The 115,343-nt window shown below is 36.8% G+C and carries 97 protein-coding genes, 2 tRNA genes, 1 other RNA gene and 2 pseudogenes (1 of these 102 cut by a window edge); 32 read left to right on the top strand and 70 right to left on the bottom strand.

Annotation, left to right across the window (positions count from 1 at the left end):
- Window positions 1–1,165: the 3' portion of a hypothetical protein gene (locus tag HGJ18_RS03405; protein ID WP_253697673.1), read on the top strand. The gene continues 203 nt to the left of window position 1, outside the view; the window shows 1,165 of its 1,368 coding nt (coding positions 204–1,368); its start codon lies beyond the left edge, outside the window; it ends in the stop codon at window positions 1,163–1,165.
- On the opposite strand, the gene HGJ18_RS03400 is transcribed toward HGJ18_RS03405, so the two are convergent.
- Window positions 1,162–2,217 carry an aldose epimerase family protein gene (locus HGJ18_RS03400; protein WP_253697672.1) on the bottom strand — a complete coding sequence of 352 codons (1,056 nt, stop codon included), beginning with the start codon at window positions 2,215–2,217 and terminating at the stop codon, window positions 1,162–1,164. The genes HGJ18_RS03405 and HGJ18_RS03400 overlap by 4 nt on opposite strands.
- A 75-nt stretch (window positions 2,218–2,292) precedes the next feature.
- Between HGJ18_RS03400 and HGJ18_RS03395 the strand changes: the two genes are divergently transcribed.
- Together HGJ18_RS03395 and HGJ18_RS03390 are read left to right on the top strand one after the other, a co-directional pair.
- Window positions 2,293–3,288 carry a phosphate/phosphite/phosphonate ABC transporter substrate-binding protein gene (locus tag HGJ18_RS03395; protein ID WP_253697671.1) on the top strand — a complete coding sequence of 332 codons (996 nt, stop codon included), beginning with the start codon at window positions 2,293–2,295 and terminating at the stop codon, window positions 3,286–3,288.
- A 64-nt stretch (window positions 3,289–3,352) separates the two neighbouring features.
- Window positions 3,353–3,425: transfer RNA gene (locus tag HGJ18_RS03390), tRNA-Met, on the top strand.
- Window positions 3,426–3,479: 54 nt separating this feature from the next.
- Here HGJ18_RS03390 and rodA read toward each other — a convergent pair.
- From rodA to ispE, 17 genes are all read right to left on the bottom strand, one after another.
- Window positions 3,480–4,781, bottom strand: coding sequence for a rod shape-determining protein RodA (gene rodA, locus HGJ18_RS03385; protein ID WP_253697670.1), 1,302 nt, complete (start codon window positions 4,779–4,781; stop codon window positions 3,480–3,482).
- Window positions 4,778–6,631 (bottom strand): penicillin-binding protein 2, encoded by a 1,854-nt coding sequence (gene mrdA / locus HGJ18_RS03380; RefSeq protein WP_253697669.1) that lies wholly within the window; start codon window positions 6,629–6,631, stop codon window positions 4,778–4,780. The genes rodA and mrdA overlap by 4 nt, the downstream gene beginning before the upstream one ends.
- Window positions 6,618–7,136: a rod shape-determining protein MreD gene (gene mreD, locus HGJ18_RS03375; RefSeq protein WP_253697668.1), complete on the bottom strand. Its 519-nt coding sequence runs from the start codon at window positions 7,134–7,136 to the stop codon at window positions 6,618–6,620. Before mreD ends, mrdA begins: the two co-directional genes overlap by 14 nt.
- 4 nt (window positions 7,137–7,140) lie before the next feature.
- Window positions 7,141–8,004, bottom strand: coding sequence for a rod shape-determining protein MreC (gene mreC, locus HGJ18_RS03370; protein WP_002668697.1), 864 nt, complete (start codon window positions 8,002–8,004; stop codon window positions 7,141–7,143).
- Between the two features lie 6 nt (window positions 8,005–8,010).
- The gene (locus HGJ18_RS03365) at window positions 8,011–9,045 is read right to left on the bottom strand and encodes a rod shape-determining protein (RefSeq protein ID WP_002668696.1); all 1,035 of its coding nucleotides are present in this window, start codon (window positions 9,043–9,045) and stop codon (window positions 8,011–8,013) included.
- Window positions 9,046–9,062: 17 nt separating this feature from the next.
- A complete protein-coding gene (locus HGJ18_RS03360; protein WP_253697667.1) occupies window positions 9,063–9,998 on the bottom strand; it encodes a tetratricopeptide repeat protein in 936 nt (311 codons plus the stop codon).
- A 17-nt stretch (window positions 9,999–10,015) separates the two neighbouring features.
- Window positions 10,016–10,361: RNase P RNA component class A (gene rnpB, locus HGJ18_RS03355), an RNA gene on the bottom strand.
- Window positions 10,362–10,378: 17 nt separating this feature from the next.
- Window positions 10,379–11,206, bottom strand: a complete 828-nt coding sequence (locus tag HGJ18_RS03350; RefSeq protein WP_002671470.1) for a zinc ribbon domain-containing protein — start codon at window positions 11,204–11,206, stop codon at window positions 10,379–10,381.
- Window positions 11,207–11,251: 45 nt separating this feature from the next.
- Window positions 11,252–13,111, bottom strand: coding sequence for an RNA polymerase sigma factor RpoD (rpoD, locus tag HGJ18_RS03345; RefSeq protein ID WP_253697666.1), 1,860 nt, complete (start codon window positions 13,109–13,111; stop codon window positions 11,252–11,254).
- Window positions 13,104–14,891: a DNA primase gene (gene dnaG / locus HGJ18_RS03340; protein WP_253697665.1), complete on the bottom strand. Its 1,788-nt coding sequence runs from the start codon at window positions 14,889–14,891 to the stop codon at window positions 13,104–13,106. The genes rpoD and dnaG overlap by 8 nt, the downstream gene beginning before the upstream one ends.
- Before the next feature lie 206 nt (window positions 14,892–15,097).
- The gene (locus HGJ18_RS03335) at window positions 15,098–16,708 is read right to left on the bottom strand and encodes a S1C family serine protease (protein ID WP_253697664.1); all 1,611 of its coding nucleotides are present in this window, start codon (window positions 16,706–16,708) and stop codon (window positions 15,098–15,100) included.
- 64 nt (window positions 16,709–16,772) lie between these two features.
- Entirely contained in the window at window positions 16,773–18,812 is a 2,040-nt protein-coding gene (locus HGJ18_RS03330; RefSeq protein ID WP_253697663.1) for a tetratricopeptide repeat protein, read from the bottom strand.
- Entirely contained in the window at window positions 18,809–20,176 is a 1,368-nt protein-coding gene (gene tilS, locus HGJ18_RS03325) for a tRNA lysidine(34) synthetase TilS (RefSeq protein WP_253697662.1), read from the bottom strand. Before tilS ends, HGJ18_RS03330 begins: the two co-directional genes overlap by 4 nt.
- Before the next feature lie 128 nt (window positions 20,177–20,304).
- Window positions 20,305–20,940 carry a 50S ribosomal protein L25 gene (locus HGJ18_RS03320; protein ID WP_253697661.1) on the bottom strand — a complete coding sequence of 212 codons (636 nt, stop codon included), beginning with the start codon at window positions 20,938–20,940 and terminating at the stop codon, window positions 20,305–20,307.
- 70 nt (window positions 20,941–21,010) lie between these two features.
- Window positions 21,011–21,083, bottom strand: a tRNA-Gln gene (locus HGJ18_RS03315).
- Window positions 21,084–21,168: 85 nt separating this feature from the next.
- A complete protein-coding gene (gene spoVG / locus HGJ18_RS03310; protein WP_002668685.1) occupies window positions 21,169–21,456 on the bottom strand; it encodes a septation regulator SpoVG in 288 nt (95 codons plus the stop codon).
- A gap of 63 nt (window positions 21,457–21,519) precedes the next feature.
- Window positions 21,520–22,374 carry a 4-(cytidine 5'-diphospho)-2-C-methyl-D-erythritol kinase gene (gene ispE, locus HGJ18_RS03305; protein WP_253697660.1) on the bottom strand — a complete coding sequence of 285 codons (855 nt, stop codon included), beginning with the start codon at window positions 22,372–22,374 and terminating at the stop codon, window positions 21,520–21,522.
- Between the two features lie 119 nt (window positions 22,375–22,493).
- On the opposite strand from ispE, the gene HGJ18_RS03300 reads away from it, so the two are divergent.
- Window positions 22,494–23,534, top strand: coding sequence for a DUF2804 domain-containing protein (locus HGJ18_RS03300; protein WP_253697659.1), 1,041 nt, complete (start codon window positions 22,494–22,496; stop codon window positions 23,532–23,534).
- Between the two features lie 15 nt (window positions 23,535–23,549).
- Here the strand turns inward: HGJ18_RS03300 and HGJ18_RS03295 are convergent, their stop codons facing one another.
- The 8 genes from HGJ18_RS03295 to HGJ18_RS03260 all read right to left on the bottom strand — a co-directional run bounded on the left by HGJ18_RS03295 (window position 23,550) and on the right by HGJ18_RS03260 (window position 33,739).
- On the bottom strand, window positions 23,550–24,947 hold the full coding sequence (locus HGJ18_RS03295) for an SGNH/GDSL hydrolase family protein (protein ID WP_253697658.1): 1,398 nt from the start codon (window positions 24,945–24,947) through the stop codon (window positions 23,550–23,552).
- Between the two features lie 14 nt (window positions 24,948–24,961).
- The gene (locus tag HGJ18_RS03290) at window positions 24,962–26,434 is read right to left on the bottom strand and encodes an MBOAT family O-acyltransferase (RefSeq protein ID WP_253697657.1); all 1,473 of its coding nucleotides are present in this window, start codon (window positions 26,432–26,434) and stop codon (window positions 24,962–24,964) included.
- A gap of 21 nt (window positions 26,435–26,455) precedes the next feature.
- Window positions 26,456–27,082, bottom strand: coding sequence for a periplasmic-type flagellar collar protein FlbB (locus HGJ18_RS03285; protein ID WP_253697656.1), 627 nt, complete (start codon window positions 27,080–27,082; stop codon window positions 26,456–26,458).
- Window positions 27,083–27,181: 99 nt separating this feature from the next.
- Window positions 27,182–28,240 carry a protease modulator HflC gene (gene hflC / locus HGJ18_RS03280; RefSeq protein ID WP_010691002.1) on the bottom strand — a complete coding sequence of 353 codons (1,059 nt, stop codon included), beginning with the start codon at window positions 28,238–28,240 and terminating at the stop codon, window positions 27,182–27,184.
- A 5-nt stretch (window positions 28,241–28,245) separates the two neighbouring features.
- Window positions 28,246–29,202 (bottom strand): FtsH protease activity modulator HflK, encoded by a 957-nt coding sequence (hflK, locus tag HGJ18_RS03275; protein ID WP_253697655.1) that lies wholly within the window; start codon window positions 29,200–29,202, stop codon window positions 28,246–28,248.
- Between the two features lie 47 nt (window positions 29,203–29,249).
- A complete protein-coding gene (locus HGJ18_RS03270) occupies window positions 29,250–31,376 on the bottom strand; it encodes a ribonucleoside triphosphate reductase (protein WP_253697654.1) in 2,127 nt (708 codons plus the stop codon).
- A gap of 31 nt (window positions 31,377–31,407) precedes the next feature.
- On the bottom strand, window positions 31,408–31,863 hold the full coding sequence (gene nrdR / locus HGJ18_RS03265; protein WP_253697653.1) for a transcriptional regulator NrdR: 456 nt from the start codon (window positions 31,861–31,863) through the stop codon (window positions 31,408–31,410).
- A 112-nt stretch (window positions 31,864–31,975) separates the two neighbouring features.
- Entirely contained in the window at window positions 31,976–33,739 is a 1,764-nt protein-coding gene (locus HGJ18_RS03260; RefSeq protein WP_253697652.1) for an ATP-binding protein, read from the bottom strand.
- Between the two features lie 150 nt (window positions 33,740–33,889).
- On the opposite strand from HGJ18_RS03260, the gene HGJ18_RS03255 reads away from it, so the two are divergent.
- Genes HGJ18_RS03255 through HGJ18_RS03245 form a run of 3 tightly spaced genes read left to right on the top strand, consistent with a single transcriptional unit; the run spans window position 33,890 to window position 36,222 of the window.
- Window positions 33,890–34,330 carry a hypothetical protein gene (locus HGJ18_RS03255; protein ID WP_253697651.1) on the top strand — a complete coding sequence of 147 codons (441 nt, stop codon included), beginning with the start codon at window positions 33,890–33,892 and terminating at the stop codon, window positions 34,328–34,330.
- A gap of 12 nt (window positions 34,331–34,342) precedes the next feature.
- On the top strand, window positions 34,343–35,506 hold the full coding sequence (locus HGJ18_RS03250) for a hypothetical protein (protein ID WP_253697650.1): 1,164 nt from the start codon (window positions 34,343–34,345) through the stop codon (window positions 35,504–35,506).
- A 20-nt stretch (window positions 35,507–35,526) separates the two neighbouring features.
- A complete protein-coding gene (locus tag HGJ18_RS03245; RefSeq protein ID WP_253697649.1) occupies window positions 35,527–36,222 on the top strand; it encodes a FecR family protein in 696 nt (231 codons plus the stop codon).
- On the opposite strand, the pseudogene HGJ18_RS12920 reads toward HGJ18_RS03245, so the two are convergent.
- Window positions 36,199–36,300 (bottom strand): annotated as a pseudogene (locus tag HGJ18_RS12920) (YigZ family protein); the annotation flags it as partial. The gene HGJ18_RS03245 and the pseudogene HGJ18_RS12920 overlap by 24 nt on opposite strands.
- Before the next feature lie 100 nt (window positions 36,301–36,400).
- Here HGJ18_RS12920 and HGJ18_RS03240 point away from each other — a divergent pair.
- Window positions 36,401–37,117 (top strand): hypothetical protein, encoded by a 717-nt coding sequence (locus HGJ18_RS03240; protein ID WP_253697648.1) that lies wholly within the window; start codon window positions 36,401–36,403, stop codon window positions 37,115–37,117.
- Window positions 37,118–37,143: 26 nt separating this feature from the next.
- Here the strand turns inward: HGJ18_RS03240 and HGJ18_RS03235 are convergent, their stop codons facing one another.
- From HGJ18_RS03235 to HGJ18_RS03220, 4 genes are read right to left on the bottom strand one after another with little or no spacing between them, the layout of a single operon-like run.
- A complete protein-coding gene (locus tag HGJ18_RS03235) occupies window positions 37,144–37,752 on the bottom strand; it encodes a YigZ family protein (protein WP_253697647.1) in 609 nt (202 codons plus the stop codon).
- The gene (locus HGJ18_RS03230) at window positions 37,749–39,311 is read right to left on the bottom strand and encodes a ComEC/Rec2 family competence protein (RefSeq protein ID WP_253697646.1); all 1,563 of its coding nucleotides are present in this window, start codon (window positions 39,309–39,311) and stop codon (window positions 37,749–37,751) included. The genes HGJ18_RS03235 and HGJ18_RS03230 overlap by 4 nt, the downstream gene beginning before the upstream one ends.
- Complete coding sequence (locus HGJ18_RS03225) at window positions 39,305–40,477, bottom strand: hypothetical protein (RefSeq protein ID WP_253697645.1); 1,173 nt, start codon at window positions 40,475–40,477, stop codon at window positions 39,305–39,307. Before HGJ18_RS03225 ends, HGJ18_RS03230 begins: the two co-directional genes overlap by 7 nt.
- The gene (locus HGJ18_RS03220) at window positions 40,474–41,628 is read right to left on the bottom strand and encodes a PilZ domain-containing protein (RefSeq protein WP_253697644.1); all 1,155 of its coding nucleotides are present in this window, start codon (window positions 41,626–41,628) and stop codon (window positions 40,474–40,476) included. The genes HGJ18_RS03225 and HGJ18_RS03220 overlap by 4 nt, the downstream gene beginning before the upstream one ends.
- A 32-nt stretch (window positions 41,629–41,660) precedes the next feature.
- Here HGJ18_RS03220 and HGJ18_RS03215 point away from each other — a divergent pair, with 32 nt between their 5' ends.
- Window positions 41,661–42,155: a CPBP family intramembrane glutamic endopeptidase gene (locus HGJ18_RS03215; RefSeq protein WP_253697643.1), complete on the top strand. Its 495-nt coding sequence runs from the start codon at window positions 41,661–41,663 to the stop codon at window positions 42,153–42,155.
- On the opposite strand, the gene HGJ18_RS03210 is transcribed toward HGJ18_RS03215, so the two are convergent.
- The 9 genes from HGJ18_RS03210 to HGJ18_RS03170 form a co-directional block, all read right to left on the bottom strand.
- Window positions 42,131–44,062 carry a motility associated factor glycosyltransferase family protein gene (locus HGJ18_RS03210; protein WP_253697642.1) on the bottom strand — a complete coding sequence of 644 codons (1,932 nt, stop codon included), beginning with the start codon at window positions 44,060–44,062 and terminating at the stop codon, window positions 42,131–42,133. The two genes, HGJ18_RS03215 and HGJ18_RS03210, sit on opposite strands and share 25 nt — an antisense overlap.
- A complete protein-coding gene (locus tag HGJ18_RS03205; RefSeq protein WP_253697641.1) occupies window positions 44,043–45,905 on the bottom strand; it encodes a penicillin-binding protein in 1,863 nt (620 codons plus the stop codon). The genes HGJ18_RS03210 and HGJ18_RS03205 overlap by 20 nt, the downstream gene beginning before the upstream one ends.
- On the bottom strand, window positions 45,893–46,429 hold the full coding sequence (lepB, locus tag HGJ18_RS03200) for a signal peptidase I (protein WP_253697640.1): 537 nt from the start codon (window positions 46,427–46,429) through the stop codon (window positions 45,893–45,895). The genes HGJ18_RS03205 and lepB overlap by 13 nt, the downstream gene beginning before the upstream one ends.
- A gap of 14 nt (window positions 46,430–46,443) precedes the next feature.
- Window positions 46,444–47,991: a helicase HerA-like domain-containing protein gene (locus HGJ18_RS03195; RefSeq protein ID WP_253697639.1), complete on the bottom strand. Its 1,548-nt coding sequence runs from the start codon at window positions 47,989–47,991 to the stop codon at window positions 46,444–46,446.
- Between the two features lie 111 nt (window positions 47,992–48,102).
- Entirely contained in the window at window positions 48,103–49,707 is a 1,605-nt protein-coding gene (locus HGJ18_RS03190; protein ID WP_253697638.1) for an ATP-binding cassette domain-containing protein, read from the bottom strand.
- A 110-nt stretch (window positions 49,708–49,817) separates the two neighbouring features.
- On the bottom strand, window positions 49,818–51,116 hold the full coding sequence (locus HGJ18_RS03185; RefSeq protein ID WP_253697637.1) for a metallopeptidase TldD-related protein: 1,299 nt from the start codon (window positions 51,114–51,116) through the stop codon (window positions 49,818–49,820).
- Window positions 51,116–52,543: a TldD/PmbA family protein gene (locus tag HGJ18_RS03180; protein WP_253697636.1), complete on the bottom strand. Its 1,428-nt coding sequence runs from the start codon at window positions 52,541–52,543 to the stop codon at window positions 51,116–51,118. The genes HGJ18_RS03185 and HGJ18_RS03180 overlap by 1 nt, the downstream gene beginning before the upstream one ends.
- Window positions 52,544–52,587: 44 nt before the next feature.
- Window positions 52,588–54,615 carry a transketolase gene (tkt, locus tag HGJ18_RS03175; RefSeq protein ID WP_253697635.1) on the bottom strand — a complete coding sequence of 676 codons (2,028 nt, stop codon included), beginning with the start codon at window positions 54,613–54,615 and terminating at the stop codon, window positions 52,588–52,590.
- A gap of 21 nt (window positions 54,616–54,636) precedes the next feature.
- Window positions 54,637–56,124: a hypothetical protein gene (locus tag HGJ18_RS03170; protein WP_366793370.1), complete on the bottom strand. Its 1,488-nt coding sequence runs from the start codon at window positions 56,122–56,124 to the stop codon at window positions 54,637–54,639.
- A 127-nt stretch (window positions 56,125–56,251) separates the two neighbouring features.
- Between HGJ18_RS03170 and HGJ18_RS03165 the strand changes: the two genes are divergently transcribed.
- Both HGJ18_RS03165 and HGJ18_RS12835 read left to right on the top strand, forming a co-directional pair.
- On the top strand, window positions 56,252–56,701 hold the full coding sequence (locus HGJ18_RS03165; RefSeq protein ID WP_253697633.1) for an ASCH domain-containing protein: 450 nt from the start codon (window positions 56,252–56,254) through the stop codon (window positions 56,699–56,701).
- A 33-nt stretch (window positions 56,702–56,734) separates the two neighbouring features.
- Window positions 56,735–56,875, top strand: coding sequence for a transposon-encoded TnpW family protein (locus HGJ18_RS12835; protein WP_366793573.1), 141 nt, complete (start codon window positions 56,735–56,737; stop codon window positions 56,873–56,875).
- On the opposite strand, the gene HGJ18_RS03160 is transcribed toward HGJ18_RS12835, so the two are convergent.
- Window positions 56,870–57,757, bottom strand: a complete 888-nt coding sequence (locus tag HGJ18_RS03160; RefSeq protein WP_253697632.1) for an Rpn family recombination-promoting nuclease/putative transposase — start codon at window positions 57,755–57,757, stop codon at window positions 56,870–56,872. The two genes, HGJ18_RS12835 and HGJ18_RS03160, sit on opposite strands and share 6 nt — an antisense overlap.
- Window positions 57,758–57,950: 193 nt before the next feature.
- Between HGJ18_RS03160 and HGJ18_RS03155 the strand changes: the two genes are divergently transcribed.
- The 12 genes from HGJ18_RS03155 (at window position 57,951) to HGJ18_RS03100 (ending at window position 68,810) form a co-directional block, all read left to right on the top strand.
- On the top strand, window positions 57,951–58,382 hold the full coding sequence (locus tag HGJ18_RS03155) for a bacteriohemerythrin (RefSeq protein ID WP_253697631.1): 432 nt from the start codon (window positions 57,951–57,953) through the stop codon (window positions 58,380–58,382).
- 96 nt (window positions 58,383–58,478) lie between these two features.
- A complete protein-coding gene (recN, locus tag HGJ18_RS03150; RefSeq protein ID WP_253697630.1) occupies window positions 58,479–60,164 on the top strand; it encodes a DNA repair protein RecN in 1,686 nt (561 codons plus the stop codon).
- 11 nt (window positions 60,165–60,175) lie between these two features.
- Entirely contained in the window at window positions 60,176–60,985 is an 810-nt protein-coding gene (locus HGJ18_RS03145) for a TP0443 family flagellar-associated protein (protein WP_253697629.1), read from the top strand.
- The gene (locus tag HGJ18_RS03140) at window positions 60,982–62,178 is read left to right on the top strand and encodes an HD domain-containing protein (protein WP_253697628.1); all 1,197 of its coding nucleotides are present in this window, start codon (window positions 60,982–60,984) and stop codon (window positions 62,176–62,178) included. The genes HGJ18_RS03145 and HGJ18_RS03140 overlap by 4 nt, the downstream gene beginning before the upstream one ends.
- Window positions 62,179–62,190: 12 nt before the next feature.
- Window positions 62,191–62,724 carry a cyclic nucleotide-binding domain-containing protein gene (locus HGJ18_RS03135; protein WP_253697627.1) on the top strand — a complete coding sequence of 178 codons (534 nt, stop codon included), beginning with the start codon at window positions 62,191–62,193 and terminating at the stop codon, window positions 62,722–62,724.
- Window positions 62,724–63,629: a M23 family metallopeptidase gene (locus HGJ18_RS03130; protein WP_253697626.1), complete on the top strand. Its 906-nt coding sequence runs from the start codon at window positions 62,724–62,726 to the stop codon at window positions 63,627–63,629. The genes HGJ18_RS03135 and HGJ18_RS03130 overlap by 1 nt, the downstream gene beginning before the upstream one ends.
- Before the next feature lie 123 nt (window positions 63,630–63,752).
- A complete protein-coding gene (locus tag HGJ18_RS03125) occupies window positions 63,753–64,043 on the top strand; it encodes an HPF/RaiA family ribosome-associated protein (protein WP_002671537.1) in 291 nt (96 codons plus the stop codon).
- Between the two features lie 77 nt (window positions 64,044–64,120).
- Window positions 64,121–65,176, top strand: coding sequence for an HPr(Ser) kinase/phosphatase (gene hprK / locus HGJ18_RS03120; protein WP_002668606.1), 1,056 nt, complete (start codon window positions 64,121–64,123; stop codon window positions 65,174–65,176).
- Window positions 65,177–65,188: 12 nt separating this feature from the next.
- Complete coding sequence (locus HGJ18_RS03115) at window positions 65,189–65,455, top strand: HPr family phosphocarrier protein (RefSeq protein ID WP_002668605.1); 267 nt, start codon at window positions 65,189–65,191, stop codon at window positions 65,453–65,455.
- 27 nt (window positions 65,456–65,482) lie between these two features.
- Window positions 65,483–66,865: a TldD/PmbA family protein gene (locus tag HGJ18_RS03110; protein ID WP_253697625.1), complete on the top strand. Its 1,383-nt coding sequence runs from the start codon at window positions 65,483–65,485 to the stop codon at window positions 66,863–66,865.
- On the top strand, window positions 66,865–68,172 hold the full coding sequence (locus tag HGJ18_RS03105) for a TldD/PmbA family protein (protein WP_253697624.1): 1,308 nt from the start codon (window positions 66,865–66,867) through the stop codon (window positions 68,170–68,172). Before HGJ18_RS03110 ends, HGJ18_RS03105 begins: the two co-directional genes overlap by 1 nt.
- A gap of 62 nt (window positions 68,173–68,234) precedes the next feature.
- Window positions 68,235–68,810 carry an HD domain-containing protein gene (locus HGJ18_RS03100; RefSeq protein WP_253697623.1) on the top strand — a complete coding sequence of 192 codons (576 nt, stop codon included), beginning with the start codon at window positions 68,235–68,237 and terminating at the stop codon, window positions 68,808–68,810.
- Between the two features lie 43 nt (window positions 68,811–68,853).
- Here the strand turns inward: HGJ18_RS03100 and HGJ18_RS03095 are convergent, their stop codons facing one another.
- From HGJ18_RS03095 to HGJ18_RS03020, 17 genes are all read right to left on the bottom strand, one after another.
- A complete protein-coding gene (locus HGJ18_RS03095) occupies window positions 68,854–69,714 on the bottom strand; it encodes a CPBP family intramembrane glutamic endopeptidase (protein ID WP_253697622.1) in 861 nt (286 codons plus the stop codon).
- A 104-nt stretch (window positions 69,715–69,818) separates the two neighbouring features.
- A complete protein-coding gene (locus HGJ18_RS03090) occupies window positions 69,819–70,481 on the bottom strand; it encodes a hypothetical protein (protein ID WP_253697621.1) in 663 nt (220 codons plus the stop codon).
- A 236-nt stretch (window positions 70,482–70,717) separates the two neighbouring features.
- Window positions 70,718–71,584: a hypothetical protein gene (locus tag HGJ18_RS03085; protein ID WP_253697620.1), complete on the bottom strand. Its 867-nt coding sequence runs from the start codon at window positions 71,582–71,584 to the stop codon at window positions 70,718–70,720.
- Window positions 71,571–72,254, bottom strand: a complete 684-nt coding sequence (locus tag HGJ18_RS03080) for a hypothetical protein (protein WP_253697619.1) — start codon at window positions 72,252–72,254, stop codon at window positions 71,571–71,573. The genes HGJ18_RS03085 and HGJ18_RS03080 overlap by 14 nt, the downstream gene beginning before the upstream one ends.
- Window positions 72,255–72,273: 19 nt before the next feature.
- Entirely contained in the window at window positions 72,274–73,203 is a 930-nt protein-coding gene (locus HGJ18_RS03075) for a PQQ-binding-like beta-propeller repeat protein (protein ID WP_253697618.1), read from the bottom strand.
- A 29-nt stretch (window positions 73,204–73,232) separates the two neighbouring features.
- Window positions 73,233–73,628, bottom strand: coding sequence for a hypothetical protein (locus HGJ18_RS03070; RefSeq protein ID WP_253697617.1), 396 nt, complete (start codon window positions 73,626–73,628; stop codon window positions 73,233–73,235).
- A gap of 60 nt (window positions 73,629–73,688) precedes the next feature.
- Entirely contained in the window at window positions 73,689–74,885 is a 1,197-nt protein-coding gene (locus HGJ18_RS03065) for a hypothetical protein (RefSeq protein WP_253697616.1), read from the bottom strand.
- A gap of 22 nt (window positions 74,886–74,907) precedes the next feature.
- Window positions 74,908–75,705 (bottom strand): hypothetical protein, encoded by a 798-nt coding sequence (locus HGJ18_RS03060; protein WP_253697615.1) that lies wholly within the window; start codon window positions 75,703–75,705, stop codon window positions 74,908–74,910.
- Between the two features lie 57 nt (window positions 75,706–75,762).
- Complete coding sequence (locus tag HGJ18_RS12780; RefSeq protein ID WP_301338929.1) at window positions 75,763–75,885, bottom strand: hypothetical protein; 123 nt, start codon at window positions 75,883–75,885, stop codon at window positions 75,763–75,765.
- Between the two features lie 902 nt (window positions 75,886–76,787).
- Complete coding sequence (gene mfd, locus HGJ18_RS03055; RefSeq protein ID WP_253697614.1) at window positions 76,788–80,255, bottom strand: transcription-repair coupling factor; 3,468 nt, start codon at window positions 80,253–80,255, stop codon at window positions 76,788–76,790.
- On the bottom strand, window positions 80,256–80,912 hold the full coding sequence (locus HGJ18_RS03050) for a tetratricopeptide repeat protein (protein ID WP_253697613.1): 657 nt from the start codon (window positions 80,910–80,912) through the stop codon (window positions 80,256–80,258).
- Window positions 80,913–80,996: 84 nt separating this feature from the next.
- Window positions 80,997–81,278, bottom strand: a complete 282-nt coding sequence (locus HGJ18_RS03045; protein WP_253697612.1) for a DUF4160 domain-containing protein — start codon at window positions 81,276–81,278, stop codon at window positions 80,997–80,999.
- A 1-nt stretch (window position 81,279) separates the two neighbouring features.
- Window positions 81,280–81,501: a DUF7723 family protein gene (locus HGJ18_RS03040; RefSeq protein ID WP_253697611.1), complete on the bottom strand. Its 222-nt coding sequence runs from the start codon at window positions 81,499–81,501 to the stop codon at window positions 81,280–81,282.
- Entirely contained in the window at window positions 81,494–81,772 is a 279-nt protein-coding gene (locus HGJ18_RS03035; RefSeq protein ID WP_253697610.1) for a DUF7724 family protein, read from the bottom strand. Before HGJ18_RS03035 ends, HGJ18_RS03040 begins: the two co-directional genes overlap by 8 nt.
- Window positions 81,773–81,826: 54 nt before the next feature.
- Window positions 81,827–82,894, bottom strand: a complete 1,068-nt coding sequence (locus HGJ18_RS03030) for a flagellar motor switch protein FliG (RefSeq protein WP_253697609.1) — start codon at window positions 82,892–82,894, stop codon at window positions 81,827–81,829.
- Window positions 82,895–82,974: 80 nt separating this feature from the next.
- Window positions 82,975–85,098, bottom strand: coding sequence for a methyl-accepting chemotaxis protein (locus HGJ18_RS03025; protein ID WP_253697608.1), 2,124 nt, complete (start codon window positions 85,096–85,098; stop codon window positions 82,975–82,977).
- A gap of 5 nt (window positions 85,099–85,103) precedes the next feature.
- Window positions 85,104–86,414, bottom strand: a complete 1,311-nt coding sequence (locus HGJ18_RS03020) for an ABC transporter substrate-binding protein (RefSeq protein ID WP_253697607.1) — start codon at window positions 86,412–86,414, stop codon at window positions 85,104–85,106.
- A 140-nt stretch (window positions 86,415–86,554) separates the two neighbouring features.
- Here HGJ18_RS03020 and HGJ18_RS03015 point away from each other — a divergent pair, with 140 nt between their 5' ends.
- Window positions 86,555–87,256: a DNA alkylation repair protein gene (locus HGJ18_RS03015; protein ID WP_253698310.1), complete on the top strand. Its 702-nt coding sequence runs from the start codon at window positions 86,555–86,557 to the stop codon at window positions 87,254–87,256.
- Here HGJ18_RS03015 and HGJ18_RS03010 read toward each other — a convergent pair whose 3' ends face one another.
- The 11 genes from HGJ18_RS03010 to HGJ18_RS02960 all read right to left on the bottom strand — a co-directional run bounded on the left by HGJ18_RS03010 (window position 87,257) and on the right by HGJ18_RS02960 (window position 105,067).
- Window positions 87,257–88,699, bottom strand: coding sequence for a hypothetical protein (locus HGJ18_RS03010; RefSeq protein ID WP_253697606.1), 1,443 nt, complete (start codon window positions 88,697–88,699; stop codon window positions 87,257–87,259). It abuts the gene before it with no gap.
- A 12-nt stretch (window positions 88,700–88,711) separates the two neighbouring features.
- Entirely contained in the window at window positions 88,712–91,951 is a 3,240-nt protein-coding gene (locus HGJ18_RS03005; protein ID WP_253697605.1) for a DUF2357 domain-containing protein, read from the bottom strand.
- A gap of 62 nt (window positions 91,952–92,013) precedes the next feature.
- Window positions 92,014–94,431, bottom strand: coding sequence for a DUF8727 domain-containing protein (locus HGJ18_RS03000; RefSeq protein WP_253697604.1), 2,418 nt, complete (start codon window positions 94,429–94,431; stop codon window positions 92,014–92,016).
- Window positions 94,432–94,554: 123 nt separating this feature from the next.
- Window positions 94,555–96,699 (bottom strand): hypothetical protein, encoded by a 2,145-nt coding sequence (locus tag HGJ18_RS02995; protein WP_253697603.1) that lies wholly within the window; start codon window positions 96,697–96,699, stop codon window positions 94,555–94,557.
- On the bottom strand, window positions 96,699–100,043 hold the full coding sequence (locus HGJ18_RS02990) for a DEAD/DEAH box helicase (RefSeq protein ID WP_253697602.1): 3,345 nt from the start codon (window positions 100,041–100,043) through the stop codon (window positions 96,699–96,701). The genes HGJ18_RS02995 and HGJ18_RS02990 overlap by 1 nt, the downstream gene beginning before the upstream one ends.
- Before the next feature lie 2 nt (window positions 100,044–100,045).
- Window positions 100,046–101,554 carry a protein kinase domain-containing protein gene (locus HGJ18_RS02985; protein WP_253697601.1) on the bottom strand — a complete coding sequence of 503 codons (1,509 nt, stop codon included), beginning with the start codon at window positions 101,552–101,554 and terminating at the stop codon, window positions 100,046–100,048.
- A 2-nt stretch (window positions 101,555–101,556) separates the two neighbouring features.
- Window positions 101,557–102,288 carry a PP2C family serine/threonine-protein phosphatase gene (locus tag HGJ18_RS02980; RefSeq protein ID WP_253697600.1) on the bottom strand — a complete coding sequence of 244 codons (732 nt, stop codon included), beginning with the start codon at window positions 102,286–102,288 and terminating at the stop codon, window positions 101,557–101,559.
- Entirely contained in the window at window positions 102,272–102,634 is a 363-nt protein-coding gene (locus HGJ18_RS02975; protein WP_253697599.1) for a hypothetical protein, read from the bottom strand. Before HGJ18_RS02975 ends, HGJ18_RS02980 begins: the two co-directional genes overlap by 17 nt.
- 94 nt (window positions 102,635–102,728) lie before the next feature.
- Window positions 102,729–103,433, bottom strand: a complete 705-nt coding sequence (locus HGJ18_RS02970; RefSeq protein WP_253697598.1) for a vWA domain-containing protein — start codon at window positions 103,431–103,433, stop codon at window positions 102,729–102,731.
- Window positions 103,434–103,484: 51 nt separating this feature from the next.
- Entirely contained in the window at window positions 103,485–104,438 is a 954-nt protein-coding gene (locus HGJ18_RS02965; RefSeq protein ID WP_253697597.1) for a hypothetical protein, read from the bottom strand.
- Window positions 104,439–104,452: 14 nt separating this feature from the next.
- Entirely contained in the window at window positions 104,453–105,067 is a 615-nt protein-coding gene (locus HGJ18_RS02960) for a TM1812 family CRISPR-associated protein (protein ID WP_253697596.1), read from the bottom strand.
- Window positions 105,068–105,395: 328 nt separating this feature from the next.
- Here HGJ18_RS02960 and HGJ18_RS02955 point away from each other — a divergent pair, with 328 nt between their 5' ends.
- From HGJ18_RS02955 to HGJ18_RS02945, 3 genes are all read left to right on the top strand, one after another.
- A complete protein-coding gene (locus HGJ18_RS02955) occupies window positions 105,396–105,968 on the top strand; it encodes a hypothetical protein (RefSeq protein WP_253697595.1) in 573 nt (190 codons plus the stop codon).
- Window positions 105,969–106,123: 155 nt separating this feature from the next.
- A complete protein-coding gene (purL, locus tag HGJ18_RS02950) occupies window positions 106,124–108,970 on the top strand; it encodes a phosphoribosylformylglycinamidine synthase subunit PurL (protein WP_253697594.1) in 2,847 nt (948 codons plus the stop codon).
- Between the two features lie 26 nt (window positions 108,971–108,996).
- Entirely contained in the window at window positions 108,997–109,557 is a 561-nt protein-coding gene (locus tag HGJ18_RS02945; RefSeq protein WP_253697593.1) for a TIGR01440 family protein, read from the top strand.
- Between the two features lie 15 nt (window positions 109,558–109,572).
- On the opposite strand, the gene HGJ18_RS02940 is transcribed toward HGJ18_RS02945, so the two are convergent.
- On the bottom strand, window positions 109,573–111,054 hold the full coding sequence (locus HGJ18_RS02940; RefSeq protein ID WP_253697592.1) for a 4Fe-4S dicluster domain-containing protein: 1,482 nt from the start codon (window positions 111,052–111,054) through the stop codon (window positions 109,573–109,575).
- Window positions 111,055–111,243: 189 nt separating this feature from the next.
- On the opposite strand from HGJ18_RS02940, the gene HGJ18_RS02935 reads away from it, so the two are divergent.
- From HGJ18_RS02935 to purM, 5 genes and pseudogenes are all read left to right on the top strand, one after another.
- A complete protein-coding gene (locus HGJ18_RS02935; protein ID WP_253697591.1) occupies window positions 111,244–111,933 on the top strand; it encodes a hypothetical protein in 690 nt (229 codons plus the stop codon).
- A 42-nt stretch (window positions 111,934–111,975) separates the two neighbouring features.
- Window positions 111,976–112,508 (top strand): annotated as a pseudogene (locus tag HGJ18_RS12830) (DpnI domain-containing protein); the annotation flags it as partial.
- The gene (locus tag HGJ18_RS02925; RefSeq protein ID WP_366793571.1) at window positions 112,482–112,745 is read left to right on the top strand and encodes a hypothetical protein; all 264 of its coding nucleotides are present in this window, start codon (window positions 112,482–112,484) and stop codon (window positions 112,743–112,745) included. The pseudogene HGJ18_RS12830 and the gene HGJ18_RS02925, both read left to right, overlap by 27 nt.
- Before the next feature lie 80 nt (window positions 112,746–112,825).
- The gene (purD, locus tag HGJ18_RS02920) at window positions 112,826–114,139 is read left to right on the top strand and encodes a phosphoribosylamine--glycine ligase (protein WP_253697590.1); all 1,314 of its coding nucleotides are present in this window, start codon (window positions 112,826–112,828) and stop codon (window positions 114,137–114,139) included.
- A 26-nt stretch (window positions 114,140–114,165) separates the two neighbouring features.
- Window positions 114,166–115,266 carry a phosphoribosylformylglycinamidine cyclo-ligase gene (gene purM, locus HGJ18_RS02915; protein WP_253697589.1) on the top strand — a complete coding sequence of 367 codons (1,101 nt, stop codon included), beginning with the start codon at window positions 114,166–114,168 and terminating at the stop codon, window positions 115,264–115,266.
- The last annotated feature ends 77 nt before the right edge of the window (window positions 115,267–115,343 follow it).

Raw genomic sequence — 115,343 nt, 5'->3', positions numbered from 1 at the left:
ATTCAGTCCCCTTCTATACAAGGAAAAGAAACAGCTTTATCCTGCTCTCTCGTTTTTTTATGGGGGAATTACAAAATCAAGCTTTTTAAACCTGATGCTTTTAAAGGAAAATTTCGAAAAAAAGCCCTTTTATAAAGGAATCGGCTTTGCACCTAAGTATTTAATAGGTATCTCAAAATCCAAATTCGATGCAAGTCTAGGTGCCGAATTTGCAATAAAAAATTTTAACTTGGTATTTTTTTTCGAACAAAAGCCGAAAGAACTATGGCCGGATCTTTCTTTTTGTACTGTTTATAAAAAAGAAAATGAAACAGCATTATTCAATATTAGCTTTTTTTCTTCTTTAACGAATTCCGCCTACTCTCAATTTAATCTAAAAGCACCTGCTTATGATCAATTTTATTCGGGAGAATTTATATTGGCCGAAAAGGGAACGGTATCTTCCGTATTTTTACTAGCCGGCGGAATAAAAATTCCTTATGGAAAAATATCCGGAATCGGCGAATCCGATTTGAACTTTTTAGGTAAGGCCGAGTACAATTTTCAAAGCGAGTATTTCGAGGCTAATGCCGGAACTATGTTTGAAAATGATGGAACATTAAAAGCCTTTTTTCAACCTAAAATTTCAGTTGATGCTTTGGATCTGGGTTTTTCGTATAATTTTTTACGGAAATATTTTGAAAAGAAAAAGCTGTTCAAAAATTTTCATTCGGGAGGAATCGGTTTAGGTCTTAGCTTTACAAAATGTAAATTTTCCGGAGAAGTGTATTATAATGACTCTTCATGGGACCTTAAAGGACAAATAAAAATTCCTATAAATCTTTTTTTCAACACCCTCTTTTCAATAAAAGGAAACACAAAACTGGAAGAAAAATCTCAAAATCCCTTTATAGTAAAAAACTATTCTTTTTCATCGGATATTAAAATAAAATTTAATAAGAGTTTCAATCTAAATATTTCAGCTTCTTTTATGCAAAAAAATAAAACGGTAAAAATAAATAAGAGTCCATATATAGTTTGGGAAAAAGGAGTTTTTAACTTTTCTACTCAGGCAGAATTTATAAAAAAGACAAGGCTGACATCAAACTCTTTTAAGGGAGAAATAATATTGGAAACCGCCAAGCCTTTTATAAAAGGAAGCCTTACATATAAAATAAGTTTTTAAAATGCAAAATGCCAAAGAGTCTCGCGTTCATAAACTTCACCCGGTTTAATTACGGTATTGGGGAAATGAGGCTGATGTAACGAATCCGGGAAGGCTTGACTTTCAAGGCAAAGGCCTGCAAATTTATTATAGACGTCTCCGTTTTTGCCTAATTCGTTGTTAAGAAAACCGCCCGTATACATTATAAGAGCAGGTTGTGCCGAGTAAACGGTTAAGGTTCTTTTGGTAACGGGCTCTTTTACTATTGCAGCCAAGGTTTTATGGTCACTGACTTCTTTTTTTATAACCCAGCTGTTATCAAAACCCCCGCCTATTTCTTGTACGCCCTCGCTCAAAAGCTTAGGTTTTCTAAAGTCATAGCCCGTATTTTCTACATTTAAAAATTTACCCGTCGGAATAAGCTCTTGGTTGATTTCAAGGTATTGCTCGGAAAATATTTGAACCTCATGATTTAAAACCGAAACATAGGAGCCGTTAGACTGCATTCCGGCAGGATTTAAGTTAAAATAGCTGTGATTTGTAAAATTAACCGGTGTCGTTTTATCGGACACGGCCTTATATCTTATAATAATCTCATTATCCGGCGTAAGAGAATAGCTCACTTGAATTTTTAAATTTCCGGGAAAGCCCTGCTCCCCATCGGGAGAGGTACGAGAAAAAACGACACCCGCTTCTTGCCTGTTTTTAAAGGTTTTTGCCTCATACAGCATTTTATCGCAATACGGATAACCTCCATGAAGGCAGTGCTTACCGCCGTCATTAGGCGTTAAAAGATATTGCTGGTTTCCTAAAGTAAATTCCGCATTGGAAATTCTGCCTGCATATCTTCCTATAAAAGAGCCGAAATGCGGAAAATTATTTATATAGCCGATAAAGCTCGAATATCCTAAAACCACATCGTCAAAACCTCCGTTTTTTGACGGTAAAAGAATTCCCGTAATACAGCATCCGTAATTAGTACAACAGAGCATCATCTTACCGTTGAAAATCGTAAATAGTAAGGCCTTATCTCCGTTTGAAAAAGTTCCGAATTCGGTCGTTGTGATCTTCATATCTTCCTCCCAAAGCTATACAATAAGTATAGCATATTATTTCATTATATGATAGAATGCGGCCCGGAGAATTTTATGAAACACAAAATTATATTATTTTTGGCAGCTGTCTGCCTCCTTTTCGGCTGCACCAAAAACGAAACACAAAAACCGGTTACCATGGTATTTTTACCGAATGAATCAAGCGATGCTATGAAGGATGCGCGGCAAGCTTTTATGGAAATAATAAGCGAAGCAGTAGGCCGTCCCGTCGAAATCAAAACGACAACTGATTATAACATAGCCCTAGAAGCAATTATATCCGGAAATGCAGACATGGCTTATATCGGAGCCGAGGGTTATATAAATGCCCATAAAAGAAATCCGGCAATTGTACCGGTAGTAACGAATTCGGGACCGAGCGGTACATTGGAAGATGCACTATACTACAGCTTTATAGCGGTAAGAACGGAAGATGCAGCTCAATATAAAGATAGAGCCGGCTATGACTTAAACCGCTTAAAAGGAAAAAGCATTTCATTTGTTTCTACAAGCTCTACATCGGGCTTTGTAATTCCTGCGACCCTGCTCGTAAAAAAATTCGGATTAACAGGTACCGATGAACTTATTCAAGGAAATTCCGTTTTTTCAAAGGTGCTATTTGCAGGTTCCCATCAAGGCTCTCAGGTTAATCTATTTAGAAAGGATGCAGATGCCGCAGCCTTTGCAATTCCTCAAACAATAGGCGTCTATGATTTAATTGAAGGAGAAGCCTATCAGACAGGAGCCGCTTACAAGGTTGTAGAAGGAGCTATAGAACCATTTGACAAATTTCCCGGAAGCGAAATTACCATAATCCAATCGATTCCTGTTTTAAACGCTCCAATAGTCATGAATACAAAGACCCTTTCCTCTGAAGAACAGAAAAAAATACAGGAAGCCCTTACCTCCGAAAAAACGGCAAATAATCCCGGTATTTTTAAGATAAAAGACTCCGAGAAAAAAGGAATGTATCCCAAGTACACGGAAAAAACAAAACTTGTTAAAACTACAGACGCTTGGTACGATAAAATCAGAAATTTAACAAAATAAGTTTGAGAAAGTTTGTAGAAAGGCTTGACATAATGCTGCTTATATGCTATACTCCTCCCCACATCGCAGGGTAGAGCAGTTGGCAGCTCGTCGGGCTCATAACCCGGAGGTCGGAGGTTCGAGTCCTCTCCCTGCTAACTAAAATTTAAAGGCACTCAGATGAGTGCCTTTTTTATTGTTTAGCCGTTTTTTTACAACTGGCGTAAGTTTATTCCTATAACAACACCGACGGAAATCATAGCCGTCCAAAGGGAAGAACCGCCGTAGGACAAAAACAAGAGAGGGATTCCTGTAATAGGCATTATCCCCATGACCATGCCTACATTTACAAAAAAATGGAAAAAGGACATTGCCAAAATACCGGAAACAATGAGCTTGCCAAAAAGATCATCACATCGCTTAATCGAAAGAAAAAATCTAAAAAAAACTATGCTGTAAAGGAAAAAAATAAAAATGCCGCCTAAAAAGCCCCATTCTTCCGATAAAATACTGAAAATAAAATCCGTACTTTGTTCAGGTAGGTATCGGTAATGACTTTGAGTTCCCATAAGATAGCCGCGGCCCATGAATCCGCCTGAACCGATAGCTGTAATTGACTGAATTATATTCCAGCCGTGTTTTAAGGGGTCTACCTCAGGATCCAAGAAAATAATTAAACGCATCATCTGATATTCTTTTAAAGCCCTCACCCCGACTATAGAACCTGCAAATGCTACGGTAATCAGCGAAAGAACATAGGCTATCCAATAATAATATCTTCTTTTTAGTAAAACATTACCTATCATTGCAATGACGGTTGAAATACCCATTGCAAATAGAATAATAATGGAAACTTGAGAATTTTTTAAAATATTTGTCATAACATGACTTGTCTTTAAAATTATTTCCTCCCAAAGAGGCATAAGGGTAAACACTATTGTTAATACACCAAGAAAAAAGACATAGAGGATAAAGCGCAGCGGAATACCGGCAATAAAACACATTATCAAAAAAATCGGAATATATACGCTTGCCGTTCCAAGGTCAGGCTGTTTTAAAATAAGGGCAACAGGAACAATCATTATCGCAATCGCCTTTATAAAGCGTTTGCGAGGTTCTTCATTTTGTGATTTATCCAAATAATAGGCTAAAAAAAGAATAAAAATGAGCTTTATAAATTCCGAAGGCTGAATACCCAGATTCTTTAAACCTATCCAGCTCCTTGCATTATGCCTGACAGTTCCAAAAATACCGGTGTAGAGCAACAAAATCATTCCCACCAAATAAATTAAAAAGGTTCTGTCTTTTATCCGCCTGTAATCGTAAATGCAGGAAATCAAGAGTAAAACGATACCTGTACAAACCCATAAAATCTGCTTAACATACTCTTTAGAAACAAGTTCTCCGGCAGAATTTATTCCTGAAGAATAAATAAAAAGTACTCCTATAAAAGACAAAAGAACAACAGCCAAAAATAATAGATAATCAAAGTTTGTAATTTTGCGTATGTTCATTCGCTTCTCCTTACAACTGCAGGAAGATGCCTAAAGCCGAGATAGTCTATGGTTTCATCATAGGTCTGATTTGCAAGTGTCCCGTGTAATATGATATTTGCAGCATAAGGAGCCCACCATTCCCACTCGTTTACAGCCTCGACAATGATGCAGACAACAACCATATCCTTAGGAGGAGCATCATAGGGACCGTAAGCTACCATCCATGAATGCCACCTATCCTGTAAACCGACTTCAGCTGTTCCCGTTTTACCTGCAAAACGGAACATGGGATTTTTCATAGGATAGCGGGCCTCTCCCTGTATCGTAACAAGATTCATAGCCTGCCTGACTTGTTGAAAAATCTCTTGACCAATATTCTCTTGGTGAAGAATTTCAGGCTGAACGGTTTTTATAACCTCTCCGCTTGAAGGATCCCTTATTTCTTTTAAAAGGTGAGGCTTATAAATTATTCCATTATTTATAACCATACAGGCCATGTTTGCTACCTGAAGCGGAGAAGCAAGAGTAAATCCTTGACCTATAGACATATTCATTGTATCTCCGTTAAGCCATTTCTCATGGTAGCGGCGCTCCTTCCATTTAGGCGATGGAAGCACTCCATTAATTTCATTAGGTAAATCTATCTCAGTAGATTGACCTAAGCCGAAACGTTTTGCATAGTCTACAATTTTTTCGATACCCAAATAATCGCGGCAAACCGTCCAATAATAAACGTCACATGATTTTGCCAGAGCCTCGTTTAAGGCGAGCTTTCCGTGCCCCGGTTTTCTTATATGACATCGGAATACACGGTTTCCGTATTCAATTTCTCCCAAACAAGTTACCGTTGTTTCAGGCGGAAAGGCTTTTTCGTTTAAAATGGCAGTATTCATTATAACTTTAAAAGTAGAAGCAGGCGGATAATTAGCCCCTATCGCCCTGTTCAAAAGAGGATTATTGGGATTTTCAAACAATTCTTTTGCAAGAGAGCTTGAAATTTCCTTGCCGAAAATATTTTGATCAAAAAAAGGATAGGAAACCATTGCCAGTACCTCGCCTGTTGTAGGTTTTAATACGATGGCTGCTCCTATTCTGGGTCCCAAAGCATCTTCTGCCAGTTTTTGAATTCTCTTGTCGATAGTAAGAACAAGGTTATTTCCCATCTTAGGCGGTGTTACAACTGTGGTGTTTTCTATGTATCTGCCCTTGGCATCTACAGTCCGGTATTCCACCCCATCGGTACCGCGTAAAATTTCGTCATATTGTTTTTCGATTCCGGCCTTGCCTATTATGCTGTTTGACGTATACCCCTTATTATAAAAGCGGGTTAATTCGTCCGTAGTTATATCGCCTACATACCCTATTATGTGAGAAAAGGAGCGGGTATCAACATAGTTTCTGACAGGTTTTGAGTGCCATGAAACCCCCGGAAGAGAATCGATGCTTTCTGCCACTTGCACAACCGTGGAATAATCGACATTGGATTTGATTTGTATCGATCTAAAATCTCTTCTAACACTTACCGGCAATTTTTTTTCTATCTGTGAAACAGGAATTTTTAAGATTGAACTTAACCTGTTTATTACGGTATCGAATTCCTGACGAGGAATCTCTCCGGGTACAATATCGACAGCGAAGGAGTCGATGTTTAAAACCATCGGCGTATTTGCTTCTCTATCAAATATCTCGCCTCTTTGAGCCGGTATAACGGTTGTCCGCTTTGAAATATTTTGGGACTTTTGCTTAAACTGATCTCCGTGAATGATCTGCATTGAAAACAGTTTATAAGTATAAGCTATCAAAATAAAAAAAACGAAGATTGAAAATAACCTAAGCCGTGAATTTAAACTATCTTCAGTATTTTTCATATTGTACTATACTCCTCGATATAAAGGCTTGAGGAAAAAGATTAAAAAATAAAAATACAAAGGGGGTAAAAAAAATATTTACCGCAGCCTCTATGGCAAAGTTTATCGAAAAAATATTATAGGTATGAATATTTTGCCCAAAAAGTATTTTTAAAACAAACAAAAGTAATACCTTAAATACAAAACCTAAACCGCCTAAAATACAAGGAAAAATTACCTTGTTTAAATTATAAATACCGTAAAATTTTCCTACAAGGTAACCTGTTAAAGTAAAAATAAAGGAATGTAAGCCTATGGGAGCTGCCGACAAAAAATCGGCTAAAAGACCCGCAATAAAACCGCAAATCAAACCTGTAATAGCTCCATTTGAAATTGCAATATAAATAACGGTAAGCAAAACCAAATCGGGCAGCACCGTAAAAAAAGATATGTGAGAAAAAATAGCCGTTTGAAGCAGGGTTATAAAGAAAACGCTTAAGGAAGTCCACAAAATAACTTTTTTCAATTTATTAAAACTCCTTTTCTATTTTTGAAGTATCAAGTACAAAAACATATTCCAAACAAGAAAAATCTATTATAGGATTTACAGATAGCTCAAGCGAAGTTTCATAATCATGTGTCTTAATTTTAGAAACAAAACCTATGGGAATATTTTTTGGAAAAATCGAGGAATCATCGAAGCCGGAGGTAATTATTTTATCCCCAATCTTAATGTCATCTCCGGCCCTCTTCTTTATGTACTTCATAATTAAGGGAGAATCCTCAGAGCCTTGTCCGCTTACAACACCGCGGTGGTTTACAAGGTCTACCTTCGCAGCAACATGGCACTGATAATCATAGATAGGAATAATCATAGATGAACCCCTTCCTACCTGCAAGATTTTTCCTACAAGGGCCATATTTCCGTTTTGAAAAGCAATAACGGGCATGTCTTTTCTGACACCGTGCTTTACGCCCCTGTTAATAATCATTCCGGAATAAAGAGCATTAGGATCATAGCCTATTATTTCTGCAGGGATATTTGCAATCTGAATGCTATCGGTAAATTTAAGAAGGGTACGAAGTTCATTATTCTCTCTTTTTATATCGGCGTTGGAACGCTCCAAAAGTTCGTACTTTTCAAGCTGTTTTGTAAGTTCATTATACTTTGCTTTTAAATCCCATAACTCCCTTACGGAAGAAACGCTTTCTCCCACAAAGGAAGAAACATTGTAAACAGCCTTCTCCGTTCCGGCGCTTACCGAAAAGGCCATACTCTTAAAATCCAAAATAAAAGAACCTCCGGAAAAGGCCATAAAAACAGATGATATGAGAAGAAATAAAATTAAAAGAAAAACTTCAAGATTTAGTTTAAGCGAAAGTTTTTTCTTCATAGGGTCTTAATTATTTAAACTGTCATAGAGACTGCGGTCAACAGTCATATCCCTAAACACTTCGTAATATCTGCCGGCGCCTATTGCAACGCAGTCCATAGGGTTTTCGGCCAAGATTACGGGAACACGGGCTTCTTTTGCGATAAGTTTAGGAAGGCCCTTTAACAAGGAACCTCCTCCGGTCATTACAATACCCCTTTCAACAATATCGGCAGTAAGCTCAGGCGGTGTCTGGGCTAAGGTTCGTTTAATTTCTTCGACAATCTGTGTAACAGGTTCTTTTAAAGCTTCTCTGACTTCGACAGAGTCTATTTCCAATCGGCGGGGAAGTCCGGTTATAGCATCGGTTCCCTTAATTTCGACCTTTTCTATTGTCTTTTCGGGCGAAGCATTGCCTATGCTGATCTTTACCCTTTCGGCTGTTTGTTCTCCAATGATGAGGTTATCAACGGAACGGACATGCTTAATGATGGCTTGATCAAACTCGTCGCCTCCTACGCGGATTGCATTTGTTACAACCATACCGCAAAGAGATATAACCGAAACTTCGGTTGTACCGCCTCCGATATCGCAAACCATATTTCCGGCAGGCTCATGAATAGGAATATTTGCACCTATAGCTGCAACTAAAGATTCTTCCAAAACTTTAACATCTCCGGCTCCGGCCTTCATGGCACTTTCATAAACCGCATTGCTTTCAACATCCGTAATACAGCTTGGAATACCTATAACCATTCTCGGTTTTACAAAACGGTGCTTAGGCAAAATCTTAGAAACAAAATAACGGATCATCTTTTCGGTAGTGTCCATATCGGCAATAACTCCGTCTTTTAATGGCCTGATCGCCACAATATTTCCCGGAGTTTTCCAAAGCATTCTTTTAGCCTCGGAGCCGACGGCAACCACTCTCTTTGTACCCCTTTCAACGGCAACAACAGAGGGTTCGTTTACTACTATGCCCTTTCCGTTCACATAGATAATGGTATTGCAGGTTCCCAAATCTATTCCTATATCTGTTGAAAATCTTTTAAAAAAGCCCATATAATCCCCCAAAATTTTTATAAATTTAGTTTAGCCCGTGTTTTTACATGGAGCGGATCAAATTTAATAGCCTTCCGCCATTCTGCACGGGCCTTTATCATATCTCCTTGAAGTTCGTATACAACACCCAAGCCGTAATGAGCATCGGCAGAGGTCATATCCTTTTCAAGAATGGTATTAAATTCCTTTACAGCATCATCTATCTTATTTTCTTCAAGAAATAAGCTACCCAATAAATATCGGCATTTTAATTCTAAAAGTGTATCCTTCGTTTTATCTATTGTTTCAAATAAATACAACTTTGCATTTTGTTTATCCGAAATCTTAATATAATTTTCGGCAAGAGCAAAAAACAATAAATCCGAAGGGTTATGGGAGAGGGCATCCGAAAAAGCATCAATGGCTCTTTCCGGCTCGCCCAAAAGAGATGCCGACATACCCCTGAATTCCGATAAATCGGCAAATTTCTCTCCGGAATTATATGCTATATCCAAGTATTTTAATGCAAGGTCTGCATAGTAATATCCCTTCTGATAATAAGCCTTTCCTAAAACGTAGGCAATTTTCGGCTGTTGAGATTTTGACACACAATACATAGCCTGTCTTAAATTCAAAATAGAATCATTTAGATAAGAATAACTTACCGAAAAATCCGTCTGTTCGGCAAAGATATAATATGAGGCAAAGCCTCTCATAGCCAAAGCCTCACCATCATATGCTCTTCTTTTTAAAATACTCGCAGTTTTTTGATATACGCTCTCGTAATTTTTTTCGGCCCAATCGGCATACACCTCTTTCATTGAAGGTATGCCTGCATAGTTTTTATTATAGATATATAAAAAATAGACGGCAGAAGTCACGCACAAAAGAAAAAGTAAAACTATAAGAATCTTTTTAAAACTTCTTTTTTTGTTTGAGAAATTTTTATGTGATCTTCCTTTTGAAAATTCCATTTTTATAATACCTTAAAAAAAGGGATTAATAAGCCGGATTCTGTTTCTGTAAAACAGACGGAACCATCTTTCTTAAACCAGCTTTACAGCAAGTTTTTATCGCGGTTAACCCGTAAATTAAGAATCGGAGATTCTTTACTGCTTAACCTTGCTCCCGATGAGGTTTACATTGCCGTTTCCGTTACCGAAAACGCGGTGGGCTCTTACCCCGCCCTTTCACCCTTACCGCAAAATGCGGCGGTTTACTTTCTGTTGCACTGTCTGTAAACGGAAACTTTAATTTCCGTTCCCCGGCCGTTAGCCGGCATCGTTTCCGAAGGAGTCCGGACTTTCCTCTGCAAATGCAGCGGTTCCCTTAATCCCAAAATTATTTATTCTTTTTAATCTTCGTCTTTATCTTCAAAACTTGCAAGGAAATCCTCATTTGCGGAATCTCCAATATCAAGTAAACCTTCCATATCGGAATCATTAAAATATGCTTCCTGCTCGGCCGTTAATTCGGATTCTTCATAGAATAGAATACGGCTGCAGTAAGGGCAGAATTTTATATCCTGATCCGACCTGACTTCATTTACAAACTGAGCGGGAAGAATCATGTGGCAGCCCATACAAACATTTCCCTGAACGGAAACGATACCGACACCATGTTTATTTTTAATAATTCTGTCGAATTTAAACATTGTTTCATCACTCAAACCCGGAGACAGTTTTTTTTCTTCCAGCTTTAACTCTTCTACCTTATTTTGTTTTTCGGAAATCTCCGAGTCCAAGAGCTGTTTATGCTCTTCAAGTTCTTTCTCGGTTTGTGCAATAAGATCTTCTTCCTGCTTAATATTTGCATCCAAAATCTTAAACTGACTCTCAAGCCTCAGAAGGTCCTTTCTTATAGTTTCGGCTTTTGTAGTAGAATCATCGATTTCTTTTTGCAAGATTTCATACTCGCGCTGAGTTTCGATATTATCCATTGCTTTTTCGGCCTTTTCTCTTTTTTGTTCAGCTTCAAAAAGATCAGCCTTAAAAACGGCAATACCTTTACGCAGCTCTTCATACTCGCTGTTCATTTGGATATAACCGGACTTTAACTTTTCCAAAAGCTCTTCCTGCTGTGTAAGAGCCTTTGGGGCATCCAAAATCTCCGTTTCAAGTTCATTTTTTCGAGCAAGAATATCCTGTAAAGCTCTCAATTTTTCCAATACATCATTATCCATAAATTAAACCCCTTTAATTATCAAGATAAACGATTATAACCATAATCAATTGTCAAGATAATCTTTTAATTTTCTACTACGTTTAGGATGGCGCAGCCGCCTTAATCCCTTTGCTTCTATTTGCCTTATTCTTTCACGCGTTACGTCGAAATATAAGCCTACTTCTTCAAGGGTAAGAGGATAGCCGCCCTCAATACCGAAGCGCATTTTTAAAACTTCCTGCTCACGCTCAGGCAAACTTGAAAGCACCATTTCAAGCTGCTCCTGCAAAAGAGTAAGCTCCGTTCTGTTTGAAGGATTTTCAACACCCTTATCTTCGATTAAATCTCCCAAGAGCGTATCTTCTTCTTCACCTATGGGCGTTTCAAGAGAGATAGGCTCCCTTGCAACATTCTTAACCTGCTTAACCTTTTCGATCGACCAGCCAAGCTGCAAGGCTATCTCATCATCATTGGGTTCACGGCCGAGTTTTTGCATAAGCTGGCGGGATTCCCTGTTTACCTTGTTTATTTGTTCTATCATGTGAACAGGAACCCTTATCGTACGTGCCTGATCCGATATTGAACGCGTAATAGCCTGCCTTATCCACCAAGTAGCATAGGTAGAAAATTTATATCCCTTCCTGTACTCAAACTTTTCAACAGCCTTTATAAGCCCGATATTTCCCTCTTGCACAAGATCAAAGAACTGTAATCCCCTGTTGATGTACTTCTTAGCAATAGAAACAACAAGGCGCAAGTTTGCATTTATCAGCTTATCTTTTGCATTTTTAAGCATTCTCTGGCCGTTCTTTATCTCTGAAGTAAGATCAATAACTTCATCTACAGTAGCTTCAAAATCATATTCGATCTTTCGGATTTTTCGGGTCAAGACCTGAATTTGAGTGTATATATCCTTTACTTCATTAGCCGAAATATTAAGCTCTTTTTCGAGTTTTTCTCTTTCCCGAGGAATTGCAAGCCGTTTACCCAGCTTCCTTAAATCGGCATAGCTTTTAATACCAAGCTGTTTTTCTTTTCTTTCTTTTTTGTGTTGGTAGTCCTGCACTTTTTCGGTAGCTTCAATAAAGCGGTCCGAAATTTTTTCTATTTCTTCCGATTCAATGTGAATACGTTTAAGACTGTTAAACATCTTCTTCCGCAAAGCTTGAAGCTCAGGGCTCTCCAAAAAGCTTTCCAAGGTTTCTCTGTCATAACAGTGCTTTTTTAAGGACATATATTGTTTAATTTCGGAATATATGTTCCGTAGACTGTCCCCGTAAACCTGCTTGAGACGTTTTTTTTCGGCCATTTCTTCACTTAACTCTTTGCGCGGCTTATTGGACTCAGCGGGATCAAGTTTTGAAAAAGCCTTTTGTCCGATTACAAAAAACTCTGGAATCAATATACCGGAATTTTTTATAACCTTTTTTATGATAGCTTCTCCGTCTTCCATACTTTTTGAAAGAGATACTTCTTCATCGGCAGTTAAAAGGTCCTCCTTGCCTATCTCTTGAAGATAAAGCTTAATCGGATCGTCAACTCCGGCTTCGTGAGATGTTCTAACCAATCTTTTTGCCGTTTCATGCCTAGGTTTTTCTTTTTCGATATATGGAGTTTCGATGTCATCGGAATAAGGACTTTTTACATCATCATCCTCTTCTTCGTATGCATCATCCAATAATCGATAGTCTTCATCATTGCCGCTCTGAAAATCGGAGTCGGTTTCCGAATTGGATTCGGATATTCCTTCATTTTTTATTTGAACGCCGGCACCTTCCAAAATATCCAGAATATCAGGTATAGTTTCCGGAGACATTAAGTCTTCGGGCAGTAGATCATCAAGATCACTCAATCCTATTGTGCGCTTCCTTTTGGCATATTCCAAAAGTTTAATAATCGCAGGATTCTTTTCGAGATCAGTCATACACCTTTCCCTTTAATTTGTTTAATTGAATATCGATACTTTTTTTTTCTTCCATTAATTCTTTTGTCAAGTTTACGGTATCGATATTCTTTTCTCCATGTAATAATCTCAGTCTGCCTATGATTTTGTCTTTTTGTTTTTGTAGAACGTTTTGTTTTATAAAATTTATGCCGTCATCGACTATCTTTTCAGAGTTCTCGGCGAATTCTCCCTTAGAAATTGTCTGAGAAACAATTTCTTTTAATTTTTCTTCCCCGCATCTGTGCATCAGATTCGCATAAGTATAGGCACCATCTCTATAACATTCTTCTAAAACAATAAACAAATGTCTGGCATAAAAATCCTCAAAATCATCGGGGCCCAATTGTGAACGCAAACGAGAAAACAGATCCGTATTTGCCGTAACGGCAAGAACCAATCGTAACTCGGCATTCATCCTTATATTTACCGGCTTTTGTTTTACTTCGTCAACTATATGCCTTAGAGCCTTTTTTTCGCGGTTCACATAATCGCTGAAAATTGCTTGTTGACTGACACCAAAGGCCGATGAAAGTTTAGAAATAGCAGACTCCCTTTGAATATCGGATTCCAGGACCTCAATATACGGAAACAAAAAGGCTATAGCTGAGGCCTTTCCTTCCGGACTGCTTATATCAAATCTCATGGACGCAATTTGTATAAGATAATCATCGTCTACTATAGCACATTCCAAAAGAAGTTTCAAGCCTTCTTGACCTTTTTTTTGTAGAATTTCGGAAGGGTCCTTTCCGTCTTTCATGTATAGAACACGAACATTTACGCCCATACTGCGGCAAATTTTTATAGCCTTGTAGGAAGCTTCTTGTCCGGCCTTATCCGAGTCAAAGGCAAGATAAAAGGTTTCGGCAAAAGATTTTAAAAGTTTTACCTGATCTTCGGTGAGGGCTGTCCCTAAGGGGGCTACGGCATTTTCGATTCCGGCCTGAAAAAAGGCTAAAACGTCCATGTAGCCTTCACATAAGATTACCGATTTTGATTTTCGAATTTCGGCTAAGGCGTGGTGAAAGGCAAAAACCGTTTCACCCTTTTTATATTGCGGCATATCCGAGGAATTGAGATATTTAGCCCCATTGCCTTCCAAAATGCGGCCTCCGAATGCTATCGTTTTACCGTGACGGTCGCAAATAGGAAACATAAGCCTATCGGAAAAAAAAGCCATCTTTTTATAGTTTTTAGAAAAAAGTCCTGTCTTTTCTAAAAAGTCTTGAGAATAGTTTTTTGACAATAAAAAACTATGGAGCCATTTTCTATCCTTTGGAGAATAGCCCAGATTAAATTTTTCGATTATTTCGGGAGAAACATTTCTGGAAAGGAGGTAGTCAAGAGCCTTTTTCCCTGTAGGATTTTGGGTCAAGATAAAATGAAAACTCCCTGCGACCTTGTCGTAAAGATCTAAAATTTGGTCTTTAAGTTTTGCTCCTTCGTCCGGAACATAGGAGCCGCCTTCATAAATAACCTCGATGCCTGCATTTTTTGCAAGCCGCTCTACGGCTTCCATAAAGGAGAGCTTTTCCATTTCCATCAAAAAGTTGATTGTTCCGCCGCCCTTGTGGCAGCCGAAACAATAATACATTTTTTTATCGGGAACGACATTAAAGGAAGGCGTTTTTTCGTTATGAAAGGGACAGCAGCCCCACCAGTTTGCTCCCCGTTTTTCCAAGCGGGTATAGTTCTCGACAAGGGATACAATATCTGTCATTTCGGTTACTGCATCGATTGTTTTTGAACTTATCTTAGGCATTTACCCCTCCTTAAGTTTTTTAAGTAAGTGATTTTACTATAAAGAGGTGTAAAAATCAAGGACTGACGTTTTATAAATTGTAAGAGGTTAAATTTAAATAAACCGCGGAGAACGCGGCGGATGCAAAGAGTTTTTAAGGCTGGATTATTGTTGACAGCAAGTATTACTTTCTAATCAAAAATATATTTAATAAAAAATTTCCATGTTTAAAAGAAAAGGGGATTATCAAGATAGGCACTTAAAACCATAAAGCTGTCCATATAACCTGCCCTAACCTTTTTTGTATAGATATTTACATGAATAATCTCTTCGTTTTCATTATCCCATCTTTTCCCGTTAATTTCAATATAGTCATTTACACCAAAGGCATTTTCAGATGCAAAGCTTCCGGGGATAACCTCTGCAACCCTATAAGAATTCTTTTTTCCCACCGATTCAAGTTTAAATCCGAAGACGGGAAGCATGGATCTATCTATACTGTCTTTTTTAAAAACGGAATTTCCCGGATATAAGGGGCGTTCGGCACATAAAACAGGCCAAGTTTTTTCTTCATAAATACCTGCTTCATTTTTTTGATAGCCTTTAATGAGGACTATAGTTTCAGGAGCTATCGACAATAAAATGGCCTGTATTTCTTCAACCGAATTTACCGGAATACCGTTAACTTCTTTTATTACGGTACCCTCATTTATACCTGAAATTGAAAAGGGGCCATCAGGAAGAACATAGTTTACAAGAACACCATTTGGAACATCCTTAGCATTACCGGAGCCGCCCTTTTGGTTTTGACCGTGACAGCCAAGCCAAGTATGCTTAACTTCTCCGCCCTTATATAAATCGGGAAGAACAGCCTTTAAAAGCTCAACAGGGATTGCAAAGTTAAGCCCCTCGTTTCTTTCGAGACCCGCAAATACTACGGCTTGAACGAGGCCCTTATCATCCACTATCGGTCCGCCCGAATTCCCATGATTGACGGCAGCATCTATCTGCATTATATCTACCATAGAAAAAAGTCTGCGGTATTTTGCCGATACTATACCTGAGGTAAGGGTTTTTTCCAAACCTGCCGGAGAGCCTATTGCATAAATACGGCTTCCGACTCCTAAATCCTTTGAAGAGCCCAGATTAAAAATAAACTGAGGCGTGTACTCGGTCTTTACCAAGGCCAGATCAAAAAGAGGATCCCAGCCTACAACCCTTGCAGGGATTTTTATATTTGGATTATCGGGAGACTTAATATAAAGTCTGGAATAGCCGTTATATTTTTTATCAACCTCGCTTTGAATAACATGATAATTCGTAATAAAATAACCGCGGGAATCTATAAAAAAACCCGAACCTATAACAATGTCAGGCGAAGCATAACCTCTTTGTATGCGGGTTCCCCTATTCACCCAAACGGTAAGAGAGCCCTTTATCATCTCATCTATATTTTGAGGAAAAGAAGCTGAACCGGCTGAAGGATTTTTTTTATTTTGTAAGTTTAATAAGGGAAGATCGGCATTCTTTTTCCATAAGATATTCCTCTCTTCAAAAAGCCGCTCCTCCGTCCATCCGGCAGGGCGTTTTCCGATTGAGGTAAGAGACCTAAAATACCTGACAGCCTCATCCCAATTTTTTTCCTCTATGCTTTGTAAAAATGCGGCTTCCGTTTTTTCTATTGATTCCGATTTAATCTTGTCAACCTCTTCAAAATCTTTTGCGTTAAGATGAAGAATTTGAGAGCGGATTAAAGCATCCGTTATCTTACCGGATTTAAGAAGTTTTTCAGTGTAATCAACTTGATACAACACACTGGATCTATCCGAATAATCCACATAATGGACCTCTTTGGTTGAAGTACAAGAAAAAATCAATAAGAAGAAAAGAAAAAAACTTATTTTATTCGTTGACGATTTCAGCAAAAACAAACCCTCCGGAGCGCACGGCAAAAACTTCAATATTATTTATACTAAACATATAGGAAACAACCGGAAGGCTCGTTTGGTTAAATATTTCTATAATTTTTTCGTTTACTTTTTCAATATTTGCAGGACTCCGATTAAGCCAGAACAGGTTCTCCTTATCCGAAGGAATGAGCAGAAGGTTTTCTTTTCCGTCAAATAATTGGAAAGGAACACCGTTTTTATAACTGACACGGATTTTTTTATTCAGCTTGGGATGAATCCATTCGGTTTGAGAGTCGCCATTTTCATATTGTGTATATGTAATTTCGTAGGAACCGTCCTCATCGCTGTCCCAAACCTTTGTAACGAAGCCGTCTTTTTGATGGTATTCGGAATATTCATAGAGTTTATTTTTATTTAAATCCATATCTATCCTTTTTAATACACCCTTTGAATCATACTCAATCCTTGTTTCAAAATAGCCGTCTCCGTCTTTATCTATGTTTTCAAAAACAGGTAAGCCTTTTCTGTAATTAGTTTGCGAGTACGGCTCCCCTAACACAGTTACCTCGGCCTTTATTGGGATGCCCTTATCAAAGAATACTTTTTTTATGCCCCCGTTTATGTACGAAGTATTTTCTTCAGAAAATGCAGCGGAGTAAATCAATACACCTTCATGAAGACTTCGTACATTTTTGCCTACTTTTAAAGAAAAAAAGGCCTGCTGTTTTTGGTGCATGCCATACAGCTTTAGGTTTAATTCTTTTAACTCTATCGGTGCCCAATTCAAGTCAAGGGGACGCATGGTATACTTTTTACCGTTTTTGGTAAAATTTTTAACGGCCGGATACGAATCATAGGACAGCAAATATTCATCTTTTTTTCCGTGAATTACGGATGGAATACCGAAGTTACATTCTACGGTGTATTCAGGATATCCTGTTTGAAGGCTGTCAAATTCGGCACACCAAGGTCTGCCGTTCTTATAATAGATTTTAGAATCTATAATCAGATCCCCGTTTTCATCATCGACAATCAAACCTTCATAAACAGATAAAAAGGTCTTAAGCTCATTTCTCAATTCGGAATTTATAACCAAGCGCAAAAGCTCGACCAAATGGGATTCATACATGGCCTGAGTAAGAACATACTCCTTCAAAATCGGGTTAAAATAATAAACCTTAGCCGATAAAAATTCGTTTACAGCTGTTTGTTCATCTATTATGCCGTACCTTAGACAAAGCAATGTAGAATAAGAGCGGTTATATAAATCGTTAAGATCATAAGATTCGGTAAAAGGCAAATACATACCTCGATATAATTTTAGCCGTCTGATATTTTCTTCCGATTTTGTTTCAAATGGACTTGCAAGCAAGAGGAGAGACGGTTCCTCATCCTGCCACGCGTAAAGGCGGGAAATTATATGTTCGGCCAATTTTTTACCTAAAAAGTTTACCTTTTTTCCTCGTTCACGTAAAAAAAATAATTTTGCAAAAGAGGAATTAAAGGACCAACGGTCAAGAGCTTCGGAAATAAGCTGCTTTGCCTCATCATATCGCCCCAAGCCATAGAGGGCATCTGCCCTTACATAGTCCGACTCGGCAGATTCAAAGGGTAAACGTTTGACAAGATCCAGAGCTTCCTTGTATTTTAACATACGTGTATTGACCTGAGCTGCCAATAAGCGGCCGGCATTTATATCGTATAAACGCCAGACCATTCCATCGGCACAGGCAGCATCGGCTTTTTGCAATATATCTTCATTAGGATAATTTAATTTTAAACTGCATACTGCCTGAATATATAAAAAATCGGCAGTTTTCGGATCATAAACTTCACCGAGCTGGGCTTCAAACAAGGCCTCCTTCCATTTTTCTTCGGTAAAGAGCTTAGCGGAATTCTGCAAGTATGATAGGGCCGCAGATAAATTTACCCCCTCAGTTTGATTTGCATAAATACCTATACAAATTAAAATAAAAAAAACACATAATCTATGCTTGAGTTTAAAACACTTAAATCTACAGGAATATTTCATCTCTTTACTCCTAAATCCCCTACAACATACCAATTTTTTTTGCCGAAAACGGCTCCGTATATACCTTTAACTACCCCGCCCTCTTCGATTATCGGCAAAATATTTCTATTTTCATAGTCTATATTCCACTCATTTATAATTTTTTTTACCGATTTTTTTGAGCCCGAAGAGGTCTCAATTTCATCTCCAAAGAGGCGTGAACGCACACAAAAGGGAGGCTTAAAAGGCCCTATACCGCAGGTTTTATCGCTTTCATGCACTATAAAAAAGCCGTCTTCATTTTTTACGGCCTTAAAATTTCCGGCAGGGGTATTAAAGGTAAAAGGCTTATCAATCCAGATAGAATAAAAAACTTCGCTTGTCTTTTCTTCAGTAGTTACAGCCTTAAAAAGCAATACCTCATCTCCTTCTTTTTTTATACAAAATCCGCCCGAAAAAATTATCTTTTTAGTATCGGAAAGCTTCATCAAATCGTCAAAGACCGAGTAAGGGATCCTTCTTTTTCCTCTTAAAAGAATAAGACCTTCTTGAAGAAATTTAAGTTTTAAGGCTTCTTCAAGGCTTAGAAAAAAAAGAAATTTACATCGGCAGCACTCTTCCTTTTTATCCAATACCCATGTTTCTTTTTTTGTTTTATATGAGGCAATAACAAAATCGTTTTGAGCCTTTATTTTTGCCAAACTTTTATCCAAGCCTCTTTGCCAGCCGTCAAAGCAGATACTCAAAACAGGAAGAAGATTATGTCTGACCTTGTTTCTAAGATATGAGGTTTCAAGATTAGTAACATCTTCTCTCCACGGGATATTTTTTTCTTTTAAATATTCTTCTATTTCCGAGCGGCTGATATTAAGAAGGGGGCGTATAAATCTTCCACGTCTTGGAGAAATCCCCATAAGGGCTTCAGGCTCGGAACCTTGAAAGAGCCTCATCAAAATCGTTTCATAATTATCATTTTTATTATGGGCAGTCAAAATATAATCGGCATTTAAGGAATCGGCCGCTTTTTCAAACTCATTGTATCTTAAAAAGCGGGCAGCATCTTCAATTCCGGTTTTTCTATTCTTAGCCTCATCAAATACCGTATTTTTAGGAATTTCGGCCAAAATACATGGACATTTATCATTACAAAAGTCTAAAACAAATTTGGCATCGCCTAAGGTTTCTTTTTCGGGTCTTATATTGTGGTTTACAGTCAGTACAAAAATTTCGGCATTTATATCGTTCTTCAATTCCAAAAAGGCTGAAAGCATGGCCATAGAATCGGCTCCCCCTGAAACGGCAAGCAGGAGTCTCAAAGGTGCGGCCGTTCTATCGCATAATGAGGAAAAGCCTAAAAGCACATCTTTTAAAAACGATTTTGCCATAAGACAGATTTTACACAATTTCTAAAAATGGTCAACAGTCAAGAAAAAATGAGGAAAAAGTTATAAAGACATAAAAAAACTTCCGCCCTTTAAATCGAACGGAAGTTTTGAAATATTAAGATTAAAGCTTATTTATCCTCTGCAGCAGGTTCGGGTGCGACAGCGGCAGCTTCGGTTTCTTCACCTTCAGTTGCAGCCGGTGTTGTACTTTCAGCAGCAGCAAACTTAATAGCAGCAACCGTTATATCATCGCTTGTTAAAACGGTAACGGCTTCAGGAAGCTTAATATCCCTGACATGAAGCGATTGATTTACATCAAGAGTAGAAACATCAACGATAATTCTGGCCGGTAAATCTTTAGGCAGACACTCAAGTTCAAGTTCGGTAATACCGGTCTCAAGAATTCCGCCATGGCGTACACCTTCGGGAGAACCTTCAAGTCTAATCTTAACCTTTGTACGTAAGGTCTTTCCTCTTTCTACTTCATAAAAGTCGATATGTTTAATCTTATCCGAAACAATATCATGCTGAAAATCTTTAATAAAAACTTCGTAATCCTTTCCCGCTGCATTTAATGTTACAATAGTACTTTCGGTAACAAGTTTAAAAAGTTTCATAAATTCTCTTTCATCAACATCAATAGGAACGGATTTGCCGTGTCTATCATACATTACTGCGGGAATTCTTCCAGCCTTTCTCATTTTTACAGCGGCATTTTTACCATATGTTGATCTTTCATGTGCGTTTAACAGTCTCTGTTCCATAATCCCAGAACTCCTCTAATACCAATTATTTAGTTTGCAACAAGGGCCGCCGATAAAAGCAGCCTCAAAACTGGGACGGTAGGATTCGAACCTACGGAATGACGGCACCAAAAGCCGTTGGCTTACCACTTGCCGACGTCCCAAAATATATACAAAAAGCCGAAAGCTAAATTGTATCCAAAAACAGAAAAATAAAACTAGTATTACGTCACAAATTGATTGCTAAAGCTAGATTTCAGCCTCAGCATCTTGCCCGGGCATAACAGGTGTTTTTTCGTAAACCTCCAAAACAGCCTTTGTCATCTTTTCCCTAAACTCGGCAGTGATAGGATGAGCTATATTTTTAAACTCACCGTTACTCAACTTCCGGCTGGGCATTCCAATGTACAAACCGTCATTACCCTCGATCACTCTTACATTATGAAGGACAAAGCAATCATCAAACGTAATATTAGCATAAGCCTTTAAACTATTCCCCGGACTCACTCTCTGAACACGGACTTCTGTAATTTCCATACTGTCCTCCTTGCATAATAATATTGGCAATACTTACCTACCAATATTTTACTACGCTTTCTATCAGAACGCAAGTAACAAAAAGAAAAAACATCGTCCATATTCGGCTAAAAGCTTAGAATAAGCATTTTTGACGTTTTTTTCATCTTTAAAAAGCCCGAAAACTGAAGAACCGGCACCGCTCATAAGAGCAAAATCAGCCCCGTAAGTTAAAAGGTCTTGTTTTGCCTTTTTTATTGCAGGATATTCCGTAAAAAGAACGTCTTCAAAACTGTTAAAAAAAGGCCATTCACGGCAATCTTTACCGCAAAAGAGCTCAGGATTAAAAGCAGAATTCAGTATCTCCGATTCTTTACGGCCCAAAAGGCTGTAAGCCCTGGGTGTTGCGCTTTTTATTTCTGGATAAATCAAAATCCCAAAATAATCTGAAAAAACGGAAACTCTTTTTATCGTTTCTCCGCGGCCTCTTACAACCGCAGCCTCATTTCCCAAAAAAAAGGGAACATCGCTTCCTATTTTCAAAGCTATAGCCCTTAAATCTTCTTCCGTTAAACCGGTAGAAAACATATCGTTAAGCCCCAGCAAAACCGAAGCGGCATCGGAAGACCCACCTCCCAATCCGGCACCTTCAGGGATTCTTTTTAAAATCCTGACGGAAACGCCTTCAGAAATACCGGTAAAGTTTTTAAACTCTTCATAAGCTCTTGTAATTGTATTTTCTGCCGGCAATTCAGCCAAAGGAGACAATACCTTACATTCTTTTTTATCCGGTTTTCTTTGCATCAAAAGCTCATCGGCAAGAGAAATCGGAGCAAAAACACTTACAATGTCATGAAATCCGTCGCTTCTCTTTCCTAAAACTTCCAAATGCAGATTAATTTTTGCATGAGCTTTAAGGCTAATCGCACTTTTAATCATGTCTTAAGCATTATATCCAATTATAAAGTTTTGTCAATACAAAATAATGGAAATTTACGTAATTTATAAGAGCATTTTAATCGGTTTTAGTGTATAATCAATCTATGGAGGAAAAATTTATGAATCATGAAGTCAAGGAAAAACAAGATTTACTCAATGCGCAGGGTCATATCACCGAAGAAGGATGGGCAAGATTTCCCGTATGGAACTATGATAGAAGTAAGATTAAGGCTTCGGCATTTAAAATAAAGGAATGGGACTATTACAGCATAACAAATTCCAAGGAGCTTTGGAGCTTAAATACTACAATGGCAGACTTAGGTTTTGGAGCCTTATTTTCAGTTTCATTTATTGACTTAAAGAAGAAAGCTTTTTCACAGGAAGATGCCATGACGTTCTTTACATTCGGTAAAACAGGATTAAAACCTTCATCCCTAATGGATCACAAGCTTGAGTTTAAAAATAAAAAAATGAAACTGCTTTTTTGTAAGCAGGGAGAAAAAATTATTATACAAACAGATGTGCCTAATATGCGCCTGCCTTGCGGAAAAAGAGGGCTTAAAGCAGATATTGAGCTTACACGAAATCCGAATAATGAGAGTATGAACATAGCAACTTCATGGAAAGAAAACCGTAAGTGTTTTTACTTAAATGAAAAGGTCAACTGTATGCCGGTAAGCGGCACCCTAAGCCTTGGAAACGATAAAATCACTTTAGAAAAAAACAGCTCTTGGGCTGTACTGGATTGGGGCCGGGGTTTCTGGACAAGAAAGAACCGTTGGTATTGGTCAAGCGGGAGCGGTATAGTCGAAGGGAAGAGATTCGGCTTTAACCTAGGTTATGGTTTTACCGATAGGGGCCCTGCAAGCGAAAATGTAATTTTTTATGACGGAAAAATACATAAACTTACAGATGTGGAATTTCATATTAAAAATGATGAGTATTTAAAGCCTTGGAATTTCATATCAAGCGATAAACGTTTTGAAGCCGAGTTTATACCGGCTATAGACCGCTCGGCAAATACAAATTTAGGGCTTATAAAAAGCGTTCAACACCAAGTATTCGGCTTTTTTTCAGGTCAGGCAGTATTGGACGAAGGCAAGATTGTAAAATTCGAAAATTTTCCTGCCTTTGCTGAGGACGTATTAAATGTTTGGTAAAACTATGGGCTTAAATTAAGGCGTACAGGGTTCCAGATCCCAATCCTTATAAAGCAGCTCTAAAAAGGGCTGCATAATATATTCACCGCCTGAAACCGTATAATGATGCCCGTCATCTTTCATAAGTCTTATTTTTTTTCCTTCGGCGGTTTTAACGGTATCGGTATAAGGAACCCCTTCTCCGGGAGCGATACTGCTTAGAGAAAATTTATTAAGGATTATACTCGAATACTCAGATGCTATTTTTTTCTGTAAGTCTTCAATATAGAGTAATTGGGCATTGTATATTTTATCCCGTACAACAGGCATGCCCAGCCAATACACCTTTTTTGTATTTGCAAATAAAACGTCCAAATGTGTTATTACCTTATCCCTATAAGCCGATTCCCAGTCTTCAGTTTCTTTTACAAGAACTTTGCCGTTATCTGCATAAAAATTTTGATAATCATTCATTCCTAAAAAAATGACGGCAATATCATAGCGTTCGTTTTGACTTTCTTCAAACACATTCTTTAACTTTTTAGGCCAGTTGTAATAATCGCTTCTTATAAAACCTGAAGAGTGAACCGAAATTTCTTTTACCCTTATGGAAGAGTTTTGACCTGTAAGCCTTAAAAAACCTGCAGCAATACTGTGCATCTGAGAATCCCCTATCATTAATATACGCAAGGGTCTTTCCGTATTATAGGTATAAACTTTTTTAGGCGCCTCAGCCTGCTCTACATTTGATTCTTCTTCCTTAGCGGCAGTTTCGAATATATCTTCTTTTCTTAATTCCAACATTTTTTGTGTGAGTCTTATTTTTTCAAGCTCTGCAATTCTAGCCTGCTCAATGTCTTTTAACCTATCCAAAACCGTATTTACATTTTCAAGTTTTGCCTCAAGTTCTTCTATCATTTTTTTAACGGCGGCAACATCTTCCGGTTTTGATTCTACCGGTAAACCGTCTCTTGCTCTTTCCAAGTCTTTTTCAAGATTATCTATAGAAGATTTTTTATCTTGAGATTTATCTATAGCCTGCCCTAAGTTTTCCAAGGCTAAAAGTCTTTCCCGATGAATTAATTCTGCAGAATCCATATAATAAAAAGAATCCCAATCGCTTAAACCTTCAAGACCGGCATAGCGTAAAAAGAAAGTTCTTGCAGAAGGAATCAGATTATCAAGTTTCAATTTTTGAGACAGTTCCGAAACGGGTTTAACGGCAGTCCTGAATACCTCTGCGGCATAAGGATTTTTTATTTTAGATGAAAAATTGTCTAAAGATTTACCTAAGAGCAGCATAAAGAAAAAAATACAGAGTAAAAAAAACGAAAGAGCTTTGTTTGCAGAATAAAAGATAGATTTTTTATCTTTAAGTTTTATTTTAAAAAAAAGAACATCATTTATTTTTTTTATTATATCTTTTAGCTTCATATGTCAACTTTCACCTAAAACGCAAAATAAATAAACGGCGGTATACCCGAAGTTGAAACCGCATAAAGAGCGGCTAAAAAACTGACGGTGGTAACAACCTTAACAATCATCGGAAGACGGCTATATATTGTAAAAGCTTTTTTCCTTAAACTTTCCGAAGGAAGCTGCAAAAAAAGGCCTGCAAAAAAGATTAAAAGAATAAAGGGACTTATAATTTGAAATGACTGAGAAATATTGCCAAGAGATCTTAAATATAAACTCAGTTCCGATAGTGACGGCGAAAAAAACACAAGCCAGCTGATGTTTACGAATATAAAGACCGGTATAATTCTCAAAAAATCAAAACTTTTTTTTGCGTTTTTCTCTTCATCTAAAATTTCTTCTCCTATAGCTTTACGTTCTTTTATTTCCGAAAAAATCTTTTCGATACACAGCATTGTCCCCTGCATAGCTCCCCATATTAAAAATGTCCATGAAGCCCCGTGCCAAAGTCCTGCAATGAGCATCGTAAAAAAAAGCGCAAAGAGAGCTCTGGCAAGACCGAATCGGGAGCCGCCTAAGCCGAAATAAAGATAATCTCTAAGCCAAGAAGAAAAACTTATATGCCACCTTCTCCAAAACTCGGTGATAGACTTTGAAACATAGGGACGGTTAAAGTTTGCAGGCGTATTAAATCCCAAAAGGATTCCTATACCTATCGCCATGTCACTGTAGCCCGAAAAATCTGCGTAGATAATTATCGTATAGCATAGTAGTCCGAAAATAAGCTCCCATGTATTATAAAATGAAGGATTTGCAAAAATTTTATCGGTAACGAGTATGGTCAAAAAATTTGAAATTATCATTTTTTTATACAAGCCTGAAATTAAAAACACGATAGCACGGTCAAAGGCTATGGGTTTTGCTCCTTTTTCATTATCGCAGTTAAGTGCCCGAGGAAGATCCTTAAAAAAATACTCGGCCTGAACAATCGGCCCTGAGGACAGTTGAGGAAAAAAAGATACATAGAGTAAAAAATCCCAAAAAGATTTTACATGCCTTATCTTACAAAGATAAATATCAAAGACATAACTCATGCATCGAAAAGTATAATAAGAAATTCCTACAGGAACTAAAAGAGACCAAGAACGCAGAGTTAAAAGAGTAGAATTAACAAACATATCCGGAAAAAATTGGTTTAAATATGAGAGCAATGTGTAAAGGTATTTAAAAAATCCCAGATATAAAATATCGATAATACAGATAATAATTACGATAGCCTTTCGCGGTGCATAATTTTTTTCTTTATCGAGAAGAAAACCGTAAAAATAATTTATAAGGGTAAAAACAAAAAGCAAAATACAAAAACGCCAATCCCACATTGCATAGAAAAAATAAGAGGCGGCCGTTAAAAGGATTTTTCGTTCTTTTTCCTGCCTAAAAATATACCAGTATAAAAAAAAGATTGAGAGAAAAAAAACTGCAAAAGAAATCGTCGGAAAAAACATGCTTGAATTTTAAATTACCGATTACGGAAAGGTAACAGGCTTATTTGCCATCTTACGCTGAATCTCCGCAGCCCTGGAGGCCGGCATCAAAGAAAACCAATAAGCAACCGAAGAGTTTTTACCTTCTTCTGCAGCTATTTTTTCTACAGCCCTAAGCACGTCAATTATATCCTGATCGTCCATGGCTATAAGATTTGAAACGGCTTTTTCAGGGGGCATACCGTTTATATATTTAGCGATTTGGATTATGTTCGCCTCACGGGCATCCCGCTCCACAATCAAAAGATTATAGTTCTTTTCTTTTTCTTCTATAGCCAGTCTGCGGTCATCGAGCTCTTCGGCAACCTGTTTATTTTCGTTTTCCTGAGTTTGAACATCTTCTTCCCGCTTATCCAATTCCTGAGAACGCAGCTCTAAGGCCATTAAGCGTTTTTCGTAGCGGTCATTTTCCAAATTTGCCATTTCATCGGAATCTAAGGGGGCAATCCCCTCAGGCGTTTTTAAACCGAAAAAGGAGTAAATAGGAGAAAACAAGCTCCTTGAGCTGATCAGGCCTAAATAATCAAACCACAATAGGCCTCCGAAAACAAGTAAAACAATCAATATCAAAAGAACAATTATTCGTCCTATAGTTCCGCTTCTTCTCAAAATTTTTACCTCCCATACAATCAATAAACAGTGAGGCACCATTTGTGCCGAACTGTTTATCGTACCTCCTATATAATATCGGAAAAACTTTTTCTAAGGTTAATGCCTATACAGATACTGAAAATATTCCATATCCGTTGAGAGGACTTTTTCGGTCTCGGGCAAGGAATTTTTATAAATCTCCATGCTTTTCCAAAAGCTGTAGAATTCGGGGGACTTACCGTAACTTTCGGCATAGATTGCAACAGCCTTTGCATCGGCATCTCCCTTTATCCTTTCTGCCTCGGCATAAGCTTGCGACAAGATAGTCCTTTTTTCGTTTTCCAATTCTCCTAAGATTTTAAGCTTTTCACCGTCGCCTGTAGACCTAAAGGTTCCTGCAATCTGATTCCTTTCTTTTATCATACGGCTGAATACGGAATTTTCAAGCTCATCCGAATACTTAATTCCTTTAAAAATTAGGTCAACCACTTCCAAGCCGAATTCACCCAGCTGGCTATTGGCCTTGGCCAAAATTTCATCAGCCAGAGTTTCCCTGCCCTTTTTTATCACAGGGAAGTTTACTTTTTCCGTCTTTAAGGAACCAAGGTCAACTTCGGCATTTTCAAGGTTAAACTCTTCCGTTTTTTTGCTTTCATTTATAATATTTGAGCTTCGTACAACATCGGCAAGACTATTTACCGAAATAATATCTCTAACAGATGAATCTACAATATCCGAAAGGCGGGAATAAGCGCTATCATAGGTTGTAAGGGATTCATAAAACTTTTTTACGTCAACTATACGCCATCGGCTGGTAGTATCTACCTTAAGATACTGTTTTTCTAAAGTAAGAATCTTTTGTGGATCGCCGTCAAGACGTAAGAGTTTTGCCGTGTATTTGTTTACTGTATGAATCAAGGGCATTTTAAAATGAAGCCCGGCCTCTTTTTCCGTTTTTACTACAGCTCCGAATTTAGTTATAATGGCAACATTGCCTTCATTTAAAATATAAAACGGCTTTAGGAAAAAAAATAAAACAACGAGTATTATTATAAAGAAAAGCCATCCGAAACCTTTTTTGTCTTTTTTGTTTTTTTCCGGTTTTATCTTATTTTTGGAAGAAGGACTTTCAAATCTTACATCTTCAGTGTTTTCGGTATTTTCATAATTTTCCATAAAAATCAGTTGCCTCCCTTATTTAATTCTTTTAAAGGTAAAAAGTTTTTTAAGTTTTTGTCTATGAGGGTAATATTTTCATTATTTTTAAAAATAGCATCGAGAGTTTCAAGGTAGAGCCTTCTCCTAGTAATATCGGGAGCCTTTACATATTCGGCATAAACGGCATTAAAACGGGCAACATCTCCGTTTGCCTTGTTTATTCTTTCGGAAGCATAGCCCCTCGCTTCTTCAATCATTTTTTGTGCCTCACCCTTTGCCTTGGGAATCTCTTTATTGTAAGCTTCTTTTCCTTCGTTTATGAGCCTATTCATATCCTGAATCGCTATGTTTACATCCTCAAAGGCAGCTTGAACTTCCTGAGGCGGCACAATGTTTTGCAATTGTACCGAGGAAACGGAAATTCCAAGGCCGATCTGCTTATATTTTTCGTTCATTTTTTCTTGTGCTAAAACTGCAATGCTGTCACGATCCAAGCTGATTATGTCCATTATAGCCCTGTCCCCTACCAAGCTGTTGACAACAGATTTTGAAATATCTCTGACGGTTTTATTTCTTTGATCTTCTTCAACATTAAAAAGCCAAGCCTTAGGGTCCACTATTTTATACTGAATAACCCATTCAACATTTATGATGTTCAGGTCTCCTGTAAGCATTGAAGATTCACTTAAAATGGAATTTTGGTACTCGCTTCTTTCACTCGATCTTGCAGTGCGGAAGCCGAATTCTTCTTTTTGAACGGTCTTAACCGGAACCTTATAAACCTGATCCACAAATGGAATTACAAAGTTAAGCCCAGGTGAAAGGGTATTTGCATATTTACCGAAACGGGTAACAACCCCATTATCTGTCGTAGGGATAACCTTTATTCCCGAAAAAGCTATAAGAGCAATTACAATAAGTATTATTATCGTGCGTAAAGCTCCTAACATCTTTGAAGGATCAACCTTTTTTTGCTTCATTTTTTCCTCCATGAAGAATCTATTGTTTACCATTACTTCTAAAAATCTTACATTTTAGAAGTAACACTCAAGACCTCGGCCCTTTCTTTTTCAAGCTCAGCCAGTTTCAGTTCAAGTTTTGCCTGTTTTTCGCGCTTACAATAAGGGCACTCAAAATGTTCACCCTCAAGATAACCGTGAACAGGACATATCGAAAATGTCGGCGAAATTGAAAAATAGGGAATACGGTAATTGTTTGCAACAGCCTTAACCAAATCCCTGCAAGATTCCCAATCCTTGATAGATTCACCCAAGAATATGTGAAAAACCGTACCTCCCGTATACTTACGCTGTAAACTTTCTTGATGATCCAAGGCTTCAAAAACATCGGTAGTATAGGCAACGGGAAGCTGGCTTGAGTTGGTGTAATAAGGCTCGGCATCTCCCGAACTTATTATATCGGGGAACTGATTTTTATCGTGGCGAGCCAGTCTGTAAGAAGTACTTTCAGCCGGGGTTGCTTCAAGATTGAATAAGCTGCCCGTCTCTTCTTGGAAGTCTGCAAGGCGGTTTCTCATATAGGTTAAGACCTTTTCGGCAAAGGCCTTTCCCCTAGGGCTTACAATATCCTCGCCTAAAAAGTTTAGGCAGGACTCGTTCATACCGCAAATTCCTATAGTCGAAAAGTGATTGTTTAGATGATGTAAATACCTCTTAGTATACGGGAAAAGGCCTCCCTCCAGTAGCTTTTCGATTACCTTCCTCTTTATCTCAAGACTTTGTTTTGCGATGTCCATGAGGTAGTCCAAGCGGTCAAAGTAGTCCTTTTCGGTTTTTGATAGGTACCCGATTTGAGGCATGTTTATCGTAACTACCCCTATGGAGCCCGTAAACTCATCAGAACCGAAAAGTCCGCCTCCCCTTTTACGCAATTCCCTTTTATCGAGTTGAAGACGGCAGCACATGGAACGCACATCCCCGGGATTTAGGTCGGAATTTATAAAGTTTTGAAAATAGGGCGTACCGTATCGGGCAGTCATCTCAAAAAGCAGTTTTGCATTCGGACTTGACCAGTCAAAATCGGAGGTTATATTGTAAGTGGGAATTGGATATTGGAAACCTCGTCCTGCGGCATCTCCTTCAAGCATAAGTTCAATAAAGAGCTTATTTATCATATCCATTTCTTTTTGACAGTCACCGTATGTAAAATCCTGTGTTTTGCCCCCGACAACAGCCTTTTGGTTTGCAAGGTCGGGCGGACATACCCAGTCCAAGGTTATATTCGTAAATGGAGCCTGAGAACCCCAGCGGCTGGGAGTGTTTACACCGTAAACAAAGCTTTGAAGGCATTGTTTTACGTTGGCTTCACTCATCTTATCCTTTTTTACAAAGGGAGCCAAATATGTGTCAAAGGAGCTAAAGGCTTGAGCTCCGGCCCACTCGTTCTGCATAATACCTAAAAAGTTGACTATCTGCTGAATAAGTGTCGATAAATGCTTGGGAGGCTTTGAGGTAATCTTATCGGGAACCCCGCCCAACCCCTCATGGATAAGCTGCCTAAGGGACCAGCCTGCACAGTAGCCCGAAAACATTGAAAGGTCATGAATATGAAAGGCTGCCGTTATATGGGCTTCGGCAATGGCAGGTGTATAAATATTTTTAAGCCAATAATTTGCCGTAATAGTACCGGAGTTATGGAGAATAAGACCGCCTAAAGAAAAGTTTACGTTGGCATTTTCTTTTACGCGCCAGTCGGATTGACTTAAATATCCGTCCATGGTGCTGTTTATATTCAGCATGAGGCTTTCCGCATCCCGCACGGCCTCTCTCTTTGCCCTGTAAAGGATATAGGCCTTTGCAAGACGGGCTTCTTGCTGTTCAATTAAAACAAGCTCTACAACATCCTGAATTTCTTCTATTGCCGGAATAGAATGGGCATAGCGGGAAGCCATAATATTTTTAAGCTTTTCTTCGACCTTGTCCGTTAAAAACACAGCTTTTTCATCATTTGGGCTGCCTTCAACTGCGGTTATAGCCTTATTGATTGCCTGTTCTATTTTTTTTCGATTATACGCCTCAATTTCTCCCGAACGTTTTACTACCGAGCGCAATATCTCAGGCTTTGCCTTCTCCATTGTCCCTAAAAAGGACTTCCATTCAGGAAAAACCGTTTGATTTGTACTTTTCCCCTCCATAACTTTTAATACCTCCCAATTTATTTACAATTTATTTTCTTACTTTTTTTACCTCGTTTACAAATTCATCCAAGTTGCTGAATTGTTTATAAACGGAGGCAAAGCGGATATATGCCACTTTGTCTATTGAATACAAATGAGATAGAACCATCTCGCCCAAAGCAGTAGTTTCTATCTCTTTGTTAAGCCCCGAATTTAAAACAGCCTGATCTTCAATTTCAGTAACAATATTTTCTATACTGTTTAAGGAAACAGGCCGCTTTTCAAGAGCTCGTTCAATACCTTTTTCAAGCTTTTTTCGGTCAAAGGGCTCCCTGCGGCCGTCTTTTTTGATAACCATAAAAGGTTTTTCTTCAATATGCTCATAACTTGTAAAGCGGTAACCGCAGGCAAGACACTCCCGTCTCCTTCGGATACAGTCCCCTTGAGCCAGAGTTCTTGATTCCATAACCTTATCATCGCAGTTTCCGCAATGCGGACATCTCATATTTTACTTACAGGATGCCTAAAAGCCGGCATCCCTCCCTCCCAAAAATAGCGTATCTAATTATACACTACAGGATAACACACTATATATAGCGTGTCAAGCCGATATTAAATTATTTTTCTCCTAAAAGCTGTTTTATTTCGAAAATTTCCGAAGACATGGCAGAGCGCTGCATGGATTGGTATTTTTTCGGAACCATCTCCTTGCTTGTGCACTCTATTGCTGCAACCAAATTTTGCAGCTCTATCTCATAGGGATAAGAAGGCGGAATAAAATCGGCTATAGTTTCTTCCAAGTCTTTTTGTATAACCATTGCTCTGCCTTCTACAGTAGCGTTCATCTTGGCACGCACAAGTATGGCTTCTATATCCGCACCGGATACATCGAATTTAATCTTTTTTATTATCGAATTTAAATTTACATCATGGAGCTTGATGCGGAGTTTTCTTTGAAGAGTTTCAAAAAGATCAAGCCTTTCGGCATCGGTTTCGGGATAAAAAAGAGCCAGATGTTCTTCAGCCCTGCCCTGCCTTTTTAAGTCGACGGGAATAAGGTCGGGGCGGCAGGTAATCAAAAACCAGATTATCTTTCCCCTGTAAGCCGTATTCCCCATAAAATTTGCTATTTGAGCAAAAACCCTGCTAGAGGTACCGGATATATCGTTTGCGGTGCGGTTTCCGAGCACAACATCGGCCTCATCTATCATAACTGCCACAGGCGACATAGCCCTCAAAATATTCAGCACCTTTTCAAGATTCGATTCGGTAGCTCCCTGCCATTGAGAGCGGAAATTTCGTAAACGCACCATGGGAATGCCTATTTCGCCTGCAAAGGCGGACACTATAAAGGTCTTTCCCGTGCCTATTGGGCCGGAGATAAGATAGCCCATAGGAAGAACATCGGTTCGGGCAGCCTTTAAAGCCTTAGCCGCAAATTTAAAGCGCTTTTTTACAAAGTCATGGCCGGAAACAAGGGAGAGGTCATAATCCGTATCTATAAATTCCAAAAGGCCTCCGGCCTCATTTTCGATAATTTCCCTTTTTTTGGTTGCCAAATAATCCAAACTTATAGGCTTGTCGTCCTGATAAGACTCTCCTACAAGCTGGTAAAGATTTAATAGATTTAAACCGGAGGTTAAAGCACCCATTCTTTCAGGGCTCAAGCCCCTCTCAGCTAAAAGGATTTCCTCGGTACGTCTTAAATGTTCTAAAAAATTAACCCTTACGGCCGCATCAGGCAGGGGAATACGCACCTTTATTGTGGAAGGAGAAGCTGTAAGGCGGGGGTTTAGGTCTGTCAGGTTTTCGGTAAGCATTATTATCGAAATATCTTCCCGAGTAAAAGAAGGCTCATGGGACCATCTGTTTAGGGTAACAAGGCAGTACCTATCGGTTTCATCCAAATTTCCGATCTCATCGGCAGGAATTATGGTTTCGGCATAATCTACGATAAGAACAATCCTCAAATTCTTGCCGAAATTTAGAACAAAATACCTTTCAAGGTAAGAAAAAGCCTCCTCAGGGTCTCGGGATAAAAAGTTTTCGGGAGGTACATCAGGATAAGTCATATGCATTGTCTCAAGATAAGCTCTTTCCATATCGGAAGTACAAAAAGAAACGCCTCCGGACTTATCGTAATACACTATTATGTCCTGATTTCCAAACAAAACTTCGGAAATATAATCTCTTATTTTTATGAACAAGAAGTTATGTCCATATTCGGTTATTTGATGGGGTAAAAAATCCCTTATATTTCCATGTACAAAGTAAAGGTTTGCCGTTTTTGAGCAATATTTTCTGGAAAGCTCCTGTGCCCATTCCGGCAAAATATCTATATAGGCACTATTTTCTTTAATCAGCTGTTTTCCCGCTGCCATAATCCCTCCCGCCTTATAATCACCATACAACAAAAAAAATAAAATTTCAAGAAGAAAATAATTTCATTTTTTTTATATTCCGATTGTTGTTTTTTATTTTTTGTGATATACTTATATATAAGTAAAACTGTGATAAATAAGGGAGGCTGTATGAAAAGAATATCAACAATTCTTATATATTTAGGTATTGGAGCAATTCTTTTTGCTCAATCGGCAGAAAAGGTGGATGAGATTTTAGCATCAAAGACCTTAACAATAGGACAGGCATGCTATCTTGTGGGCACGTCCATTGGAGAAGTCGATGATAAGAACTCCTATGAAACGGCCTTTAATAAATTTAAGGGTCTTAAAATGTTCGAAAACAAAAAACATGATGAGCCTATTAGATTTGACGAATTTTCTAATTTGGCTTTGCAGTATTCTTCGATAGAGCATGGCTTATGGTACGGAATCGCAAAAAATCCGCACTACGCTTTTAGACAGCTTAAAGCAATGAAGCTGATTCCCCATAAAACGGTTCCGTCTTCACATATCACGCCGTTTACCGCAATCAATCTATTGGCCAAAATAATGCCTAAAGAAGATAAGTAAGGAGGATAGATAATGAAAAAAGTAAAATTGTTTATATTTTTGTTTTTAGCTGTTGCATTAAACCTTTCAGCCTTTGAAGGAGGCGGAATGTTTAAAACGGGTCTCGGCATTGACCTTGGTAAAAATAAAGCAAATCTATCTCATTTCGATAGTCTGTCTCTTTGGGCTAAACAAAATCTCGATAAAGAAGGAAATTATAATTTTGCTATTCAGTCTTCATATTTGTTCAATTTAAAAAAGCCTATAAAACCTGAGGGAGAGCCGAATTTAGATCATATTGTTAATTTGGATATGTTGAAATTCAGTTTTCTAATTCCTTTAGATAATAATAATAGTCTAAGCATTGATGCGGGAAGATATAACATATCGGATATTACAGCAATCATTTTAAATCAAAACATTGATGGTGTATATATAGCATACAATAAAACTAATTTTTCAACATATTTTAACCTAGGATACACAGGGCTTTTAAACGCCTATGTAAATCCTATCAATGCAACCGGTATAACATCAATATCAAAGAAGCAACCAAAAATTTACAATCTTGCACCGTCTTTTGTGCATATATCTGCTTTGTTCCATGTTCCTTTTCAATCATTGCGTCATGCGATCGATTTTGATTTGAACTCGTTCATTGCAACGGAAAATCCAAAGACAACAAACAATTACATTTCAATATCGGTAAACGGTCCCATAGTCAACGGACTTTTTTATCTTACCTCAGTATCAACCTCCATATTGACAAGGGATCAAAAAAATCCGGGAATAGGCTTGTTTTTATCAGGAGAACTGGACTACTATTTTGAAAAATACAGTTCAAAACTAGGTTTAAAAATGCAATTATTCTCAGGCGGCAACATGAGCTTTAAATCTTTTACGCTTTCAAATTTATCAAAGGTTACATTTATGGAGCCTACGGATTTATTAAAAATAAGTTTAGATGGCAGCATAAAACCTGTAAAAGATTTGTTTTTAAGTACGGAGGCTGCTATTATGGCTTATGCAGCAACTCAACCTAAGGGTAGAAGCAATTTTGCCGGTTTTGAGTGGGATGTATCTGCCAATTATACAATACTTCAAGATATATCCATTAGTACTGATCTAGGTATGTTTGTGGGAAAAAACGGTAAGTTTGATGCAGTGTTCAAATTAAAGGGCATCATTTCGTTCTAAAATTTTTATAGGAGAAAAAGATGAAAAAGGTATTTCTTATTATTAGTTTGGTTTGCTTTATGTTAACTCCGCTTTTGGCTATTAGCGGTGAGGTTGTTGCAGTCAAGGGAAAGGCTGAAATAAAGCAAGGCGGAAAATGGATTCCTGCAAGGGCTGGAAACAAAATAACATCGGGACTTATGATTTCGACAGGGTTTAAATCCGAACTGACTTTAAAGATTGACGGTTCCGTTATTACGGTTAAACCTATGACAAGACTTACAATTGAAGAAATCGCCGAAAAGAATGAAACCGTTTCTTCGGAAGTTTACTTAAATGTAGGTTCCGTAAAGGCCGATGTAAAACCGGCTTCAACAAAAAAGGTTGAGTTTAAGGTAAAAACACCTGTTGCAACAGCTTCCGTTCGAGGAACATCGGGAGAGATCGGTTCTGACGGTCTTTTAATCGGAACAAGCGGAACATGGTCGTATGTAAACAATGATGGAATTGAAACAAGGGTAAATATCGGCGACTCTGTTATTATAAGCGATACAGGGATGGTAACTCCGGCTCAAAATATCAAGGCTAATGAAGTTTTACCGGCATCAGTCGCAACTCTTGCAGAAGCGGAAGCCAATTCTCCTACGCTTACCAACCAATCACCCGGCATTGAAGACGCAATAAACACGGCTACTTCAGTTTCAGCAATCTTTTTAAGTGTAGGCTGGAAAGACTAACCTAATACCGCCCTTTGAAGCATTTTCAATAAAGGCTTCAAAGGGTATTTTTTTATCTAAAGGAATTTGATCGTTTATTGTTACATTATAGGAATAAATACTCATTTACTCAATTAAATAATCTCGATTTAGGAACGAAAAGCAGCCTATTTTGATTAACGTTGAGGAGTTTTAGCTAATGAAAACTAATCAAGGTATTATATTTTTATTTTTAGGAATATTTATTTTTTCATCATGTATAACAGTAAAGTATTATGGAACCGATACTACAGCATTTGAAACAAAATATTTCGGAAATATTATTGAATTTAAAAAGTCAGCCATTGCTGATTCTAATGATATTATTTTGAATGGAAAAGAAGACTTTAGGTTAGGCTTTGATCCTCTTTATCCAAATGAAGCAGACCTCATGAAATGGACAGGACAGGTCCGGCTTAACGATATTTTTTACGATATTCAAATTAACTATCGGCAAAAGAAAGGAGACTATGGAATTGAAAATATCCGAGAAGTTGATATTCAAAATCTCCCGCCTATCTATAAATTTGAAAAATTCAATATATCCGGTTCTCAAGCGATTTGGGAAAAATCCATACATGAGTCGGAATTACCGGTTAAGCTTGCAACTTTTTCTGTTGAAAACGTTGAATTTTATGTACTGTTAACAAGCATGTATACCGTAGCGACAATGAAAGATAATATGAGTTCGTTTATTCAGATGGTTAAATCAAAAGATCAGGTATTCCATATTGTTAGTTCAGACGGAATAATTTATGCAGAATTTACTAAAGATAAATATAAACTATTTGAGGTGAATAATTCAAAATTGGATTCTAAAAAATTATGGCCTTGTATAGCAGTATTTTCGATTGTAAGAATTATCTGTTCCAAATAGAATTTATATGGCATATTTGCAAATTCTCAAAACCTGTCATACATTGGAAAGACTAAACTTATACCGCCCTTTGAAGCATTTTCAATAAAGGCTTCAAAGGGTGCTTTTTTATCTAAAGGAATTTGTCCTCGAAATCTTATCTTTTCTTCGTAAGATAATTCTAAATGTTCAACCGAAAATTCATCAAGGTGACGCTTTAAATTTTCCCATTCGGAATAAGAGCATTCAAATTGAAAAGTCTCTTTTTTGATAAGCTCTTCGGTTGAAGCTTCTTGAAGAACAAGTTTTGCAGAATCCGAGTAAGCTTTTACCAAACCGCCTGTTCCCAAAAGGGTTCCTCCGAACCAGCGTGTAATTGTAAGCATTATGTTTGTGATTTCTGAACCCTTGAGCACTGCAAGAGCCGGCCGGCCGGCCGTTCCCGAAGGTTCCCCGTCATCGGAACAGCCTAAGACTTCTCCGTTTTCGCCTGCTACAAAGGCATGAACTACATGGCGGGAGTCTTCATATTTTTCCTTTTGGCTTTTTAAAAGCTCTCTGGCTTCGGCGGCCGAATTTATAGGAAAAATTTCCGCTAAAAATCTTGAGTTTTTTACGTTTAGCTCACTTGAAGCATACTGCATTAAAACTTTCATTTTAAAAGACTCTCCATCTTTTTTAATTTCCTGTCGGCATAAAACACACAAATTAAGCCGGCCGTAAAGGGAAGTATTGCAAAAGTCAAGCCGGCAAAAAAAGTATCTGCCGTCATCAGCGGAAAAAGGGCAAAAGTTCGAATAATAAAAAATATCAAATCATAAAAAGCATTTAAAAAGTAAGAAAAAATAAAGCCTGTAAACGGAAATAAAAGAGAAATAAAAATTGCCGCAAGGCCTAAAATTAAAAAGGCAGATATAAGAGGGCTTACAATGACAGAAGCAATTATACCTATAGGTGCTAAGACTCCTATCTTGCTTATTACAATGGGGGCGGTAAAGGTTTGAGCTCCTATTGAAGCCGAAAAACTTCCCAGTATTTTAGGAGGGATTTTTCCGGTTAGAATATCATGTACGGCACTTCCAAAGATGAGAATTCCGGCCAAGGCTCCGTACGAAAGCATAAAGCCGAGACTTAGGGCATCATCAGGTTTTACTGCAATATGAAAAATAAGCATTGTACATAAAACCGAAATCATCGGAGGCTGAAGCCCTAAGGACTTGCCTATAATAATTAAAATCATCATGCCGAGGGCTCGGTTTAAAGATGGAGCAGCTCCTGCAAACCAAACAAAGAAGATAATGGAAACTAGAGAAAACTTTATCGCAAGGCTTTTTTTTCCGAATATAGAACCCATCTGCAAGGCGGTTAAGCTTACCAAAGAAACATGCATCCCCGAAAGGGCCAAAACGTGAGCAAGCCCTGCATTTCTAAAAGCTTCCGAAACAGGAAGAATCAAAAAATCCCTGTTTGCAGAAAGGAGGGCTAAAAGCAAGGCACCGGCACTCCCCCACCCTGCCAACAAACGCATAAGATAAAACCGTAAAAAAGCCCTGAATCTTAAAACGGCCGATCTCCAACCTAAAAATTCGGGAACGGATTTATCTCCAAAAAAAGCCAAGGGGCTCATAGCGTTTTTCTTTGCTCCGAAACGGCCCGAAGCTTCAAATATTACGCCCTTGGAAAAATTGGCTAAAGCTTCTTTTCTTGAACCGGTCTTATAGGGCGCCGAATCGGCGACCTTGTAGACCGAAATTCCGTAAGCATTATTTTGTAATACCATATCCGAAGGAAAAAATATTTTTATATTTCCCTTTGCAGAAAATTTTGCCCCATTATTATACGAAAAAGAAATAAGTTTAGCATTTGCAGCATAGTATTTTTCACCTGCAGGATAAGCTTCTCCCGTAAGCTCGGCTTGAATGCTTTTAACCTTATTTAATTCGGCAAGGGAAAAAGGCTCCGCATAGATAAAAAATAAACGCAATACTGCAAAGCTTCCTATAAAAAGCCCTGAAAAGATAAAAAAGAACTTCTTTTTTCTAAATATAAAACCGATTATAAAACTTAAAATAAAAATAGAACTTATCAAAAATTTATTAAAATAATTTCCTATTGCACAAAAAAAATAAAAAGATAGAACAGCCGCACAGGCTGAAATTACAATCGGTTTTAATACAAAAAACGTATTACGTGTTAATCTGTTTTCATTTACCACTTTAACTCCTCTATGGCATTTCGAGAAGCTTGTTTAACCGTTTCAGAATAATTTAAGTATTCAACATACAATAGATAGTCAAATGCGGTTTTATCCCCAAGCTTTCTCAAAGCCGTAATCACACTGAGCACTAGAGGCTCACTGTATTGCTTTGTTTTTTCGGTTTCCGAATTTAACACACCTAAAAATATCGACAAATTTTGAGAACACTCGATTGTACCTAAATTTCCCATACAATCGATTATCTTAATAAGCAATTCATCGCCCCGCAGGCTCGTTTTACGCAAACCTTGAGCATAGTAAAAAAATTTGTTTACCTGCGAAGAAGCCTTACTCCACTTCAATGCAGATAAAACAGGTAAAGTCTCTTCAATCAAGTTTTCAGAACTCTCAAGATCCGCTCCTTTTAGATTTTTAAGACCGTAATCAATTACAAGCTCACTAATCCTGCCAAGCTCAGGGCCCTCAATACGCTTATTTTCTTTTGCCAATAAATACAGTGTCCATATATATTGTATGTTTTTTTGCATTGTTTTAGCAAGAATTTCATCAAAATAATTAAAAGAAATATTATTTAATGCAGTTTTTACCGTATCCTTTAAACCATCGTTTACAGGATAAAATAAGGTTTTAATCAAGACGTCAAAAGAAGAAGGATCTGCAAAATTCCCGAGAGCTTCGGCGTAGACTCTTAGAAGATTAACGTTAGACGCCTTGCCTGAAAGTAAATCGGATAAACCTGAATCATAAAGGGAATTCAGATAATCCGTAAAGGCGGAATCTTTTTGAACCAATTTGCTTAGACTTTTTAAGCAGGCTATTTGAAAATCTTCATTTTCAACCGTAGAAAACAAGTAGCGGATACTTGCAGAGGCCTTTAATTCGTTTAGCTCTCCAAGCTTGGTTACGGCAATTATACCTATATTTAAAAGCCTGTCATCATTTTGCAATATTTCATAAGAGGTTTTAACATATTCCACCGCATCCTGATATATGGGAATTAAGCTTTTATCATCCGATTGTGAAAGTGAACGCAAAATAACGGCCTTCACATCTATCCCTGCAGAAATAAAATCTTTACGCAAATTTAAAAGCTCATCTTGGTCTACAGCAAAAATAGAAAAAACACAAAAGATAAAAACTAAAACAAAAACTATTCTTTTCATACAGACCCCTTACCTTCTGCAAAATCATAGAGCATTTGACCGTCAGTTAAGCCGTCTTGCAAAAAATCGTTATCTTTTATTTTTTGGTCTGCCACTGAATGATCATTATTTTCTTCTTTTAAAATACTGTTTATAAATTCGGTATTATCATCGGTCGTTGCTATATTATATATGTATGATAAAATAACATTTTTCATTTTTTGATCTAAAAATTCACATTTAAAATGTACTCGCGATTTATTTAAGGGTTGATCATAAACAAAGCGGACAATCTTACCGCACATTACAATCTCGGTATTTTTTAGTTTAAATTGCAGCTTCATTCGGATACCCTTTGCAGCCTTGCCTTTTACAAAAAACATGGCTCCGTCTTCCGATATGTCCTTTATGTTTGATTTTACTCCGCCATGAGTTTCATAATCGGAATTATAAGGATCTCCTGCCCTAAGAGGAAACATCAAGCCTTCAACATCGCATGAAGCTCTAACCGATTTTCTTTTTTGTGTACGAACAATTTTTTTTGAATGTTTAATATAAATTTCTATGCGGTCCTCTATTTTTTTTGCCTTGACGGCTTCAGAACTAAAGACATATCCTGCATCATTTTGTTTCCAAAAATAAACCCTTACAGCCTTATTTTGCCAATTAACTTTTTCGGCTCTTTCTGCAGATGCATCAAAGAGGGCAAACACAAGCTCATTCTTTGTATTTGCCATAAGTTTGCCGTAAACGGTTGTTTCTCGCGGCACAAAGATAATACAAATTTGGCCGATATAAATTTCATGAGTTGATTCAATTCTTCGTTTTTTTTGAACTTCTTCCAATTCAATTTTTGTGCGGTAATCATAGAGTTTGTTAAGTAAAATTTGCATTTTTTGAGAAACATCGGCATCCAGCTTATTTTCAACCTGACGGGCAATAAAGCGTATGCATTCATCTAAGGCCGGAACCGACCAAAAAAGACGGGTTTTATCTTCAAGACCTACATAATTGGCTGTCCGCCACAACAATAAAAGATTAGAAAATAAAAAGCCCCTGTCTTTCCCTTCGGTAAAAAAACGGATTAAATCCAAAAACCGTCTCCCCGGAAGAGTAAACGAGAAAGCCGTAAATAAAAGAAACACAATAATAAAAACTACAAGAATATACATATTTATCTCTTTGTGATATAATACCATAAATTATGCATTTTGATAAGAAGACTCTAAGGTTTTTACTTGAATTTATCTTCATTTTCACCATTTTTGTCCTTCCTCCGATGTTAAATAAGAGGGATTTTACCCCGCCGCCTCAGCCGGAAGGTATCTTTTATGTTTTAGTCTTTATATCGAAAATAGTTTTTTTTGCAGCCTATGAAGAAATTCTATACCGAATATATTTACCGTATAGAATAAAAAGTTTTTACCGAGAAAATTCTAAGAGCTTTAAATCGGCCTTTGCCGCCTATGAAATTCTTCCGGTCATTTTTTTTGCTCTGGCTCACCGTTATTTAGGTCCCTTTAATGTGCTTTATGCTGCGGCCGCAGGAATAATTTTTAGAGTATTATATGTTCTTATACAAAAAAAATCCTCTGCCAAATGCAACATAACAACGGCAAGTATAAAAGCGGCTCTTTGCGTTATAGTACTTCACTCTGTCCACAACGGAATCATCTATCTTTTGATTTTTAAAGGATAAATTAAGGCACAGGTTTCGTATATCTTTTTATAAATTAAAAAATTTTCTTCGTAAACGGAGGTAAAAGATTTGCCGTTACCGGGCTTGATTTCATCTTCATCAAGCAAGAGGTCAAAGCCTATTATGGTATTGGTCTTATCGGTTTTTATTTTTTCGTCGATAAGGTTTAAGCTCTCTATGCTTTTATTTATGATAGAATCTTCAAGTGACTTTCCGTTTTTTAAAGAGTCTAAAAGATTCCGGCATATATCCATACCCTCTTTTGCAAGCTTCATTATTTTTTCCAAATCGGTACTTAATTCTTTTAAGGCCGAGGAAAGGTTTGGAGAAGTTCGGCCAAGACTGTCTTCTTTTTTAGAAGACAAGTTAGGTAAAGCACTCATCTTTTCGATTTTTATTTTTTTTGAAAGAGGCGAAGCTTTTGCTTTAAGTAAAAACTCTTCCATACTTAGGGCCGGCATATTCGGAATTTTTAAGCCCTGCGGTAAAAGATTATAGGTTTTAATATCGGGGAACTCGGCAATCTTACTTTCAAACCACCAAGCATACATCTGCATTCTCTTGTCGCTTAAAACCTTTCCCTCATAGCCTTCTTTTAATTGAGGCGAGGCGGAATAAAGGCTTAGATGCGAAGCTGTTTCCGAAGGAAAAAACCGGTTTGAAAAAGCATTTACATCTTCTTCAAAGCGGCTTCCCTTAAAGTGGGTTTGAAAATCGGGAAAGGCTAAATCGAGTCCTGCAAAAATAATTTCAGAACAGCCTAAAATTCTTGCAAAATCCCAGCAAGCTGTTGCAACGGAACCGCCGGTAACAAGTTTACCCTTTTCGCCTATAAGTTTTTCTATATATTGAGCAAGGGGAAACATGGAAGTGCATAAAAACTTGGCTTTTGTTTTAAGCCGGAAAACGGCCGGATATACGGAAGATTCGGTAATAAGAATCGAATCCGAAATGTCGAGGTCTGCAAGATGAAGATAGTTCCAATATTGAGCATCCATTAAAAGAATAAAGTCGGGTTTTAGGCCATGCCTATGACAAGCCCTTACAGCCGTATCTGCCGCAATGATTATAAACTTATCTTCATTTTCTTTTACAAGATTTATCGTATCATCCAAGCCTGGCCCTGCAGCAATTATCAAAGCAGGACAAGAAGCAAAAATATTTTCTATTTTATTGATGCCAAAAAGACCTTCGGTTTGTTCCATATTTTTTAAAAAATTTTTAAGCCAAAGTTTTCCGAATTTTTTTAAGGTATTTTTGTTTAAATTTGTCTTTTCATTTCTCCGTTTTTTTAAGGCCTCAAACTCTGAAAACCAAGAAGAACTTACATCAATCAATGGCTGAATTTTAAAAGCGGGAATATCAAAAAAAGATTTGCTTTCAAAAAAATCCAACACATCTTTCGGATAAAGGCCTAAAAGAAGAATCAGATTTTCGTGCATAAAAAAATCATCCAAAGGACGGCTTTGTAAAAAAAGAAAAAAAACAAAGAGGTCGGGCTCAATTATAATCAGCGAAGATTTAGGATATTTTTTTGCATAAAGTTCTTGAGTATAGCCCAAACCAAGGCCGCAAAAAATACAAGAGCTTTTAGCCTTTTTATCTTTAAAAAAATCAAGGGAGATATTTTTTTCGGCCTCGCTTATAGGATTATATTTTGAATGCAGGTATTTTCCGTTTATGCGTGCAGTAAAAATCTTTTTATCTTTTTCTTTTAATTTTGCTTCTTCGAGATAATAGCTTTCAGGAATTCTTTCGGCAAATTGTTTAATACCGATCTCGGAGTCAAGGCCCAAGGCAGCAGAGAGCTCAGGAAACCGGCAAGTAAAAAGCTCCGCATTATGAAAAAGGTTCTTATACAAAATTTCACGATTGCCGGCGCTTTCTTTATTCGAGATTGAGCTCAATTTTCATTCCTTTTTTAAGAGGTGTGCCGGGCGGAGGACTTTGAGAGACGACATATCCGTCACCTGTAATTTTTACCGAAAAGTCTTTTTGTAAAAGAAGCTCAAGCAAAAGTTTTTTTGGAACACCCGTTAAGTCGGGCATCTTATCTTTTAAGACGACAGGTTTATTTTCGCTTATGGGGATCCGTCCCGTATGCTCAACGGTTGGGGCGTTTTCCCTTGCAAGCCCGAGATAATCTATAATTTCGTTCGAGGCCTCGGAAATTACGGGAGCCGCAATAACGGAGCCGTATATTTGTCCGACAGGTTTTATGACTGCCGTATATAAAATAATCTTAGGATCATCTGCCGGAAAAATTCCTATACAGCTTGAAATAAAATCGGTCTTACTGTAGCCCCCGCCTTTCTCATTTGCCATCTGAGCTGTTCCGGTTTTTACTGCAATGGGAACTCCGTTGATAGAGGCCCTCCAAGCTATACCCTCTATGGAGCCCGTTCTCATATAGCTTAAAAGCAGCTCGGCATTTTTTTCGGATATAACCTTGTTTAAAACCGATGGCTTATGAAGATAGACAATGTTTCCTTCCTTGTCGGCAACCTTTGAAATAAGAGAAAGCCTCAAAGTGGAACCTTTATTTGTAAAGGCCGTTGCAGCTTCAACCAGCTGCAATGCTGAAACTCCTATTTCCTGCCCCATAGCAATTGTGTGCTTTGTGCGGATAGACCAGTTTTGAGGGGAGGCAAGAAGACCGGCCGTCTCTCCCGGAAGCTCTATATTGGTTTTGGAGCCGAAACCGAAAAGTTTAATCTTTTCATAAAAAGCATTTTTTTCGGTAATATCGGCAATCTGAGCAGTTGCATCGTTACATGAAAGACGGATTACATCCCGCGGGCTTACCCTTCCATGAGTCTTTAAACAGGTTATTGGTTTTACATTGGGCTTGTTAAATTCAAAAAGAGCATTGCAATCATAGACTTGCCCGTCCTTAGTAGTACCCAACTCCAAAAAGGCAGCCATAGAAAATATCTTAAAAACCGACCCCGGCTCATAAACATAGTTTGCAGGACGATCAAGGCGCTGTTCAGGCGTGCTTTCTATAAAGTTTGCAAGGGAAGCAGAAGGAGAGTTTACATAGGCGAGGACTTCTCCGGTCTTTGCATCAACAGCAAGAAAAACGGCAGATTGAGCCTTTGTTTCTTCCATCGTTTTCGATATAATTTTTTCGAGCATGTACTGAATGTTTCCGTCTATGCTTAGATAAACATCGTAGCCCTTGCCTGTATAACCCTTTGTTTCAGGAGGAGGAGAGAGAATATTTTGAAGGGAGTATTCTACGCCTGTTTTACCCCTGCCGTCATCACCTAAAAAACCTACGACTGTAGAGGCTAAGGTATTTTCGGGATAGGTGCGGTTAAACACAGACTCAAACCTGATACCGCTTAATTTATTTTCATCTATAACGTTTTTAACCAAATCCCTTTCACTTTCGCTCATTCTTTTTTTTAAATATAAAAAATTGGATTTGGAATCTTGAATTTTTTCCAAGAGATCTGATTCGTTTTGCATTAAAACAGGGGCCAAGACCTTCGCCGCCTCGGCAGGATTTTTCATAAGGGTTTTATCGGCATAAAGATTATAAATAGTTGTCTGAACTGCAAGGATTTTTTTATTTCTGTCATATATAGTCCCCCTTTCAGTCGAAACCTTAGGCGTAATCACTACAGGTTCTTTCATTATCATGTACTTTGCAAATTGGAGTATAAGCAAAACAACAAAAATAATTACAAGACTTATAAAAAACCAAAACCTAGGTTTTGAAATAAAACTATCTACTTCTTCCATATAAAAACCTTACCGTAAATACCGTCAACGAGGCCAAAACCGTAATCGCGGGAATCATGAGACTCTTTTAGATTATCTCCCAAGGCTAAAACATAGCCCGCCGGAACCCGCACCTTTTCTTCATCGGACATACCGCCTAAATTGCGGAATTGTATAGCCGTCAAGGGTATATCTTTTCCGGAAACCTTCATCGAATAATCGTAATTGTACCCTAATTTTTTAGAAAATTCTATAGGTTCTTCCGAAATACCTACGCATCTTTTTACGGTAAAATGCCCGTCTTTTCGGTACACGATTATATCGCCGCTTTTAGGTCTTGACCAACGGAAAATATACTTATTTTTTAAAGGATGCTTTATACCGTAGGCAGCTTTAAAAATAAATACACAGTCCCCGTCCTTTAAAGAAGGCTCCATAGAAGGGCCGGAAACCTTCTTTACATCAAAGACACAAGACTTGATAAAAGCAAAAAAAAATATAAAGCAAACAAAATAAAGGAGTTTTCTTTTAGTTTTTTTAAACACCTTTTAGCCTTAACCTACTTAAACATCTTTTTTATAGAACCGAAAACTCCGCGGGTAATTTCTCTGCCTACCGTACGGGTCATGCTGTCAACCAAGACACGGCCCAGCCTTCCTGCCTCGCTTCTTTGTTTTTTATTTTGACTCTCTTCCAAACGGCGCCTTGCATTTTCTGCCCGTATTCGGGCATTCTCGGCCCTGATTAAGGCAGCCTCTTCTTTTGCCTTTGCAGCAGCCTCCTTGGTAAGACGTTTTTCTTCAAGTTCTCTTTCGGCAACAAGCTTCTTTTCTTCAAACCGGCCCGTAAGAATTTCATAGGCGGATTCCCTGTCGATTATATCCTTGTACTTATAAAGAAGGGGAGACTCTTCAACAATAGCTTTAAGTTTTGCCTCCCCTACAGTTCCTATCTTACTCTTAGGAGGAGCTATCAGAACCCTTTGACTTACAGATGGACTTCCGTCTTCCTGTAAGAGGGAAACAAGGGCTTCACCAGTTTTAAGCTCTGTAAGAACCTTAGCCGTATCGAATTTAGGATTAGACCTGAAAGTTTCGGCCGAAAGCTTTATGGCCTTTTGGTCCTTGGGAGTAAATGCCCTGAGAGCATGTTGAAATTTATTTCCTAACTGGCTTAAAATACTTTCAGGCAAATCGGCAGGATTTTGCGTAACAAAAAAAACGGCAACACCCTTTGAGCGGATAAGTCTGATCATGGTCTCTATCTTTTCGATGAGGACTGAAGATAAATTATTAAAAAGAAGATGAGCTTCATCAAAAAAGAAAACGATTTTCGGTTTTTCCGTGTCTCCGGCTTCAGGGAGATTTTCATAAAGCTCGGACAAAAACCAAAGCAAAAATGTCGAGTAAAGATTTGGCCTTTGATAGAGGCTCGTAGAATTTAAAACGTTTATATAGCCCCTCCCGTCCGAGGTAAGCTTAAAAAAATCGGCAATTTCCAAGGCAGGCTCTGCAAAAAAATTCTCGGCACCCTCTCCTTCCAAAATGAGGAGAGCCCGTTGAATTGCTCCTATAGAAGAATCGGAAATATTGCCGTATTTAAGCTTTAAATCTTTGCTGTTTTCGCCTATATAAACCAAGATCGATTTTAGGTCTTTTATATCCAAAAGGAGTAATCCATCCTCATCTGCTACTCTAAAGGCAATGTTTAGAACACCTGCTTGAACCTCGTTTAAATTTAAAAGTTTGGATAGAAGAAGGGGCCCCATCTCAGATATGGTAGTGCGGATGGGATGACCGGTTTCTTTTAAGATACTCCAAAGGCGTATAGGATAGGATTTAAACTCGAATTCGGAAAGCCCCAAAAGGCCAAGTCTTTCGTTTATTTTTTGATTAGCCTCGCCCTTTTCGGCAAAACTGCATAAGTCTCCCTTTACATCGGGCAAAAAAACGGGAACACCCATGTCGCTAAAAGCCTCTGCAATTACCTTTAAGGTAATAGTCTTTCCTGTTCCCGTAGCCCCGGCAATGAGGCCGTGCCTATTTGCACGATTAGCCAAAAGCTCTACCCTGTTCTCTCCTACTCCGATAAAAATACCTTTTTCCATATAAACCTCCCAATAAACCGACCTTAAACCGGCTCCCTCCGATTATCGGTCATTGTATGTACTATAAATCAATTTGAATATAATATCAATCCTTAATTTTTAAGAATTCCTTTATTCACTTCCAATTTTTAATATCCTTAAATCTGTATTGCCACTAAGAAATTTTTGTACCGCTTCATCATGTGATATGATAATTAAAATCTTATCCTTAGATTTATTAAGGACTTGGGTTAAAATTGAGTGAATAGAATTTATATCCAAATTAGCAAATGTTTCATCTAAAATAATTAAATCCTTTTCCGCAATGTTCAGCATCAGACGGGCCAAAGCAATCCGCTTTCTCTCTCCTCCTGAAACCTTATCAATTTCACTTGTACCTATGTGCTGTGTTAAATCTTTAATACCCGCAATTTTTGCTGCCGTCTCAAGCTCGGCATCAGAGTACCTATCATTAAACAATAAAATATTTTCTTTGACTGTTCCGCCGATTAAATATATATTTTGATGAATAATTCCTATTTTTTCTTTTAACGAATTTCTATCGATGTTTTCAAACCGAACATCATTAAAAAGAATAGAACCTTTATAATCGATTTCTCCCAAAAGAGCATTGATTAAACTTGTCTTTCCTGCTCCGCTTTTACCGTTTATTAAATAAACATTATGTTTTGTAAATTCGCAATTAAAACTGCTGAATATATTTTTATCGTCATAAGAAACACTCAAGTTTTTGAGTTTTATATTATTTATTTCTTTGCAAATGATAGAAGCATCATTTTCTTTTTCCTTTGCCAGTTTAAAAAAATCTTCTACAGGCTTTTTTAAGGCTTTAACATCTTTTGAATAAGTTCTTAATGTTAAAATACTATTAAAGACGGCAGCGTAGTTCATAGAATACATATACATTGCCAATACGGTACCCGTACTTACATCGGGCGAAATAAAAGTTTTATAGCAGATAATAATAGCGATACTTGTAAAATTACCGATATACTTTAAATAACGGGATTGAGAGCTGGTCAGCATAAGAGAAATATGAGACGAAATATATTTTTTATTGATTTTTTCCAAATGCTTAAAAAAGCCGTTATAGGAAGCGTAATATTTTAAATCGAAATTTCCATATACGGCATCCTTTGCTAAAGCCATTACCTCCGTATAATTAGCTCTTTCATTTATTCTATCCTTGCTTATTTTATCTACAAGTTTTTTACTTACACAATAAAAAAGTATATACCAAAGAATTGTTATCAAGCCCAATTTATAATCCAATAACAAAACAAATAATAATAAGGTCAGCACTTTAATGACAGTACTTATAGATATAAAATACTGCTTAATTACAGCTTCTTTTAATTGTTGAATATCGCTTGTTGCCATCCTTGACAGCTCATCAGGGCTCATTTTAGAAAACACTAAAGTTTTACTGTTCATCACTATCATTAAAAATTCTTTTAACAATTCCAAACCGATACCGTTTGTAAATTTCCAATAATATTTATCCGCCAAATAATCCGAAAAATATTGTACAAATCCTGCTGCTGTCAAGCCTCCCGCCAAAGCTAAAATTATTAAAGGCGGACTATCAAGAAAATTATCCGAAATAAATTTTATTAAGGTGGGAATTCCTTGCGACAATAGCTGGGCCAGTATCATAAAGAGCGTAATTATTAATAACTCTTTTTTCTTAGACAGTATTAACTTAAATATCGACATAGTTCCTCCGTCCATAATAAGAAAGTCAATAAGGAAATATCTCTTTCCTCACTGACTTTCTATTGTCGTAAATCAACAACCCTCCGCACGAATAAAACTTTCGGCTGACACTAATCTCCCAAGACTTCCATATTCGGAATCATAATGCTTTTAGGACCGAGATAGTTTGAATGCTGCACCCTTTCCTTTGAAAAATAAAATTCTTTTTGGGCATCAAACATATTTCCCGAAATCGAGCCGTTATTTATTATGTGCAGAGCCTTCCCGTCAAAATAGCGGGCAAGCCTGAACTCGCCGCCGAAGTCTCCGGTTACCTCATCCTGAAAAAAATCGGAAAAGGTTAATATTTCGACATAGGGCTCTTTTTTTAGGTCGGCTTCCGTTTTAGCTCCTGCACCGACTTCAAAATTTACTATATTGCCCGTAGGTTCTACATTCAAGTAATGAGCAAACTTTATAGAGCCGTGGTAAGTTTTTACGATGCCGTCCTTATAAAGCTCGTGCTCTTTTAAAAGAAGACCGTCCCCGTCATAGGGGGCAGAATAAGGAGAACCCGCCATATTGGGAACGAGCTTGATATTAAGCTTATCTCCTTTTACCCCGCTTCCTTGAAAGTTTTCTCCCAACTTAGCAGCGGAAGACTTTGTATAAACCATCGAAGCGGAGGCTTGCGAAATATAAAAGTCAAAAAAAGAAGCGGCGGCCGTATTTGTGATTATTACATTGACCGACTTAAGGTGCTTGGCCTTTTCGGCGAGAGCCCTTTCTTCAGTTTCCTTTAATTGCTCCGAAACCATATTATCTATGAGCTTTTCACTTTCAGTCGAAAAAGAATTGTCCCCGTAAATTTCAACTTCTTCTTTACCGATAGAACAATCCGTTATAACTTCAATATAGCCCTTGTATTTTTTAAACCGAACATCCACACCTTCGGAGTTTAATATTTGAACTTCCATGTTGTCGATAAAAATTTCGGTAGAATTGATTTCGGCTTTCGTATCCCGCTTTTTATAAATTGCCTTTTGAATCTTGACCAATTCTTCATTTAAGTTTTCGGTATCGAATGAAGAAGAAATACTAAAGGGCTTTTCGGAAGAAGGACGGCTAAGAGGATACCATTCGTTTTTAACAAATTGAGCGGCAAAAGCAGCCTCTTCAATTTTTTTGTTTATTTCCTCTTCGTCCATTGTGGGCGAAAGGCTTACATCGGCAGAACCTCTGTATTTTTTACCGGCTTCTTCAAAATCTTTATAAACCGTGAGCGAAGTATGAAGAACATTTTTTGCACGGTTCATATCCATCTTATCCCTTACCAAAAACATTTCGCCCGATCTTATCTTTGTAAGAACAAGCCTGTATCCGTCTATGTTTTTTTTATTCTTTAAAATAGAAATTATCTTATCTTTCATTATCCAAGTCTCCCGCGTGCTTTAATATATCCGCCTCCTGCAGAGGTTCTTACATATTCTTTATAACCCTTTCCGCAAAAACCTGAACCGCCGAGCTCAAAGTCTTCATCGCCTGAAATCATAGAAATCGAGGAAAGAAGTTCGGGAACATAGCCGGTCAAAAAAATCGGGCCGACTATTTTACCTGTAAGTTTTCCGTCCTTTATTTCGTATCCCTTTTCGACCGCACATTGAATACCCCAGTTTTTAGGGTCTTCCATTCCGCTAAAATAGCCGTCCAAAAAATAGCCCGAATCGACCGATTTTATCATCTCATCGAGGGAAGAATTTTTTGTACTGAAAAAGGTGTTGGTCATTCGGGTGTAGGCCTTGCGCTCAAAGGATTCCCTTTTTCCGTTGCCTGTGGGTTTTATACCTAAGCTCAAGGCCGAAAGGGTGTCGCAGATTCCCCGCTTTAAAATTCCTTTTTCGATAATCTGCGTATCTTGGGCCAAGACTCCTTCATCATCAAAAAGATATGAAGAAACCTGCTCCGCAGCGGCAGCTCCGTCGTGCATATCGGTAATTTCGGAAGCAACCTTCTTGCCGATAAACTCCTTAGCCTTTGCACGGTTTTTAACGAACATATCCATCTCGACCCCATGGCCGAAAGCTTCATGAGCTATAAGGCCCGTAACATTTTGCTTACAGATAATATCGTAAACTCCCGGCTTAATCCTTTCGGCATCCAAAAGCTCCTTTGTTGCATCAATGCTTTTTTTGATATTGCCTTCAACCTCGTGTAAAATTTCCATACCGCAGTTTCCCGAAAAAGCTTGGTAGCTGTACTTTACAGCCTCGCCCTTTTTTAAATAAGGAATAAGATAAGAAATTGCATAAGCATAGGCCTGTTCCAAATCTTTTTTTTGCGAAAGGAAAATTTTGCAAACGGAAACCTCTTCATACCTGACCTGAAAATCTATCATTTCGGGGCAATAGTCAAATCCCTTTTTCATTACGGATTCAAGCCTTTTTATTTTTTGCTCGTCATTCATCGAATCAAAGCTTTCTTTTACTTCGGAATAAAAGCTTTTTGCTAAAGCCTCTTCCTCGATTACGGGATACTTAATTCTTTCAAGGTTTTTCGATTTTAAAAACTCAATATCGGTTTTTGCAATACGCCTGATTTCTTTTTTGATATTTTCAGCATCAATTACATCAAAAGAATACTCCGAATATCCCAGACCGTTATAAACCCGCAAGACAAAACCCCTTTCAGTCGAAAAAGAATCTCCAACCGAAACAGCCGTTTTGCGTACCGAATAAGATTTTCCCTTTGAGTCAGTCCCCAAAATCGAAACATACTCAAATTCTTTAGAAAGCTCTTCTATCAGTTTTTTTAAGACAGGTTTACTGTCCGCTAAAAACTTACTCATCTTTTGCTTCATCTTTATAATACCTCCAAATTGGGCTTAAAGTTCAAATAAAATTATTAATTTTTCTCTATCAGCTTTGCCAAGTTTTCTGACGTAAAGCCTAGGTGTTCTGCGACCTTGGCTCCGGGGGCTGAGGTGCCGAAGCGCTCAATCGAAAAATTATCACACTTGCAGCCTGTCCAGCCTTCCCAGCCTTGGGCGACTCCGGCCTCTGCGGTAATAACACGGATATGCTTTTTACATCCGCCTAAAACTCCATGTTTAAAATCCTTAGGCGAGTTTTCAAACCTTTCTTTCGACATAACGGAAACAACTCTGACCTTTTTATCCTTTACAAGACTTGCAGCCTTTACTGCCATACTTACCTCGGAACCCGTAGCCAAGACAGTTACATCAGGAATTCTCTCAGGCTTGCCTACCGTACAGCCGCAGGCCGAAGCCTCTACATCCTTTACAATGTATGCACCGTTTTTAATCGATTCCCTCCAAAAAAGATCGCTCTTTTCCAAGACAGGTAAATTTTGGCGGCTCAAGATTAAGCATACGGGGCCGTCCTTGTGTAAGAGAGCCTGCTTCCATGCTTCCCCTGTTTCCTCCGCATCGGCAGGGCGTAAAACAAGCACATTCGGAATAGCCCGCAATGAGGCTAAAAGTTCTATGGGCTGATGGGTTGGGCCGTCCTCCCCTACAAAGATTGAATCATGGGTAAATACATAGATTGAAGGAAGCTTCATCAGGGCAGCAAGGCGGAGTGCCGGGCGTAAATAATCGGCAAAGACCAAGAAGGTCGCACAAAATGCCCTAAAACCTCCGTGAAGCTGAATGCCGTTTGTGATTGTCCCCATTGCAAATTCCCTGATACCGAAATAAATATATCTTCCCGAAGGATTTTGATGAGAAAAGGCTGAAATTCCGTCCAAGCCTACGGCATTGGGGCCTTCCAAGTCGGCAGAACCGCCTACAAGGTTGGGAAGAACTTTTGCAAACTCGTTTAAGGCTTTTTTTGAAGCGGCACGGGTTGCAATGCTTTCATCTTTTTTGAATTCGGGGAGCTTTACCGATTTTACAAGGGCTTCATCAGCTCCGCCTTGGGCAAAGGAAAAATCCCATTCTTTTCTTTTTTCGGGATTGGCCTTTGACCAGACTTCAAAGGTTTTATTCCATTCGGCTTCGGCAAAAGCAAGCTCTTCATTTCTCTTTTTAAAGAAAGCATAAGCCTCTTCTGCAACATAAAAATCGCCTTTTCCTTCGAGTAAAAGATTTTTCTTGGCTTCGGCAATGCCGTCTTTTCCTAAGGGAGCGCCGTGTGCCTTGTTTTTGCCTGCAACCGTCGGAGCCCCCTGCCCTATAACGGACTTTAATATTATAAGGGTCGGCCTTTCATCTTTTTTGGCTTCAAGAGTCAGGCGTTCAATATCTTCAAAGGAGTACATAGAGCCGCGCAATACCTGCCAGCCGTAGGCCTTGTACCTTTCTTCGATGTTTTCGGTAAATGTTAAGTCGGTCGAACCGTCAATTGTAATCTTATTTTCATCATAATAAACGATGAGCTTTCCTAATTTTAAGTGGCCTGCCAAACTGGAGCTTTCGGAGGAAACGCCCTCCATCAAACAGCCCTCCCCTACAAGGGCATAAGTATAATGGTCTACTATTTTATGCTCGGCTGTGTTAAAGCGGGCGGCAAGCATTTTTTCGGCAATAGCCATACCTACGGCTGTAGAAATTCCTTGACCCAAGGGCCCTGTGGTGGTTTCAACACCGGGAGTGTCGCCGTATTCGGGATGCCCCGGACATTTGGAGCCAAGCTGCCTAAAACTTTTTATATCTTCGATGGAAACATCGTAGCCTGAAATATGTAAGGCTGAATACAAAAGCATCGAACCGTGGCCTGCAGAAAGCACAAAGCGGTCCCTGTCTTTCCAATCCGGATTTTTAGGATTGTGTTTTAAGATTTTAGCATACAGGGCAGCACCCAATTCGGCAGCTCCCAAAGGGAGCCCGGGATGCCCTGAGTTGGCTTTTTCGATTGCGTCCATCGAAAGACTTCTGATTGAAAGAGCAATAGCTTCCAGTTCGTTTTTCATAAAAAACCTCCAAGATTATTTTTAGGTGAGAGCCGATATTTTATTTCTGATTTCGACCTTCACATCAGTATATACATAAGACAGATTTTCAAGAGACATAGACATTACTTCAATAAAATTAGAATCTTCCGGAGACATAGAAGAAATGAATTCGCTCCACTGAAAAATCTTGTCAAAAATTTGATAAATCATTAAGGCTGATTGACCATCAAAATCCGATGTTTTTAATTTACGCTCATCAAGCTCATTAAAAAATAAAACAAGATTTTTATAAAAGTCTACCAAGTCTGCGCGTAAATCTTTTGAACCATCGTCCTTAAATGGATTATATAGGTTAACCCAATAATCGTAATGCATCTCCAAATAAGTTTTACACTTTGAAGATACGGTTTTATAGTTATTTATAAACTCCGGAATAAAGAAGTCTAAAGATTCTTTTATAAAAAGTCCTTTTACCTCATCATCAAAGCGGGCCACATAATGTGAAGATAAAAAATCCAAAACAAAGCAATCTATAACGGCCTCCGTAACAGGCCTGTTTATAGAATTAAAAAAATTGTCCTCTTTACTTTCGTTATAAGGATAATAAAACCAGCTGTCGGGACAGGCTATCGGTTCATCTAAAACCCCAAATTTTTCCTCGATGCCGTAAGGCATAACACCGAATACATCCTTACGTTCAAAAAACAATTCCATCGGCGCTGCATTTTCATTAAAAAGAGCATCTTCAGCCAAAAAGAAAGCAAAGGAAAGAATCTCTTGAGTTGTCGAGTCCATAGGTAATATCTTTAAGGAAGAGCGGACGGCCGTTTCAAAGAGACTAAACCAATTCGAAATATCATCTTCTAAAAGCTCATGGCTTTCTTTTAAGATTTCAAATTCCGCATTTGCCCAATCCTTGATATGCACAAAAAAACGCATAGGATAATCGAAATTACATTCATCAAAAACGGCCGAAAAATCCCAAGCAGTTACGGCAAAACGCGCTTCGGGATTAAAACTATCATGTAAACGGGAAAAGGTCTCTACATTTTCTTCATAGTCTTCGCATAAAATATTGGAAAGATCGCTTTCGGTATATAAAAAATAAAAGGAAAAAATTCTATCAAAGCTCAAATATACCCTGCGTTTAGGGATTTCTTTTCCCTCATAAAAAAGTTTTGCCTCATGAGCATATTTATCTGCCGGCAAAAAGGGTAAAAACCGCGAGCCGGGGATAAAAATTTTCATTTCATTTTCCGTATCCGAAATTTGTACACAAAATTTTTTGCCGGTAAAAAATCCGTGCTTGCTAATCCATACCCCGTCATCCGAATCGGGATCAGGAAAAAAATACGCGAGCGACAAGGAAATTAAAAAAATACCCAAAGTAGAATCATCAAAATTTTTTAGACCGATAAAATTTTTAAGATCTTCAAGAGTAAAGGCTTCCCCAACATTTTTTAAAAATAAGTTAATTTTAGGCAATAATGGTTCTAATCGGTCAAACATTGTGCGGTATTTTAGCATATTAATCGTTTTTTTTCAAGATCGAGAAAAAAAGGTACCGAAACTTGATGAAATGACAGAATGTGGGAAAAATGATATAATGGATTAGAGAAAAATTTACAAATTTGAAGTTGAGGAGATTATTTGAATGAGTGATAAAATAAAAGAGTTTTGGATTAAATTTTGTAATGAAAAGAAATTGCCGAAAGATACAAAATATGAAGCTTGGAGTTTCGGCAATACAAAAGAGATGGCTGATGAATTGGCAAAATTAGTGAATTGTAACATCAAGACAGCTACGACCTCAGCATTTGAACTATATGAAATTGGAGAGGATATACCGCAGGTGGGAGAGTATAATATTATTCTCAATGGTTCAGAAGAGCCGGTATGTATTACGCAAACAAAGGTAGTGTATATCATGCCTTATAACTTAATTACACCGGAACATGCATGGCATGAAGGCGAAGGGGATAGGAGCTATCAATATTGGAGAGAGGTTCATGACAGCTTTTTTTGTGAAGAATATAAATCGGTTGGCAAAAATTTTTATGAACAAGCTCCTATGTTATGCGAAGTGTTTGAAAAAGTCTATTAGATAAATCCCGATTTGTCGAAGTAAAACAATTAAATAGGATCACCAAGAGGAAAGACCTCCTATGAGGTTGTTGTCCACTTAAGCGAAAATGCAACTAAAACAATGCAAGATAAGATGATTTTGATTAAAAAGTCTTTAACAAGCAGCCACAGGCTCGGTTGGCTGAATTTATAGTTTTTCCACCTCTTCTTTACTAAGCCCCGTTCCTTCAGCTATTTTTTCGATATCAATACCCATTCTCTTAAATGCAACCGCTGTTTCAAGAGCTTTTTGGTAGGCACCATCGAAGAAGCCTTCTTGTCTGCCCTTTATTTCTCCCTGCAAAACTCCTTCTTGATAACCAACATGTTTCCAAGAAGCCTTGTCATGTTCATATTTCATACGGTTTTCATAGAGCCACTTCTCTTTTGGGCTCATTTCCATTATGTTTATTGTTGCATTGGCTTTTGCCATTATAGGTGATTCTTGTGCCAGCATATTACGTACCTCCCTATCATTGGTTTCGATAAATCTCAGCCAGTTGTAAAGTTTCTTTTTCTTCTCATCCTGCTCAATGTTTTCATCGTCTTTAACTTTGGCTAAGTTTAAAAAGTGGATTTCAAGCTCATCGGAAAGCCTTTCGTTTAGGTGCTTTTCTACCACATTATACTCGCTATGTAAAAGATTGTTTAAATCAAAGCCTTCACCCACTATGTTTATTGTAATACATTTAGGCAGTTTTGTATACACTTCGCCTGCTTTTAAGTTTTCAGTGTACATTTTAGCCCAGTAAAAGATGGTACGCTGAACAAACTCGCTGTTCCACCTGTTTTGAATTTCGATGTCGATAATTGTGTTGTTCTTTAGGAGTAATTTTACGTCTAAAACTCCGGTTTTATCGCTTATCGAATCTTTATGAAACTCCTTATCCAGAAGCTCCAAGCCTGCGATTCTTTCAGGCGGAATGTCTAAAATACATTCCAGCAAATCCTGAAGAACATCTTTGTTTTCTTCAACTCCAAAGACTCTTTTAAAAGCATAGTCGTTGCGGAGTGTTATTTTAAATAGTTGTGTCATACCGCCTCCTTGTCAGCCATTATCTCTTTTCCTGCCTTCATATAATTATAGGGTTCTAAATTGAATAAATAGTAAAATTTAAAAAAGAAATTTTAGAAATGTCGAACATCTAAGATCAAATGTCAAACTGCAATAGGATATCTAACCCCGCTCCTTCCCTTGACTTTTTTTGATAATAAGTTAAAATAGTCTTATGAGTGAAATTAAAGGTTTTGAGTGGGAAGACTCATTAAGCGTAGGGTATAATACAATAGATTTACATCATAAAAAACTTTTAACCATCATGGGGCAATTTAAAGATTTGTTCGACTTGCCTCAAGAAGAATACAAACTAAAAATCGGTAAAATACTGAAAAATTTATCCGACTATACATATTATCACTTTGAAGAAGAAGAAAAAGTAATGAAAGAGTATGGTTATCCCGATTTAAAAGAACATGCAGAAATACATAAATCTTTTATAAAAAAAATAAGAGAAGCGATTGTGCCTTTAGCCTCCGGAAATATCGAAACGGGACTTCAATTTTACGATTTTTTGGGCAGGTGGCTTGTTGAACATATAGCCGGAGCCGATCACGACTGGGCGGAATACATCCATAAAGAACATCCCGACGCCCAATTTTAAGCATTCTCACTTTGACATCTGTACTTTAATTACGCCTACTTGAAATTTGCTGCATTTTGGTCTATACTTGAAAATGTTGAAATTTAAGGAAAGTAAATGCTTGAAAATATATCGGTAAAAAACATAGCTCTAATAGACAGTCTCTTTGTAGAATTCGAAAACGGCTTAAATGTTTTAAGCGGTGAAACGGGAGCCGGTAAGTCGATATTAATCGGCTCCTTAACGTTCCTCCTCGGAGGAAAAACCACAACAGATTTAATCCGTTCAGGTACCGATGAGGCAGCCGTATCGGGAAGTTTTTTTATCGGGAATGAACACAGCGAGGCCTTAAAATGGCTTGCAGAGCACGGAATTGAGCCCGAAAACAGCCGTATTCTTATCCGCCGCAATTTAAAACAAAACGGCCGATCCAATGCTTGGATACAAAGCACACCGGTAACAAGGAACGAACTTGAAGACTTCACCTCTCTTTTGGTGGATATCCACGGCCAACACGATCATCAGTCTCTTTTTAGAATTGCAGAACACCGCCGTTTTTTGGACAGCTTTGCAGGCATAAACAACGAAGTGAAAATGTTTACCTCTCTTTATGCCGAACTTGCCGAAAAAAGAACAGAGCTTGAAAACTTAAACCTTTCCGAAAAAGAACTTGCCGAAAAACAAGAGCTTTTGCAGTTTGCCATCGATGAAATAACAAAAGCAAAATTAAAAGAAGACGAAAAAGAAGAACTGGAAGCTGAAGAAAAAAGATTAAACCAATTTGAAAAACTTTTCGAAGCCTTAAACACGGCATCTCAGCTTTTTTCCGATGAATCGGGAATAATCAGTCTTACAAAAAAAGCAATGCATAACCTTGAAACTGCCAAAAATTGTGATGAAGGACTTGAAGACCTTTCAAAAAGGCTTGAAACCGGCTACTACGAATTGGACGATATAAGTTCTTCTATAGATTCCTATCTTTCAAAGCTGATCTTTAATCCTGAAAGGGTGGAACAAGTACAAGAAAGGCTTTCTTTAATATATAAGTTGACAAAAAAATACGGGGCAACGATACACGATGTCTTAAACTATGCTCAAAATGCTGAAGAGCAGCTTGAAAGTCTTTCCAAACGGGAAGCCGGAAAATCGGAGCTTGAACAGAAAATAGGAATTTTGCAGTCAAAGCTCTTAAAACTGGGAAGAATCCTATCCGAAAAACGCAAAGAGGCATCTTCAAAACTCCAAAAGGATGTTGAAGAAGTTCTTTCCAATTTAGGAATGCCCAAAACAAAATTCCAAGTGCGGGTGGACACTAGACTCCCTGAGGGAAACAGGCTTTCGGCAAATCCTTACGGTTTTGACGATATCGAATTTATGATAAGCCCCAATGCCGGTGAACCTTTAAGGCCTCTTGCAAAGATTGCATCGGGGGGAGAGCTTTCTCGCGTTATGCTTGCCTTAAAAACGGTACTTGCGGAAGGAGATGAAGCGGACACCTTAATATTTGATGAAATCGATACCGGCATCGGCGGAGAAGTTGCTGTAAATGTAGCTTCACATATGAAAAAGCTGTCGAAAAAAAAGCAAATTCTTTGTATTACCCACCTTGCGGTAATCGCATCTCATGCCGATAATCATATTAAGATAGAAAAAAATACGATAGGGCAAACTACCAAAACCTCGGCAGCAGCTGTTTCAGGCAAGGCGAGGCTTGAAGAAATAGCAAGAATGCTGGCCGGAGACGAATTAAGTGAGGCTTCTCTCAGACATGCTGAAGAGCTTCTGTTAAAATATGTCCGATAGAGGAGATTATTGTGGACGGGGAAAAAAGCGGAAACAGAGAACTTTATACAAAACGGGTTTATGAATATGATCAGGTAATAAACCAAGTTTTAAAACATGAAGAAAATATTCTTTCGCTTATAAAAAAAGACACATTCGGTGCCGCTTATAAAAGGCTGGTACTTGCCGATGAGATGATTTACTTGGCAACCCTTTATCTGGCCAAATTCAGGCTATCGGTAGCCCTCCTCGGCGGAAAAAACGAAAACATTCTCAATGAAGCACGAAAAACCCTGTATAAGCCCATAATCTATCTTGAAGAAATTGTAACCGACCTTATAGATGCTCCTTTTTCCGAATATGAAGAAGGTGTTGCACAAATTTCCAAGATTACCGAAAAACAAAGATACTATCTTATACGAAAACTGGGCCTGGTAATAAACTTGGTAATAGATGCATACGGGGAAAATACCAAATGGCGTTGGTCCTTTATCGACATAGAAGCCCGTTTTGCAGTAGTTGCAAAAAACATAATGGATCTAAAAGAAATAAGCCAAACGGGCTTAAACCCTCATGCGGAGGATTATGATACCGTAATATATCATCTTAGGCTTGTAAAAAAACTTTTTACCAAAGCTGCCGACAAATACCGCGAAAAATACGAAATTGTTACAAACAATATAAGCGACTTCCGCACTGCAATCCTTTTTTTGGAAGGCTTAAGAAGGGTGCACATGGTTTTAAATGAGCACAGGGAAGTTGAAGAAATCAAACGCAAAATCGAAATCTGGAAAGATAAGATGGAAAAAGATCTAAAGCAAAAGGATAAACCTAAAAAATGATTTTTACGACAAAAACCGTTTTAAAATTATTTGAGGCTTTCTCAATCCAGCGCTGGAACGATCTTATCCGGCCCTTTGAAATAGTCGAAATGGATAAAACAGCCGAAAAGACCTTTTTAGCCTATATAATCGGAAAATACGAAGAAAAAAAAGGTAAAAAAATCGATTGGGATAGGATAATCGACGGTTCCGTTTTCGATATTTTAAGAAAAATAGCCCTTTGCGATATAAAGGCACCTGTTCAAAGAAGAATCCGAAAAGAATACCCTGAAGAATACAAAAAAATTAACGAATGGATATTCGAAAAATATAATGATATTTTTCCCGACGGAGAATTTAAGGCTAAATTTCATTCTTACCTTTTTGAAGAACCCGATAAAGACGATATAACATGGAAGGTTTCACGGGCCGCTCATAAATATTCCACAATAAGAGAATTTGAAATGCTTAAACCGGTAAACGAAGCTTTCCGTTTAACCGAAATTGACGGCTTTTTAAAGGAAGAAATCTGCGAGTTTATGGATTTAACAGGCATTCAACTTCTCCTTGCAAACCAAAATCCTCATAAACTTATAACCGAAATAGAAAAATTGAGGTTTCAGATCCGCTGGAACCAGACGCCGAGAGTTCCTCCAACAACAGTGCTGGGCCACTCCTTTTATGTTGCAGCCCTAACCCTTTTAATGTGCTACGATTTAGACATTAATAATGAAAGAAGATATAACAACTTTTTTTCGGCCCTATTTCATGATCTTCCTGAAGCGGTTACAAGGGATATCATTTCACCTGTAAAACAGGCAACGGATCACTTGCCCGCTGTCGTAAAAGAAATCGAAGATCGCATAGTAAAGGACGAGCTTTTACCATTGATGGACGAATCTTTTATAGATGAGGTTATGTATTATATATCCGATGAATTTGAAAACAGGGTTATTGTAAACAAACAGGTAAAAATTGTAAGCTTTGAAGAGTTATCGCAAAAATATGCCGATAAGGAATTTAAGGCTACTGATGGACGCTTGGTAAGGGTTGCCGATCAGATAGCAGCCTTTGTTGAGGCTGAAAGCTCAATTAAATACGGAATTACCTCCAAACATTTGGAAGAAGGCCGTAAAAATATACTGGGAGCTTATCCTGTAGGAACAAAGATAAATAATTTAAGCACGGATGTATTTTTTAATGCATACCGATAATTGGGAGTAGACATGAACAAGGTAGAAATGGATAGAGACATTTTTTTTCAAGAAGTAAAACAAACCGCTATTTTTTCGTGCATTGAAGATTCGGATTTAATGCAGATAATAGATTTTTCTGAAATTCTTTCTTATGAACGAGGAGAAAGCATTATTACCGAAGGTACCGAAAACAATGGCTTTTTTGTATTATTGAGCGGAAAACTTGAAATAGTAAAAAGCGGAAAATGGGGAGATGTGAAAATAGGTATTTTACAAAACAATGCAAGTTTCGGTGAAACTTCCCTATTTAAAGATCAGCCTGCAACGGCCACCGTAAACGCCTTAGATCCTTCGACAATCCTGCTTATATCTAAAGAACAATTTACGGCATATATAAATGCTCATCCAAAGGCAGGAAACGTTATCTTAACATATATAGTTTTTAGCCTATTGCAAAAACTCAATACTACAAATAAAGAAAGGGTACAGGAAAAGAACCTTGAATTCTCTCCGGAAGATTTAGCTTTTATGGTTGATATGTTTACCCCTCCAACAGAGGCTTAATGTATAAAAAAAACATCTTAAGGCCTGTATTTTTTATTTTGTTCTCATTTTTCTGCTTTGCAGAAGATATCGTGCATATAATCGAAAAAGGAGACACTCTTTATTCTATCAGCAAAAAATATAATACGCCTATAGATTCTATTCTCAAAAAAAACAACTTAAGCGATCCTTCAAAGATAAAGATAGGGCAAAAACTCATAATTTCGGTAGAAAGTTCTGCAAAAAACGATAAAAAAACTAATGCCAAGACCGGTTCGGAGGAGATCACCCATGTGATACAAAAAGGAGATACCCTTTATGCCTTGGCAAAAAAATTCGGCGTCAAATTTTCCGATATCCTTAAACTAAACGGACTTAACGAAAAAACGCCCTTAAAAATAGGCCAAATTTTAAAAATCCCTCAAGGAAAATCCCAAGGCACGGCCCAAGAGCAGGAGAGCAAAGTACCTCAAGACGGCAAGCAAGAAAAAACCTCAATTACAAAGGCAGGCTCCGATAAGGAAACTCAGGCCGTAAAGCCGAGCACTTCTACAAAGCAAGCCGATTCCAAGCTCCTTTGGCCCGTTCCGGCCTCAAAGGTTGCCTATCTTTCAGGTAAAATTACAGGAGTAGTTATAGATTCGGTAAAAGGACAGGCCGTAAAGGCTGTAAGCTCAGGGAAAGTCGTATCCACAGGCCCTCACCGAGGCTTCGGTCAGGTCGTATTTGTTCAATCTAAGACAAAACACATCTATGTTTACGGCGGAATGGAAAAAATCGCCGTAAAGAAGGGAGATACTATAGCAGTAGGCCAAAAGCTGGGAGAGCTGGGAGTAGAATTGCTCACAGGCAAAGCAAGGCTTTACTTTATGGTCTATGATAAAAATAAGCCCATCGACCCTGCAAAGGCCCCGAGAGGCCTCTAGTTTTTTAGTAAAACCCGTTTTCCGCTCAATTTCATTTTTTTACTATTTATCCGTATTTTAAGCTCGACTTTTAAGCAAAAGTGTAGTATCCTATAAGTACAATGAAATTGTGTGGAGGAAATTATGAACATTAATATTCAAGCAGTAAAATTTACGATGGACGAGGATCAGAAAAAATATCTGGATCAAAAGTTTAAAAGAATCGAATATGCGGATAATCTTATTACCGATATTCAGTGCTTTATCAAACTGGATAAAAAGTTTATCTACGACACAACAATTAACTTTAGGTGGGGGGGCACGGCCCATGTTTCAACCGAAAACTATGAGTTTGAGGCCGGCGTCAATAAAATGATGGATATAGCCGACCAAAAAGTCAAAAAAGAAAAGGACAAGGTTCAAGAAAAGAAGTAAGCTTAATTTAAATTTTTAATTTTGGGGGAGCTCTAAAAGGGCTCCCTTTTTTATTTTAAACTCATAAATTTTAAATTATGAAAACAACCGAAAATCAGGCAAAGTCTGTTTACAAAACAGCCTTAAATGTGTATATTAAAAACATGGCTAACATAAGCTTTTCGGTGCTCAATCTTTTGGAATTAGACCTTAAAAAACATGACTCCCTTGAATTAACCTGTGTATCGGGAAGAATGGGGCTTTCCAATAAGATTCTGGAACCCAATATCAACCGTCCGGGGCTTGCCCTTTCAGGCTTTTTCGATTCATTTGCAAATGAAAGAGTTCAGCTTTTCGGACGAGGAGAATACGCCTATCTTGCCACCCTTACGGAAAAAAAAGACCTGTCCACAATCGAAAAAATGTTTTCTTTTAAGATTCCATGCTGTTTATTTTCAAACGATTTAAAACCTCCAAAGGAATTTTTAGAAATAAGCGATAAGCATAATTGCCCTATTTTGACTTCAACTCTTTCTTCAAATGAACTGGCCTTACGCCTCTTACGAATCCTATCGAATACCTTTGCCCCTAGAATTTCTTTACATGGAGTCTTGGTTGAAGTTTTCGGCCTAGGCATTCTCATAATGGGCAGCTCAGGAGTCGGAAAAAGCGAAACGGCTCTTGAACTCATCGAAAGAGGACACCGCCTCGTAGCCGACGATGTGGTCGAAATCTCCTGCATAAACGGAAACACCCTTGTAGGACGGGGAGCCAATAAGATTATAGGCCATCACATGGAAATAAGGGGCTTAGGCATAATAAATATACGCCAGCTTTACGGTATAGGAGCTATACGAGAAGTAAAGCAGATTCAGCTGGTTGCAAAGCTTGAAGAATGGGATGCCGAAAAGGTTTATGATAGATTGGGAACTGAGGAACTTACAACGGAAATTCTTGATGTTAAAATTCCTCTATTGGAAATACCGGTTAAACCCGGAAGGAATGTGCCGATTATTTTAGAAACGGCAGCTAAAAATGAAAGACTAAAGAGTATGGGGTATTTTTCTGCAAGAGAATTCAGCAGAAATGTTCTTAGATGGATCGAAACAGATTCGGCAAGGGCACCCTACTACACTGATGACGATACATATTAAAAGGATTAAATTATGATTTCAAAAACTATTAAGGTTCAAAATCGGGCAGGAATACATGCCCGCCCGGCAGCTCTTATTGCACAAAAATCGAATAATTTTTCTTCGGAGATTTTTTTATGCAAGGAAGATGCAAAAATCAATGCCAAGTCCGTAATAGGAATTATAACTATGGCTGCCGCCTACGGCACAGAGCTCACTCTTACCTGCGATGGGCCTGATGAAAAGGAAGCCAGCGAGGCAATCGAAACTATTTTTAACAATAAATTTGAAGAAGAATAAAATTTTTTAGTTTTATGGAGGTATGTCATGAGATTTGATGATTTAAAGAGCCATGCGAAGCTTTTTTCGGAGTACACCGAACTTAGGGTTCAAGAAAACACGGCTATGTCGGTAGCAGCCCTAAACGGTGATCTTGTAAACAATGTTCAATCCCGAAAAGCCGGAGTTTGTGCCCGCTCTTTTAAGGATGGGGTATGGGGCTTTGCCTCATCGCCTGAACAAACGGACGAGGCCATAGCCTCATCTATAAAATCGGCAAGTGAAAATGTTAAGTTTTTAGCCAAAAAAACGGGAAGCGGTCAAGCTGAGCTTCCGGCCTTTACGGGGCAAGGCACCTACGGAAAATACGATCCTTCCAAGGATGCCGATCAAAAGGAAGCTATAGACTTTATCAAAGACCTTGAAAACTACACGGCAAAAAAATATCCCGAACTTCAATCAAGAATTTTTAACATCTCGGCCAACGGAACCGAAAGGCATCTTATTACCTCGGATAAGGCCGATGCCCACACCTATATTTCAAGGGCAAATTTAATGATGAGCTTTAAGCTCCTTTCGGAAGGCCAGCCCATAGGCCTCTACGATGTATTCGGAGGCTACGGTCAATTTAAAAACCTCTTCGATAAGCCTAATCTTTACTATTCTAAAATAGACGAAATGGTTGAAAACCTAAAACAAAAGGCGGCCGGAGTCTATGCCAAGCCCGGTATTCACGATGTTGTACTCGGCCCCGACCTTGCAGGTATTCTTGCCCATGAAGCAATAGGACATACCACAGAATCGGACTTCGTAATGTCCGGTTCCATTGCGGCAGACTTTATGAATAAGGAAGTTGCGACTCCATTGGTTACACTCGTAGACTTTGCCTACGAGTGTAAGGGCAAAATATGCCCCGTTCCTATCTGGATAGACGATGAGGGAGTTGCTGCAAAGGATGCCGTTATAATAAAGGACGGAATCTTACGATCCTATATGCATAACAAACAGTCGGCAGCCATCTTCAAGGTAGACCCTACAGGGAACGCCCGTGCAAATGAGTTTTCGGATGAGCCTTTGGTGCGTATGCGGAACACCGCAATTCTCCCCGGAAAGGATAAGCTAAAGGACATGATAGCGAGCATTGATGACGGCTACTATTTTGTACGCTCATCGAATGGGCAGGCTGACTCTACAAGCGAATTTATGTTCGGCGTAGTGCTCGGTTATGAAATTAAAAATGGAAAAATCGGCAGGGCCGTAAAGGACTGCACTATAGCGGGAGTAGCCTTCGACATGCTTAAAACCGTAACAATGGTAAGCGACGATATGAGTTGGAGCAATGCCGGCATGTGCGGAAAAAAGCAGCTCATCAATGTAGGAATGGGCGGCCCCGCAATCAAGTGTAAAATCGGAGTAGGAGGACGGGAATAATGAGCGGATTTGACGGAATAAAACATGCGGAATTTATCTTGTATGCCCTTAAAAAAGAGGGCGCCGATAAGGCTACGGCAAGGGTTTCAAAAAGCGTAAAAAGCGAAATGAATATTGATGCGGGCCGTTTAAGCCTTTACAGGAGCACGACGGATATTTCCGTTTCGATGACCTCCCTTGTAGAAACCAAAAAGGGCTATATTGCAGGAAACGATTTAAGCGAAAAGACATTAAAAGAAAATGCAGCAAAGGCTGTTTCTCTTTCTCGTTCTTCCGAAAAGGATGATGGGAACGATATTTCACCTATGCAAAAGGGAGAAACTCTTTCCTACGGCGATACGGAACCCAATAACGAAAAAATGTATGAGAGGCTAAAAGAATTTTTGGATTATACAAAATCGGCCTACCCTACCTTACAATTAAATCAATGTGTTTTGGACTTTACACGAAGCGAACAAAACTTTGCAAACTCAAACGGAGTGCGCTTTACACAAAGCTCAGGCATATACAATTTTACGGCAATGTTCTTTGCAAAAGACGGCAAGGGTACGAGCAGCTTTAACTATAGCGGAGCCGCTCACCTTAACTTGGATAAGCCCTTAAAGGACTGGGGAAACCTCGATGAGATTATGAGGGAAAACTGCGGTCAAACGGTTACCTCACCTCTTTCAGGTTCCTTTACAGGGGATATAGTTATAACTCCTATGAGTATGATAGATTTTGCAGGTACTATGCTGGGGCTTTTTATGGGAGATATGCCCCTCATTACAGGCACATCTATTTGGAAGGATAAATTAAACCAAAAAGTACTATCGGATTTATTTACCCTCCATTCGTTTCCCCGAAAGCCGGCGGGCACTGAACTTGAAAGCCTTTACACGGGAGACGGCTTTAAGGCCGAAAACAAAACACTCATCGAAAAGGGCGTTTTAAAAGACTTTGTTTTAGGGCTTTACGGTTCTAAAAAAACAGGCCTTCCGCGCTGTGTTTCTGGAGGAGAAGGCTTAATCATCGAAAGCGGAAATACGGCAAAGGCCGATATGATTAAGAACGTCAAAAAGGGAATTTTGCTCGGCCGTTTTTCAGGCGGAAACCCTGCCGCAAACGGAGACTTTTCGGGCGTTGCAAAAAATTCCTACCTCATCGAAAACGGCGAAATTACAAAACCTCTTTCCGAAACGATGATAGCAGGAAACATCGTAAAGATGTTCAGCGATATAATTTCCGTTTCAAAAGAAAAAGTAGACTACGGAAACGCAATAGTTCCGTGGATGCATTCTACAGGCATTACAATTTCGGGAAAATAAAATGAGAAAAAACCGCCCTAGCCTTTATTAAGGGTTAGGCGGTTTTATTTTAAGGATAAAAAATGTTACCTTCTAAAGAAGAAGCAGAAAGATTACTTGAAGAAGCTTATTTAAAAAATCCCGGCCCTTGGAGAGAACACTCCATTGTTGCAGCCAAGTGTGCGCAAAAAATTGCCTCAACCTGTAAGGACTTGGATCCTGTCAAGGCCTACATCTTGGGACTTCTTCACGATATAGGACGGAGGGAAGGTATAACAGGTCTAGCCCATGTAATAGACGGTTATGAGTATCTTATGAAATTAGGCTATGATGAGGCTGCCCGAGTATGTATAACTCATTCTTTTTCTATAAAAAAAATAGAAACCTACATCGGCAAAAACGATGTCAGCTCTGAAGCATATAAAAAAATAAAAAACCTTATCGACGAATACGAATATGACGATTACGACAGACTCATTCAGCTATGCGACAGCATTGCTCTCCCTCAAGGCTCTGCAAAAATAGAAGAGAGAATGAGCGATGTAAAAAAACGCCACGGCTATTATCCCCAAGACAAATGGAACAAACACATCGAACTAAAAAAATACTTTGAACAAAAATCCGGCTTGGATATAGATGAGCTAGGGATTCAGGTGTAGAGATTGTTTTGAGAACATTCGGTTACATTTTATCAATAAAGAATTAGTATTCGGCTAAAGTATCGGTTTTTACTTCATTAAAAGTTTTTCGCACCTTTACATATTTAATAACATCAATTATCAGGATTATGAGAGCCATAATAAAAATTATAAAATAAATAATTATTAAAAAATAAAAATATACATACTGAAATAAAAATATAAAAAAATTATTAATTGAATGAACAAGAATAGGAACATAAATATTATCTGTTTTTTCATAACAATAAGTCAATAAAATTCCGTCAAGCACAAGAGAAAACATTTTTATATTAAATCCATAACCTGGTATATGTAAAAAAGCAAAAAATATTGAAGAAATAAATACAGCAATAAATACATTGCTTATTTCTTTTAATTTATTATACAGAAGTCCTCTATAAAATATTTCTTCAAAAATAGGGCCAATGATTACGGTACTTATAAGCATAAAAGGTTCAAAACGAGGTCTTTGCAATTTTTCTAAAACCAAAATATCATATACAGTAATATTTTTTTTACCCGTTAAAACATCATTAAAATATTTAAAAAAATTAAAAAGAAAAGAATTATCAAAAATAAAGGATATTATATAATATATCATCGTAATTGATGACAGATAAATCATCCCTTTTATAATAACAGAGAAATTTAATTTTTTATAAGTAAATATTATCTTTAAATCTTTTGAATAAAATAAATAGAAAATGATTATAAACAGTAAAAATAATAAACTACCGAAAATTCCATTATATTTAACGAATAAGGTATAATAGTAATTATAAAAATTTTTGAAAAGAAATTTACCGGTGTAAGAAATTATCAAAAAAACAAGAATATACAATATAAAAAGAAAGCACAGATCTTTTATTACTTTTTTATTCATATTTTCCTCCAAAAATGTTTATATAAAATTCACAAGATATATAATAACATATAAATTTTAATAGGTAAAGGGTAAAAAAATATTGATAAAAAAAATATTCGGGTTTATCTTACTAAAGACAACAAAATAGAATCTTCTAAATTTTCACTATAAAATGTAAGAGTATTATATATGTTTTCGGTTTCAAATAAGCCATCATCTAAAAAAGCAAAACTGTAGGGCAAAAAACACTTTATAACATCCCCCTCTTTTATTTTAGGTTCAGGTTCGGCTATGGTAATTTTAAAGCCGTTATAATCGATCTCACCCATACAAGGTAAAAATTCAACAGCTTCATTAGTCAGCAGATCCTTTTTATAAGAAACAGATTCTTTGTTATTGCAGCTTTGTATAATAGAATCTAGCATTTCTAAAAAAAGCGTGTCTGTCGGTTTACCAAAAGCATATCCAATTGCTTCCCATCCTGTATATTCAGAGTTAATTAATTCTTTTAAAAATCTTATACCACCTTTATCAATTAGGTTTACTTTATTATCGACATCCCAATCCATTCCACCTTTTTTCCAAAAACACCATGATAAAAAAAGAGTCATCGCTCCCCGCTGCCCTGCAGAATCGCTTAAACTGGCTGCACTATTTTTACAGAAAGAATAAGCGGTCGTGTCTTTTAAGAATTTATTAAAAAATTTTATATTTCCTCCGCTAAACCCGTATCCGATTAAATTTTCAGATAAATGACTTAATCCTTCATCTAGAAATACATTCATTCGACCAGCTCCTAAATTTCCTTCGATTATGCGAGAATATGTTTTTGCCGTAAAACTGACAGCATGAGTAAGTTCATGTCCGATTGTTGCTGCTATGGCTTTATAATAATAATTATCGGAAGGATTTCCAGAAGGAATTGCTGCATATATAATATCTGCCTCATTACTTGACGGATTATATAAAACAGAATTTTTATCCTTGTTATTTTTAAAGAAATCTGCAGGATTAAAAAAACCTAAAGCTTTTTTTTTTCATCATTTATAGTTTGAGTAAAAATAATACTTATCTTGCCGTTTTTATCAATATCGGCAGCTTTTCCAAAAATTTTTAAAACTCGATCCAAAATAATATTTTCAACCTCATTGATACAAAGATCTAAAAAAACTGTATCGGTTAAAGTTTTTTTTGGAATCCAAACATCAATATTATCTGAACTATAATATTTTTTAAAGGAAATATAATGAGGCTCCGCAATCTGATTTTTAGTATTAACAATATAAAATTTTTTTTCGTTTTTATTTTCAATTGTATTTTTAAAATATCTAAGAATAGGAACATCCGGTATAGGAGAGACTGAGTTAATATTATCATAACATCTAAATATTTTTAAACCATCCTCATCTTCCAAATTTTTATCTTTGCAGTTAAAATAATTTAAGTTTTTCTTTTTAATAAAAAGATTTTCAGCACTTCCGTTTAATGAAGCAATATAAGCTTTATACTTTTGATGTTTAAACACAGAAACAAAGGGTGTTTTAAGAATGCGGAATTTTGTCTCCATCAAATCATTATTAAAACGTTCTAATACGGTTATGGAAATTACTTTTTCATATCCCATAGCTATTACTTTTATTTTGTGCTTTCCCGGTAAAAGGTTAACAGAAATCTGAGAACCTGTACCTAAATCACCGTTAATAGAGGATTTCCAATAAGCGGAGTCAATATCCTTATTAATAGACAATACAACAGGTAAATCATCATAGTATACATTGTTTTCTATCGGAGAGATAATATGAAAGATAAAATCATCTGTACTGTATTTATTTTTGCATGAAATCAATAAAATACAAAAAAGAAAAAATAAAAGTTTATTCCGCAGCAAAATTAACACCTCCTGTCTGTATTGATGAAACAGAATAATAGTTATATTTTTCAAGTAAAGGATCTCCAAAATATTTTTGAGCAGTTACAACCAATCGATAATTATTATTTTTTTTAAGTGTATTAGCAGGAATTATAATATTACACGCATTAGTCGCATAGCTATAAACAGTATCAAAGGTATTTTTTACTTCTACCGTATAAATACAATTTTTGCCGCACGACTTCCAAGCAATTTGTATATTATCGGTATTTGAAACAGATTCACCTTTTAAAATAGACTTGCCTGAACTATCTTGAAAAACAATTAATTGAGCCGCTTCTAATATTTTTTCATGAGGAATGGTTAATTTGTTTTCTTGAGCCGCAGCATTGGTTTTAATATGGATTATAACATTTCCGGAAGCAGGGAGAGACATTTTTCTCCAATAGTAATATTTTGAAGAATCAAATTCCAAAAACTCTGCACGATTATATTTATCGATACAAATAATACGGGCAGCAGTTACGGCATTACCTGTTTTATCTTCCAAAAAAACTTTTACCATACTTTCATCGGATTTATCTGATTCAATTAAAACTCTTATACCGATTTCATTAGATTTGTCTTGAAATTGCTTACATCCTAATATAATAAACATCAATACACACACTATAGACAGTTTTTTCATAAGTGTTTCTCCTATCTTCTTAAACTCTTATTGCACAAAGTTTAGCCCTATTTGTATCAAAGTCGGTATTAAAAAAGATATAGTAATTTTTATATAAAAAAGTTACTTCATCGCCCCAGCCCAAGACTGTTTTATCTACACCTATAAGTTGTCCGGTTTTTATGTCAAAAACACGCAATCCGTCTAAATGGGTTACAATATATGCCCTGTCATTTGCAATAATAGGAAAAGTACTGCTTGTTCCTCCCACAGGATGAAAACCCCATTCCAATCTAAAATCTTCCGCATTTACACAGACAAGTGAATATACATGCTCTTTTGCTATGTTTATCTGTAAATGAGCATCCCTTGATGCAACAGTGGTATAATAAAATTTTCCCTCATGATACTGAATACCGCATATATACTCTGAAGGTGTTATTAGGGGCTTTGTAAAAACAGGTCCTTCTTCTTCATCATATCTGAAAAGTATCTTTCCCGTATTTTTGTTTACTTTTAAAAGACTGCTGTCCAAAATATATAAAATATCGTCATGGACATACAGGGAATTGGCAACCGAACCGCAAAGTTTTTCAATCTCCGTTTCCCATAACACGGTCTTTGTAGTTAAATCTATAGCTACAAGAATACACTTTCCTTTATCTATGGGCGTATATGTATTCATTGTTATAAAATATAAAATACGGTTTTCGATTATCGGAGCTGTCAAAACAGTACATTCTTTATAATTTTCTCTTACATATATTGATTCGGGTATAATCGTTTGTATTTCACTGCTATGAGTATAATCTATTTTTGAAACCTCTAATTTAACAAATGGTCTAAACATAAGGTCGCTGTTACCTCTGGTTGACCAATAAATGTCTATACCATCGGTAACTATATCATAAAGACAGCTATTAAAAATAGCTTCTTTTTCGGTTTTGCCTATTCGTACAGCAGCCAGCACATCTCCCGTTAAATCCGAATGGCAATAGACTATACCGTAGGGCGCATATAATATAATCTGTCTTCTATCTTGACAATATTAGAAAAAGAAAAATTTACATATTTATCCTTAAATACTTTTGAAGACTTCCACACATAAGTGCCGCTTTCCATATCTATCTTAACAAGTCTTATCTTTTCTTGTATTCTTTTCCCTTCATTATTTACTTCGGCAATAAATTCCAATAAATAAAAATATTTACCCTCGGTATAAGCCTGAGAACTAAGCTGTTTACCGTCCAGCTGTAATTGCCATGCATAATCGGGCTTATATACAGGTTCGTTGTTTTCTTCTATGGGCTTTCTTTTACCGCCGAACAATAAATCGCAGGAGGTAAAAATTACCGTAATAAACATCAATACACACACTATAGACAGTTTTTTCATAAGTTTTTCTCCTTAAAATTTATGGCGAGTTTAAAATAAAAGCCCACCATAAATTTTTTATTATCTTTTTTTTGTACCTGTTTTAATCATTGTCTCTATCATTCTTTTTACATCTTCAGGAGGCTTTCCTGAATCTTTATAAAAAATTTCAGCATGGTTATAATCAAAGGTAACATAGGGTTTCCCTTCAATATCGATAGATTTTGGATGGATAGTTTTAGGTATAAATTGACTTTCTTTTGCCACCAAACAGTCATGTTCATCAGAGCCTAGGAGTTTATTTATATTACTATCGATGTTATAGCAGTAGTCTCGGGCAGCCGCACACTGGCGGGCATATCTGGGGCTTCCGCTAAATAATCCCCAAATAAAGCAGCATTTTGCAATATGGATTTTTCTGACAAAATCCATACCATGACCGAAAGCATCAATTTTTTCCCTAATATTTGCAGAGTCGGGCAGCATATCTAGAGTGTTATTTTTTAGTCCTACAATATAGCCCACAGGTATTTCATTAGGAAGTTTTGAAACATGATTATATGCTGTATACCAACTGTAAACAGGAGTGTAATGCCAACGCAGTACCCAATATTGCCAGCCCCAACGGTTTGTTACTCTAGTCCATCTAAGGAGCCTTTCAGTTCCTGTTTGAACCTTATATGTATAAGCATTACTCTCTAAAACATATTTCCTTATAAAGTTGCTTTGTGGAATCATGTCACGAATTTCGCCCATACCGTTCAATATTTCATCCGATGCTGCCGGAGAAATAGCCTTTAAACAAGGTTTAAGCCAAGCCATAATACCGTCATTCGGTAATATTTTATCGTTGACAAAATTCCAAATTCTATCGAGGATATTTCCTTCAGTTAAAAATCCAAAAACCTCTCCAAAGTTAAGAATTAAACCACTAGCGATTGGTATAGCTAAAACACTGATACAGCCACCATGAATAATCTCTACATCTCTTCTTATTTTGGCATTTACGGCAGGCAAACCGCCTTGACTGTGACCTGCAATTGCAAATTTTTCATTATTGTTATTTTCTTTGATGAAGCCGTATTCATCATTGATAATATCTTGAAGACCATACGAAGAAGGCTGGTAGTTCAAAAATTGAAAGCCTTCAAATTTGTAGGTTTTTATACCGCTGTCTAAATTATTAAATTCGCTTGCCTTTGATTTTGATTTACTTTCTTCCGAAAAAGCACCTAAAATACAAAAACTAAAAAACAAAGTAATCATTATTTTTTTCATTTTATTTCTCCTCACGTTAATTTTATAATAAAAGTTTAAATAATGAGTCATCTGCCTCATTTATTTTAATATCTTCATACAATTCTATAACCGTTTCTTTATAGCTTAAATCACCCGGATCACCAAAAATCATATCTTTTTTCTCACTTACCACTCCATTTTGCTGCAATTCGGCAAGTTTTTCGGCAGTAATTTCAGGTACATCATCCGCACTATCATAAATAACGGTACCTTCTGAGACAACTTCTATTTTATTAGGATTTTGAACATCTATTTCGGTAAAACTTCCTACTTTTACCGGAACACCGTCTTTTTCTTCGTATACAATATTTGTTTTGCTTGTTATTTTAGTTCCATCCTCCTGAATATATACATTTTCCACTTCTTGAAGAATTTCGTTATTCATATCAAAACAAATACGGGATGATAGCAGCTTTTCATAATTATTTTTCGATAAAAGAGCGGGAGGTAAATTTAAAACAAATAAGCCGTTTTCCGTATCTTCTTGCATATCCAATGCCAAACGGGAAGCTTCAGAACGAATAAACTTTAAATTTACCCTGCTTAAAGCAGTTTCCGGCTTTAAAAAATGTAGGCTCGAATCAATATCATCTTTTAGCATTAGCCTATTTTCGATAACTTCAGTTTTGGGATCAAAAAATATTACTTCTTTTCCATCGGTAATTATTGATCTAGCCGAGATATCGTATTTTTCCTCTGCCGGAAAATCAATCCGTGTAAGAATTCTTTGCCCAATCGTTTTGATCGATAAACGATAAGTTTCTTGAAGCTTTGCATATGTATCTGTACGGTTATTCATAGTATGAATCTGTACATTTGCCTGAAAACTATCAATTGAGGAACCTTTTTTAGAATTTCATTTGATAGTTACAGGATTCTCTTCAAACAAAGCGGGTTTGCCTGGATTATTCACCTCATTTCTACATGCCGCAATTAGACCAACAATCAAAATAAAAAAGTAAAAATATCTCTTTTTCATATAAAAACCTCCATACTAAAAACAGTATGTGAGATTTTTTTTTATCTGTCAATGGAAAAATAGCAAAGAACCAAAGTTCCATAAAAAAGAACTTTGGTTCCGATAAAGCTCTTATTTGTTACTCAACTATTTCGTACTTTTCGACAAAAATAAGGAAATCGGCATAGTTGTTTATATTAAGAGTTTGATATATTCTGGTCATTTCCTTTTTTATAACGGATTCAGAAACACAGAGTCGTTCACCAATTTCCTTAAAGGATAATTGCATGGAAGCTAAGATAAAACACTTAGTCTGACGGACTGTTAAATTCAGTTGAGAGATATTAAAAATATTTTTTTTAGTGTAATATTTTCTTAAATCATGAGCAAAAAAAACTAAACTGGCGGCTATGAGTATTAAGACTACGGAAATATTAAAAAGGCTTACTTTTAATAACTCTATTCCAAAATTTATATATTGGCAAATAAAGGCAAAAATAAAAAAAAATAAAACAAAAGTTAATTTAAAAATAGTATGATTTTTAAAAAAATTACACCGCCATAAAATTAATAGGCTTACACAATAGAAAAGCAACCCCAGAACATTTCCTCCAACAAATATATTGACAAAAAAAGCAATACAGGCAATTAATGACCATAATAGACTGTATCTTGGTTTAAGTATTAAAAACAAAAATATAAAAAAAATAAGTATGTTTGATATAAAAATTATGCTATTACTTGGAAGAATTTTAAAATACATAAATAGAATGATGTTTAACATAATAAAACAAAAAAAACAGGCTAAATACCTTGATTTCTTTATCAGGTCTTGGGAGTAAATAAATTCTTTAAAAGATACCCAAATTCTCTTCACCATAATTTATAGTATCATATTTGTTTAAATTTTGCAAGAGAAATTCCTACATCAAGCTGCCGAGTTTTTCGCGGATGAATTCGCTTTTTTCTTTTAAGCCGATTTTGCCGGTTTGGAGGATGAGGACATTCGGGGCTTTTGGGTCAAGACTTACACGGCCTGCGGATTCTTTTATCATGCGTAAAAGTTTATCCACCGAGATTTTTGATACACGGGCAAACTCGATGCGGACGGCAGCCTTTCTTTCTTTTAGGCTTGCAATCGAAAGATGATTGCAGATAATTTTTATTTCGGAAAGAGCCAAAAGGCTTTCCACTTCGGAGGGGGCAGGGCCGAAGCGGTCAAGAATTTCGGAGTAGACTCTGTCGAGGTCTCCTTGCACCTTAACGGCTGCAATTTTTTTATAAACTTCCATTTTGGTTTCGGGACTTGAAATATAGGAATCGGGTATAAAGCCCGAATACTCAAGCTCGATAACGGATTCTTGAACAGGCTCATAATCTTGGTTTTGAAGTTTTTGAACAGCCTCGTCCAAAAGGCGCAAATATAAATCAAAGCCGACGGAATAAATATCTCCCGATTGTTCCCTGCCCAAAAGATTTCCGGCTCCTCTTATTTCCATATCCTTCATCGCAATCTTAAAACCGGAACCGAGCTCGGTAAAGTCTGAAATAACTTGCAATCGCTTCATAGCAATTTCGGAAAGAGCCTTATCGTCGGGATACAACAGATAGGCATAGGCTTTTTTGTCGGAGCGGCCTACCCTTCCCCTCAACTGATAAAGCTGGGAAACGCCGTACATATCGGCTCGGTCTATGATGATGGTATTGGCATTCGGAATGTCAATGCCGTTTTCGATAATGGTGGTCGCAATTAAAACCTGAAAGCCGCCCAAACTAAAGCGCTCAAAAATTTCTTCCAGTTGGTTAGGAGACATTTGGCCGTGTGCCGTTTCAATCATAATCTCGGGCAAAAGGGATTGAAGCATAAAAAGAGTTTCATCCAAACTTTCAACCCTGTTATGAAGATAAAAAACCTGCCCGCCTCTCTCCGATTCCCGTCTTATAACTTCGGCAACTTTTTCCGCATTGAACTCGGCGATAACAGTTTCAACAGGTTTTCTGTTTTGAGGAGGAGTTGCGATTACGCTCATGTCCCTTATTTTTAAAAGCGACATGTGAAGGGTTCGCGGAATAGGAGTTGCAGAAAGGGAAAGACAGTCCACATTGTGCTTCATCTGTTTTAATCTTTCCTTATCCTTAACACCGAAGCGTTGTTCTTCATCGACAATCATCAAACCCAAATCCTTAAAGACAACATCTTTTTGAATTATGCGGTGAGTTCCGATTAAAATATCCACTTCGCCTTTTTTTAATTTTTCCAAAACTTTTTTTTGTTCACCCTTTGGAACAAAGCGGGAAAGACGGGCTAACTTTACAGGGAAGTTTTTAAACCTCTTGTCCAATGTTTCAAAATGCTGCTCGGTCAAAATAGTTGTAGGCGACAAAAAGGCAACCTGCTTACCGCTCATCACGGCCTTAAAGGCGGCCCGCATTGCAACTTCGGTTTTACCGTAACCCACATCTCCGCAGATAAGCCTATCCATAGGAACAGGCTTTTCCATGTCCTCTTTTACCTCAGCAATGCAGGTAAGCTGGTCATCGGTTTCTTCATAAGGAAAAGCCGCTTCAAAAGCTGTTTGCCATTCATCATCTTTTTGAAAAGCAAAGCCCGTGCTCGCCTTTCTTTTAGAATAAAGGTCGATGAGTTTTGCGGCTATATCTTCAACCGATTTTTTTACCTTGTTCTTTCTGTTCTCCCAAGACTTTGAGCCGAGGATATCGAGATGAGGAGCCTCTCCTTCGTTTCCTATATAACGCTGAACAAGGTCGGCCTGCTCAATCGGAATAAAAACGGTTTCATCATTTGCATATAAAAGATTTATATAATCTCTTTCCGTATCTAAAATTTTAACGCGTTCGATACCGCGGAATTTTCCTATGCCGTAATTTACATGAACAACATAGTCTCCCGGATTTAATTCGATAAATGTATCGATAACCGAACTCTTTGCAGTCTTTACCGATTTTGGAATTCTTCGGCGGCGGCCGAAAATCTCGTTTTCGTGGATTACCAAAATTTTTAGATCAGGAATACCGAAGCCGCCTGAAAGGTTATAAGGTAAAATTTTTATTCTGTCTTCGTGCAGAATCTCTTCGATACGGAGAGCTTGATTATCGCTTTCGGCAAATACGAAGATAGACCAATCATCATTTAAAAGATTATTTAATTCTTCGCGTAAATAGACTATGTTCCCGAAAAAACTGCGGGGAGGATCGGTTTTAAATTTAAGAGTTTTATTTTTATCTTCTTGCTCGGCTAAGGTTCTAAAATAAATAGACTTATTATATTTTTGTACATTGCTTTCAAATTGAAGTAAGATGCGTTGAGGTTCGGGATATTCCGAAATAAGGGCTTTTCGTTTTTCGTTTTCGTCAAACTGAGTTTTTGTTTTTTTATAAAGCCCCATATATTCTCTAAGTAAAATTTCCGAAGAATTTTTTTGTCTGTCATAGTCCGAATAAAAAACAGGAATCTTATTTAATTCCGCATATTCTAAAACGGAAGAAGATTTTTGAAACGCAAGAGGATAAAAAATTTCTTCTCCTTCAAATGTTTTATATTCTTTTAAGGCATCAATAATTTTTAAAATACTTTCAGAAAATTCCGAATAGGTTTTTAATTTTTTTTCCAAGCAGTCAATACGCTCATCATTCCAAATTACTTCCTTTACGGGATAGAAGTTAATTTTTTTATATTCCTCTAAAGAACCTTGGCTTACTATATCAAAGCTCTTTATTTTTTCTACCTTATCAAAATCAAATTGGATTCGGTAAGCCGTTTTTTCCGAACCCGAATTGGAAGCAAGGCAGATATCCAAGACCTCTCCCCGCAAGGCAAACTCACCTCTCACGCTTACACGCGGAACTCTTATATAACCCCAAAGACTTAAAAGCTCTGCAAGGCTTAAAATATCAAGACTTGAACCTGCAGCAATTTCTACCTTATTTTGTTTTAAATAATCTGCCGGAGGAACCGGAGTTAAAAAAGAACGCTGGCAGGTGATAAAAACGGGAGGTTTGTTTTTTGTATAAGATTCATTCCCGGATTCAAGCAGGCGGATCAGCACTTCGGCTCGTTCGGAAAACACAGGTGCCGTCGGCGAAATAGGCCTATAGGCAAGAGAACCCCACCAAGGCAATACAAAATTTTCTATTCCGGAGAAATCCAAGTCGGCTCTTACGGCTTCCGCTTCCTTTTCAGTCGGAACTACCACGAGGACAGGCTTACGGGTTTTGTACAAATATTCCGTTAAAAAAAATCCGAAAAGGCCTCCGGAAATTCCTGTAATGTTGTAGGGATAAGAATTTTCATCTATCTCATCGAAGGCATTTTTCATGTCCTTCCATGAGCGGATAGAATTTTGTAAGGAATCTATTAGAGGCTGAGGCATTTAAATCTTTACCCGTTTGAGGGCTTCGGCTGCTTCCTTAAACTCGGGGCGGAGTTTTACTGCCGTTTGATAGGCTGCAATCGCACCTTCTTTTTCACCGGCCGCTTCACGGACAATTCCAAGCCTATACCACCAAAGAGAATTGGAAGGCTCCAAGTGCACTGAAATGGAATAAGCGATATCGGCCTTGTGATATTTTTTTGTATTTCGGTAAATCTCTCCGACAAAAAAGTGGGCAACGCTTATGCGCTCACCGTTGGGAGCCATCTCTATATACATTTCCATATTCCGCAAAGAGTCTTTATAATTTCCAAGGAAAAACTGAGCCTCGGCCAAAGTTTCGATAATTCGTGCATCCCTCCCGATTTTTAAGGCATCACTACATACCAGTTCGGTGTCCTTATATCGGCCCAATCGAAAAAGGCACCATGTGTATACGGCATAAGAATCCATATTCTTAGAATTTACCTTTAATTCGTTACGGCAAATTTCTATGGCGGACAGATAAGCGGTTCCGGCATCTTCGCGCCTTCCTATGGAATCAAGGCTTCGGCCCTGCCTGTAAAGCTTTAAAGCATCAGGTTTATCTTGTGCAAAAAGGCCTGCAGCAAAAATAAAAGTCAATAGAATAAATTTAAAACGTTTTCCGGTTATCATAATTTTCTCCATCCATTATTTTACATAAATTTTTATTTTATTCAATCGGGGGAAAGAATCATAGAAGTAGAATTTTATTAAAACCTATTTTCCAGTGTAAAAACTCTCATGACTATACTCACACCATTTTTCATACATTTCAATATACCGCTCTTTGATAAAATCCTGTATTTTTCTTAGGTCTTTATCATTGAGGACTCCTCGATTCTGAATTATTGTATCGCCGTCACTTTTAACAAAAAATTTCGCCGAACTTTTTTCTGTCAATTTTGAATCACTTGCATAAACATGAAAGGCTTCAATAATACATTTAGAAGTAAAATATAAATAATATCCGGCAACTTTAAAAGAAAAATATTTAGGCATCTTAATCTTCCATATACTTTAAACAACTTTTTAAATATTTTTTTGAAACAATTATTTCAATATCGTCCATATTAGTTTCAATTAATGTTCCGTCTTGCTTAAAAACTGCAGCACCATACCCGTTATTTAAATTAAAAACTCGTATTCCTTCAGGAATCTTTTTAAAAGCAAAACCATTAGCAATTACATCGGCTTCATCGGCAATCCTATATAAATCAGGCATATCTTACCTCCACTTTTTGAATTGATGATAAAAATTTTTCGGTATCAATATACAGATTTTCTAATATAGGAATTAAATCAATATATTCTTCTTCAAACTCAGAATTATGAGCATATTTAGCAGAAACGACAAGATAGCCCTTATCCCAACTAACAACATTTCCATATCTCTCCAATGAATAAGGTGCTATAAACTTTAATCGCTCATCACCAAAAGATAATATTGTATAAGAGTCTTCATTACTTAAATAAGCCGTATTTTCTGTTTGCATAAACTAATTATAGCATAAAAATACAGAACCGGCAAGTCTGGAATTTTTAGATACCTAATACACAAATTTATCGTCTTCATCTTTTACTATAATAACTCTTCCCCGCTCTGCTTCATTTTTCACTCGGGCTAAAAAGTGGTCAACGGTATTATTTAGGTCTCGCTTTAAAACAGGGCCCATGTACTGTTCTTCATCGAGAACCAAGGCAGCACGGCTTTTAGACATATTCGCCAAGATTACCTTTCTGAATTCTTCACTTTGATTATGTATCAAAAAAGCCAATTCCTTATCGGTCATAGGAGAGATTAGATATTGAATGTGCTTTGGATTCATATTTATAACATCATCAAGGGTAACAAGTTTTCGTTTTATAGTTTCGGTCAAATTTTCATCTTCAAGATCAAGAGAATCCAAGATACTCGAGCCGGTCTCATAATCCAGTTTACGCAAAATATCGGCCAATACGGAAACACCGTCAACCGAGCTTGTGCGGTTTAAATTTACATCGGCAAGTTTCTTTTTTAAGGCCTCACTTACCTGAGTAAGAACTTCAGCATCTATTTTTTTAAGTTTTGCAAGACGTAAGATGATGTCTTTTTTTTCGTCTCCATCTTCGATGGAGCTTATATAGGCAGCAGCCTGTTTAGGCTGCAACTGAGAAAGAACTATGGCCTTTGTAGCCGGAAGCTCGCCTTGTAATATCCTCGTCAGGCGATCCTTATCCATACCTTCAAGATACTCAAAAGGTACGGGCATTTTAGGAGGCACGGCAGTTTCAAGAATCTGTTCGGCTTTGGCCTCGCCGAAGGCTTCGGTTAAAATAGTCTTAGCCGTATCGACACCGCCTAAAAGGTTTTTGTTTTTATTGTAGATATCGTTAAATTCGTTTAGAATATCATAGGCTTCTTTTTTATCTATAGATTGAACCGTAACAAGTTCTGCTACAACCTTGTCTATCTGCTCCTTGGTAAGCTGGCGCAAAACGTCGGCAGCCTGCTCAGCCCCGATTATAAAAAGAAATTTGGCAACCTTCCTATACGGGCTTTCTTTTCCGGTACTTTTTTCGTCTACAGGAACCTTTATAAGACCATTCTTTAACATTTGACTTTCAATATCGCTCATAAAAACCTCGAAGATTATTATAGCACGGATTAGCCTAAAAGGGCAAGAGTAAAAAAATACTGTAAATTTTTCAAAGTGCCCTATACTCTAAATTTATTAACCTCAAATGCAAGATTTTCAATGCTGATTTTATTTTTTTGTGTAATTTCATTTACTTCTTTCATGGCATTACTTATCTGAACGGCACTGCAAGCCATCTCATTCATGCTCAATGTAATTTTTCGGGTTAAGCCGTCTAATTTAGTCATCTCTTCAGCAACCTGTTCTCCGCCCCTTAACATTTCAGCCGAACCGTTACTTACTTCAAAAGTTACGGAATTAATATTTTTTATGGCATTTAAAATTTCTACACCGGCATTTTCCTGCTCACGCATGGACCGGGTTAAAAATTCACTCATAGATTTTACTTGTTCGGAAAAACTAAAAATTAAACCGAATTTTTCTTCAGCCGTTTTAGAAGATACTGACAAGGAATCGATTTCGCCGCTTAAGGCTTTAAGCGTTGCTGTAATTGTTTTTCCCTGTGCACTTGACTCTTCAGCTAATTTTCTGATTTCGTCGGCAACTACGGCAAATCCTTTTCCGGCTTCTCCTGCATGAGCTGCTTCAATAGCTGCATTCATAGCCAAAAGATTTGTTTGACTTGCAATATGCTGAATAACACTGCTTGCCTCCAAAAGGCCGCCCGATTCTTCTGCAATTTTTTGAGTTACTCTATTTGATTTAGAAACAATTTCTTTTCCGTCTTCAGTCGATTCGGCAAGAGTTTTAATAAGCTCATCGGTTTTTTCCAATGTTTGAGTTATGGAAGCAATATTTGCAGTCATCTGTTCTATTGAAGCTGACGAGCGCGAAACGCTTTCAGCTTGATTTTCAATTGAAGCATTTAGCTGTTTAATATTTTTGATTATCTGTTCAATTGTTGCAGCCATTTCCGTAACACTTGTAGCCTGCGTCAAAGCCTGCTGTTTTACGCCGTTAATATTTTCAGTAATTTCATGAACGGAATCTGCTGTTCGATTCATATTTAGAGCTAGGCCCGATCCGATTTCCGCCATTGAGCGGCTGTTAACTCCTACAGACTGAATTGAATTTCCTATTTTTTCAATTGTTCTATTAAAATATTCAGACAGCTTGGTAATTTCATTATTACCGATTAAAGGCAGTCTTACAGTTAAATCACCCTCGCCTTGCGAAATATTTTTAAGAACTTCAATTACTTTATTAATCGGTTTAACAATATTGTTTGCAGTAAAAAATCCTATGAGTACCGCAATAACAATACCGCACAAAACAACAATGAGAAAAATATTTAGCAGGTTAGATACATTCTCCGAAATAAATTCGGAAGAAGGAGCCGTTATCAATAATTTCCATCCCGAATATCTCATTGTAGACAAAGCTGAAATATGTTTTACGCCGTTTATTTTAGAAACTTGCACAGACGATTTTTTTGACTCTAGAGCATCTTTTAAAAATATTGAAAAATCCGTTTTCTCCGAATTTAATATTTCGGAAAAAAAGTTTTTATATAAAATTTCCGGTCTGCGGCTTCCCAAAATAATTCCGGAGGGGCTTATAAGATAAGCCTGTCCCGTTTCACCGACAATTATATCGCTTATTAAATTCGATAAAGAATCGCCTAGAATCGAAGCATTAATAGCGCCCACAATTTTTCCCTGTAAATCGCGTAAGGGAATTGCAAGTATGGAAACATACTTTCTTTTTGTTAAAGACATTTCAGGTTCCGTAATCACATATTTTCCCTTTATGACAGATTTAAACCACTCGGTATTGTTTATCTTTTCAGTTTTACCGTCCGTGTTATACAAGACGCCGTCAAGACCGCTTATTCCGAAACTAATCCACCCGCTTTGTTTTAGCATTTGAATTTCATTTTTAAACAAATTAATTTTCTCGGAATAAGGAACAGAGTCATCTTGAATAATCGGCATATTTGAAAATGTATCCAGTTTTTTAAATATTGAATCGGCCCTCTCATTTAAAACTTTGGAAGAACCTTCAGCCAATTCTTTGATAAAATATTCGGTATTACGCATAAGAAAAAAAGAAGCAAGGTATACCGAGATTATACATATCACCGTCAAAAGAGACACTGCAAAAAATATAAAAACCGATATCATTTTATTTTTTATTGAAAATAATTTAAATTGTTTATCAATATTTTTGTTTTCTTGTTTCATAATTTTTATTCTCCCAATGTGCGGTCTGCATCTTTTACAAAAGAGTTAAGAACATTTTGAATATCTTTACCCGATGAAGCTTCTTTTAATGCCTTATTCCAGTACTCACGCATTTTAGAAAATCCGGTTATATTATTATAATATTGGCCGAAAAATTTTTGAAGAACGGAATTATATAATATTTCGTCATCGGAAGTTTCAATTTGAATTTTAGATGTAGCCGGAAATCCTCCCGTAGCTTTTACGAGTTTATAGGCCCAAACCTCATCAGTTGCGGCAAATTTTAAAAACAGTTTTGCCGCTTCTATTTTCTGTTTATCGGAACTTTTAAACACACATGCTCCGCCTGCTAAAAATTCCAGTAAAGGTGCAGAAGAATCATTCGGGAAAGGCATATAAATCGGAGTAAAATCTTTGCCCTTATACTTTCGTTTTCCGTTATACATTTTATTAAGCTGCGGTGAATATAAAATAGTGTGAACTGCCTTTGACTCTGCAAACATAGAAATTGCATCATTGGAAGTAAGCTCTGCACCATCAAGCAAAAGACCTTCTTTCATTGCATCAATAGTCCACTTCAAATTTTTTACGGCTTGAGGAGAATTAAAAATATATTTTGAATAGTCTTCATTTAAAAGATTGGCATTTCCGAAAAGGTTTACCAAAAAAGCTCTTGTTCCTTGATCACCGCCCATAGTCTTATAATAGAAGACACCCGGAGTTTTTCCTTTAGGCAGTTTTTCTTTTAAAGATTTAAGAAGAGTTTCATATTCGGCTACAGTCCAGCACCGATCTAAGCGTTTGTAGGGTAAAAGATCTATAAGCCCCAAATCTTCAAGCATCTCTTTATTAAAAGCCATAGAAAAAGGGCCTCCGTGCATGGGATACATGTACGAACGCCTGTCTTTACCGGCCGAGATTTCCAAAAGTCCTGTGGTAATATAAGGCTTTTCGGTTGCAAGAACATCATCCAATGGTTCCAATAAACCTCTGTCTGCCCAAGCAAGAATACGGCCGGGTGCGTCATAAATGATATCAGGAGCCTTGCCTTCAGCTATGGCAGCTTCGATTTTTGCCTCACCATCTGCAAAGCTTATAAGCGTAAAATTAACCTTAATGCCGGGGTATTCTTTTTGAAATGCCTCTATAAGACTTTTTTCAAAACCGCCGCCTTCTCCTGTTTCAGACGTAAAATTGGGAAAACTCCAAAATTCGATTTCGGCAGTAAGCTGCTTTTTTCCTTTATTTGTACATCCCGCAAGAATTAAAAAAGACATACACAAATATAAAATTTTCATCGAAAAAGATTTTTTCATATATTTATTATCGAATTCTCCTAAAATAAGCGTACGTTGTACTCAATATTTTAATTATGGTCAAGTAGGGTCAGAATGTTAAGGATATGAAAAAATTTTTCTCCTCGACAAAAATTAAAAAAAGCGGTATAATAGCTTTGATGAAAACAAAACAAACACTAATCCAAACCAGACTTTTTTCCTTTGAAGATAAAGAGTACAAAGACTTTAATAAAAAGCTGATTCCCAATATTGACGAAAATACGATGATAGGCATTAAAACTCCCGTCTTGCGTAAATTTGCAAAAGAGTTTTTTAAGGCCGAGCCGGAACAAGTTTCAGACTTTATGAAGGACATGCCGCACAAGTATTTTGAAGAAAACAATCTGCACTGCTTTTTTATCGAAAACATAAAAGATTTTAATGAGGCGTTAAAAGAGACCGAAAAATTTTTGCCCTACATCGACAACTGGGCAACCTGCGATAGCTTTTCTCCCAAGATATTTAAAAAGCACCATGAAGAAATTTACAAAAAAATTTTGATATGGCTAAAATCGAAGCATACCTATACCGTTAGGTACGCAATCGGGCTTTTATTGTCGAATTATCTCGATGAGCATTTTAGACCCGAAATGTTGGAGCTTGTTTCAAAAATCAGATCCGATGAGTACTATATAAATATGATGATAGCTTGGTATTTTAGCTTTGCCCTCATCAAGCAATACAAAACGGCCCTCCCCTACATCAAAAACAAAAAGCTTGATACCTTCACCCACAACAAAGCTATCCAAAAAGCCATCGAAAGCTACCGCATTCCGAAGGAAGTAAAAGAGCTTTTGCGAGGAATGAAGGTGAAGGGTTAATTAATACTTAAAAAGATGTCTCAATCTGTACAAGAAACTTTTTTGCTGTTCTTGCGCCGAATGTAAGTCTTGTATTTCTTTTTTAAGGGCTTCAAGCTCATTATATAAGGAATTATACGAAGCTTTCAACGACTCTATTTCAGATTCTTTAGACTCGATGTATTCTTCTTTAAGTTCAATTTCGACATTGTAATTTTTATTTTCTTTTTGTAAGGTTTCATTGATAGCCTGTATTTCTTTTAATTTAATTTGTAAAGCATTACGCTCTTCACAAACAGCTGCACCGTTATTATCATCGGAACCGAAGTTTTCATCTCCAAAATCGCATGGTGTAAATATTTCATCTTCAAATGAAGCTTGCGAAATTTTAGGCATTGTTCTTTCATAATCGGCATGGTCAGAAAAAATTGCAACGATATGCACAATACCTTTTTTTATAAAACAGGCAACTCTTTCCCCTGAGCCGCATTTTAAAACAGATAAATCCGTGCCGGTCTTCCATGGGTGCATATTTACATTACGCCATGTAGGAGACTCCGAATTTTTAATAATCCTTTTTACAGCTTGGCCGGAAGATTTACCATCGATATCGGCAAGCTGTTTTTTTGCTTTTGAGCAGATCTTAGCGGCTTCTTTTGATTCATCTACTTTCATAAAACAATATGCAAGAGGAGAAAGAGTTACCAGATTACCTTCATACGGTTCTATAAATGACATAAACAAATCATGTTCGGAAGGAGTGTAATCTATAATTGCATTTAAAAACTCGGCTTCAGGAATAGCTACTTCCTTTTCAATAAGTTTTATCGCAGGAAGAACTCGATTAAAAAGACTTGTATCAAAACTAAAAGGAAGTGCCGGTAAATTTAAAAGTTCTTCCGAATACTCAAAAAGATAGACAGATCTCTTACCATACAGCATTGCCAAAAGAGCCATAAAAGGAAGTATAAACTTATATCCGCCTACAGGATTAAAAATAATTTCATATCCATATCTAATGGAATCATCTTCAAGTTTAGAGATTACATTCGAAATAAGATTTTTTATTCCGTTCGTCCTAAGTTTTTTCATATCTTTAATTTGCAAGTCTTCAACACGGCATATTTCTACTTGAGCTTCCGATATACCATAGACTTTTACGATAATATTTTTTATTTCTACAGCACAGACATTCCCCAGCAAATTATCACTTGCAATAAGTAAGACACGGTCATTCGAAGTTAATTTAAGACGGTCAAGAATATTTATTTCGGCACAAAGGCTTTTGAAATTGGAAACTCCTCTCTTTAAATTCGGTGAGTAGCTTTTTATACTCTCGGTCAGCTGTTTTTTAATAAGCGTTGAATCTTCGTCCCAGCCTGCCTGTGTTTTAAACAATACTTTTTGTTCTTCACAATTGTTGGCAATTGATGTGCCTACTGTGCAAATAATGTATTTATTCATAGATAACTCCTTTTAACCCGCCGAAACTCCGGCAATTTTTATAGATGAATTTTTAATAGTTCCGATTAACCGCTCCATTAAATATTCCAATGCTGTTATTTCGCTTTTATCATCACTTTTAAATTTCATTCGGGTTTTTATATCAAAGCCTTTTAATGATTTTAAAACTGTGTATAGTTCTTTTATGTGTGCAGAATATGGGGATAAGGCTTCTCGATATTCTTCTTTTTCCCGTAATCTCAATAATCCAATCAACAGCTCAATAAAAAACGAAAGATTAAGATAGAACTGTTTATCATGTTCCGGATCTTCAAAAACAATTTCTTCTATATATTTTTTATTTTTTTTCAATCTATTTGTTATAATTGTTATAATTTTCAATATTACAATTAATTGTTTACTGATAAATTTAAAAACAAAGTCTTTATGTCTCCATATTGATATGGATAGTAACCTTAAAACATAATCTATTTCTTCTCTATCTTCATTTAAATAATTTGTTAATATAAAATTAAATAAGTTTTTGTGCCATTGCTGAGATAAATCGCCTAAAGCAAAAGCAATATTTCTATAGTATTCATTAAAATTATTTTTACAACTTTCTATTAAAAATTGAATATTTGACTCCGGCGTATCTTTGTGCAAAGCACTCAAAAATAAACGCATTTCATCTTGCAAATATTTATTACGAAATTTTTTAATAATAATTTCAGCATATCTTATTGTATTTTTAAATTCATGCTTAAAATTATTATCAATCTCTCTATTATTAAGTATACTCATCCCGTTATTGCATATTGTAAAAGTACAAAATCTCAAACGGTTTCTTTTTATTTTTAAATTACACCTTCTGTTTAAACTATTATCTGCCAGTCTTTTAATTAAATCAAATTGATCACTCCACCATTTAATTATATCATCATTTTTTTCTTTCTCAGATTCCGGATACTCAAAAAAATCATCCCATTTATAAATTGGAGGATAGTTTGGAATAGGTAAACTATTTATATCGATATGAGTTTCTGTTGTCCATTCAACAATAAAAGCTTCATACTTTTGCTTTTGAATATTATTTCTTGGAATAAACGATAATTTATATGGTTTGTTGTCGCCATAAGTATATGTTAAGTGTAAATCACAATCAATATCTTCCTGCAATGGAAAATATTGATTTTTTATATATGAAAAAAATTTATTCTGCTGTTGTCCTGCACCCCGCTCAAGTTCAAATTCTATAAACGGACTATTTTTAGGAAGAGTAAATTTTTCTTCAACATCTATGATGACGGCATGTCCACGTTTCGGTATAATCGAGGTATAGTCATTTACCAATTGAATTTCCTTTTCAAAAGTTTTTAATTTTAAAGGCGGTAAATGATCTTTCCAAAGCGGAATATCTATCTTTTCATTTTCCAGTATCTGTTTATTTTGAGTAAAAAGCACTCCTCCTTGAATAACATCATTTTTATTTAATTCGATTATTATATCATGAGGATATTTTTCGAGACTTTTTGGAGGTATATAAGATTTTTTTTCATTATTATCTGTATTTAATACTATCTTAAGAAATTCGATATCATTTGAATTTTTTTTGATTTTAGGTAAGAATTCTCTATCACTTAACGGAACTGTATCAATAAATTGATTTTCATCTTGTTTTTTATTCTGAGTTTTTTTTCTTTCTATAATAGACGGATGGCGTTCCCATATAACACCGTTATGATTTTTAATCAATTTTTTTAATTCAAAATCGGATGATTTATCTTTTATTGCTTTTATGGGTGTATAAATAACTTCACTATCGGTTTCTTCTCTAACAATATAATATTTCTCCGTATCAATTGTATTTTCATCACTACCGTTAAAATGCAGCATTATTTTCGCAATACTCCTAGGTAACTGTTCTGCATTAAAAAAATACAAATTAATATTCGCTCTAATAATTTGACTTGAGAAATCATCTAAAGATTCAGGTAAAAAATAAATTAACTTTGAACACAACAGATATGAACTAAGTTTTTTTATTAATACCCCTGTTATGTCGTTTATTTTAAAAGAATCCGTATTTACATCTTGATTTAATGAATCGTGAAATGAAAAAGTATCGATTTTTATATTTTTATCTTCACTATTTAAAAGAATTGCCTGTGCATTTCCGCAATCAACAAATTGATTTGTAATTTTATCAGATTTTTTTTCATGATACTTCCAAATTTGCTGCAATAATATAAAAGGTAATTGTCTAATTTCATCTTGACAAAAAGAAAAATTCGGTTTTATACTTGTTAAATCTATTACACAAAAAGCACCTTTTATAGGCTCTATTTTTGGTTCATAGTTTTTTTGAAAACTATCTGCATAGTTTTTTAGATTAATTTTTTTATACGGCAAAGCAGGATATGGAACTATATATTGATAGTCTTTAAAAGGAGTAGTTAAATTAACTTTTTTATCTCCTAAAACAGGGCGTTGAATGATATGACTATTTACTTTTTGATATTGAAGAGTTAATAAATTAATGTTGTGTATTGTTTTCTTTATTTCTTCAATATGTTCAAGATATTCCGTTATTAAACTGTCTATCCGCTGCAATTCAATCCAAGTTTTCCAAATCTTTTTATAGTTTTTATCTGAAAGGAGAACATTGTTAGGCGGAATATTATTCCATTCCCCGATAAATCCTGCATCTTCACTCTGAAGCCATCTTTGAATAAATTTTATCTTTACAGAATATACCCCGGATGCTTTTTGTTGGGCCGATAAAAGCCTGTTTAGTTTATATGCTGCCGCTTTTAACAATCTGTTTTCTGCGGTGTCGATGCTGATAATTCTGTGAGGAGCAAATATTTTCCCTGCCCCGCCTATTTTTTGCTTTATGGTTCTGCCGGGTCTTTTATTAAGCCAACTTATAGACTTCCCGTCAATTTCACGCACCTTAGAAATAGGAAGCATAGTATGTTCACGCAAAATGTTATTTTTTAAAACGGAGAAAATATGTTTAAATGCGGGTTCGGCAAATAAAAATATTCTATACAAATAATCATGTATAGGCTGTTTTTTTGAAATATTTTTGTGGTACTCAATATTTTTATCTATAACAGCATCTAATGTTGACGGTAAATTTTCAAACGTAATCGGATCAAACTGAAACAGATGATGATATTGATTTTGTAGTTCAAATAACTCTTGAACATCTTCATCTTGTTTTAATATTGCCTTATAAAATTGGGTTATTGTTTTTACTTCACTCATATTGATATCCTTTAAATATAGGTAAACAGAGAATCATCTCTATTTACCTTAAAGAGCAAACTTTATTTTTCCATATCGGATACTTCATTATCAGTAGATCTTTGCCCAAGATTTTCGCTAGTGTTTTTGTGAGCATCTTCAGAAACATTGCTTGAATCCAAAGCATATTTAGATGTATTCCACATAAATTGACCATAACCTAATTCCATTGCATTTTTGAAATCTTCATCCAATCCGTATCCTGATATTTTTTCTTCAACTTGGTTTAAGCAATCACCTTGAATTCCTTCTACTTCCAAACCGCGAAGCTTAGGCATAATTTTTTGTACTAATTGGTCGGCAAAGGCTTTGTCCAACTCCTTTTTCAAACCAGCTTCATTACTTAAATTTGAAATAACAGAAGGATAATTATTAATATAGGTTTCGATGGACTGCCAAACTCTCTGGCCGATAGCCCGTCCTGCTTTACCTATAATCTTATTGATATCCTGTATTGTCTCTTTGTATCTTTGCATATTTTCACTTATAGCTTCTGGTGTAGAGTTTTGTATCCAACTGTTCCATGTAGATAATTTTAATAAAGGACTTTTTTCTCCCAACTTTTTCTTTACATTTCTGCTTATTAAAGTATCAGGACTAGGGAAATTAATAACAATTCCTCTATCCAAAACCTTATCAGAAAGTGTTTTCGTTGTCTCATCCTGATTCATTGTACCTGCCCATAATACATTTCTGCCGAGCGGAATTTGATAATCCGCTAAGCCTGAACCCAATTTTACACCGATTGATGGAAGCTTATCATTATACAACCCGCGGCGAATTTCCAATTTACTTAAAAAGTCGGAAAAATATAATTCGACATTGGCAAGATTCATTTCGTCAAGAAGAATAAGCGTAGGTACTTGTTTTAATTTTTCATCACGCTGAGTCTGAACCAATAAACGCAGTACCTCTTTGGCATCAAAGGTATTCTCTATTGAGTTAAAATAACCAAGCATAGACTCTTGACTGTCCCAGTTTGGCTGTACCGGTAAGCTTAAAAAATTTAAACCGCCGAAATGGGAATAAAGACGGGGAAGTTCTGATTTTCCTGTTCCGCTTACCCCTGCCAAAACGGTAAGAGGCGAGATTTCTCCGCATTTCAGAGCCGTATGAAAGGCATACAAAATGCGCTTTGGGAAAGTCAATCCATATTGTTTTATCTCTTCATGTATTTCTTCAAGCCATTCTTCCTCTATCGGTTGGGGATCGGATTCATTTATAACGATATTTGAAAATTTCTCTAACGGAGTCTCTATTACTTCAATTCTTTTTTCCCGGCTTTTCTCAGTTTGATGTATGCCTCGATAATAATTCAACTCTTCTTCCAATGAATGAATTTGATTTTTCATCGGTTCAATTTGACTTTTTAATGCTGCATTTTCACTAAAAGTACTGTTATATTCTTCTTCTTGGCTTTTAACTTTTTCATATATTTCATTTATTTTTTGGCGTTTTTCTTCTAACAAATTATATTTTTCTTCCATTTCTTTAGTGGGGCGATTGATAATATCCTTCCGTAATTGACGGATAGTTTCATTTTTTTCTGCTAATTGCTTCATAACCGAGGCCGGGTCTTCTCCTATCGAATTATGCATTTCTTGATAAAGCTGTTCAAGTTTTTCATAACCTTGGGCTTTTTCTGAAAAATATTTAATATCTTCTTTTGCTTGAGCTAAGGCTTTATCCATTTCATCTTGTCTGTCTCTAATTCTTTCTTCGGTTTTTTCTTCAACTATTTTTTCAAAACGGCTTTCTCTATCTTCAAGGTTTGTTTTAAAATCTTCAAGACGTGCCCGTTCAAATTGAGTTTCTTTTTCAACTTTTTCTTTAATCGAGACTTCCTTATCGCGAAGTTCATTTTCATAATTGACAAGATTTTGTCTTTCCGCTGCAATTTTATTTGCAACGGTGTTATCGATATTTTTCCGTTCTTTTGCTAATAGTGCGGCATATTCTTCCAAACGTTTTTTATCGGCTGCAAATTGCTGCTGATCCAATTCAAAAACCTCCTTTAGACTTTTATATTCAACTTGAAGCACTTCAAATTCGTCCTGTTTTTGACGAAGAATATTAAACTCGTCTTGTATGCATTTATTTGTTTTTGCTAAAATTTCTTCACGCAATTTATTGCTTTCTTCTTGTGTTTTCTGAATGATATTTATTTTATTCTCTTGTAATTTTTTTATTTCCTGACTTAACCGTTCCATTTGAGCAGTATAACTTGCAATAACAGCATCAAATTTTTTTGCTCTTTCACTAACCAATTTTTGAACATTTAGACTGTAGTTTTCAATTAGTCTATTAAAATCTGATATTTTTTGACCATCCAGATTCTGCATTTGTTCAACTTCAGTTTGCACCATTTGTTTATACTGCTCCAGATGTTCATTAAAAAATAATTCCAATTCTTGCATAATTTTTCGGTTTTGATCTTCCAAATATGCAATTTCCTGCTTCCTTTTAGCAATGCTTTCAAAAAAATTAAACCCCATATTTCTCTCCTTATCATTGGGTCTTTTATATTATATTTATAGAATATTTTCCATCAAAGTTAACATTTTTTATATAATATTTAAATTATATGCACATTTAATAAAACCAAACAAAAGCTCTTGTGCTTCTTTAATCGAATTTTTTATCAATTCGGGTACTTCTTTACGAATTATCAGAATATCCCCATGCCCCCTTAGCTTTGCAATAGAATGTATTGTCACAATCATCGAAGGACACTTCTTTTTTATTTTTTCAAGTTGTTTTTGCTCTATCTTGAACAAAAACACCAAAAAAGATGCTTGCAAGCTGATAGGATGGTTTTCTAAGGCTTTTTGCAATCGTTCAATGTTAATTTGTGTAAATACTTCAAATTTTTCATTATCCATAACAAATCCTGCATTTTCGGCCTTTTCAATACAATCCTGTATTTTGATTGCTTTTGATGGCTGAGAAAGTGATCGATTAATCTTAGTAAAAATTTTATCAAAAATATTATAAAAATTATTGATTACATTTATATCCGGTCCTTCCGAATCTATAAAGAATTTTTCAATATCCACTATATCGGTGTATATTTCGGACGGGAGTTTTCTTTGTAGAGCAAAACCCAAAGCTTCTTCAACTTTCATTTCAGCCTTCATCTTTTTTACCCTAATCTTATTTTCAGTTTCGCTATAATAGCTGATATCTTTTTGAGATAATTTTGTATCAATCTTATTCTGTACAGCAGGAAATAAAAGATTTAAAATGTTGTAGCACATCGAATAATATAAATCAATTTTTTCAGATTCAATATCTATATCATCTCCATGTTTTGCACGGTTCCGTAAATCGGTAAGCTCAATCAAAGCATCAATCAATTGCGGAGCTTTCTTTATAAGTATTCCAAAGTTTTTATCTTCTGCTATAAGATGAAAAACAACAAGCGGCATCAACTGAGGTTCTCCTTTTAAACTATACAAAATGCTTCCATATTTTACATTTAGATTCTTTTTGTTTTTTTCTTCTACTATAATTGAGTATTTTTTTATTGCTTTTAATGCTTTTTCTTTTATTTCGGCTTTAGCTTTTCCCTTTAAACTTTTTAAAACTTTATCTTTGTTTTTAATCTCATCTGTAGAATGAAAAAAAGACCATTCCATAACTTCATACAAATTGGAAATTAATGTTTTTTTTATTTTCTGTACAGTCTTTTGTTTATCGGTTGTATCTATTACATCTGTTTTTTGAAGAGCCGGTTTTTCTATTTCTATTATTTTTAGTTTTTTAAAAATTTCTCCATACTTATAATACGGACTTAATTTTTTTATCTGTTCTTCCGTTAATTCTTTTTTTATTTTTTCCGGGATATTTATAAACTTTTGAACTATGTCATCTCGAGATTTTAAAATTTCATCCTGATCACCTTTCTTCAGGTTTTCCGGTACAAAAACAGTACTGAAATCATTCGAAAAGCCTTCTGTTATCAGCCATTTTTCGGTATTCCCTTCCTGTAAAATAAAATACACTGCTAAATATACTTTTTCAGTTTCATTAATTGACTCTACTTTAAAATTAGACTGAGCAGGAAGTAGACTATCTTTCATTGCTTTTATAATTAATTGCTCAACTTCTTTTTTGCTTATATCTTGATCATGTTGAACGGGAAAATCAAACGCCCAAATTTTTTTATCATCATTTTCGCTTGCTTTTCCGACTGAAGTTGTTTTTTTAAAAACTATTAAATTTTTACCTTCTTGAGTAATATTGGATTGAATAACTTTTTCTTCTTTTATAGCTGTTATTTTAGGCAAAAGAGAACCGGTAAAAGAATCCGAATAGATGTAGAAAAAGTCCGGTTCATGATTTGAATTGGAATTCTCCTCCGCATTTTCTTGAACTTCTGTTATTTCGTGTAAAACTTGTTTCCCGCTTTCTGTTATATAATAATTTTCATCTAAATAATTTTTATGATATAATCTTTGCTGCAAAAAATCTATTAAATCTTCTTCCATTGCAGTAAGTTTTTTTAAAACCGATTTTTCTTTACCAGCTGCTTCTGTAAATTTTAATACAAAATATTCAAATAAGTTGAGATTTTGAAAATTAAAACCGGTAATGGCAACCTTATGCCGGTATATCGGCCAAAAAAATTGTTTACTCAGCTTAGTCTTATACGGTATATCGCAATCATATAAAAGAAAATCTTCTGCTTCATTAATTTTATTGTTCATTATTTATCTCCTTGTAAAATAATACCGTCTTGTTTGCATAGATCATAAAAATTCCCTACTGCGGAAATATTTGTTTCCAAGCGGGCATCGCTGCTTGTTAAAAATTCAGAATCTCCGACAAAAATTAAGGCTTTTTTTTGTCTGGTAACAGCAACATTTAATCGGTTTTCCATTGTCAAAAAGCCGTAATTTTTTTTATTATTACATCGAACAGCCGAAAGAAAAACAATATCAAATTCCATTCCTTGAAAAGCATCTACTGTTCCGACTCTTATATCCTTTATTTTTTTATCTTTTAATGCTTGCTTTATTGCATCACTTTGAGCCTTATAAAAAGTGATAATACCGTAAGTTAAATTTTTTCCTTCTTCAGAATTTTTCCATTTTTCCAAGTAGTTTATGATTGCCGTAATTTCAGCCTTCCTTTTTATACTGGTACCGGCCCGTGTTTCAAAACCTAAGTGCTTTGGCACATCAAGCCATATGCATGCTTTGTTTTCGGTTTTGGGTAAATTATGAATAAACTCTTCAGCAGGCCGAGGCGACTTAAATTCTTCCTTATGTTTTTTATAAAAATTATCACTTGCAAATTGCCCTAAAAGCGGATGCATACGGTATTGAGCATCAAGGGTAATAATTCTTTTAATTCCATCAGTTTGTTCCAATTCTTTTAATCGTGTAAAAAGGTGTTCAAACAAACTGAGATTATAATATTCTTCAAGGTCTGTATTTTTTTCAGATTCTGCTTCTTTTTCTTTTTCAATGATTTTTTGTTCCAATTCCTCATCAATTAAATGAGGTAATTGACGGTGGTCTCCTATCAAAATAATTTTTTTACGGGCTTTTGCCATCGGAATAAGTAAATCAGGAGGGGTTGCACGTGCTGCTTCATCAATAATTACGGTATCATACAGCTGAAAATCATTCTTGAATTTTATAATATCTGTTCCTTCAGATTGTTGTGCAGTAGCGGAAATAGCAAAAGAACAATCTTTGATAGCATTTTCAATTCCTATCGGATTAGATTCAAGATGCTCTAAATATTCGTATTGGCATAAATTAGTCTTATCTTTCTTACTTCTATTTTTACGGATTTCTTTTTTTACACATCCGTATAATTCTTGGATATTAGGCTCGGCTGTAAAAACAGCATAAGAAGGTCGAGGTAAGGCTTGAATCAAAAGTTTTTCTTTTAGGCTGCGTAGGTCCTTTAAACTTGCATTATCAGGCATGACATCTAAATAAGCATACCGTTTTAAAATTTCGTTATCTCCTTCATCTTTCAATTCATACAGTAAATCCTTACATCTTTCTCTACCATCATCGCAAAATGATTCCGATGTAATACGTAAAGCTCTTATCTTGGATACAATATCGTATTGTAGTAAATCACTTATGTTATCCCCATCTCTCTCCTTAGTAATTTCAGCTCTTAATTTATCTGACAACGATGTTATGTGCAGCATTTTATCCAATAGTTTTATTTTATTGGACGGAGACGGAGTTTTTTCGTATTCTGCATAAGCGGCATCTAACTCTAACTCATAGGATAAACGTTCTAACCTAGGATTTTCTTTTCTTACGCTTTCTATTAAATCGTTTATCCATTTTTCAATATGCTCATTATATTCTTCACTATCCTGCTTTTTCCCGAATTTAGGTGTAGGTAAAGAATTAATACACACACGTTCAATAATATTTTCAACAGAGGCATGTTGATATGAAGAAAGTAATACTGCCCCTGTCGTAGGATTCTCTTTATTAAAAGCATTTTTAAGCTCTTCAACTATAGCAGTAATAACCGTTGTCTTTCCTGTTCCGGGCGGCCCTTGAATTAAGGCTATATCCGGTGTTTGCATAGCAAGTTTAATAGCATTTCTTTGCGTATCGGTCGGAGGTTTTTTAAACACCTTATCATAAGTTTTTAAGGATAATTTAAAATTGTATGTTTTATTTTTTTGAGCATGAGGAATTTTCCCCTGCTCCTCAAGCAACATTGCAAGATAAGGAATTCCGGATTTTCCTTCAGAAATCGCTTCGCGTGCAGATTTTTGGCGTTCCAACTGAATTTCTTCACCTAATGTCGAAAAACAAATAAAACGTTTTTCTCCCTTAAGTTTCAATAAATTAAACTTGCTCCTTACCGTAATTGAATAGTTATCGCTTTCTTGTATCTCAAGATTTTGGATTTTCTTTTCTTTACGGTCTTTAACCTTTTCTTTATTTTTATTTTCTTCTTCTTTTTGTATCAAATAATCATTCCACGATAAATCTTTTTTACGAAAAAATAAAGGTTCTTCTTCAACAATATCAATAGTCATACGATGAATGATTTTTTTCTCATCAAAATGATTCAAGAAAAGTTTATAAGAATCAGCCTCTTCCGGAATTTTTTCTATATTTTGAATAGAAAACGTACCGAAATTTCGTGCATCTTCTAAAAGGTTTTCTCCTCTTTCTTGAGAATATTTATCCCATGCATCAAGATAGCTGCAGCCTTTCTGTTTTATATTTTCTAATTGTGCTTTTATAAAGTTAGAGACGGCTGTTTTTTCGTTAGAAAATACAAGAGAACCCTTTATCAGAAGATAATTAGGTGCGGAGGATTGACTTTTTTTTGTTACAAGTCTTTTTGCAGAAAAACCGTTGCCGTTTTGCCATTTTTCTGCATCTATTCGAATATTTGTCCCGTAGATTGCGAATGCAATCTTTTGCTTATCTGCATTTTCAATTTTTGAGCGAATTTTGTTTTTTAATTCTTTTTGTTTATTTTTTTCTTCAGGTGTTCTTTTTTCACTTTCATTCTTTTGATTTTGTAAATCATTAGCATCCTCTATTTTTTCATCCTGTTCTTTTTTAATTTCATCATGAATTTCGCTGGTGGGAACAAAAATCTCAGGATTTGCCTGTATTATAAAATAAGTATCTTTCTGATCTTTATATTCGGATATAATATGACATTTTTCTGTAACATCTTTAAAATATTTATCTAACTTTTCTTTATTTTCTTTTGTTTTTTTGCTGTTTATTTTATCCGTATGAATATAAATATGTAATGGTTTGTCTAACGAAATAAGCCTGTCGGCAAAAAAACAACAATTAAGAACTATTGTATTATCTTTATACATTGTTTCAACTTCTGCTAAATGAGCTGTACCTCGAGTTAAATAAAAATCCAAATCCCGTTTTAAACCTTCATCTGATATGCTTAGCTCGACGCCTTTAAAAATATAAGAAGTTTCGGTTCTAATAATTTCTCCTACTCCATTAGGCAGTTTTGCTCCGTATAAAACCTTGCAAGTTATTTTTAAACTATCTTGAATATTGACATCTTTTAATTCCATTGCTAATTTCCCTCTAACAATTCAAAATCAAATATTCTTTTTTTATTAATTAATTCAATTTCAAGAGAAAATGATTTTGCAGGTATTATTATTTGATGTTGAATAATTTCTTCTTTATTATCCTGTATTATTTTACATTTTTCTTTATCAAGATTTACTCTTATAAAAAAAATATCTATCTCATTTAAATTATCTTGTGTACTGTATTCAATAGATAAAAAAGTCCTTTCCGCATTTTTAACTTGTGCAAAACTTAACCTTTCTTTTGTAAAAAGAATTTTTTTATCTTTTTCTAACTCGTGTACAAAAATAGGCTCCTTGTTCCTCTGCTTATTTTCTGCTACATGCAAAACTTTTTGTAATTTATTTCCGCAATAAGGGCATTCTTTTTTTTGATGTGTAAAGAACCAAGACATTTTACACACAGGACATTTTATCGTTAAGTCTTTTGCTTGAGATAACGCTTTATACCATAACAGAGCGGAAGGACGAGCCTTCGGATCTTTTTTACCTTCCGTAAAGGTAGAGTTAAATAATTTATATAAATTTTCGGTTAAAACCAATTCTTTTGGTAAGCCGTCTTTAGTTGAATTACTCGAATTTTTTTTCCAAATCCAATCAAGCTCTCCGCGATAGGCTTTTTCCATTGGATTGCTAAAATTTTCTTCGGCAGTTTTTGAAGCAGCATCCCAATCGCTCCAATCATCTTCCGAATTTGACATTTCCCCTGAAAAAGGATAAATAAGAGCAAGTTTTTCAAATACCATCAATGCAAATGCATATATATCAGACATTTGTGTACAAACACTTTGTCGAAGATATACTTCAGGCGCAACAAAGCGAGGAGTAAAAACAGTGTTACCGATTTTTATATCTTTTGAAGAGATAAAAATATTATCTGCATCTATAAACCAGACATTAGGATTTTCAAAATTAATGTCTTTTGTAACAAAAATATTGTTTGCAGAAATATCGCAATAAACCAAACCTTTTGCATGTAATTGAAATAAAACCTTTGCCGCATTTCTTAAAATTTCAAGACGATGACGTAACCCGCCATTTTGACAATATGCAAGAAGCCGTTGTTGTGCTGCAGAAAGTGTTCCCGAATAATTCTGACCTACAATCCAAATCGGAGGATTTTTTGTAGTCTCATCATCATCTAAGAGTTTTTCTAAAGTACTTAAAGGCATCATATCTTCCATAAATTGCATAACATAACCGGCATAGTCATTTAATAATGCGATAGGTTTTGAAATAAAGGTATCAATTGGTAATAAACGGTTTCTTTTAAACTTTTCCCTGTATTTTTGAAAAAGTTCTTTATTTTTATTTTTGCTTATCAAATTACCGTTCAAATCCGTAACAAATTTAATCACTATTAACGGATTTTCTGTTGTGCAAACAAAACCTTGTCCTCCTTCACCTAACTTTTTGCATAGTACATGTTCTTTATGATATTCATCTTCCGCAATTTTAGGGAAATCTATGTTGTTTTCCATTCTTTCCATATTTAAACCTCTATAAAGACAATTGTTTTATCATCACTATGACCTTTTACCGGCCAATTTAATAATGCTGTTTTCATATTAAGTGAATTTATTTTTCTCTTGTTTTGCAAAGATTTTTTTCTTATCTCTTTTATAAAATCTGCATGTTTTTTTTCTTCAATATCGTTTGAAACTCCATCAGTGCATAATACAATTGAAGAAAATTTATTTTTTTCAAAAATAGAAATCTCCTGCTTATTTGAAATATCGTAACTTGTAAGACAGTATGTTGTATTAGCAAAACAGTCATCTTTTTCATCGGTAATCAAAACATTGTCTTCTTCATTTTTGCCAAGCATAAAAATCATTCCGTCACCAAGTCTAGCCGTAAATATATTTTTTCGGGTTATATATACGAACAGACATGTTGAGCTGCAATGCATTGGATTATAACCTTTTTGTTTTAAACTCAGACTCCACTCTTTTTGAATAATCAAAAAAATATCGTTTATAGGAAAAGTTCTATTCTTCTTTTGAGATTTTTCAAATTCTTTGATAGTTTTTACAACTGCCTTGCATGCATCCTTAGAACCTTTATCGGAAAAGCGTTTACTTCCTAAACCGTCAGCAACTACCGCAATCATTCCGTTTTTTGTTTGCTTTATGATAAAGCTATCTTGATTAGGCATACTTCGCAGAACATGAGACGGACCTCGTACAGAAGCTCCCCATGATTTTTTAGACCTGTATTTCATATTGACCGCAAACCTCATGAAAGGCTGAAATAAGATCTTCAGCTTCATAGCCATACCTGCTCAAATTCGCATCGGAACCACAATATACAAAGACACATCGTTTGTTTTCAGATTGTAATCTGTCAATAAAAGAAGATAATTCTTTTGATCTTACAAAATAACCGTCCGTAAAGACTAAGGCTCTTTCGATATTTTGAGTTTTAAAAGTATCAGTAAGCTCTTGAAAAGAGCCTTGCCATTCTTTACTTAAAAATTCGACATCGGAATACTCTGTATTGAGTTCTTTTAGTTTTATCAGGCTTTGGACTGCATTTTCTACAATGATTTCTTTTCCCAATACACTCATACTCCCTGAAATATCTTTAATCAAATATATTTGCATTATACTATTCCTATAACAATACAAGCAGAAAAATACTTTCTGCTTGTATTAAACTAAATTAAAAATTAGAAAAATCGTTTAAGGCTTTTATATCGGCGGAAAGCCCCGTTGTTCCGGCAATTTGTGCAAGCTGCTGCATTGAAACCATCTGATTAGGATTTTGTGATCGTGAGCGGACGCTTACACTCATTGTGACCATTTTAAAAAACTGTGAAATACCGGAAGCATCACTTGCCAAAAACACCTTGTTTTCGGTATCGTTTAAAAATTTATTTAAAACGGGATCATTTTGGCTCGTTCCGATAGCCATAGCCATACGGTCGCATTTTGAAGATCGTCCGGAAGAAATAAAGGCATTCATCGGCTCTTCCCATGAATCATTAGGGGCTCCATCCGAAATAAGCACAACAGTCGGACGGTATCCTTTAGACGGAATAATTTCTTTGTTTTCGATCATGTTCTTTGCCAAGCTCAATGCAGCCCCCATCGGTGTCATACCGTCTGCTGTCAGCTGAGGGCTATTAATATTTTTTGAAGGAGTAAGAGGTAAAACTAAATTTGCACCATTTCCTCCAAAGGTAATAATGGCAACTTGTATTTCAGTTTCCATTGAACCTTCACTTTTAAAACTTTCAATCATCTCATTGACAGCATTGTTTAGGGAGGCAATTTTTTCTCCTGCCATACTTCCGCTCCCATCCAACAAAAGAATAACAGGTAAGGGGCGGGCTTTTTCCACCGTAAATTTCGAAACATCAAACATAATCTTTTCTCCTTAAGAATTATTGTTATACAATGCAATATGCACATTATATCACAAAGTTGACACTTTTTCTTCTATTTCTTTCAAAAATTCATTTAAAGTTCTACTGGCATCGGTTTTATCTCTTCCGAAACGCGAGGCTATATCCTGTTGGGAAGGGTGGGAGCCGCCTTTGACTTCAACTTCTTCCAAGTCGGCATATAGTTCAAGATCTATAAAAGTAAATTCCTGCTTATTGTCGTTCATTTTAGTCAAAATTATAAGATCAGGATAAAACTTCAATGTCAATAATGCCGATAAATACTTTTTTACCCGTTTCTGCTTTTTCTTAAAAATTTCATCAATAATCCTGAATTGATGAAAAGCAGTTTTAATCTCTTGATTTTTATCTTCCTGTTTTTCAAACTCTTTTTCGGGGTTTCCAATATCCGACTTCAGCTGATCAAATACACTTCCTTCCTTACCGTCAATGGTGATTATATCGGAACAAATCGTCACTTTACCGAAGTCCAAAACTTGCTCCAAGACATTTTTTGAACAGCCTAGCATGGAACCGAGCTCCCGCATTTTATTTATATCTCTGCTATCAATCCCGCGTGAATGTGCAAGCTGAAGAAGCAACTTCCATTGCCTTAAGATTTTTTGCGGCACCTTTAATCCATGCAAATAGCTTTTTTGTCTTTCCCGTGAAATTTCGTTTTTAACGGCAGCATTAACATAATGTAAAAAAGGAGCTTCTTTTTCAATTTTATATGCTTCCATAGTCTTTGCGATTGTGCTATTTATGACATCACTGTACTTTTCAGCTATTATTTCATCATCATATTCATATCCGGTATATTGAATCTCTTTATAATACCACCACAACGCAATCCAAAGTTTTTCTTTTAAAGTATTGCGTTTTGAAGCAAGATTGTTATCTTCTTTTGAAATTGAGAAAAACTCGTCTGCTAAATATTTAATTTCGGCTTCGAAATTTTCTTTTTTCTCTTTGCTTGCTCTCATTTAAAAAAAATCCCCTACAAAGCAAAGAATTTATCTATTGTTTTTATTGCAGATTTTCCGTCAGGAGCTTCCATAGCCGATGTCAAACTATTTAAGTAATAAAGAGGAGTCAAATCAAAAATGCGCTGACTGTCCTTTTTAATTTCTCCTTTTTCAAATTCGGCCTTTCCATAGATGATGTGCTTTATTTCGGCATTGAAAAATTTTTCTGCGAAATTTAAAACACAAAAAAGAACAATCGGTAAGGTTTTTTGACCGAATGTTATATCGGTAATTATTTCTGCATCAGGTTCAAGATAGTCCAGCAGTTTTCTAAACCGATTCTCGTTAGTTTCCTTGTTTTCTTCAAAAGCCTCAGTTACATCAAAAAAAGAAATATCGGCACCTATTCTCTCGTTTAAACTTTTAAGTTCAGTCTTAAAAGTCTCTGCATTTTTTTTACTTGAGCCCGAATCATTCATCAGTTGAACAATCTTAACAGGTTCTCCTTTTTTCAATGTTTTTGCAAGAACGGCATTTACAGGGAATATTACCGGATTTTCATATTCCAAATCCTTGTATCCTTCAACCGGATATTTCAGTTTTTCGATTTTGTCCTTCATAGGAATCGTCGTAAAAATAATTTTCATATATACCTCTTTAAAATGCTATAATTTTATAAAGCATAATTTAGAATATAGTTTATTTTAACAAAGAGTTGACATTTTTTCTTAAAGAATTATAGCTAAATTTCAATAAAAAACAAGATTCATGGCATAGCTTTTTAAACAGCCATTTTTATCTTTATGCTTTATTCCCCCAAAAAGTCCCAAATTCAAGACCTTGACAAATAATTGTTTATACAATAGTATACCTGCTTGATTGGCCTATCACTAAAAAGAATGGTAACGGAACCAATCGGCATTTTAAATAAAAAATTAAATTGCAGTGAAAAACATTGCAAGAAGGATGGTTAAGATGAAAAAAATATTGATAGTTTTTTTCTGTATGATGATGGTTTCTGCAAATATTTTTGCACAATCGGATTTGCAGGGAAACGGTAATGGCGGAAAAGATAAGCTTGGAGCTTGGGTAGGCTTTCCATTTATAGGTTTATCTTATTCACATGAATTTAATGATTTGATGGAATTTGATTTACTGATAGGTTCAACAGGTATACCATTTATGAGCCGACAAGTAGACATTAGAACAGGTCTTCTTTTTACTGTATGGGAACCTGTAATTGATGGACAAAAATGCCCTCTTACAATAGGACCTGCTGTTGACATTAGTAGTTTTATGGTTCTGTTTGTACCAGCCTCTATTGGAGTCACACTATTATGCCCTATACGTTGGGAAATAAATTTTCGAAGAACTCCTGCATTTAACTTATTTATTGAAGCCGCTCCTGCTATCGGTTTTTCTTACGCTTTGACAGACACTAAACATGGAGTTTTATCTCTTCAAAATAAACAGATAAACGATAAAATTGCTATAAATTGGGTACCTCACATAGGCCTTGGACTTAGATACCGCATTCCAAATAAATAATTCTTAGGAATATTTTTAAATTTCGTAAAAATATGCCTATCTAAATAAATCCGTTCAAAACAACACTCCGCCCCTACCTTGAATTTTTCCCTCACTTCAAGTATACTTAACTATATATAATTATCCAAAATCCATCGGAAGTTAAGAGGTTGTCTATGAATATTTACCGATTTTGTGTTAAAAGCAAAGAAGGCTTACACTTTCAAATACCCAAAAATGAGGAGCTCTTAAAGCAGGCCCATGTTCTCGGCTTTAAAGCCGTTAAAGAAATAAATACCGAAACCCTTTATTTTGTACGCGGAAATCTTTCAAATGAAGAAAAAAAGGTACTGGCCGACTTCTTATTTTGCGATGAGCTTTATGAGTACAGCCAAACCGAAAGCTTTACAATAGAAGATAAAAAAAATATTTTCCATATCGAAACAGCTTTAAAGCCGGGAGTTACGGACTCATCTTCACGCGAGGCCTTGAGGGTGGTCAAAGAACTCGGTATTCTCGGCGTTGAAGAAATTACCAGCGGAAAAGCCTACGATATTCAGGGTGAACTAACCCAATCCGAAATAGAAAAGATTGCAAAAAGCCTTTTATGCAATGACGTTATAGAACAGTATAAAATAGGCTTTGTAGAACCTGCATGGGCTCATGAACATGACGGAAAAAATGAGCCTAATACAAAAGTTGAAATCATAGACATAGCCTCCATGAACGATGAGGAACTTTTAGCCCTCTCAAACGAAAGGCGGGCTGCCTTGGATATTTACGAGATGAGGGCTATCAGAGAATTCTACAAGACGGAAAAGCGATCTTGTACCGATGCGGAATTTGAAACCATAGCCCAAACTTGGAGCGAGCACTGCGTTCATAAAACATTTAAGGCAAAAATAGAAATTGACGGCACCTCTCTAACAGAGGAACAAAAAAAGGCCTATCCCGATCTTTGCGTAAACAGCATAATTAAAACCTATATCAAAAAGGCCACCGATGATATCAATGCTCCTTGGGTGCTTTCCTCCTTTGTGGACAATGCAGGTATTATCGAATTTGACGAAAAATATGAAGTTTCTTTTAAGGCGGAAACTCATAACCATCCTTCCGCCATTGAGCCCTTCGGAGGAGCCAATACGGGAGTCGGCGGCGTTATCAGAGATGTTATGGGCGTTTCAGCCCGTCCCTTTGCCGTAACCGACGTCCTTTGCTTCGGCCATCCCGATACTCCGGCAGAAAATGTTCCCAAGGGAACACTTCATCCTAAGCGCATAATCTCAGGCGTTATAGAAGGAGTTAAGGACTACGGAAACAAGATGGGCATTCCGACCGTAAACGGAGGCGTTCACTACCACGAGGCTTATGCTTCAAATCCTTTAGTCTACTGCGGATGTGCAGGTATCGCCCCCAGAGGAAAGCACCGCACAAAGCCCTCGGCCGGAGATCATATTATTTCTTTAGGCGGAAAAACGGGACGGGACGGCCTTAGGGGAGCTACATTTTCTTCGATGGTAATGGATGCAAGCACCGGCGATGTTGCAGGCTCATCGGTTCAAATTGGAGAACCTATAATTCAAAAAAAGGTAGCGGAAATTCTTATAGATGCCCGCGATCAAGGTCTTTATTCAGCAATTACCGACTGCGGAGCGGGAGGTTATTCTTCTGCCGTAGGCGAAATGGCTTCGGCACTCGGCTGCGATGTAGACCTCGCAAAAATCCCCGTAAAATATCAGGGCCTGGCCCCATGGGAGCTATGGCTTTCGGAGGCACAGGAAAGAATGGTTATCGCCGTTCCAAATGACAAACTCGATGCCTTACAAAAGCTCTGCGATGCCAACGATGTGGAATTGACAAACCTCGGCCGTTTTACCGGAGATGCCGTTTTAAGAGTACGCTTCGGCGAAAAGGAAATTATAAATCTTTCATGCGGCTTTTTACATTCAGGCCCGCCTCAGAGAAAACTAAAAGCGGCTCCTCCAAAAGATGGAAAACCTTTTATAAAATATCCTAAATATACGGAACCCGATCTAAATGAGGCTCTAAAGGCTGTGATAAATCATCATGCCGTAAATTCAAAAGAATACATAGTAAGACTTTACGACCATGAGGTTCAAGGCGGAACAATTCTACGCCCCTATGACGGCCCTGAAGGGAATGTGCCTCAGGATGCAGCCGTTATAAAGCCTATGGAAACGGAAGGGAAAAAAGCCGTTGCTATCTCAAATGCCTTAAATCCGAGGCAGGGGCTTTTGGATCCTTATGCAGCCGCAGCAAGTGCGATAGACGAAGCTGTCCGAAATGCCGTTGCAGCCGGAGCAGACCCCGAAAAAACAGCCATCCTCGATAATTTTTGCTTAGGAGATCCCAACCGTCCGGAAACCATGTGGGCACTGATAGAGATGGCACGCTCTTGCTATGACACTGCCCTCGTCTTTAAAACCCCTTTTATTTCGGGGAAGGACTCCTTTAATAACGAATACCTAAGCTCGGAAGGAAAAAGAGTTTCCATTCCGCCGTCACTTTTAATATCGGCGATGGGAATAGTTCCCGACATCGGAAAGGTTCCGGGCTCGGACTTTAAAAAAGAAGGTTCGGCTATTTACCTTGTAGGTAAACCTCAATTTTCTTTCGGCGGCTCGGTTTTTGCAGAACTTTTCGGCATTCCTTCAGGAGAAAGCGATGCCGTTCCTTCCTTTAAAAAAGAAGTGGCTGAGCTTTATAAAAAACTTCACTCCAATATAATGAAGGGCTTGGTGCTTTCATGCCATGACCTAAGCGAAGGAGGATTAGCTGCCGCCCTCTACGAAATGTGTTTAAGCGGAATAGGAGCCGAGTTAAACGAAGACTTCCACACAAGGCTGGGGGCTTCAAAGATTGCAAGCCTCTTTGGGGAAACCACAGGCTGTCTTCTTGTCGAAGTAAAAGAAGAAAACCGTTCGGCCTTTGAAAAAGAAATGGAAGGTGCTTCAATTTACGAGATAGGAAAAACCTGCGGAAAGACAGGATTAAAACTTTAACGAAGTTAGTTTAAGGGCGAGAAAATATGAGCGGAATCGATTTGGAAAAAATAAAAGAAGAAACTATAGCCGCCTTAAATGAGCTTCTTGAAGCGGCTTCTTTAAAAGCCGGAGACATACTTGTTCTAGGCTGCAGCACCAGCGAGGTTTCGGGAGGAGTAATCGGTAAGGCCTCAAATGAAGAAGCCGGAAGAACAATAGTTTCCGCCCTGCTTTCAGTCCTTGAACCGAAAGGAATCTTTTTGGCAGTTCAAGGCTGCGAACACATCAACAGAGCCCTCGTTATCGAAAAGGAAGCTCAAGAAAAATACGGCTTTGAAGAGGTGTCGGTAGTTCCTGCCCTCCACGCAGGAGGAGCAGCCTCCCTCGCCGCCTACAATCTTTTTAAGGCTCCGGTTATGATAGAACACGTAAGAGCCCATGCCGGCATGGACATAGGAGACACCGAAATCGGAATGCACATAAAATTTGTGCAAGTCCCCGTAAGGCTTAAAACCAAGTACATAGGTGCAGCGAGGCTCACAGCCCTCAAAAGCCGCCCCAAATTGATCGGCGGCGAAAGAGCCGTGTATGAAAAAGTATTATAGGCAGTAATTTTTTTACTACATTAAATCTTTTTCTCTCGAATAAGAAAGTCCTTCGTCTGCGTATTTTTTTAGTTGGCTTGCAGCAAGTTTTTGGTTTGTGATAACCGAAGGCCCGCCTATGCAGCCGCCTTCACATGACATAACTTCTACAAGGTTGGGCGTGGACGAATCATGAGGAAGCTCTCCGCTTTGAATTTTACCATAGGAGGCAAGCTGTTTCATTCCTTCTTTATTAAGGCCGTTTATAAGCACGGGCCGGAGGTTTTCAGGTTTTTTGAGACGAACTCTTACAGCTTCGGCAACACCGCCTGAGGCTGCAAAGCCTCTTCCCGAAGAGGTCGGCGTAATTTTTCCGGGCAAGGCTTCTTCCTTGGAAATATCTATTTCTTTGGCAGTCAGCAAGGCTCCCAATTCTTCTATCGACAAAACATAGTCTACAAACTCATCTTCCAAGCCCTCCCGCCTCTTTGCAAGACAGGGACCTATAAATACCGTAACGCAATCAGGATCTTCTTTTTTTGCCAATTCGGCCGTATAGTGCATCGGGCTTCTTGTATCCGAGATACAGGGAACAAGGGCCGGAACATGTTTTTTTACTGCCCTGACATAGGCAGGACAGCAGGATGTAGTCATTAAGATATGTCCGTGTTCCATTCTCTCTTCAAACTCGGAAGCTTCACGGTCAGCCGTTATGTCCGCACCTATAGCTACTTCCCAAACCTTATTGAAACCGGCTTTTTTTAAGGCAGCCTCAAGCTGTCCCGGAACAGCCTTAAACTGGGCTGCAACCGCAGGAGCATAGAGGGCGGAAACTTTTTTTCCGCTCATTAAATGTTTTATGACATCCACAATCTGCCCCTTATCCATCATGGCACCAAAAGGACATTCCCTCATACAGTTTCCGCAAAAAATACATTTATGGTAATCGATTCTTTCTTTTCCGTTTTCGTCTTTTGAGATAGCGCCAACGGGACAGGATTCTTCACACGGAACGGGGATTTTTATAACGGCATGGTAGGGACAGTTTTTTAAACAGATACCGCAGTTTATGCATTTTTCTTCATCAATACGGGCTCTTCCTCCCGAAATCGCTATAGCGGTCTTAGGACAGTTCATCATGCAGGGACGGGCAACACAGGCTTGACAAGAATTTGTAATCATATATTTACTTTTTACGCAGGCATTACAGGCCTCATCCAAAACGGTGAGCATGGGCCATGTCGGTTTTTCTCTTTCTAAAGCTTCTTTTGCAAATTGAGCCAGGGTCTTTTCTTCATCATAATTTTCCAAAGAACAGCCGAGCCTTGCAATTACCCGATGCCTCATTATTTCCCTGTCATGAAAAATACAGCACCTTATAGGAGTACTGTTTCTCGGAACCATTTCTCTCGGAATATAGTGAACGCCTTCTTGAAGCTTACCTTCAAGTTGGAGCTTGGCAATGCGTACAAGAATTTCTCTTTTGATATTAGATGTGTTATTATTTATGTTAAGCATACTCTCCCCTAAAAAAACGGCACATTAAATATATATAAAAAAATATTTATGAAGTCAAGAGGGAGGAAGCAAAGGCGGGAATAACCAATAAGAAACAATCAAAAAAGAACTTGACAAAAATTGTAAAAAAACTAAACTTGTAGTAGCGATAAATTTCCTGTTATATGAAACACAAAAGGAGGAAGAAAAATGATTCTATTTAAAAATCATATAAAAAAAATAAGCTTTGTTTTATTTTTAAGCCTAGCCCTCTCCGCTTACGGATTTGAACTTAATTCTTATTGGTCATTGGGAGATGTAAAAATTGGCGGTCTTTTCCAAGCACAAAAACCTAAGGCTGCATGGGACTTAAATATTTCCGCATTTAAGTTTTATTTTAAAGACTTGGATTCGGGATTTAATTTATCCTTGAGTCCTTTTTATATGGATATAAAAGCCAGCAATAAAGAAATAGAAACCATCAACAGTGCTGCCGACCAAAGATTAGCTTTTTTAAAACACGGACTATTTATTATGTCTTTTATAAATGCAAAATTAAGCTATGATACCTTAAATTTTATATCCGACACCTTTGAACTAAATCTTTTTACGAGTATTCATGCTGTCGATCCTGTAATAATCGCACGGTTTCAAATAAATGCAGGCTTGGAGTTTGCAATTATAAAAGAAATATATCCCTTCGCCGGAAGAAAATATCCTTTAAAATCAAAGCTTTTAAGTGCAAGGACAGGATTTAGATACACCGACAATAAACCCTTTTTCTTTTGCGACATAGGTTTTGACTCAGGTGCTATTTTATTTATGTTTGAAAGCGATTACAAAAAAGCAAAAGAAAAGGCAGAAAAAGAAACCGTAAAGGATATTTTTGATAAGGATTAAATTTACGATTAGTTGATTAGTAGAAAATTATTTGGGACGATTATGATATACCGATTTGACATTTCTTTAATAAAAAAATATCACAGTAAATCTCAGATGGTAAGGGTGCTAACAGAGGATTGGGTACTAAGAAATTTTAATTGCCCGATTTGCGGTAAACTTAAAATCGAGGCATATCCAAATAACTATCCGGCAGGAGATTTTTTCTGTAAAAACTGCAAATCGGATTTTGAGTTAAAAAGTAAAGAAAGCATTTCCGGAAAATTACCGAATATCATCACGGACGGAACCTATAAAACAATGATTGAAAGAATTACATCTTATAGAAATCCGAACTTTCTTTTCCTGACTTATAAGGACTACGAAGTATCAAATTTCATTTTGATACCAAATCATTTTTTACTCCATCTATTATTTTAAAAAGAAAGCCTTTATCAAATACGGCAAGACGAGCCGGATGGATAGGATGCAATATAGATATTTCGAAAATTCCCGATGCAGGAAAAATATTTATAATAAAAGATCAAATCGAAACAGACTCGAAAGAAATAATAAACAAATATGCAAAAATAAAATCCCTAAAAAAAACAAATATTGAATCTCGAGGCTGGCTGCTTGATATCATAGCTTGTATAGAAAAAATAAACACAGAAGAGTTTTCTTTAAGCCAAATATACGCCTTTGAAAATGAGTTGAAATTAAAACATCCTGAAAATAATTTTATCAAAGACAAGATAAGACAACAACTCCAATATTTAAGAGACAAGGGGTTTATCAAATTTTTGGGAAGAGGAAAATATAAAAAGTTATAAACCACCCTCCCCTTGCTCCTCCGCCCTTATTTTGATATACTTAAACCTCAAAACATCAGTACCTTATTTTGGAGAAAAATATGAACATACTGCTTGTCGGATCAGGCGGAAGGGAACATGCAATAGCTTTAAAGCTAAAAGAATCTCCTTCTCTCGGTAAACTTTTTATAGCACCCGGAAACGGAGGCACGGCCCTTTTGGGTGAAAACATTCCCATAAAGGCCGACAATATCGAAGAACTTGCCGATTTTGCCCTTTCTGCCTCAATAGACCTTGTAATTGCAGGCCCCGAAATTCCTCTGTGTTTAGGCCTCGAAGACCTGATTAAAGAAAAAGCAAAAGCTCAAAACAAAAAAATAGCATTTTTCGGGCCGTCAAAGGCTTGTGCCCGATTGGAAGCCTCCAAAGATTTTTCCAAAGAGATGATGAGCCTTCTTTCCATTCCAACGGCAAGATATTCTTCTTTTACCGATTTTCAAAAAGCAAAAGAATATATTGAAGGCTTGGATTACCCCTTTGTAATAAAGGCTGACGGCCTTGCGGCAGGAAAAGGAGTTATCCTGCCCGACTCAAAAAAGGAAGGCATAGCCGAACTTAAAAATATAATGATCGAAAAACAATTCGGAGCCTCAGGCGACAAGGTTGTTATAGAAGAACGCCTTGAAGGAGAAGAGGTTTCAATCCTTGCATTTTCGGACGGAGAAAAAATAGCAGTAATGCCGCCCTCGCAAGATCACAAGCGGCTTAAAGACAATGATGAAGGACCCAACACCGGCGGCATGGGAGCATACGCCCCCACTCCGATTTGCTCATATGAAGAAGCCGAAAAATATGCCGCTCTTACAATTCTTCCAATTGTAAAAGAAATGAAAAAAAGAGGTACGCCCTACATCGGAGTTCTCTATGCAGGCCTCATGCTCACAAAGGACGGCAAGGGCTTTACACCCAAGGTACTTGAATATAATTGCCGCTTCGGAGATCCCGAAACCCAAGTCTTAATGCAGCTTTTTGACGGAGACCTAGCTCTAACCATGAGCTCTTGCGCAGAAGGAAGCCTCGACAAAGCTATGCCTAAATGGAAAAAAGGCTATGCGGCAACCGTAGTACTTGCAAGTGAAGGCTATCCTCTTTCCTCATCAAAACCGGTAGAATTGTCCGCTTCGGAATTGAAAGGTTCCGCTGAGGTGAGTGTAATACATGCAGGCACTGCCCTTAAAGACTCCAAAATTTTCGCATCGGGCGGAAGGGTTCTTTGTATAAGCTCAAATGATAAGAGCTTACAAAAAGCTATGGATAATATCTATGCAAAAATAAAAACCATACACTTTCCCGGAGTGCAGTACAGAAAGGACATCGCAAAACGCGGCCTAGAACATCTAAATAAACTTAAATAAATATAAAATAAAAAGGAAGAAATAAAATGAACGAAATGAAAAATAAAAACCAAGAGCAGCCAAAGGGCAAGAGCGAAGAACTATCAAAAGATAAAAGTTCGGTATACAGCGCCTCAGGCGTGAACATTGATGCAGGAAATGAGGCCGTCCGCTTAATGAGTGCAGCGGTTAAATCAACCTTTAATAAATCCGTTCTTTCGGATGTAGGCACCTTCGGAGGTCTTTTCGGCACCGAAGAGCTTTTTAAAATGAAAAAGCCTGTCCTTGTAGGTTCTACGGACGGGGTCGGAACAAAGGTAAAAATAGCAGCCGAAGCCGGTATATACACAACAATAGGCCAAGACATAGTAAACCACTGCATTGACGACATCCTAGTTCAAGGAGCCAAGCCCCTTTTCTTTTTGGACTATGTTGCAAGCTCAAAGTTGGATCCGCAAATGATTGCCGACATAGTAGGAGGCATGGCAAAGGCTTGTAAAGAATCGGGCTGTGCCCTCATAGGCGGCGAAACGGCAGAAATGCCCGGTGTTTATATGGAAGGAGAATTCGACATAGCCGGAACCATTGTCGGGGCTGTCGATGAAGAAAAAATTCTTCCCAAAAAAAACATAAAAGAGGGAGACCTCCTGATAGGCCTTGCATCCGACAGTCCCCATACAAACGGATACTCATTGATTAGAACAGCCTTTAAAGGCGTAGACCTTAATACCGTCTACCCCGAATTAAAAGCACCATTACATGAGGTTCTATTAAAACCGCACCGCTCCTATCTTAATGCAATCTATCCAATCTTGCAGGAGCATCCTGAAATTGTAAAAGCCCTAGCCCACATCACAGGCGGAGGTTTTATCGAAAACATTCCGCGCGTTATTCCCGAAGGCCTCGTCATCAAGGTAAAAAAAGGCTCGTGGCCCGTACCGCCTCTTTATCCCCTGATCCAAAAATTAACCGGTGCAAGCGGGGACGAAATGTACAGAGTCTTTAATATGGGGATCGGAATGATAGCCGTAGTTTCCCCCGACATGGCCGAAAAATATCGCGAGCTTGTCGGAGAAGAATCATGGATAATCGGCAAACTGGAAAAAGCCGACACTCAAACTCAAAAGCCTGTAACAATATTAGAGTGAAGGGTAAACCTCTAAAAACTGAAGTTTTTAGAGGTTCCCTATAATAAAACTTGTATTTTAAATAATTTATGCCGATA

This window comes from Treponema denticola (genome assembly GCF_024181405.1).
In the GTDB taxonomy this organism is placed as follows: domain Bacteria; phylum Spirochaetota; class Spirochaetia; order Treponematales; family Treponemataceae; genus Treponema_B; species Treponema_B denticola_D.
Note: the sequence above shows the minus strand (reverse complement) of the source record. Positions and strands in the feature narration are given on the sequence as shown.

Coding starts and splice junctions, on each gene's coding strand:
- HGJ18_RS03400 (WP_253697672.1), bottom strand. CDS start 2,217: ATGAAGATCACAACGACCGAATTCGGAACTTTTTCAAACGGAGATAAG.
- HGJ18_RS03395 (WP_253697671.1), top strand. CDS start 2,293: ATGAAACACAAAATTATATTATTTTTGGCAGCTGTCTGCCTCCTTTTC.
- rodA (WP_253697670.1), bottom strand. CDS start 4,781: ATGAACATACGCAAAATTACAAACTTTGATTATCTATTATTTTTGGCT.
- mrdA (WP_253697669.1), bottom strand. CDS start 6,631: ATGAAAAATACTGAAGATAGTTTAAATTCACGGCTTAGGTTATTTTCA.
- mreC (WP_002668697.1), bottom strand. CDS start 8,004: ATGAAGAAAAAACTTTCGCTTAAACTAAATCTTGAAGTTTTTCTTTTA.
- HGJ18_RS03365 (WP_002668696.1), bottom strand. CDS start 9,045: ATGGGCTTTTTTAAAAGATTTTCAACAGATATAGGAATAGATTTGGGA.
- HGJ18_RS03360 (WP_253697667.1), bottom strand. CDS start 9,998: ATGGAATTTTCAAAAGGAAGATCACATAAAAATTTCTCAAACAAAAAA.
- HGJ18_RS03350 (WP_002671470.1), bottom strand. CDS start 11,206: ATGGATAATGATGTATTGGAAAAATTGAGAGCTTTACAGGATATTCTT.
- rpoD (WP_253697666.1), bottom strand. CDS start 13,111: ATGACTGATCTCGAAAAGAATCCTGCGATTATTAAACTTTTGGAATAT.
- dnaG (WP_253697665.1), bottom strand. CDS start 14,891: ATGCCTAAGATAAGTTCAAAAACAATCGATGCAGTAACCGAAATGACA.
- HGJ18_RS03330 (WP_253697663.1), bottom strand. CDS start 18,812: ATGAAATATTCCTGTAGATTTAAGTGTTTTAAACTCAAGCATAGATTA.
- tilS (WP_253697662.1), bottom strand. CDS start 20,176: ATGGCAAAATCGTTTTTAAAAGATGTGCTTTTAGGCTTTTCCTCATTA.
- HGJ18_RS03320 (WP_253697661.1), bottom strand. CDS start 20,940: ATGGAACAGAGACTGTTAAACGCACATGAAAGATCAACATATGGTAAA.
- spoVG (WP_002668685.1), bottom strand. CDS start 21,456: ATGGAAATTACAGAAGTCCGTGTTCAGAGAGTGAGTCCGGGGAATAGT.
- ispE (WP_253697660.1), bottom strand. CDS start 22,374: ATGATTAAAAGTGCGATTAGCCTTAAAGCTCATGCAAAAATTAATCTG.
- HGJ18_RS03300 (WP_253697659.1), top strand. CDS start 22,494: ATGAATCATGAAGTCAAGGAAAAACAAGATTTACTCAATGCGCAGGGT.
- HGJ18_RS03295 (WP_253697658.1), bottom strand. CDS start 24,947: ATGAAGCTAAAAGATATAATAAAAAAAATAAATGATGTTCTTTTTTTT.
- HGJ18_RS03290 (WP_253697657.1), bottom strand. CDS start 26,434: ATGTTTTTTCCGACGATTTCTTTTGCAGTTTTTTTTCTCTCAATCTTT.
- hflC (WP_010691002.1), bottom strand. CDS start 28,240: ATGGAAAATTATGAAAATACCGAAAACACTGAAGATGTAAGATTTGAA.
- hflK (WP_253697655.1), bottom strand. CDS start 29,202: ATGAAGCAAAAAAAGGTTGATCCTTCAAAGATGTTAGGAGCTTTACGC.
- HGJ18_RS03270 (WP_253697654.1), bottom strand. CDS start 31,376: ATGGAGGGGAAAAGTACAAATCAAACGGTTTTTCCTGAATGGAAGTCC.
- nrdR (WP_253697653.1), bottom strand. CDS start 31,863: ATGAGATGTCCGCATTGCGGAAACTGCGATGATAAGGTTATGGAATCA.
- HGJ18_RS03260 (WP_253697652.1), bottom strand. CDS start 33,739: ATGGCAGCGGGAAAACAGCTGATTAAAGAAAATAGTGCCTATATAGAT.
- HGJ18_RS03255 (WP_253697651.1), top strand. CDS start 33,890: ATGAAAAGAATATCAACAATTCTTATATATTTAGGTATTGGAGCAATT.
- HGJ18_RS03250 (WP_253697650.1), top strand. CDS start 34,343: ATGAAAAAAGTAAAATTGTTTATATTTTTGTTTTTAGCTGTTGCATTA.
- HGJ18_RS03245 (WP_253697649.1), top strand. CDS start 35,527: ATGAAAAAGGTATTTCTTATTATTAGTTTGGTTTGCTTTATGTTAACT.
- HGJ18_RS03240 (WP_253697648.1), top strand. CDS start 36,401: ATGAAAACTAATCAAGGTATTATATTTTTATTTTTAGGAATATTTATT.
- HGJ18_RS03235 (WP_253697647.1), bottom strand. CDS start 37,752: ATGAAAGTTTTAATGCAGTATGCTTCAAGTGAGCTAAACGTAAAAAAC.
- HGJ18_RS03225 (WP_253697645.1), bottom strand. CDS start 40,477: ATGAAAAGAATAGTTTTTGTTTTAGTTTTTATCTTTTGTGTTTTTTCT.
- HGJ18_RS03220 (WP_253697644.1), bottom strand. CDS start 41,628: ATGTATATTCTTGTAGTTTTTATTATTGTGTTTCTTTTATTTACGGCT.
- HGJ18_RS03215 (WP_253697643.1), top strand. CDS start 41,661: ATGCATTTTGATAAGAAGACTCTAAGGTTTTTACTTGAATTTATCTTC.
- HGJ18_RS03205 (WP_253697641.1), bottom strand. CDS start 45,905: ATGGAAGAAGTAGATAGTTTTATTTCAAAACCTAGGTTTTGGTTTTTT.
- HGJ18_RS03195 (WP_253697639.1), bottom strand. CDS start 47,991: ATGGAAAAAGGTATTTTTATCGGAGTAGGAGAGAACAGGGTAGAGCTT.
- HGJ18_RS03190 (WP_253697638.1), bottom strand. CDS start 49,707: ATGTCGATATTTAAGTTAATACTGTCTAAGAAAAAAGAGTTATTAATA.
- HGJ18_RS03185 (WP_253697637.1), bottom strand. CDS start 51,116: ATGAAAGATAAGATAATTTCTATTTTAAAGAATAAAAAAAACATAGAC.
- HGJ18_RS03180 (WP_253697636.1), bottom strand. CDS start 52,543: ATGAAGCAAAAGATGAGTAAGTTTTTAGCGGACAGTAAACCTGTCTTA.
- tkt (WP_253697635.1), bottom strand. CDS start 54,615: ATGAAAAACGAACTGGAAGCTATTGCTCTTTCAATCAGAAGTCTTTCG.
- HGJ18_RS03170 (WP_366793370.1), bottom strand. CDS start 56,124: ATGCTAAAATACCGCACAATGTTTGACCGATTAGAACCATTATTGCCT.
- HGJ18_RS03165 (WP_253697633.1), top strand. CDS start 56,252: ATGAGTGATAAAATAAAAGAGTTTTGGATTAAATTTTGTAATGAAAAG.
- HGJ18_RS03160 (WP_253697632.1), bottom strand. CDS start 57,757: ATGACACAACTATTTAAAATAACACTCCGCAACGACTATGCTTTTAAA.
- HGJ18_RS03155 (WP_253697631.1), top strand. CDS start 57,951: ATGAGTGAAATTAAAGGTTTTGAGTGGGAAGACTCATTAAGCGTAGGG.
- recN (WP_253697630.1), top strand. CDS start 58,479: ATGCTTGAAAATATATCGGTAAAAAACATAGCTCTAATAGACAGTCTC.
- HGJ18_RS03140 (WP_253697628.1), top strand. CDS start 60,982: ATGATTTTTACGACAAAAACCGTTTTAAAATTATTTGAGGCTTTCTCA.
- HGJ18_RS03135 (WP_253697627.1), top strand. CDS start 62,191: ATGAACAAGGTAGAAATGGATAGAGACATTTTTTTTCAAGAAGTAAAA.
- HGJ18_RS03130 (WP_253697626.1), top strand. CDS start 62,724: ATGTATAAAAAAAACATCTTAAGGCCTGTATTTTTTATTTTGTTCTCA.
- HGJ18_RS03125 (WP_002671537.1), top strand. CDS start 63,753: ATGAACATTAATATTCAAGCAGTAAAATTTACGATGGACGAGGATCAG.
- hprK (WP_002668606.1), top strand. CDS start 64,121: ATGAAAACAACCGAAAATCAGGCAAAGTCTGTTTACAAAACAGCCTTA.
- HGJ18_RS03115 (WP_002668605.1), top strand. CDS start 65,189: ATGATTTCAAAAACTATTAAGGTTCAAAATCGGGCAGGAATACATGCC.
- HGJ18_RS03110 (WP_253697625.1), top strand. CDS start 65,483: ATGAGATTTGATGATTTAAAGAGCCATGCGAAGCTTTTTTCGGAGTAC.
- HGJ18_RS03105 (WP_253697624.1), top strand. CDS start 66,865: ATGAGCGGATTTGACGGAATAAAACATGCGGAATTTATCTTGTATGCC.
- HGJ18_RS03100 (WP_253697623.1), top strand. CDS start 68,235: ATGTTACCTTCTAAAGAAGAAGCAGAAAGATTACTTGAAGAAGCTTAT.
- HGJ18_RS03095 (WP_253697622.1), bottom strand. CDS start 69,714: ATGAATAAAAAAGTAATAAAAGATCTGTGCTTTCTTTTTATATTGTAT.
- HGJ18_RS03090 (WP_253697621.1), bottom strand. CDS start 70,481: ATGAATGTATTTCTAGATGAAGGATTAAGTCATTTATCTGAAAATTTA.
- HGJ18_RS03080 (WP_253697619.1), bottom strand. CDS start 72,254: ATGAAAAAACTGTCTATAGTGTGTGTATTGATGTTTATTATATTAGGA.
- HGJ18_RS03070 (WP_253697617.1), bottom strand. CDS start 73,628: ATGAAAAAACTGTCTATAGTGTGTGTATTGATGTTTATTACGGTAATT.
- HGJ18_RS03065 (WP_253697616.1), bottom strand. CDS start 74,885: ATGAAAAAAATAATGATTACTTTGTTTTTTAGTTTTTGTATTTTAGGT.
- HGJ18_RS03060 (WP_253697615.1), bottom strand. CDS start 75,705: ATGAATAACCGTACAGATACATATGCAAAGCTTCAAGAAACTTATCGT.
- HGJ18_RS12780 (WP_301338929.1), bottom strand. CDS start 75,885: ATGAAAAAGAGATATTTTTACTTTTTTATTTTGATTGTTGGTCTAATT.
- mfd (WP_253697614.1), bottom strand. CDS start 80,255: ATGCCTCAGCCTCTAATAGATTCCTTACAAAATTCTATCCGCTCATGG.
- HGJ18_RS03050 (WP_253697613.1), bottom strand. CDS start 80,912: ATGATAACCGGAAAACGTTTTAAATTTATTCTATTGACTTTTATTTTT.
- HGJ18_RS03045 (WP_253697612.1), bottom strand. CDS start 81,278: ATGCCTAAATATTTTTCTTTTAAAGTTGCCGGATATTATTTATATTTT.
- HGJ18_RS03040 (WP_253697611.1), bottom strand. CDS start 81,501: ATGCCTGATTTATATAGGATTGCCGATGAAGCCGATGTAATTGCTAAT.
- HGJ18_RS03035 (WP_253697610.1), bottom strand. CDS start 81,772: ATGCAAACAGAAAATACGGCTTATTTAAGTAATGAAGACTCTTATACA.
- HGJ18_RS03030 (WP_253697609.1), bottom strand. CDS start 82,894: ATGAGCGATATTGAAAGTCAAATGTTAAAGAATGGTCTTATAAAGGTT.
- HGJ18_RS03025 (WP_253697608.1), bottom strand. CDS start 85,098: ATGAAACAAGAAAACAAAAATATTGATAAACAATTTAAATTATTTTCA.
- HGJ18_RS03020 (WP_253697607.1), bottom strand. CDS start 86,414: ATGAAAAAATCTTTTTCGATGAAAATTTTATATTTGTGTATGTCTTTT.
- HGJ18_RS03015 (WP_253698310.1), top strand. CDS start 86,555: ATGAAAACAAAACAAACACTAATCCAAACCAGACTTTTTTCCTTTGAA.
- HGJ18_RS03010 (WP_253697606.1), bottom strand. CDS start 88,699: ATGAATAAATACATTATTTGCACAGTAGGCACATCAATTGCCAACAAT.
- HGJ18_RS03005 (WP_253697605.1), bottom strand. CDS start 91,951: ATGAGTGAAGTAAAAACAATAACCCAATTTTATAAGGCAATATTAAAA.
- HGJ18_RS02995 (WP_253697603.1), bottom strand. CDS start 96,699: ATGAACAATAAAATTAATGAAGCAGAAGATTTTCTTTTATATGATTGC.
- HGJ18_RS02990 (WP_253697602.1), bottom strand. CDS start 100,043: ATGGAATTAAAAGATGTCAATATTCAAGATAGTTTAAAAATAACTTGC.
- HGJ18_RS02985 (WP_253697601.1), bottom strand. CDS start 101,554: ATGGAAAGAATGGAAAACAACATAGATTTCCCTAAAATTGCGGAAGAT.
- HGJ18_RS02980 (WP_253697600.1), bottom strand. CDS start 102,288: ATGAAATACAGGTCTAAAAAATCATGGGGAGCTTCTGTACGAGGTCCG.
- HGJ18_RS02975 (WP_253697599.1), bottom strand. CDS start 102,634: ATGAGTGTATTGGGAAAAGAAATCATTGTAGAAAATGCAGTCCAAAGC.
- HGJ18_RS02970 (WP_253697598.1), bottom strand. CDS start 103,433: ATGTTTGATGTTTCGAAATTTACGGTGGAAAAAGCCCGCCCCTTACCT.
- HGJ18_RS02965 (WP_253697597.1), bottom strand. CDS start 104,438: ATGAGAGCAAGCAAAGAGAAAAAAGAAAATTTCGAAGCCGAAATTAAA.
- HGJ18_RS02960 (WP_253697596.1), bottom strand. CDS start 105,067: ATGAAAATTATTTTTACGACGATTCCTATGAAGGACAAAATCGAAAAA.
- HGJ18_RS02955 (WP_253697595.1), top strand. CDS start 105,396: ATGAAAAAAATATTGATAGTTTTTTTCTGTATGATGATGGTTTCTGCA.
- purL (WP_253697594.1), top strand. CDS start 106,124: ATGAATATTTACCGATTTTGTGTTAAAAGCAAAGAAGGCTTACACTTT.
- HGJ18_RS02945 (WP_253697593.1), top strand. CDS start 108,997: ATGAGCGGAATCGATTTGGAAAAAATAAAAGAAGAAACTATAGCCGCC.
- HGJ18_RS02940 (WP_253697592.1), bottom strand. CDS start 111,054: ATGCTTAACATAAATAATAACACATCTAATATCAAAAGAGAAATTCTT.
- HGJ18_RS02935 (WP_253697591.1), top strand. CDS start 111,244: ATGATTCTATTTAAAAATCATATAAAAAAAATAAGCTTTGTTTTATTT.
- purD (WP_253697590.1), top strand. CDS start 112,826: ATGAACATACTGCTTGTCGGATCAGGCGGAAGGGAACATGCAATAGCT.
- purM (WP_253697589.1), top strand. CDS start 114,166: ATGAACGAAATGAAAAATAAAAACCAAGAGCAGCCAAAGGGCAAGAGC.